The organism is Nocardia heshunensis (assembly GCF_054782115.1).
The window spans coordinates 1-112,430 of record NZ_BAAGTC010000020.1 but is presented as its reverse complement, the minus strand read 5'-3'; the positions used below and the strand labels follow the sequence as shown (position 1 = coordinate 112,430).

General features: G+C 66.8%; 107 protein-coding genes, 2 tRNA genes and 1 pseudogene (1 of these 110 running past the window's edge). 67 read left to right on the top strand and 43 right to left on the bottom strand.

Annotation, left to right across the window (positions count from 1 at the left end; translation table 11 throughout):
* Together hisB and hisH are read left to right on the top strand one after the other, a co-directional pair.
* On the top strand, positions 1–325 hold the 3' portion of the coding sequence (gene hisB / locus ACYVN4_RS36755) for an imidazoleglycerol-phosphate dehydratase HisB (RefSeq protein WP_460727375.1). Its footprint begins 308 nt before the window's first position; the window shows 325 of its 633 coding nt (coding positions 309–633); its start codon lies off the left edge, out of view; its stop codon occupies positions 323–325.
* On the top strand, positions 322–960 hold the full coding sequence (gene hisH, locus ACYVN4_RS36750) for an imidazole glycerol phosphate synthase subunit HisH (protein WP_460727373.1): 639 nt from the start codon (positions 322–324) through the stop codon (positions 958–960). Before hisB ends, hisH begins: the two co-directional genes overlap by 4 nt.
* Before the next feature lie 55 nt (positions 961–1,015).
* Here hisH and ACYVN4_RS36745 read toward each other — a convergent pair whose 3' ends face one another.
* Together ACYVN4_RS36745 and ACYVN4_RS36740 are read right to left on the bottom strand one after the other, a co-directional pair.
* Entirely contained in the window at positions 1,016–1,972 is a 957-nt protein-coding gene (locus ACYVN4_RS36745; protein WP_460727371.1) for a patatin-like phospholipase family protein, read from the bottom strand.
* Positions 1,973–2,132: 160 nt separating this feature from the next.
* Positions 2,133–2,591, bottom strand: a complete 459-nt coding sequence (locus ACYVN4_RS36740) for a nuclear transport factor 2 family protein (protein ID WP_460727369.1) — start codon at positions 2,589–2,591, stop codon at positions 2,133–2,135.
* A 100-nt stretch (positions 2,592–2,691) separates the two neighbouring features.
* Between ACYVN4_RS36740 and ACYVN4_RS36735 the strand changes: the two genes are divergently transcribed.
* Positions 2,692–3,147 carry a MarR family winged helix-turn-helix transcriptional regulator gene (locus ACYVN4_RS36735; RefSeq protein WP_460727367.1) on the top strand — a complete coding sequence of 152 codons (456 nt, stop codon included), beginning with the start codon at positions 2,692–2,694 and terminating at the stop codon, positions 3,145–3,147.
* A 32-nt stretch (positions 3,148–3,179) separates the two neighbouring features.
* Here ACYVN4_RS36735 and ACYVN4_RS36730 read toward each other — a convergent pair whose 3' ends face one another.
* On the bottom strand, positions 3,180–3,818 hold the full coding sequence (locus tag ACYVN4_RS36730) for an LppP/LprE family lipoprotein (RefSeq protein WP_460727365.1): 639 nt from the start codon (positions 3,816–3,818) through the stop codon (positions 3,180–3,182).
* Between the two features lie 156 nt (positions 3,819–3,974).
* Between ACYVN4_RS36730 and priA the strand changes: the two genes are divergently transcribed.
* The 4 genes from priA to hisI are packed head-to-tail and all read left to right on the top strand — an operon-like array spanning position 3,975 to position 6,641.
* Positions 3,975–4,706 carry a bifunctional 1-(5-phosphoribosyl)-5-((5-phosphoribosylamino)methylideneamino)imidazole-4-carboxamide isomerase/phosphoribosylanthranilate isomerase PriA gene (gene priA / locus ACYVN4_RS36725; protein WP_460727363.1) on the top strand — a complete coding sequence of 244 codons (732 nt, stop codon included), beginning with the start codon at positions 3,975–3,977 and terminating at the stop codon, positions 4,704–4,706.
* The gene (locus tag ACYVN4_RS36720) at positions 4,703–5,524 is read left to right on the top strand and encodes an inositol monophosphatase family protein (RefSeq protein WP_460727929.1); all 822 of its coding nucleotides are present in this window, start codon (positions 4,703–4,705) and stop codon (positions 5,522–5,524) included. Before priA ends, ACYVN4_RS36720 begins: the two co-directional genes overlap by 4 nt.
* Positions 5,521–6,294, top strand: a complete 774-nt coding sequence (gene hisF, locus ACYVN4_RS36715; protein ID WP_460727361.1) for an imidazole glycerol phosphate synthase subunit HisF — start codon at positions 5,521–5,523, stop codon at positions 6,292–6,294. Before ACYVN4_RS36720 ends, hisF begins: the two co-directional genes overlap by 4 nt.
* Positions 6,291–6,641, top strand: coding sequence for a phosphoribosyl-AMP cyclohydrolase (gene hisI / locus ACYVN4_RS36710; RefSeq protein ID WP_460727359.1), 351 nt, complete (start codon positions 6,291–6,293; stop codon positions 6,639–6,641). Before hisF ends, hisI begins: the two co-directional genes overlap by 4 nt.
* A 30-nt stretch (positions 6,642–6,671) precedes the next feature.
* On the opposite strand, the gene ACYVN4_RS36705 is transcribed toward hisI, so the two are convergent.
* The 4 genes from ACYVN4_RS36705 to ACYVN4_RS36690 all read right to left on the bottom strand — a co-directional run bounded on the left by ACYVN4_RS36705 (position 6,672) and on the right by ACYVN4_RS36690 (position 8,849).
* Positions 6,672–7,169 (bottom strand): MarR family winged helix-turn-helix transcriptional regulator, encoded by a 498-nt coding sequence (locus ACYVN4_RS36705; protein WP_460727927.1) that lies wholly within the window; start codon positions 7,167–7,169, stop codon positions 6,672–6,674.
* Between the two features lie 191 nt (positions 7,170–7,360).
* Positions 7,361–7,957 carry a permease gene (locus ACYVN4_RS36700; RefSeq protein ID WP_460727357.1) on the bottom strand — a complete coding sequence of 199 codons (597 nt, stop codon included), beginning with the start codon at positions 7,955–7,957 and terminating at the stop codon, positions 7,361–7,363.
* A gap of 99 nt (positions 7,958–8,056) precedes the next feature.
* A complete protein-coding gene (locus ACYVN4_RS36695) occupies positions 8,057–8,515 on the bottom strand; it encodes a peroxiredoxin (protein WP_460727355.1) in 459 nt (152 codons plus the stop codon).
* Between the two features lie 127 nt (positions 8,516–8,642).
* Positions 8,643–8,849: a hypothetical protein gene (locus ACYVN4_RS36690; RefSeq protein ID WP_460727352.1), complete on the bottom strand. Its 207-nt coding sequence runs from the start codon at positions 8,847–8,849 to the stop codon at positions 8,643–8,645.
* Positions 8,850–9,147: 298 nt separating this feature from the next.
* Here ACYVN4_RS36690 and ACYVN4_RS36685 point away from each other — a divergent pair, with 298 nt between their 5' ends.
* The 12 genes from ACYVN4_RS36685 (at position 9,148) to ACYVN4_RS36630 (ending at position 21,834) form a co-directional block, all read left to right on the top strand.
* Entirely contained in the window at positions 9,148–10,713 is a 1,566-nt protein-coding gene (locus tag ACYVN4_RS36685) for an anthranilate synthase component I (protein WP_460727350.1), read from the top strand.
* Positions 10,710–11,534, top strand: a complete 825-nt coding sequence (locus tag ACYVN4_RS36680) for a TIGR02234 family membrane protein (protein ID WP_460727348.1) — start codon at positions 10,710–10,712, stop codon at positions 11,532–11,534. Before ACYVN4_RS36685 ends, ACYVN4_RS36680 begins: the two co-directional genes overlap by 4 nt.
* 149 nt (positions 11,535–11,683) lie before the next feature.
* Positions 11,684–12,502 carry an indole-3-glycerol phosphate synthase TrpC gene (trpC, locus tag ACYVN4_RS36675; RefSeq protein ID WP_460727346.1) on the top strand — a complete coding sequence of 273 codons (819 nt, stop codon included), beginning with the start codon at positions 11,684–11,686 and terminating at the stop codon, positions 12,500–12,502.
* A gap of 8 nt (positions 12,503–12,510) precedes the next feature.
* Complete coding sequence (gene trpB, locus ACYVN4_RS36670) at positions 12,511–13,782, top strand: tryptophan synthase subunit beta (protein WP_460727344.1); 1,272 nt, start codon at positions 12,511–12,513, stop codon at positions 13,780–13,782.
* Positions 13,779–14,579 (top strand): tryptophan synthase subunit alpha, encoded by an 801-nt coding sequence (trpA, locus tag ACYVN4_RS36665; RefSeq protein ID WP_460727342.1) that lies wholly within the window; start codon positions 13,779–13,781, stop codon positions 14,577–14,579. Before trpB ends, trpA begins: the two co-directional genes overlap by 4 nt.
* A gap of 127 nt (positions 14,580–14,706) precedes the next feature.
* Positions 14,707–16,071 carry a glycerol-3-phosphate transporter gene (gene glpT / locus ACYVN4_RS36660; RefSeq protein ID WP_460727340.1) on the top strand — a complete coding sequence of 455 codons (1,365 nt, stop codon included), beginning with the start codon at positions 14,707–14,709 and terminating at the stop codon, positions 16,069–16,071.
* Between the two features lie 70 nt (positions 16,072–16,141).
* Positions 16,142–17,278, top strand: a complete 1,137-nt coding sequence (gene lgt / locus ACYVN4_RS36655; protein ID WP_460727338.1) for a prolipoprotein diacylglyceryl transferase — start codon at positions 16,142–16,144, stop codon at positions 17,276–17,278.
* 24 nt (positions 17,279–17,302) lie between these two features.
* On the top strand, positions 17,303–17,755 hold the full coding sequence (locus ACYVN4_RS36650; RefSeq protein ID WP_460727336.1) for a TM2 domain-containing protein: 453 nt from the start codon (positions 17,303–17,305) through the stop codon (positions 17,753–17,755).
* Positions 17,756–17,948: 193 nt separating this feature from the next.
* Positions 17,949–18,704 (top strand): transporter substrate-binding domain-containing protein, encoded by a 756-nt coding sequence (locus ACYVN4_RS36645; protein WP_460727334.1) that lies wholly within the window; start codon positions 17,949–17,951, stop codon positions 18,702–18,704.
* A gap of 21 nt (positions 18,705–18,725) precedes the next feature.
* Positions 18,726–19,394, top strand: a complete 669-nt coding sequence (locus ACYVN4_RS36640) for an amino acid ABC transporter permease (protein ID WP_460727332.1) — start codon at positions 18,726–18,728, stop codon at positions 19,392–19,394.
* A 90-nt stretch (positions 19,395–19,484) separates the two neighbouring features.
* Positions 19,485–20,909 (top strand): pyruvate kinase, encoded by a 1,425-nt coding sequence (gene pyk, locus ACYVN4_RS36635; RefSeq protein ID WP_379365794.1) that lies wholly within the window; start codon positions 19,485–19,487, stop codon positions 20,907–20,909.
* A 13-nt stretch (positions 20,910–20,922) separates the two neighbouring features.
* Positions 20,923–21,834 carry an acyl-CoA thioesterase gene (locus ACYVN4_RS36630; RefSeq protein ID WP_460727925.1) on the top strand — a complete coding sequence of 304 codons (912 nt, stop codon included), beginning with the start codon at positions 20,923–20,925 and terminating at the stop codon, positions 21,832–21,834.
* Between the two features lie 58 nt (positions 21,835–21,892).
* Here the strand turns inward: ACYVN4_RS36630 and ACYVN4_RS36625 are convergent, their stop codons facing one another.
* From ACYVN4_RS36625 to ACYVN4_RS36610, 4 genes are all read right to left on the bottom strand, one after another.
* Positions 21,893–22,255 (bottom strand): hypothetical protein, encoded by a 363-nt coding sequence (locus ACYVN4_RS36625; RefSeq protein ID WP_460727330.1) that lies wholly within the window; start codon positions 22,253–22,255, stop codon positions 21,893–21,895.
* A 197-nt stretch (positions 22,256–22,452) separates the two neighbouring features.
* Complete coding sequence (locus tag ACYVN4_RS36620; RefSeq protein WP_460727328.1) at positions 22,453–23,181, bottom strand: arsenate reductase/protein-tyrosine-phosphatase family protein; 729 nt, start codon at positions 23,179–23,181, stop codon at positions 22,453–22,455.
* A gap of 51 nt (positions 23,182–23,232) precedes the next feature.
* The gene (locus ACYVN4_RS36615; RefSeq protein ID WP_460727326.1) at positions 23,233–23,940 is read right to left on the bottom strand and encodes a monooxygenase family protein; all 708 of its coding nucleotides are present in this window, start codon (positions 23,938–23,940) and stop codon (positions 23,233–23,235) included.
* Positions 23,941–24,088: 148 nt separating this feature from the next.
* Complete coding sequence (locus tag ACYVN4_RS36610; protein ID WP_460727324.1) at positions 24,089–24,559, bottom strand: hypothetical protein; 471 nt, start codon at positions 24,557–24,559, stop codon at positions 24,089–24,091.
* 166 nt (positions 24,560–24,725) lie between these two features.
* Between ACYVN4_RS36610 and ACYVN4_RS36605 the strand changes: the two genes are divergently transcribed.
* The 3 genes from ACYVN4_RS36605 to ACYVN4_RS36595 all read left to right on the top strand — a co-directional run bounded on the left by ACYVN4_RS36605 (position 24,726) and on the right by ACYVN4_RS36595 (position 26,919).
* On the top strand, positions 24,726–24,995 hold the full coding sequence (locus ACYVN4_RS36605) for a hypothetical protein (RefSeq protein ID WP_460727322.1): 270 nt from the start codon (positions 24,726–24,728) through the stop codon (positions 24,993–24,995).
* A 109-nt stretch (positions 24,996–25,104) separates the two neighbouring features.
* Positions 25,105–25,860, top strand: coding sequence for a diiron oxygenase (locus ACYVN4_RS36600; RefSeq protein ID WP_460727320.1), 756 nt, complete (start codon positions 25,105–25,107; stop codon positions 25,858–25,860).
* 150 nt (positions 25,861–26,010) lie between these two features.
* The gene (locus tag ACYVN4_RS36595) at positions 26,011–26,919 is read left to right on the top strand and encodes a hypothetical protein (RefSeq protein WP_460727318.1); all 909 of its coding nucleotides are present in this window, start codon (positions 26,011–26,013) and stop codon (positions 26,917–26,919) included.
* 236 nt (positions 26,920–27,155) lie between these two features.
* Here ACYVN4_RS36595 and ACYVN4_RS36590 read toward each other — a convergent pair.
* Positions 27,156–27,242 (bottom strand) — tRNA-Leu (locus ACYVN4_RS36590).
* Between the two features lie 224 nt (positions 27,243–27,466).
* Here ACYVN4_RS36590 and ACYVN4_RS36585 point away from each other — a divergent pair.
* The 6 genes and pseudogenes from ACYVN4_RS36585 to ACYVN4_RS36560 all read left to right on the top strand — a co-directional run bounded on the left by ACYVN4_RS36585 (position 27,467) and on the right by ACYVN4_RS36560 (position 33,664).
* A complete protein-coding gene (locus tag ACYVN4_RS36585; protein WP_449883141.1) occupies positions 27,467–28,090 on the top strand; it encodes an ANTAR domain-containing response regulator in 624 nt (207 codons plus the stop codon).
* A 228-nt stretch (positions 28,091–28,318) separates the two neighbouring features.
* The gene (locus ACYVN4_RS36580; RefSeq protein ID WP_460727316.1) at positions 28,319–29,554 is read left to right on the top strand and encodes a branched-chain amino acid ABC transporter substrate-binding protein; all 1,236 of its coding nucleotides are present in this window, start codon (positions 28,319–28,321) and stop codon (positions 29,552–29,554) included.
* Positions 29,555–29,634: 80 nt separating this feature from the next.
* A complete protein-coding gene (locus tag ACYVN4_RS36575; protein ID WP_379365771.1) occupies positions 29,635–30,675 on the top strand; it encodes a branched-chain amino acid ABC transporter permease in 1,041 nt (346 codons plus the stop codon).
* Complete coding sequence (locus tag ACYVN4_RS36570) at positions 30,672–31,901, top strand: branched-chain amino acid ABC transporter permease (protein WP_460727315.1); 1,230 nt, start codon at positions 30,672–30,674, stop codon at positions 31,899–31,901. Before ACYVN4_RS36575 ends, ACYVN4_RS36570 begins: the two co-directional genes overlap by 4 nt.
* Positions 31,898–32,851: pseudogene (locus ACYVN4_RS36565) on the top strand (ABC transporter ATP-binding protein); the annotation flags it as partial. The gene ACYVN4_RS36570 and the pseudogene ACYVN4_RS36565, both read left to right, overlap by 4 nt.
* A 57-nt stretch (positions 32,852–32,908) precedes the next feature.
* Positions 32,909–33,664, top strand: coding sequence for an ABC transporter ATP-binding protein (locus ACYVN4_RS36560; protein ID WP_460727923.1), 756 nt, complete (start codon positions 32,909–32,911; stop codon positions 33,662–33,664).
* 87 nt (positions 33,665–33,751) lie between these two features.
* Here ACYVN4_RS36560 and ACYVN4_RS36555 read toward each other — a convergent pair.
* Positions 33,752–33,824 (bottom strand) — tRNA-Trp (locus ACYVN4_RS36555).
* Positions 33,825–33,948: 124 nt separating this feature from the next.
* Here ACYVN4_RS36555 and polA point away from each other — a divergent pair.
* The 3 genes from polA to ACYVN4_RS36540 all read left to right on the top strand — a co-directional run bounded on the left by polA (position 33,949) and on the right by ACYVN4_RS36540 (position 37,754).
* Positions 33,949–36,699: a DNA polymerase I gene (polA, locus tag ACYVN4_RS36550; RefSeq protein WP_460727314.1), complete on the top strand. Its 2,751-nt coding sequence runs from the start codon at positions 33,949–33,951 to the stop codon at positions 36,697–36,699.
* Positions 36,700–37,097: 398 nt separating this feature from the next.
* Entirely contained in the window at positions 37,098–37,229 is a 132-nt protein-coding gene (locus tag ACYVN4_RS36545; protein ID WP_460727313.1) for a hypothetical protein, read from the top strand.
* Positions 37,230–37,322: 93 nt separating this feature from the next.
* Entirely contained in the window at positions 37,323–37,754 is a 432-nt protein-coding gene (locus tag ACYVN4_RS36540) for an alpha-isopropylmalate synthase regulatory domain-containing protein (RefSeq protein ID WP_460727311.1), read from the top strand.
* Positions 37,755–37,821: 67 nt separating this feature from the next.
* Here the strand turns inward: ACYVN4_RS36540 and trxA are convergent, their stop codons facing one another.
* Positions 37,822–38,187: a thioredoxin gene (gene trxA / locus ACYVN4_RS36535; protein ID WP_460727309.1), complete on the bottom strand. Its 366-nt coding sequence runs from the start codon at positions 38,185–38,187 to the stop codon at positions 37,822–37,824.
* A gap of 172 nt (positions 38,188–38,359) precedes the next feature.
* Between trxA and ACYVN4_RS36530 the strand changes: the two genes are divergently transcribed.
* The 4 genes from ACYVN4_RS36530 (at position 38,360) to ACYVN4_RS36515 (ending at position 42,283) form a co-directional block, all read left to right on the top strand.
* The gene (locus ACYVN4_RS36530; protein ID WP_460727307.1) at positions 38,360–39,445 is read left to right on the top strand and encodes an isocitrate/isopropylmalate dehydrogenase family protein; all 1,086 of its coding nucleotides are present in this window, start codon (positions 38,360–38,362) and stop codon (positions 39,443–39,445) included.
* A 153-nt stretch (positions 39,446–39,598) separates the two neighbouring features.
* Positions 39,599–40,507, top strand: a complete 909-nt coding sequence (locus tag ACYVN4_RS36525; RefSeq protein WP_460727305.1) for an ABC transporter substrate-binding protein — start codon at positions 39,599–39,601, stop codon at positions 40,505–40,507.
* A 6-nt stretch (positions 40,508–40,513) separates the two neighbouring features.
* A complete protein-coding gene (locus ACYVN4_RS36520) occupies positions 40,514–41,446 on the top strand; it encodes an amino acid ABC transporter permease (protein ID WP_460727303.1) in 933 nt (310 codons plus the stop codon).
* Between the two features lie 84 nt (positions 41,447–41,530).
* Positions 41,531–42,283, top strand: coding sequence for an amino acid ABC transporter ATP-binding protein (locus ACYVN4_RS36515; RefSeq protein WP_460727922.1), 753 nt, complete (start codon positions 41,531–41,533; stop codon positions 42,281–42,283).
* A gap of 66 nt (positions 42,284–42,349) precedes the next feature.
* Here ACYVN4_RS36515 and ACYVN4_RS36510 read toward each other — a convergent pair whose 3' ends face one another.
* Both ACYVN4_RS36510 and ACYVN4_RS36505 read right to left on the bottom strand, forming a co-directional pair.
* On the bottom strand, positions 42,350–43,189 hold the full coding sequence (locus ACYVN4_RS36510; protein WP_460727301.1) for an alpha/beta fold hydrolase: 840 nt from the start codon (positions 43,187–43,189) through the stop codon (positions 42,350–42,352).
* Complete coding sequence (locus tag ACYVN4_RS36505) at positions 43,186–43,617, bottom strand: helix-turn-helix domain-containing protein (protein ID WP_460727300.1); 432 nt, start codon at positions 43,615–43,617, stop codon at positions 43,186–43,188. Before ACYVN4_RS36505 ends, ACYVN4_RS36510 begins: the two co-directional genes overlap by 4 nt.
* 176 nt (positions 43,618–43,793) lie before the next feature.
* Between ACYVN4_RS36505 and ACYVN4_RS36500 the strand changes: the two genes are divergently transcribed.
* A complete protein-coding gene (locus tag ACYVN4_RS36500; protein WP_460727298.1) occupies positions 43,794–44,180 on the top strand; it encodes a DUF4383 domain-containing protein in 387 nt (128 codons plus the stop codon).
* Here the strand turns inward: ACYVN4_RS36500 and ACYVN4_RS36495 are convergent.
* Positions 44,177–45,097, bottom strand: a complete 921-nt coding sequence (locus tag ACYVN4_RS36495) for a LysR family transcriptional regulator (protein ID WP_460727296.1) — start codon at positions 45,095–45,097, stop codon at positions 44,177–44,179. The genes ACYVN4_RS36500 and ACYVN4_RS36495 overlap by 4 nt on opposite strands.
* Before the next feature lie 71 nt (positions 45,098–45,168).
* On the opposite strand from ACYVN4_RS36495, the gene ACYVN4_RS36490 reads away from it, so the two are divergent.
* From ACYVN4_RS36490 to ACYVN4_RS36480, 3 genes are all read left to right on the top strand, one after another.
* Complete coding sequence (locus tag ACYVN4_RS36490; RefSeq protein WP_460727294.1) at positions 45,169–46,533, top strand: FAD-binding oxidoreductase; 1,365 nt, start codon at positions 45,169–45,171, stop codon at positions 46,531–46,533.
* Positions 46,534–46,600: 67 nt separating this feature from the next.
* Positions 46,601–47,482 carry an SPFH domain-containing protein gene (locus ACYVN4_RS36485; RefSeq protein WP_460727292.1) on the top strand — a complete coding sequence of 294 codons (882 nt, stop codon included), beginning with the start codon at positions 46,601–46,603 and terminating at the stop codon, positions 47,480–47,482.
* Complete coding sequence (locus tag ACYVN4_RS36480) at positions 47,482–47,640, top strand: type II toxin-antitoxin system antitoxin (protein WP_460727290.1); 159 nt, start codon at positions 47,482–47,484, stop codon at positions 47,638–47,640. Before ACYVN4_RS36485 ends, ACYVN4_RS36480 begins: the two co-directional genes overlap by 1 nt.
* 197 nt (positions 47,641–47,837) lie before the next feature.
* On the opposite strand, the gene ACYVN4_RS36475 is transcribed toward ACYVN4_RS36480, so the two are convergent.
* Entirely contained in the window at positions 47,838–49,421 is a 1,584-nt protein-coding gene (locus tag ACYVN4_RS36475; protein WP_460727289.1) for a serine/threonine-protein kinase, read from the bottom strand.
* 43 nt (positions 49,422–49,464) lie between these two features.
* Positions 49,465–50,337 carry a class I SAM-dependent methyltransferase gene (locus tag ACYVN4_RS36470; protein WP_460727286.1) on the bottom strand — a complete coding sequence of 291 codons (873 nt, stop codon included), beginning with the start codon at positions 50,335–50,337 and terminating at the stop codon, positions 49,465–49,467.
* A 301-nt stretch (positions 50,338–50,638) separates the two neighbouring features.
* On the opposite strand from ACYVN4_RS36470, the gene rpsA reads away from it, so the two are divergent.
* Both rpsA and ACYVN4_RS36460 read left to right on the top strand, forming a co-directional pair.
* Positions 50,639–52,117: a 30S ribosomal protein S1 gene (gene rpsA / locus ACYVN4_RS36465; protein WP_460727920.1), complete on the top strand. Its 1,479-nt coding sequence runs from the start codon at positions 50,639–50,641 to the stop codon at positions 52,115–52,117.
* 144 nt (positions 52,118–52,261) lie between these two features.
* Positions 52,262–52,834, top strand: coding sequence for a TetR/AcrR family transcriptional regulator (locus tag ACYVN4_RS36460; protein ID WP_460727284.1), 573 nt, complete (start codon positions 52,262–52,264; stop codon positions 52,832–52,834).
* Here ACYVN4_RS36460 and ACYVN4_RS36455 read toward each other — a convergent pair.
* The gene (locus tag ACYVN4_RS36455) at positions 52,780–55,035 is read right to left on the bottom strand and encodes an MMPL family transporter (protein WP_460727282.1); all 2,256 of its coding nucleotides are present in this window, start codon (positions 55,033–55,035) and stop codon (positions 52,780–52,782) included. The genes ACYVN4_RS36460 and ACYVN4_RS36455 overlap by 55 nt on opposite strands.
* A gap of 232 nt (positions 55,036–55,267) precedes the next feature.
* Between ACYVN4_RS36455 and ACYVN4_RS36450 the strand changes: the two genes are divergently transcribed.
* Positions 55,268–56,791, top strand: coding sequence for a phospholipase C (locus ACYVN4_RS36450; protein WP_460727280.1), 1,524 nt, complete (start codon positions 55,268–55,270; stop codon positions 56,789–56,791).
* A 64-nt stretch (positions 56,792–56,855) separates the two neighbouring features.
* On the opposite strand, the gene ACYVN4_RS36445 is transcribed toward ACYVN4_RS36450, so the two are convergent.
* Positions 56,856–57,074 (bottom strand): hypothetical protein, encoded by a 219-nt coding sequence (locus tag ACYVN4_RS36445; protein ID WP_460727278.1) that lies wholly within the window; start codon positions 57,072–57,074, stop codon positions 56,856–56,858.
* Positions 57,075–57,364: 290 nt separating this feature from the next.
* Here ACYVN4_RS36445 and coaE point away from each other — a divergent pair, with 290 nt between their 5' ends.
* Entirely contained in the window at positions 57,365–58,552 is a 1,188-nt protein-coding gene (gene coaE / locus ACYVN4_RS36440; protein ID WP_460727276.1) for a dephospho-CoA kinase, read from the top strand.
* A gap of 7 nt (positions 58,553–58,559) precedes the next feature.
* On the opposite strand, the gene ACYVN4_RS36435 is transcribed toward coaE, so the two are convergent.
* A complete protein-coding gene (locus ACYVN4_RS36435) occupies positions 58,560–59,084 on the bottom strand; it encodes a ribonuclease FAU-1 family protein (RefSeq protein WP_460727274.1) in 525 nt (174 codons plus the stop codon).
* Positions 59,085–59,295: 211 nt separating this feature from the next.
* Between ACYVN4_RS36435 and ACYVN4_RS36430 the strand changes: the two genes are divergently transcribed.
* Positions 59,296–59,721, top strand: coding sequence for a hypothetical protein (locus ACYVN4_RS36430; RefSeq protein ID WP_460727272.1), 426 nt, complete (start codon positions 59,296–59,298; stop codon positions 59,719–59,721).
* 63 nt (positions 59,722–59,784) lie between these two features.
* Here ACYVN4_RS36430 and ACYVN4_RS36425 read toward each other — a convergent pair whose 3' ends face one another.
* Positions 59,785–60,291: a DUF402 domain-containing protein gene (locus ACYVN4_RS36425; protein WP_460727270.1), complete on the bottom strand. Its 507-nt coding sequence runs from the start codon at positions 60,289–60,291 to the stop codon at positions 59,785–59,787.
* A gap of 425 nt (positions 60,292–60,716) precedes the next feature.
* On the opposite strand from ACYVN4_RS36425, the gene uvrB reads away from it, so the two are divergent.
* The gene (gene uvrB, locus ACYVN4_RS36420; RefSeq protein ID WP_460727268.1) at positions 60,717–62,882 is read left to right on the top strand and encodes an excinuclease ABC subunit UvrB; all 2,166 of its coding nucleotides are present in this window, start codon (positions 60,717–60,719) and stop codon (positions 62,880–62,882) included.
* 146 nt (positions 62,883–63,028) lie between these two features.
* Here uvrB and ACYVN4_RS36415 read toward each other — a convergent pair whose 3' ends face one another.
* The gene (locus ACYVN4_RS36415) at positions 63,029–63,499 is read right to left on the bottom strand and encodes a VOC family protein (RefSeq protein WP_460727266.1); all 471 of its coding nucleotides are present in this window, start codon (positions 63,497–63,499) and stop codon (positions 63,029–63,031) included.
* 56 nt (positions 63,500–63,555) lie between these two features.
* Between ACYVN4_RS36415 and ACYVN4_RS36410 the strand changes: the two genes are divergently transcribed.
* The 3 genes from ACYVN4_RS36410 (at position 63,556) to ACYVN4_RS36400 (ending at position 65,853) form a co-directional block, all read left to right on the top strand.
* Positions 63,556–64,419, top strand: a complete 864-nt coding sequence (locus ACYVN4_RS36410) for a helix-turn-helix domain-containing protein (protein ID WP_460727264.1) — start codon at positions 63,556–63,558, stop codon at positions 64,417–64,419.
* An 88-nt stretch (positions 64,420–64,507) separates the two neighbouring features.
* Complete coding sequence (locus ACYVN4_RS36405; RefSeq protein WP_460727262.1) at positions 64,508–64,924, top strand: DoxX family protein; 417 nt, start codon at positions 64,508–64,510, stop codon at positions 64,922–64,924.
* 476 nt (positions 64,925–65,400) lie between these two features.
* Complete coding sequence (locus ACYVN4_RS36400) at positions 65,401–65,853, top strand: universal stress protein (protein WP_379365711.1); 453 nt, start codon at positions 65,401–65,403, stop codon at positions 65,851–65,853.
* 109 nt (positions 65,854–65,962) lie between these two features.
* On the opposite strand, the gene ACYVN4_RS36395 is transcribed toward ACYVN4_RS36400, so the two are convergent.
* Positions 65,963–68,245, bottom strand: a complete 2,283-nt coding sequence (locus ACYVN4_RS36395) for a HelD family protein (protein WP_460727918.1) — start codon at positions 68,243–68,245, stop codon at positions 65,963–65,965.
* A 187-nt stretch (positions 68,246–68,432) separates the two neighbouring features.
* Positions 68,433–69,767: a diguanylate cyclase domain-containing protein gene (locus tag ACYVN4_RS36390; protein ID WP_460727260.1), complete on the bottom strand. Its 1,335-nt coding sequence runs from the start codon at positions 69,765–69,767 to the stop codon at positions 68,433–68,435.
* Positions 69,768–69,992: 225 nt separating this feature from the next.
* On the opposite strand from ACYVN4_RS36390, the gene ACYVN4_RS36385 reads away from it, so the two are divergent.
* Entirely contained in the window at positions 69,993–71,138 is a 1,146-nt protein-coding gene (locus tag ACYVN4_RS36385; protein WP_460727258.1) for a beta-ketoacyl synthase N-terminal-like domain-containing protein, read from the top strand.
* 136 nt (positions 71,139–71,274) lie between these two features.
* Here the strand turns inward: ACYVN4_RS36385 and ACYVN4_RS36380 are convergent, their stop codons facing one another.
* Positions 71,275–73,083 (bottom strand): GAF domain-containing sensor histidine kinase, encoded by a 1,809-nt coding sequence (locus tag ACYVN4_RS36380; RefSeq protein ID WP_460727256.1) that lies wholly within the window; start codon positions 73,081–73,083, stop codon positions 71,275–71,277.
* A 71-nt stretch (positions 73,084–73,154) separates the two neighbouring features.
* Positions 73,155–73,802 (bottom strand): response regulator transcription factor, encoded by a 648-nt coding sequence (locus tag ACYVN4_RS36375; RefSeq protein WP_354846173.1) that lies wholly within the window; start codon positions 73,800–73,802, stop codon positions 73,155–73,157.
* A gap of 259 nt (positions 73,803–74,061) precedes the next feature.
* On the opposite strand from ACYVN4_RS36375, the gene ACYVN4_RS36370 reads away from it, so the two are divergent.
* A complete protein-coding gene (locus tag ACYVN4_RS36370) occupies positions 74,062–74,892 on the top strand; it encodes a sigma 54 modulation/S30EA ribosomal C-terminal domain-containing protein (RefSeq protein WP_460727253.1) in 831 nt (276 codons plus the stop codon).
* A 121-nt stretch (positions 74,893–75,013) separates the two neighbouring features.
* Positions 75,014–78,010 (top strand): excinuclease ABC subunit UvrA, encoded by a 2,997-nt coding sequence (uvrA, locus tag ACYVN4_RS36365; RefSeq protein ID WP_460727251.1) that lies wholly within the window; start codon positions 75,014–75,016, stop codon positions 78,008–78,010.
* A gap of 75 nt (positions 78,011–78,085) precedes the next feature.
* Here uvrA and ACYVN4_RS36360 read toward each other — a convergent pair whose 3' ends face one another.
* The 7 genes from ACYVN4_RS36360 to ACYVN4_RS36330 form a co-directional block, all read right to left on the bottom strand.
* Positions 78,086–80,014, bottom strand: coding sequence for an ATP-binding cassette domain-containing protein (locus ACYVN4_RS36360; RefSeq protein ID WP_460727249.1), 1,929 nt, complete (start codon positions 80,012–80,014; stop codon positions 78,086–78,088).
* Positions 80,015–80,046: 32 nt separating this feature from the next.
* Entirely contained in the window at positions 80,047–81,222 is a 1,176-nt protein-coding gene (locus ACYVN4_RS36355; RefSeq protein WP_460727916.1) for a type III polyketide synthase, read from the bottom strand.
* A 62-nt stretch (positions 81,223–81,284) separates the two neighbouring features.
* Positions 81,285–82,793, bottom strand: coding sequence for a fatty acid desaturase (locus ACYVN4_RS36350; protein WP_460727247.1), 1,509 nt, complete (start codon positions 82,791–82,793; stop codon positions 81,285–81,287).
* A 234-nt stretch (positions 82,794–83,027) separates the two neighbouring features.
* Positions 83,028–83,861: an LppX_LprAFG lipoprotein gene (locus ACYVN4_RS36345; RefSeq protein WP_460727245.1), complete on the bottom strand. Its 834-nt coding sequence runs from the start codon at positions 83,859–83,861 to the stop codon at positions 83,028–83,030.
* 314 nt (positions 83,862–84,175) lie between these two features.
* Positions 84,176–84,889: an alpha/beta fold hydrolase gene (locus tag ACYVN4_RS36340; protein ID WP_460727243.1), complete on the bottom strand. Its 714-nt coding sequence runs from the start codon at positions 84,887–84,889 to the stop codon at positions 84,176–84,178.
* A 201-nt stretch (positions 84,890–85,090) separates the two neighbouring features.
* Positions 85,091–86,638 carry a hypothetical protein gene (locus tag ACYVN4_RS36335; RefSeq protein ID WP_460727241.1) on the bottom strand — a complete coding sequence of 516 codons (1,548 nt, stop codon included), beginning with the start codon at positions 86,636–86,638 and terminating at the stop codon, positions 85,091–85,093.
* Between the two features lie 53 nt (positions 86,639–86,691).
* The gene (locus tag ACYVN4_RS36330) at positions 86,692–87,060 is read right to left on the bottom strand and encodes a DUF1844 domain-containing protein (RefSeq protein WP_460727914.1); all 369 of its coding nucleotides are present in this window, start codon (positions 87,058–87,060) and stop codon (positions 86,692–86,694) included.
* Positions 87,061–87,416: 356 nt separating this feature from the next.
* On the opposite strand from ACYVN4_RS36330, the gene infC reads away from it, so the two are divergent.
* From infC to ACYVN4_RS36305, 5 genes are all read left to right on the top strand, one after another.
* Positions 87,417–88,136: a translation initiation factor IF-3 gene (gene infC / locus ACYVN4_RS36325; RefSeq protein WP_460727912.1), complete on the top strand. Its 720-nt coding sequence runs from the start codon at positions 87,417–87,419 to the stop codon at positions 88,134–88,136.
* 62 nt (positions 88,137–88,198) lie between these two features.
* Positions 88,199–88,393, top strand: a complete 195-nt coding sequence (gene rpmI / locus ACYVN4_RS36320; RefSeq protein ID WP_379365688.1) for a 50S ribosomal protein L35 — start codon at positions 88,199–88,201, stop codon at positions 88,391–88,393.
* A gap of 113 nt (positions 88,394–88,506) precedes the next feature.
* Entirely contained in the window at positions 88,507–88,887 is a 381-nt protein-coding gene (rplT, locus tag ACYVN4_RS36315; RefSeq protein WP_040807291.1) for a 50S ribosomal protein L20, read from the top strand.
* Positions 88,888–88,994: 107 nt separating this feature from the next.
* Positions 88,995–89,798 (top strand): TrmH family RNA methyltransferase, encoded by an 804-nt coding sequence (locus ACYVN4_RS36310; RefSeq protein WP_379365686.1) that lies wholly within the window; start codon positions 88,995–88,997, stop codon positions 89,796–89,798.
* Positions 89,799–89,850: 52 nt separating this feature from the next.
* A complete protein-coding gene (locus ACYVN4_RS36305; protein ID WP_460727238.1) occupies positions 89,851–91,365 on the top strand; it encodes an APC family permease in 1,515 nt (504 codons plus the stop codon).
* 2 nt (positions 91,366–91,367) lie between these two features.
* On the opposite strand, the gene ACYVN4_RS36300 is transcribed toward ACYVN4_RS36305, so the two are convergent.
* The gene (locus ACYVN4_RS36300) at positions 91,368–91,937 is read right to left on the bottom strand and encodes a TetR/AcrR family transcriptional regulator (protein ID WP_460727236.1); all 570 of its coding nucleotides are present in this window, start codon (positions 91,935–91,937) and stop codon (positions 91,368–91,370) included.
* Between the two features lie 103 nt (positions 91,938–92,040).
* Here ACYVN4_RS36300 and ACYVN4_RS36295 point away from each other — a divergent pair, with 103 nt between their 5' ends.
* Complete coding sequence (locus ACYVN4_RS36295) at positions 92,041–93,495, top strand: MFS transporter (RefSeq protein WP_460727234.1); 1,455 nt, start codon at positions 92,041–92,043, stop codon at positions 93,493–93,495.
* Positions 93,496–93,563: 68 nt separating this feature from the next.
* Here the strand turns inward: ACYVN4_RS36295 and lipB are convergent, their stop codons facing one another.
* Positions 93,564–94,226, bottom strand: coding sequence for a lipoyl(octanoyl) transferase LipB (gene lipB, locus ACYVN4_RS36290; protein WP_460727232.1), 663 nt, complete (start codon positions 94,224–94,226; stop codon positions 93,564–93,566).
* Between the two features lie 178 nt (positions 94,227–94,404).
* Here lipB and pheS point away from each other — a divergent pair, with 178 nt between their 5' ends.
* A complete protein-coding gene (pheS, locus tag ACYVN4_RS36285) occupies positions 94,405–95,463 on the top strand; it encodes a phenylalanine--tRNA ligase subunit alpha (RefSeq protein ID WP_460727230.1) in 1,059 nt (352 codons plus the stop codon).
* Between the two features lie 33 nt (positions 95,464–95,496).
* Entirely contained in the window at positions 95,497–97,998 is a 2,502-nt protein-coding gene (pheT, locus tag ACYVN4_RS36280) for a phenylalanine--tRNA ligase subunit beta (protein ID WP_460727228.1), read from the top strand.
* Between the two features lie 71 nt (positions 97,999–98,069).
* Here the strand turns inward: pheT and ACYVN4_RS36275 are convergent, their stop codons facing one another.
* Positions 98,070–98,630, bottom strand: coding sequence for a TetR/AcrR family transcriptional regulator (locus ACYVN4_RS36275; protein WP_460727226.1), 561 nt, complete (start codon positions 98,628–98,630; stop codon positions 98,070–98,072).
* A gap of 88 nt (positions 98,631–98,718) precedes the next feature.
* On the opposite strand from ACYVN4_RS36275, the gene ACYVN4_RS36270 reads away from it, so the two are divergent.
* Entirely contained in the window at positions 98,719–99,432 is a 714-nt protein-coding gene (locus ACYVN4_RS36270; protein ID WP_460727224.1) for an SDR family NAD(P)-dependent oxidoreductase, read from the top strand.
* A 398-nt stretch (positions 99,433–99,830) separates the two neighbouring features.
* On the opposite strand, the gene ACYVN4_RS36265 is transcribed toward ACYVN4_RS36270, so the two are convergent.
* Positions 99,831–101,285, bottom strand: a complete 1,455-nt coding sequence (locus ACYVN4_RS36265; protein ID WP_460727222.1) for an HNH endonuclease signature motif containing protein — start codon at positions 101,283–101,285, stop codon at positions 99,831–99,833.
* A 102-nt stretch (positions 101,286–101,387) separates the two neighbouring features.
* On the opposite strand from ACYVN4_RS36265, the gene ACYVN4_RS36260 reads away from it, so the two are divergent.
* Both ACYVN4_RS36260 and ACYVN4_RS36255 read left to right on the top strand, forming a co-directional pair.
* On the top strand, positions 101,388–102,713 hold the full coding sequence (locus ACYVN4_RS36260) for an MFS transporter (RefSeq protein ID WP_460727910.1): 1,326 nt from the start codon (positions 101,388–101,390) through the stop codon (positions 102,711–102,713).
* Positions 102,714–102,722: 9 nt separating this feature from the next.
* Positions 102,723–103,508 (top strand): alpha/beta hydrolase, encoded by a 786-nt coding sequence (locus ACYVN4_RS36255; protein ID WP_460727220.1) that lies wholly within the window; start codon positions 102,723–102,725, stop codon positions 103,506–103,508.
* Here ACYVN4_RS36255 and rho read toward each other — a convergent pair.
* Positions 103,495–104,664, bottom strand: a complete 1,170-nt coding sequence (gene rho, locus ACYVN4_RS36250) for a transcription termination factor Rho (RefSeq protein WP_460727218.1) — start codon at positions 104,662–104,664, stop codon at positions 103,495–103,497. The genes ACYVN4_RS36255 and rho overlap by 14 nt on opposite strands.
* Positions 104,665–104,952: 288 nt before the next feature.
* On the opposite strand from rho, the gene ACYVN4_RS36245 reads away from it, so the two are divergent.
* The 3 genes from ACYVN4_RS36245 (at position 104,953) to ACYVN4_RS36235 (ending at position 107,057) form a co-directional block, all read left to right on the top strand.
* Positions 104,953–105,462: a PspA/IM30 family protein gene (locus tag ACYVN4_RS36245; protein ID WP_460727216.1), complete on the top strand. Its 510-nt coding sequence runs from the start codon at positions 104,953–104,955 to the stop codon at positions 105,460–105,462.
* Between the two features lie 38 nt (positions 105,463–105,500).
* On the top strand, positions 105,501–106,532 hold the full coding sequence (locus tag ACYVN4_RS36240; RefSeq protein WP_460727214.1) for a hypothetical protein: 1,032 nt from the start codon (positions 105,501–105,503) through the stop codon (positions 106,530–106,532).
* Between the two features lie 102 nt (positions 106,533–106,634).
* On the top strand, positions 106,635–107,057 hold the full coding sequence (locus tag ACYVN4_RS36235; protein WP_460727212.1) for a hypothetical protein: 423 nt from the start codon (positions 106,635–106,637) through the stop codon (positions 107,055–107,057).
* Here ACYVN4_RS36235 and ACYVN4_RS36230 read toward each other — a convergent pair.
* The 3 genes from ACYVN4_RS36230 to ACYVN4_RS36220 are packed head-to-tail and all read right to left on the bottom strand — an operon-like array spanning position 107,054 to position 109,255.
* Positions 107,054–107,458 carry a RidA family protein gene (locus ACYVN4_RS36230; protein WP_379367232.1) on the bottom strand — a complete coding sequence of 135 codons (405 nt, stop codon included), beginning with the start codon at positions 107,456–107,458 and terminating at the stop codon, positions 107,054–107,056. The two genes, ACYVN4_RS36235 and ACYVN4_RS36230, sit on opposite strands and share 4 nt — an antisense overlap.
* Before the next feature lie 10 nt (positions 107,459–107,468).
* A complete protein-coding gene (locus ACYVN4_RS36225) occupies positions 107,469–108,224 on the bottom strand; it encodes an IclR family transcriptional regulator (RefSeq protein ID WP_460727210.1) in 756 nt (251 codons plus the stop codon).
* Positions 108,221–109,255, bottom strand: a complete 1,035-nt coding sequence (locus ACYVN4_RS36220) for a sugar kinase (protein ID WP_460727208.1) — start codon at positions 109,253–109,255, stop codon at positions 108,221–108,223. The genes ACYVN4_RS36225 and ACYVN4_RS36220 overlap by 4 nt, the downstream gene beginning before the upstream one ends.
* Positions 109,256–109,360: 105 nt before the next feature.
* On the opposite strand from ACYVN4_RS36220, the gene ACYVN4_RS36215 reads away from it, so the two are divergent.
* A complete protein-coding gene (locus ACYVN4_RS36215; RefSeq protein ID WP_460727206.1) occupies positions 109,361–110,713 on the top strand; it encodes a type III PLP-dependent enzyme domain-containing protein in 1,353 nt (450 codons plus the stop codon).
* 10 nt (positions 110,714–110,723) lie between these two features.
* Positions 110,724–112,340 carry an N-acyl-D-amino-acid deacylase family protein gene (locus ACYVN4_RS36210; protein ID WP_460727204.1) on the top strand — a complete coding sequence of 539 codons (1,617 nt, stop codon included), beginning with the start codon at positions 110,724–110,726 and terminating at the stop codon, positions 112,338–112,340.
* Positions 112,341–112,430: the final 90 nt, after the last annotated feature.

Here is a 112,430-nt window from a genome sequence, read left to right as displayed (position 1 = left end):
CCCCATGGACGAGACCCTCGCGCACGCCGTCGTCGACGTGTCCGGGCGGCCGTACTGCGTGCACACCGGCGAGCCGGATCACATGCTGCACACCATCATTCCCAGCGTCGCGCCTACCGCGTCGTACTCGACGGTCATCAACCGGCACGTCTTCGAGTCGATCGCGCTCAACGCCCGCATCGCCCTGCACGTGCGCGTCCTCTACGGCCGCGACCAGCACCACATCACCGAGGCCGAATTCAAGGCTGTCGCACGGGCTTTGCGCGCGGCCGTCGAATACGACCCGCGCGTGACCGGTGTTCCGTCGACGAAGGGCTCGCTGTGACCAAGAAGATCGCCCTGCTCGACTACGGTTCCGGCAACCTGCACTCCGCGAGCCGCGCGCTGGCCCGCACCGGTGCGGAGGTGACCATCACCGCCGATCCCGACATCGCCTTGAACGCGGACGGTCTCGTGGTGCCCGGCGTCGGCGCGTACGCCGCCTGCATGGCGGGCCTGCTGTCGGTGCGCGGTGAACGCATCATCGGCAAGCGCCTCTCCGGTGGTCGTCCCGTGCTGGGCATCTGCGTCGGCATGCAGATCCTCTTCGAGCGCGGCGTCGAATTCGGTGTCGAAACCGACGGCTGCGCCGAATGGCCCGGCACCGTCGAGCGTTTGGACGCGCCGATCCTGCCGCACATGGGCTGGAACACGGTGAAGGCGCCGGACGACACCGTCCTGTTCGCGGGCATGGATGCCGACACCCGCTTCTACTTCGTCCACTCCTACGCCGCCCAGCACTGGGCCTGGGATCCCGACGGCGGCTCCCAGATTGCCCCGGCCAAACTCACCTGGGCCGAGCACGGCGTGCCTTTCCTGGCCGCGGTCGAGAACGGGCCGTTGAGTGCCACCCAGTTCCACCCGGAGAAGTCCGGCGACGCGGGGGCTCAGCTGCTGCGCAACTGGATCGACTCGATCTGAGTTAGATGTCGAAGACCGAAACCCCCGCTGGTAGCGGGGGTTTCGGCCTTCTGGATCAACGCCAGAATTCGGCGATCTGCTCGGCGCGAGCCTTGCCCTCCGTGTATCCGGCACGCGCGGCGGGCGGACGGATGGACGGATCCATCAAGGTGCCGAACGAGTCGACGGTGGCATCGTCGGGCATGATCGCTTCCACTGCGCTGCCGCCCGCGCGCAGTTCCTCGACCTGCGCCGCGAGCTGTGTGCCCCATTCCTGTGGCGTACGGGTTCTGCCGCCTAGCGGCGACAGGACCAGCACGCGCTCGTATCCGGCTGCCAGATCGGCGTTTTCGGCCGATCGTCGATAGCCACCGTCGAGATAGCGGCTGTCACCGATGGTGTAGGGGCCCGAACCGAAGCCGCTGGTGGTACTGGCGGCGACGGCATCCACCAGTTCGACACCGCTGTAGCGATCGATGACGACCGGCTCACCGGTGTAGGCGTCGATCACGGTCAGGTACACCAGTTGTTTCGGCCACTCCGGGCTGGGCAGCCGGGGTGCGACGATGTCGCGCCACCGCTGCTGCGCGGAACCGTCCGAACCGGCATCCAGTTCGAGCGAGGCCGCACCCAGTCTCCGGCGCAGATCGACCGGATCCGAAGCGGCGGCGATGATCTCGCTCGTCGTCCGCATGTGGTCGGCGACCGAGCCGACCGGACCGCGACCACCGCCGGGCCCGCCAGGCCGCTGCGGCGGCACTGCGGAAAGGACATCGGCGTAAAGCTTGGCCGGGTCCGCGGCGGTGATCTGGGCCGCGGCCGTCGCCCCGGCGGAGGTGCCGATGATCAGATCGGCATCGGTCACATTCACTCCCGCTTCGAGGAGTCCGGCGACGGTGCCGAGCAACCAGGCGTTGCCCGCCGAGCCGCCGCCACCGAGTACCAATGCCCGCGCCCGCGGCTGATCATGGTCGGCGGGGCGGTCGGCGGACGGCAAGGTCAAGGGCCGAGTGGAATAGAGATGTGTGTTCATGGGAGTCGCCTTTCGCGAATTGCCTTGGTGGCGCTCCCGATAGCGACTACCTCAGTCGCGCGATCGTGGACAGCGGGGGGAGCGCCCACTACGGATACTGCGTTCATGGGTCTCACCTCCTGCTGATAGATCACGATCGCCACGACCTTAGCACGGCGGGTCAGGGCCGGGTGCCGACCGACCAGACCGGGCTGGAGGCGACGCTCGTGAACTGCCAGCCCTCAGGGGTGCGGACGGCGGTGAAGCGGTACACCTCGCCGAGGGTGAGACGGGGCCGGGCACCGAGGCCCGGGTCCTCGGCGTCGCCCCAGGCGAAGGTGACCAGCAGGTTGGCGCGGACCTTGGCGGTGTCACCGTCCAGGTCGACCAGGATGCCGCTGATGACGTGCTGAACTCGCTTGTCGGGGGAGTGGTTTCGGCTGGCCTGGGCGACCATCGCGGCACGGCCGACGGCGAGACCGCCGGGGGTCTGGGCGGTGGCGTCGGGGGTGTAGAGGTCGGCCAGTTCGTCCCAGTCGCCTTCGTCCAGTGCCCGGCCGAGCCGGTTCACCAGCTCGGTGATCTCGAATTTGTCGGCCAGATCCTGGATTCGGCGGGTGGTGGTGTCGATCGCGTTCATGGTGACGGTCTTTCGGCGAGATTGTTGGTGGCTCCAACGTTGGTGAAACCAATGTAACCGATTGTGGGTGTCCCCAACAAGTCTTGCTAGATTTCTTTCCATGGACACCCCGCCCGAAGGGGCCTCCGGCCGATTGCGCGCCCTCCCCACCCGCCTCATCGGCCAGGTCGCCATCATTGCCAACCGCTGCACCGAGAAAGCGTTGGAGCCCACCGGTTCCCGTCGCTACCACTACGCGCTGCTGGCCACCCTCGACGAACAGGGCCCGCTCTCGCAGGCGGAGGCGGGCCGCCGCACCGGCATCGACCGCAGCGACGTGGTCGCCGCCGTCAACGACCTCGCCGACCGCGGCCTGCTGCACCGCACCCCCGACCCCGCCGACCGCCGCCGCAACACCCTCACCCTCACCCCGGCGGGCCGCGCCCACCTCGCCGACCTCGACGAACGCCTGGAAGCGGCGCAGCGCGACCTACTGCCCGGCTTCAGCCCCGCCGAACGCGCGAACCTGGTCCTCACCCTCAACCGGGTCCTCGAATCCCACACCCGCGACAGCTGACCGATTGCTCAACACCGTGTCGCAGACGCGAGTCAGCACTTCATCGTCCCCGGCTCCACGGTGGTCCCCATCACCCGCGGCGGCCGCCCCGCCGACACGACTTTCGCCCCGTCCCAACGATATTGAACGCAATAGAACGTCCCGTCCGCGCACGCGTCACAGCTCCCGGGAATCTTGAACCGCAACCCCACACTGTCATCGGTCGTATGCGCCGGATCCGGCGAAATGAAGCTGTTCCAGGTAGGTTCCGCCGTCCCCACATACCCACCCCGATGAAACAGCAACACCTGCATCGGCGAACTGGCCGTCGCCCCTTCGATACTGATCAACGCCGCCGACAACCCCGAGCAAATCCCGTTCACCGTCGGATTCGCCCCCACCGCGGGCAACGCCCACTTCCACGGCTTCCCCGGAACCACCTCCACCGGAGCAAGACTCGCCGCCGCGTTCCGCACCACCGCCGGATCCGGCTTGCACGCCTGATCTCCGCTCCCCGCGGCAGTGCTCTGAGCGGGTCCTGACGTGGTGACACTCGTGGACGCCGCAGCGGTGGTCAGCGCCGTGGCAACCGCCGACGGTGTGGGTCGCGCCGCTGTCCCATCGCCGTTCCCACACCCCGCGAGGGCGAGAACAGCGATCGCAGACAGGACAATTCGCGCGTGCCGCACCATGACATCTCCTCCACTCGCCATTGATTCCCACCAGCCTGGCATCCACCTGGCGAACATGTCCGAGGATTGGCCGACGAAAGCCGGATGGAGCGGCCGTGCGCCGTATTTGCCCAGGCCGACGGCGGGCCATCACTCGGCAACCACTAAGCTGCTCCCGTGAGTCTTGTGCTGCTACCCGCCGTCGATGTCGCCAATGGTGAGGCCGTGCGCCTGGTTCAAGGGGAGGCGGGCAGCGAAACCAGTTATGGTTCGCCGCGTGACGCCGCCCTGGCCTGGCAGCATGCCGGGGCCGAGTGGGTGCATCTGGTGGATCTGGACGCAGCCTTCGGCAAGGGCTCGAATCGCGACTTGCTGGCCGGTGTCATCGGCGAGCTCGATGTGAAGGTCGAGCTGTCGGGTGGCATCCGCGACGACGAATCGTTGAAGGCCGCGCTGGCCACCGGCTGCGCACGCGTCAACCTGGGCACCGCGGCCATCGAGAACCCGGAGTGGTGCGCCCGCGCCATCGGCGAGTACGGCGACAAGATCGCGGTCGGCATGGACGTCAAGATGATCGACGGTGAGTGGCGGCTGCGCGGGCGCGGCTGGGTCACCGACGGCGGCGACCTGTGGGAGGTGCTCGAGCGGCTCGAACGCGACGGCTGCTCGCGCTACGTGGTCACCGACGTCTCCAAGGACGGCACCCTGACCGGGCCGAACCTGGACCTGCTGGCCCAGGTCGCCAACGCCTGCGAGGCCCCGGTCATCGCCTCGGGCGGCATCTCGCAGCTCGACGACCTGCGCGCCATCGCCACCCTGGTCGACGAGGGCGTGGAGGGCGCGATCATCGGCAAGGCGCTGTACGCGGGCCGGTTCACGCTGCCCGAAGCCCTGGCCGCGGTCCGCTGACCGTGCCCGAACTCGACGAGCTGCTCAGCATCGCCACGGCGGTGCTCGACTCCGCCACACCGCGATTCGTGGAAGGCATCGGGGCGCCGAGCGCGGTCGAGAAGGGGCGCAACGACTTCGCCACCGAACTCGACCTGGAACTCGAGCGGACGATTTCCCGGGAACTCGCGCAGCGCACCGGAATCCCGGTGCACGGCGAGGAATTCGGTGGCCCGCAGCTGACCACCGGCACCGCCTGGGTGCTCGACCCCATCGACGGCACCTTCAACTATTCGGCGGGCAGCCCCATGTGCGGCATGCTGCTCGCGCTGGTGCGCGACGGCGTCCCGGTCATCGGACTGACCTGGCTGCCCATCCTGGGCCAGCGGTACGCCGCCATCCAGGGCGGGCCGCTGCTGCTGGACGGAAAGCCGTTGCCGCCCTTGGCCCCGGCCAAGCTCGCCACCGCCATGATCGGCTTCGGCAGCTTCAATCTCGATGGGGCGGGCCGGATTCCGGGCATCTTCCGATTCAACCTGCTGGGCGCGCTGTCGCGGCTGTCCGGCCGGCAGCGCATGTACGGGTCCACCGGCATCGACCTGGCCTACACCGCCTCGGGAATTCTGGGCGGGGCGGTTGTGTTCGGACATCACCCGTGGGACAACGCCGCCGGGGTGGCGATGGTCCGGGCCGCGGGCGGGGTCGTCACCGACCTGCTGGGCAAGGACTGGACCATCGAATCCGGATCGGTGCTGGCCGCCGCGCCCGGCGTGCACGAGGAACTACTGGACCTGATCGCCGAGACGGCCGATCGAGTCCGAGGAGAGGCAGAACAATGAGTTTGGCAGTGCGAGTGATCCCCTGCCTGGACGTCGACGCGGGCCGCGTGGTCAAGGGCGTCAACTTCGAAAACCTCCGGGATGCGGGCGATCCCGTCGAACTGGCGGCCACCTACGACGCGCAGGGCGCGGACGAGCTGACCTTCCTCGACGTCACCGCTTCCACCGGCGACCGCGGCACCATGATCGACGTCGTCACCCGCACCGCCGAGCAGATCTTCATCCCGCTCACCGTCGGCGGCGGCGTGCGCACCGTCGAGGACGTGGACCGACTGCTGCGCGCGGGCGCGGACAAGGTGTCGGTGAACACCGCCGCCGTCGCCCGCCCCGAGGTGCTGCGCGAGATGTCGGAGCGCTTCGGCTCGCAGTGCATCGTGCTGTCCGTCGATGCCCGCACTGTGCCCGAAGGCCAGCCCGCCACCCCGTCCGGCTGGGAGGTCACCACCCACGGCGGCAAGCGCGGCACCGGCATCGACGCCGTCGAATGGGCCGTGCGCGGAGCCGAATTGGGCGTCGGCGAGATCCTGCTCAACTCCATGGACGCCGACGGCACCAAGGCCGGCTTCGATCTCACCATGATCCGGGCCGTGCGGGCCGCGGTCTCGGTGCCGGTCATCGCCTCCGGCGGCGCGGGCAAGGTCGAGGACTTCGCACCCGCCGTGCAGTCCGGTGCGGACGCGGTGCTGGCCGCCAGCGTCTTCCACTTCGGCGACCTCACCATCGGTCAGGTCAAGGACGCCATGCGCGCGGAAGGAATCACGGTCCGATGAGCTCCCTCGATCCGGCGATCGCCATCCGGCTCAAGCGCAACGCCGACGGCCTGTTCGCCGCCGTCGCGCAGGAGAAGTCCACCGGCGCCGTGCTCATGATGGCGTGGATGGACGACGAGGCGCTGGCGCGCACCCTGGAAACCCGCAAGGGCACCTACTATTCGCGCTCGCGGCAGCAGTACTGGGTCAAGGGCGAGACCTCCGGCCACACCCAGTACGTGCACGAGGTGCGCCTCGACTGCGACGGGGACACCGTGCTGCTCATCGTCGACCAGGAGGGCGCGGCCTGCCACACCGGCACGCACACCTGCTTCGATACCGACGTGCTTCTGGCGCAACAGGACTGACCGTCATTCCGGCGTGCTTGTGGCCGGAATCTAGCCCGTTTCCTGGGAATTCACGTCCAGATGCGAGATCGGCCGCCCCGAGCGGCCGAGCCCGCGGCCCATGCCCTTGTCCAGCTGCGCCACCAGCGTCTCGCCCAGCGCGAGCAGCTGCTCGGTCTGCTCGGCGTCCAGCCCGTCGAACACCAGGCCGCGTACGCACTCCAGATAGCCGGGCGCCGCCTCGGTCACCTTCCGGAACCCGGCATCGGTCAGCACCGCCTGCGCCCCGCGCCGACCGGTGATGCTGACGCGCTCGGCCCAGCCGAGACGTTCGAGTTTGGAGACCACGTGCGACAGCCGTGATAGCGATGCGTTTGCCTTTTGCGCAAGCTCGCTCAGTTGCAACCGGTGGCCCGGTTCTTCGGAGAGCAGAGTCATCACGAAGTATTCGAAATGGGTAATCCCGGACTCGCGTTGCAGCTGAGTATCCAGGGCCGCGGGAAGTCTGGTGGTCAGCGCGACAAGGGTACGCCAAGCTCGCTGTTCCATGGGATTCAACCACTTGGTCACCGTGCGCGCCCTCTCGTAGCAGCCAAGTTCCCCGTTGTGCCGGCCGATGGGAGAGTCTGCGATTCGGCATCTGACGAGTCACTCGCACGTCAAAGTTTGCCACGATTTCGCTCGTCAGTCACGGTGTTGCTGAATGACGTGACATCGATCACGCGTGTCGCGACGGTAAATCAGTTCGTGCCGACTTCTGGAGGATTAGCCGGAGTTTCCGGCGACACGCGCGGCTTTTCCGGTTGGTTGCGCTGGCGTTCGGCACGATGGCGGCGAAATCGCCTGCGCATCAAGAGAAATGCCACCGCCAGGAACAGCACCGCGGCCACGATCGCGCCCGCGAGTGCGGCGCCTCGGAATCCGGGACCGTCGACATCGAGAATGCGCTGACCGGCGTGTGCGGCATTGGAATCGCCGAGGACGATGGTGAGCGTCATCAAATTCGGGATGGCCACGATGAGTGCGAGAACCGCTGCGGCACCGGCGATAAACCTACCGCCCCGTTTCCGCCAGCTCAGGCCCGCCGCCAACAACAGAAAAAGTGGCACAGCCGTACATGCCGCGCCCATTATCAGGCCGTACCAGATCCCTTTTGCGAAACTCGAACCCACCATTTCCGCGAGCCGCTGCGCCCACCATCGCGGAATGAATGCCGCCAGAATCAAGTACGCAAGCCACAAGACCACCGCGGCGATGACACCGGCAATGATGCGATTGCGCCACGTGACGAAGGTTGAACGCTTACCCTCCGACTGCTCGGTGCTCGGCGTAGTCATGCGCCCAGCGTATGTCCGATTCGTCGGCACACGAAGCATCGACGCTCCGGCCGCGCCGACAAGCGGCACGACCGGGCCGAATGTGGACCGTGAAGTTCGTCAGGCGCGATTGCGCAGGAACTGCAGAGCCTCGTCCGCGTGCACATTCGCGCGCAGCTCACTGTTGATGACCTTGGCAACGGTCCGATCCGGATCGATCACGAACGTCGTCCGCTTCACCGGCACCAGTGCCCCCAACAGCCCCCGCTTCACCCCGAACTCGGCCGCCACCTTCGCGCCTGCGTCGGACAGCACCGGATACCCCAGCCCCTGCTTCTCCGCGAACCCCTGCTGCACATCCACCGAATCCGCGCTGATCCCCACGCAACTGGCCCCCGCGGCCTTGAACTCCGTTGCCAGATCCCGGAAGTGGCAAGCCTCCGCGGTGCACACCGGCGTATTCGCGGCCGGATAGAAGAACAACACCACCGGCCCCTCGGCCAGCAACGACTCGAGCGACCGCAAGGTCCCCGACTGATCCGGAAGCTCGAAATTAGGAGCGAGCTGACCTGCCTTCATACCCCGAACCCTACCCCAATTTCCATCGTGCACAACCTATCTGGACCTGGCTGTGAACCTGCTTTGCTTGGGGGTCCGGGGGTGAAACCCCCGGAGCCCCAACCACCCCCGACACGGGGTGTCGGAATCACACGCCGATGAGGGCGGCGACCTCCGGGTTCTTGATCTCCATGACATCGAGGATGCCGTGCGCGCGCAGGAACGGCTTCAGTTCCCTGATGCGGTCGGTGTGCTCGGCGTACTCGTCCGGGAAGCTCCGCGGGTCGAGGGCTTCCAGGGCCTTCACATACGTGACGAACGAGGCGATGGCGGAGTACTTTCCGCCCGGATTCATATTCATCATCCGCGGCGGCTGGCCGGGGTGGATACCCGGGGCGATCTGCGGAGCTGCGTGCCGTGGACCCTCCGGTGCTACCGGTTGCGAGGGGTACATCTGTGTTGAACTCCTCTCGAAAATGGGGATACCGCGTGCGACCTCTCCATCTTGCTGCCGGAGCAGTGACGATCTCCTGAGCATGGAGACCGGCGCGAGTGTAGTGATGACCGCTTCAGGTATTCGCCACAGGTGCCTCCTCGGCTGGGCCGGGGAGCGCGATTTCTGAACCGATCATCGGGCCTGGAATGATGGGTGAATGCACGGCGCGCAAGGTTTGCCTCGTAACGCGGCTACTGACTCGACCACCTCCCGGGAGCAGTTCCGGGCGCTCGCGGCCGATCACCGGGTGGTCCCGGTGGTCCGAAAGGTGTTGGCGGACTCCGAGACTCCCCTCTCGGCCTACCGCAAACTGGCCGCCGACCGGCCCGGCACCTTCCTGCTGGAATCGGCCGAAAACGGCCGCTCCTGGTCGCGATGGTCCTTCATCGGCGCGGGCAGCCCCAGCGCCCTGACCGTGGTCGACGGCCAGGCCGCCTGGCTCGGCCAGACCCCGGCCGACGCGCCGGTGGGCGGCGATCCGCTCATCGCCCTGCGCGAGTCCCTCGAAGTGCTGCGCACCGAACGCCTGCCCGGTTTGCCGCCGCTGACCGGCGGCTTGGTCGGCTACCTCGGCTACGACACCGTCCGCCGCCTCGAACGCCTGCCCGTCCTGGCCACCGACGACCTGCAGGTCCCCGAGATGGTCCTGATGCTGGCCACCGACCTGGCCGCCTTCGACCACCACGAGGGCGCGATCACCCTGATCGCCAACGCCGTCAACTGGAACGGCACCGACGAGCGCGTCGACGAGGCCTACGACGACGCCGTCGCCCGCCTGGACCGCATGACCGAAGCCCTCGCGGCCCCCGCCGACTCGACCGTCTCGGTCTTCGACCGCCCCGAACCGAACTACCGCCGCCAGCGCACCTCCGACGAATTCGGTGCGGGCGTGCGCCGACTGGTCAAGGAGATCGAGGCGGGCGAGGCCTTCCAGGTGGTGCTCTCGCAGCGCTTCGAGATGGAGTACAACGGAACTCCGCTGGATCTCTACCGCATGCTGCGCGCCTCCAACCCGAGCCCGTACATGTACCTCATGCACATCCCGGACGGCTCCGGCGGCACCGCGTTCTCCATCGTCGGTTCCAGCCCGGAATCGCTGGTGACGGTGAAGGACGGCGTGGCCACCACGCACCCGATCGCGGGCACCCGCTGGCGCGGCGTCACCGAGGAGGACGATCTCCTGCTCGAGAAGGGCCTGCTCGCCGACGAGAAGGAGAACGCCGAGCACCTCATGCTCGTCGATCTGGGCCGCAACGATCTGGGCCGCGTCTGCGAGCCCGGCACGGTGAAGGTCACCGAGTATCGCCACGTCGAGCGGTATTCGCATGTCATGCACCTGGTTTCGACGGTGTCGGGTCGCCTCAAGCCCGGCAAGGTCGCGCTCGACGCGGTGCAGGCATGCTTCCCGGCGGGCACCCTCTCCGGTGCGCCGAAGGTTCGCGCCATGGAGTTGATCGAGGAACTCGAGCCCACCCGACGCGGCGTCTACGCCGGTGTCGTCGGCTACCTCGACTTCGCCGGTGACGCCGACACCGCCATCGCCATCCGCACCGCCCTGCTCAAGGACGGCACCGCCTACGTCCAGGCCGGGGCCGGCATCGTCGCCGACTCCGACCCGGACTACGAGGACGTCGAATCCCGCAACAAGGCCATGGCCGTCCTCAAGGCCATCGCCGCCGCGGAAACCGTGCGCGCCTACCGCCCGACCGGCCAACCCGAATGAGTGATCCGCAACCCGGCGCGAATTCGGCGGACAGCGCTTTACCGGACAGCGAGGCCGCGAAAGCCGCTGCGCCCGAAGCCGACTCGGCAGCCGAATCCGAGGCCGCCGCGCCGCGCAAGCGTCAGCGGCCACTGGCGGCGGTGGCGCTGCTCGCCGTCGCGGCCGCCCTGCTGTGGGCGTCCTCGCGAATGAACTGGGCCAAGATCGAGATCACCAGCGACTACGGCCTACCCCGGCACAAGGACCTCAACGGCGGGGTCTGGTTCGGCGCGCTGACACCGCTGGCGCTGGTCTTCTTGGCCACCATCGCGGCCGTGTTCGCCACCCACGGTTGGTGGCGGCGCGGTGTCGGTGTCGTGGTCGCGGTGGTGGCCGCGATGTCGGCGGTCCCCGCGTACGCGCTGCTCACCCATCACGGCACCGAGGGTCGTGCGGAGCGGCTGGCCGAGCTGCACGGCGGCGATCACGCGGGCGCGGTGACCACCTCGGCGCTACCCGCCGTGGTGTCGCTGGCCGGTGCGGTGGCGGCCTTCGCGGCGGGTCTGCTGCTGGTGCGGCAGTCCTCCGAGTCGGCGCGCATGTCCGGAAAATACGACAATCCCGCCGCGCGGAAGCTCTCCGCGGCCGAGCAGGTTGCCGCACATCACGCCCGTGTCCGGGACCCGGGATCCGGGTCACCCGACGCCTCGACCGGGCAGTTGTCGGGCCGCGTGCTGTGGGACGCGCTCGACGAAGGTGTCGATCCGACCGACGACGAAACCAATCACCCTGCCCCGCACGATGATCCGGATGACAGCGGATCGCGAGACCAACGCCACTGAGCTGGGTGGGGGAGCGGCAGTGAAGCCGACTCCTGCCCCGCCGTCAAGCACGGGAACATAGCCATTTACTCTTTATCAGCATCGGTGAGACAGCGCCTGGGGGGATTCTCAGGCAGCAAGTCCGTCTCCCCAGAAAGGATTCGAGCCAGATGACGGTACTCGACTCGATTCTCGACGGGGTCCGCGCGGATGTGGCCGCTCGCGAAGCCGTTCTGGATTTCCAGGCAGTGAAGGCCGCCGCCGCGAAGGCCAAGTCCCCGCGTGACGCCAAGGCCGCCCTGCACGCGGACGGGATCGGCGTGATCGCCGAAGTGAAGCGCGCCAGCCCCTCCAAGGGTGCGATCGCGGATATCGCCAACCCCGCCGACCTGGCCCGGGCCTACGAGGACGGCGGCGCGCGCATCATCAGCGTGCTGACCGAGCAGCGTCGCTTCGGCGGTTCGCTCGCGGATCTCGACGCGGTCCGCCAGGCCGTGGACATCCCGATCCTGCGCAAGGACTTCATCGTCGGCCCGTATCAGATCCACGAGGCCCGTGCCCACGGCGCGGACGTGATCCTGCTGATCGTGGCCGCGCTGGAACAGGACGTGCTGGCCTCGCTGCTCGACCGCACCGAATCGCTCGGCATGACCGCGCTGGTCGAGGTGCACACCGAGGAGGAGGCCGACCGCGCGTTGCAGGCCGGCGCCTCCGTGATCGGCGTGAACGCCCGCAACCTCAAGACCCTCGAGGTGGACCGGGATGTGTTCGCGCGCATCGCCCCCGGCCTGCCGAGTGAGATCATCCGGGTCGCCGAATCCGGAATCCGCGGCACCGCAGACCTTTTGGCCTACGCCGGAGCGGGCGCGGACGCCGTGCTCGTCGGCGAGGGCCTGGTGACCAGCGGTGACCCGCGGGCCGCCGTGGCCGAGCTGGTGACCGCCGGAACCCATCCTTCCTGCCCGAAACCGGTTCGCCGGGGACGGTGAAAGAGCCGATGACACAGACTGAGAAGGCTCCCGGCCTCCCGCAGGCCAGCGCCGGCGTCACCAACAAGAGCCACGAGCCCGACCTGGGCGGCCACTTCGGCGTCTACGGCGGCCGCCACGTGCCCGAGGCGTTGATGGCCGTGATCGAAGAGGTCACCGCCGAATACGACAAGTGTCGGGTGGACCCGAACTTCCTCGACGAGCTCGACCGGTTGCAGCGCGACTACACCGGCCGTCCCTCGCCGGTGTTCGAGTGCAAGAACCTGGCCCAGCACGCCGGTGGCGCGCGCATCTTCCTCAAGCGGGAAGACCTGAACCACACCGGTTCTCACAAAATCAACAATGTGCTCGGCCAGGTGCTGCTGGCCAAGCGGATGAACAAGACCCGTGTCATCGCCGAGACCGGCGCGGGCCAGCACGGCGTCGCCACCGCCACCGCGTGCGCGCTGCTGGGCATCGAATGCGTCATCTACATGGGCGCGGTCGACACCGTGCGCCAGCAGTTGAACGTGGCCCGCATGCGCCTGCTCGGCGCCGAAGTCATCAGCGTGACAACGGGTTCGCAGACGCTCAAGGACGCCATCAACGAGGCGCTGCGCGACTGGGTCACCAATGCCGACCGCACCTACTACTGCTTCGGCACCGCCGCGGGCCCGCACCCGTTCCCGCTCATGGTGCGCGACTTCCAGCGCATCATCGGCCTGGAGGCGCGTCAGCAGATCCAGGCGCACACCGGTCGGCTGCCGGATGCGGTAACCGCCTGTGTCGGTGGTGGTTCCAACGCCATCGGCATCTTCCACGCCTTCATCGACGATCCGGGCGTGCGCCTGATCGGCTACGAGGCCGCCGGCGACGGCGTCGAAACCGGCCGTCACGCCGCCACTTTCACCGGTGGCACCCCGGGCGCCTTCCAGGGCGCGTACTCGTACCTGCTGCAGGACGAGGACGGGCAGACCATCGAATCGCATTCCATCTCCGCGGGTCTGGACTACCCGGGCGTCGGCCCGGAGCACGCCTACCTCAAGGACACCGGCCGGGCGCAGTACTACCCGATCACCGACACCGAGGCGATGGACGCGCTGCTGCTGCTCAGCCGCGCCGAGGGCATCATCCCGGCCGTCGAGTCGGCGCACGCGGTCGCGGGCGCGCTGAAGCTCGGTCAGGAACTCGGCCCCGGCAAGATCATCGTGGTGAACCTGTCCGGTCGCGGTGACAAGGACATGGATACGGCCGCCCAATGGTTCGGGCTGTTCGACGAGCCCGAGGGGGAAGCCCAGTGAGCCAGCAGTCCCGTCTCGCCAACACCTTCGCGGCCTGCCGCGAGGAGAACCGCGCGGCCCTGATCGGCTACCTGCCCGCCGGGTACCCGGATGTGCAGGGCTCCATCGACGTCTGCCGCGCCATGGTCGAATCCGGTTGCGACATCATCGAAGTGGGCGTCGCCTACTCCGATCCGGTGATGGACGGCCCGACCATCCAGCGGGCCGCCGAGCAGGCGCTCGCCGGTGGCGTCCGGGTGCGCGACGTGTTCAAGGTCGTGGAGGCCATCTCCCAGGCGGGCGGCAAGGCCGTCGTCATGACCTACTGGAACCCGGTGCTGCAGTACGGCGTCGACACCTTCTCCCGCGATCTGGCGGCGGCGGGCGGGCTCGGCCTGATCACACCGAACCTGATCCCGGAGGAGGCCGACGACTGGTTCGTGGCGTCCTCCACCCACAACCTGGATCGCATCTTCCTGGTCGCCCCCTCCTCCACCGAGGAGCGACTGGTCAAGACCCTGGAGTCGTCCAAGGGTTTCGTGTACGCGGCCTCGACCATGGGTGTCACCGGCGCTCGTGACGCGGTCTCGGACATGGCCCCGGCGCTGTGTGCCCGCGTGCGCGCACATTCCGATATCCCGATCGGTGTCGGCCTGGGTGTGCGCAATGGCGCGCAGGCGGCCGAAATCGCCTCCTACGCGGATGGCGTCATTGTGGGTTCGGCCCTGGTATCGGCGGCCGCGGAGGGTTTGGACGCGGTTCGCACGCTGACCGCGGAATTGGCGCAGGGCGTACGTTCGGCCTCGGTTTCCTCGTAACAAAACACACTTGGAAAGGGCGCGTACCGAAATCGGTATGCGCCCTTTCTTTTTATTGAAAACACGTTTGCAAAACTCGTTTGGAAGGATTTGAAAATACAGATAATTCTCAGTTAATGTCCGGGGCATGCTGAGTATCCTCGCGCCCGCGCCCCACAAGGAGCGGTTACCCGAGAAGGACATCGATCCGCTCTACAAGCGACTGCGGTGGCAGATTTTCATCGGCATCTTCTTCGGATATGCCGCGTACTACTTGGTGCGCAAGAACTTCGCGCTCGCCATCCCTTATCTGACCGACGGGGAACACGGCGATTACACCAAAGGTCAGATGGGCCTGGTGCTCTCGGCCATCTCGCTGTCCTACGGCGTCTCCAAGTTCGTCATGGGCCTGATCTCCGACCGCTCGAACCCGCGCATCTTTCTTCCGCTGGGCCTGATCCTGTCCGCCGCGGTGATGCTGTTCATGGGCTTCGTGGACTGGTCCACCTCGAGCGTGCTGATCATGTTCGTGCTGCTGTTCGTGTGCGGCTGGTTCCAGGGCATGGGCTGGCCGCCCTCGGGACGGACCATGGTGCACTGGTGGTCGCAGTCGGAGCGCGGGCGGATCGTGTCGGTGTGGAACACCGCGCACAATGTCGGCGGTGGCCTGCCGCCGCTGCTGTTCCTGCTCGGCATGGCGTGGTTCCACGACTGGCGTTCGGCGTTCTACATGCCCGCGTTCATGGCCATCGTCGTGGCGGTCATCGCCTACTTCCTGATGCGCGACACCCCGCAGTCGGTGGGGCTGCCGCCGATCGAGGAGTACAAGAACGACTATCCGGCCGACTATTCGGCGCAGGACGAGCGGGAGCTCTCCGCCAAGGAGATCTTCAACCGCTACATCCTGCCGAACAAGCTGTTGTGGTACATCGCCTTCGCCAACGTCTTCGTATATCTGTTGCGTTACGGGATTCTCGACTGGTCGCCGACCTACCTCAAGGAGGTGAAGCACTTCACGCTGGACAAGTCCTCGTGGGCGTACTTCCTCTACGAGTATGCGGGCATTCCGGGCACCCTGCTCGCCGGATGGATGTCGGACAAGGTGTTTCGCGGCAACCGCGGCGCCACCGGTGTCCTCTTCATGGGCCTGGTGACCGTCGCGACCGTCATCTTCTGGCTGGCCCCCGCCGACAGCCCGGCCGTCAGCATGGGTTGCATGATCGTCATCGGCTTCCTCATCTACGGACCCGTCATGCTGATCGGCCTGCACGCACTGGAATTGGTGTCCAAGAAGGCAGCGGGCTCGGCGGCGGGCTTCACCGGCCTGTTCGGCTACCTCGGCGGCTCGGTCGCGGCCAGTGCCGTAATCGGTTTCGTGGTCGATCATTTCGGCTGGAACGGCGGCTTCACCATCCTCATCGGCGGCGGCATCGGCGCGGTTCTGCTGTTGATCCTCACCATGTTCAGCGAGAAGCAGCACAAGGAAAAGCTGGAACTCGTCGACGCCCAGTAGCACCGGAGGGTTCCGGCGCGTCCGCCCTGGGTCGGCGCGCCGGAACCCATTTCGGCTACGGTGGGGACTCGTGACCTTACGAGCCCTTGCCGAGAGCACCGGCGCTGATGTCCTGGCGTATATCCCCAGCCCGCCGCGTGGCGTGTGGGACATCGGGCCGTTCCCGCTGCGGGCCTACGCGATCTGCATCATCATCGGCATCGTCGCGGCCATCTGGCTGGGGGAGAAGCGCTGGATCGCGCGCGGCGGACAGTCCGGGCAGGTGCTCGACGTCGCCATGTTCGCGGTGCCCTTCGGTCTGATCGGCGGTCGGCTCTACCACGTGGCCACCGACTGGCAGAAGTACTTCGGCCACGACGGTCACCCTATGAACGCTTTCAAGATCTGGGAGGGCGGCCTCGGCATCTGGGGTGCGGTGCTGCTCGGCGGCATCGGCGCCTGGATCGGCTGCCGCGTGTATCGGATTCCGCTGCCCGCCTTCGGCGATGCCATTGCGCCGGGAATCCTGCTGGCGCAGGCCATCGGCCGGTTGGGCAACTACTTCAACCAGGAGCTCTACGGCCGCCAGACCACCGTGCCGTGGGGTCTCGAGATCTACCAGCGCTTCGATCACAGTGGCGGACTGGACATGATGAACGGCACCGCCGCGGGCGCGCCGATTCGGATCGTGCAGCCGACCTTCCTCTACGAGTTGATCTGGAATCTGCTCGGCGTCGGCGTCCTGCTCTACCTGGATCGCAAGTTCCGCATCGGCCACGGCCGCCTGTTCGCGCTTTACGTCGCGGTCTACTGCTTCGGCCGGTTCTTCGTCGAGTTGCTGCGCGACGACGAGGCCACCCACATCCTGGGTCTGCGCGTGAACACCTTCACCTCGGCGATCGTATTCCTTTGCGCCGTGGCCTATTTCCTGTTCGCGACCAAGGGCCGCGAGTCGGCCGAGCAACTGCGCCCCGGGATCGAGCGTCCGTGGCCGTGGCAGTTCGGCGCGCTGCGGGCCTTCGGTGCGACAGCGGTGGTGGCCGAAACCGCCACGGAATCGGACGATTCCGACGCATCGGAGAAGAAGTCGGAGTCCGAATCCGCCACGCCCGGCAACGAATCGGAGACGGAGCGCGATAACTCCTCCGAATCCGGTGGTTCCGAGCCGGAGGCCGAGGAGTCCGTCGACCAGGCGAAAACTGTCGAGTCCGGCAAGAATGGCTCCTGAAATCCGCACATCAGGAGGACTCGCGTGACCGACCCCTTCAACCAACAGCCGCCGCAGGACGGGCCCCAGTACGGCGCGCCCGGCACCGGGCCGCAGTACGGGCAGCAGCCCTTCCCGGGCCAGCAGCCCTACGGCCAGCCCGCCCAGCCTTACGGTCAGCCGGCGCAGCCCTACGGCCAGCAGCCCGCGCCGTACGGGGCCCCCGGTCCTGCGGGCCCCTACGGCGGCGACCCTGAAGCCCCCTACGGTCGTGATCCGTTCGGAGTTCCGTTGTCGGACAAGAGCAAGCTGACCGCGGGTCTGCTGCAGCTGCTCGTCGGCGGTCTCGGTCTCGGTCGCTTCTACATGGGCTACACCACCATCGGCGTGCTGCAGCTGGTCACCTGTGGTGGCTGCGGCATCTGGGCGCTGATCGACGGCATCCTCATCCTCACCGGCAAGGTCCCGGACCCGCAGGGGCGTCCGCTGCGGGATTGACCGCGACACTCCAGCCTCCGACGGCCGTCACCCTCCGGGGTGGCGGCCGTTTTGCGCAATATCATCGGAACGGGATTCGGAACAAGGTTTTCGCGCACCATGATGGTTGCCGTGCCAACCCGTCGGTTCGCGGCGTACCCTTTGTCGGTTGTTCTGTCGCGTGGACCCCCACGCCCGAGGAGAGGTCCCACTCGTGCGCCGTAAGCTCGCCGCCGTTCTGATCGCCGTCGTCGCCGCCGCGGGATTGGTCGCATGCAGCTCCAGCAAGGACGACGCCAACGTGCTGAAGGTCGGCACCGAGGGCACCTATTCGCCGTTCAGCTACCAGGACAACGGCAACCTCACCGGCTACGACGTCGACGTGATCAAGGCTGTCGGCGACAAGATCGGCAAGAAGGTGGAGTTCACCCAGGCGCCGTGGGACTCGCTGTTCGCCTCGCTGGAATCCAAGCGCGTGGACCTCATCGCCAACCAGGTCACCGTGAACGACACACGGCAGCAGAAGTATTCGCTCTCCCAGCCCTACACCGTGTCCGAGGGCGTCATCGTCACCAAGACCGGTAATGACGGCATCCACACCCTCGCCGACCTGAACGGCAAGACCTGCGCCCAGTCCGAAACCAGCAACTGGGCCCAGGTCGCCAAGACCGCGGGGTGCAAGGTCGAGGCCATCCCCGGCTTCGTCGAGGCCACCCAGCTGCTCAAGACCGGCCGCGCCGACGCCACCGTCAACGACACCCTCGCCGTGAACGCCTTCACCAAGGCGCAGGGCACCGGCACCATCCAGATCGTCGGCAAGACCGGTGAGACCTCCAAGCAGGCGTTCGCCGCCCGCAAGGACTCGCAGGCCCTGACCGATCAGATCAACAAGGCGCTCGACGACCTGCGCACCGACGGCACGCTGGCCAAGATCTCCGAGAAGTACTTCGGCACCGACGTCAGCAAGTAAGCGACACAGGGCGATTCGACCATGGACGACGCCACCTGGTCCCTGATCCAACACAACCTGGTGCCGATGTTGAAGGCGACCGTCACCTCGACGCTGCCGCTCACGGGTGTCAGCTTCGTGCTGGGTCTGGCCATCGCGCTGTTCGTCGCGCTGGCCCGGATGTCGAGCAACCGGGCGCTTTCGGCCCTCGCGCGCTTCTACATCTCGATCATTCGCGGCACGCCGCTGCTGGTGCAGCTGTTCATCATCTTCTACGGCCTGCCCAACTTCCACATCGTGATCGACCCGTTCCCGGCGGCGGTCATCGCGTTCAGCCTGAACGTGGGTGGGTACGCCGCGGAGATCATCCGGGCCTCGATCCTGTCGGTCGCGCAGGGGCAATGGGAGGCGTCGTACGCGGTCGGCATGAACTATCCGCAGGCGTTGCGGCTGATCATCCTGCCGCAGGCTTCGCGCATCGCGGTGCCGCCGTTGTCCAACACGCTCATCTCCTTGGTGAAGGACACTTCGCTCGCCTCGACCATCCTCGTGACGGAGTTGCTGCGCACCGCGCAAATAGCCGCGGCACCGACCTTCGACTTCTTCGCGCTGTATGGCGTGGCGGCACTTTACTACTGGGTAATATGCCTGATCCTGGGCTTCGGCCAATCCCGCTTGGAGACCGTGCTGGCTAGGCATGTTGCGCGTTGACCAGGCATTAGCTGAACGGCTGCTTACGAGAACCGTATATGTGTGTGCCGGGCTCGGCATGAGGGTTGTCACAGGTCTAGGGTTTAAGTCGTGATGCGACGAACGAAGATTGTGTGCACCCTCGGACCTGCTGTGTCATCCGAGGACCGGATTCGTGAGCTCGTCGAAAGTGGCATGGATGTTGCTCGCCTGAACTTCAGCCACGGCGAGCATTCGGACCATGCCGAAAACTATAAAAAGGTGCGCGCCGCCAGCGATGCCGCTGGCCGCGCCGTCGGTATCCTCGCCGACCTGCAGGGCCCGAAGATCCGCCTGGGGCGGTTCGAGGGTGACGGCAAGACCGTCTGGAACACCGGTGAGGAAGTCCGAATCACCGTCGACGACATTGTGGGAACTCACGACCGGGTTTCGACCACCTACAAACACCTCGCCAAGGACGCCAAGCCCGGCGACCGGCTGCTCGTGGACGACGGCAAGGTCGGGCTGACCGTGCTGCGCGTCGAAGACAACGACGTCATCTGCCGAGTCACCGAGGGCGGGCCCGTCTCCAACAACAAGGGCGTCTCGCTGCCCGGCATGGACGTCTCCGTGCCGGCCCTGTCCGAAAAGGACATCGACGACCTGGAATTCGCCCTCGCCCTGGGCGTGGACTTCATCGCGCTGTCCTTCGTGCGCTCGCCCTCCGATGTGGAGCTGGTGCACGACATCATGGATCGCGTGGGCCGCCGGGTGCCGGTCATCGGCAAGCTCGAAAAGCCCGAAGCCATCGACAATTTGGAAGCCATCGTGCTGGCCTTCGACGCCGTCATGGTCGCCCGTGGCGACCTCGGCGTGGAGCTGCCGCTCGAGCAGGTGCCGCTGGTGCAGAAGCGTGCCGTGCAGATGGCGCGCGAGAACGCCAAGCCGGTCATCGTGGCCACCCAGATGCTGGAATCCATGATCACCAACTCGCGCCCGACCCGCGCCGAGGCCTCGGATGTGGCCAACGCGGTGCTCGACGGTGCGGACGCGGTCATGCTCTCCGGCGAGACCTCGGTCGGCGACTACCCGATCGAGGCCGTGCGCACCATGGCCCGCATCGTGCACGCCGTGGAATCCGAGTCCTCCACTCGTGTTCCGCCGCTGACCCACGTGCCGCGGACCAAGCGCGGTGTCATCTCCTACGCCGCCCGCGACATCGGCGAGCGGCTCAATGCCAAAGCGCTGGTTGCCTTCACGCAGTCCGGTGACACGGTGCGCCGCCTGGCCCGCCTGCACACCCCGCTGCCGCTGCTGGCCTTCACGCCGCAGGCGTCGATTCGCAGTCAGCTCGCCTTGACGTGGGGCGTGGAAACGTTCATCGTTCCTCCGGTGGGCACGACCGACGAGATGATCCACCAGGTGGATAACGCGTTGCTCTCGATCGGGCGATACAAGAAGGGTGACCTGGTGGTCATCGTGGCCGGTTCGCCCCCGGGTACTGTCGGGTCCACCAACCTGATCCACGTGCATCGCATCGGCGAGGAGGACCACTAGTTTGAGTGCGTCGCTGGACGAGACGTCTACGGACGTCGTCGCGGACCCCGAGGGGACCGATCGAGCCGAGGACCTGCGGGAGCTGTTGCGCCTGCTCGACCTCGAGGAGAACGGACCCGACATCTTCATCGGTCAACATCCGGAGAAGGTATGGAGCCGCACGTTCGGCGGCCAGCTGGTGGCCCAGGCGATCATCGCCGCGGGCCGCACGGTGGGCCCGGAGCGTCCGATCCACGCGATCAACGCGCACTTCGTGCGCGGCGGAGATCCCAAGGCGCCGATCGAATATCACGTCGATCGGCACCGGGACGGACGCTCCATCGCCAACCGCACGGTGACGGCGTACCAGGACGGGCAGGAACTGTTCGTCATGCTCGCCGCCTTCCAGGACTGGGGCAAGGGGCTCGAGCACGGCGCGCCCCTGCCCGACGTCCCCGGCCCGGAAGACCTTCCCCGCGTGGAAGAGTCGTTCGTGGGCATGGAGGACAAGCTCCAGATGTTCATCAACGCACCGCATCCCATCGAGATGCGCTACACCAACGACCCGGCCTGGATCCTCAAGGGCAAGGGTGAGAGTCTCGAATACAACCGGGTCTGGATGCGCACCGACGGCGCGCTACCCGACGATCCACTGATTCACGTTGCGGCGCTGGCGTATTCGTCCGACACCACGGTGCTGGACTCGATCGTCACCACGCACGGCCTGTCCTGGGGCTGGGACCGCATCATCGCGGCCACCGTGAACCACTCCATCTGGTTCCACCGCCCGTTCCGCTTCGACGACTGGGCGCTGTACGCGACCGAGTCGCCGGTGGCGGCGGGTTCCCGCGGCCTGGCCCGCGGCCACTTCTACGCCCGCACCGGCGAGCTGCTCGCGACCACGGTGCAGGAGGGCGTGATTCGCCACTTCCCGGCGCGGCGCTGACGTAGACGCACTATCGGGCCGTACCCCTTCGGGTACGGCCCGCTTCGCGTTTCGGCCCCTAGATCAGCTCGCGGTTTTCCTCGAGTTCGAAGTTCTCCCGCTGCAGGGCGTGCACGAGGTAGGGGACCGGCTCGTCGGCGGACAGCTCCAGCACCAAGCGCTGCTCGAGTTTGGCGATGCCCGCCTTGGTTAGTTGACGGGCCTCGCCCACCAGGCTGAGCGCGATCTCGTAGGTGCGGCGTTCGCCCGGTTCGGCGTCGGGATGATCCAGCCGCCACTGGGTTTCGAGCACGGTGTGGGTGGGTTCGTCGCACTCCACCGGGAGGGTGAAGCGCCACGCGAAGATATCTCGATCGGCGACGTATTCATCGACCACGCGGCACACGGTTTCGGTGACGCGGTTCAAGGTCTGAGCTGTCACGTAAACATGGAGCGAAACATCCGAAATTCGCTTCGGCATGTCCTTGGTCCTGTTCTTGTGTCGAACCACCGGCAGTGGCGTTCGGCGGAACTGGTAAATGTTCCGCGCGCGAGTGTAATCCCTTACCGGACCAACCTCGCAGCAAGGTGTATTGACACGCGGGGATTCCGACCGGCCGGGACCGCCGGGATCGCCTGCTATCCGGCCGATTCCGCCGCATGCCGGGTCGCCTGACCGGCCTGCCGTGCGTAATCGGCTGCCGGCTGCCGTGAGTAATCGCCTGTCTGCTGCGAAGATTCGACCGACTTGGGGCGTTCGGCGCGTCTGCCCGATTCGCCCCGTCCGCCGTCTATCACCAGCAGCCCCGGCTGGCCGTCGCCACCGCCCCGCGGGTGCGCGGCGGCCTGCTGATGCGCGTGCAGCGCCAGCAGCAGCGGCACCAGCGCCTCGGCGATGCGGTCGCCGACATCGCAATACTGTTGCGGCGACAGGCCCACCGGATCGGAGATGTTCTCCCGGCCGACATAGGCGAGATCGTCGCGCGCGGCATGCAATCCGACCACGCTGCGCGCCCCGCTGACCTTCGCGATGCGGTACGCCTCGAGCAGGGTGAAGGTGCGCGGCAGCGCCTCGGGGACGAGATCGCGCACCTGGTCGCGGATCTTCTCGGTCATGGTGAGCACCAGGTCCGCGCGGTGCACGAATTCGGCCTTCAGGCGGCGGGCCTTGAAGTTGCCCGCATCCCCGCCGAGGCCGACGATCGTTTGTGCGGCAAGGGGTTCCACCGGGAATCCGACGAGCGCGCGGACACCGGCACTCTCGGCGGATAGCTCCTGTAGTCCGTGTTCAGCGGCCACCGCCAGGGTGAGGCGTTCGGCAATGACGGATCGGCAAACATTTCCGCTGCACACGAACAGCACATGCATGCCGATAACCTATGCCGGGCGTTGTCATTTCGAAACAGTTCCGTGACCGGATCACAGGTTTGATCCGTGATGTTCATCGCGCGGCTGAATGTCGCTCACCTGATGTTGGTTCCCGTTCACCGGAATGTCGGATCGGTGCCGGGTCAATGCCCCTGGCAACAAAGTATGCCCAGCCCCTGGCAAAGAAGCATGCCCGGAGGTATGCGGTAAATCAATAGCCGAGCAGGTATTCGCCCCGTCCGAATCATAAAGCGTGGATTCCATTACGACAGGCGCGATTTCGGGTACTCGCTCGGTCTCCGCGCCGGTGCTGCGCACCCGCCCCCGGGTCGAGAACAACCGCCCCCGAGCTGGGACGGTGCTGGCGAACCGGGCCAGCCCGGTGGGCGCGGCCATATCGTCGTACACGGAATCGATTCCGCCCCTTGCGAAATAGGCTTCATGCCAGAATCCGGTCCCGCCGGAGTCCTTCAGGAACTCCTGCCACCAGATTCGGTGCGGCTCCGAGCGCGTCCACCGCTCCAGGCTCTCCAAATCCCGCCAATACTGTCGCGCACCCCAATGCGGCGGCCACAACGACCACACCACATCCTCGTGCGACAAAAGCCCGTCGGGTCGATCCCGATGCGACCGGTACAGCTTCGGACCCACCCCCAGCAGCCGCAGAATTCCCCGTGGACTACGTACCCGCATCCCAAGCAGAATCACGACCAGATCCGGATATTCCGTCAGGTCCGCAGTAACTCTCTGCACCCGCATCCGTGTGACCTCCGCACGTCGAACCGCCCTGTGCAGACCTACGTCCGACCCGATCGTCCGGTTCGAAGCCCACACCTCGGCCCCTGCCCGCAGTGTAGGCCCGTTTCGGACGCCCGTCCGGCTCGTGGGTCCGCCAATGACGACGCGACTACGTGCTCAACCGCAATACGGCCGAGCTGCCCTGCACCGCAACCACCTTGATGGTCAGCCCATTGAGAAACATGGTCCCGCCCGAGGGCGCCGTGCTGGACGCCGGAAACCCGAACACCGAGGCCGCGGCGGTCACCGCCATGCTCGAGATCTGCTGAATCTGCACCTTCCCCCCGATCAGCGGCATCCCCGGCACCGGAATCGTGGTCGGCCCATCCACCTGCACCTCGCAGTTGCCGTTGGCGCAAGCCTCGAAATTGCTCCCGTCGGCCGCATTCGGCAGCCCCGACTTGGCCTTCGGCGCACTGGCCGCGGCTGTCGTAGTCCCCGGAACCGTCATCGTCGTCTGTCCTGGTGTCGTCGCCGGTGCCGCCGTCCCGCCCGTCTGCGACGCGCACCCCCCACACGCCGCCACGATCACCACCCCGGCCGTCACTGCCTTCGCCAACGAGGTCATCGTGATTCGCATGCGGCCTCCACGGTGCTGTTCGGAACTACGGCACCCGATGATGCGCGACGAGGCCGGTCACCGCAGCAGAATGTGAAACTTCGATAAGCCAAATTTCACCGACGAGGTGACACCCGCATGGACCGAATCAGGCATCTGAAGTGAATATGTTTCATATACTGCCGCGATGAAACGATTCGTTCTGCTGAGTGTGGCCGCTTGCGCTTTGTTCGCCGTCAACGCCGGAACCGCTGCGGCGGAAGGGATTCCGCTCACCGCATCCGACGTGGACACCCCCTCCTCGGGGTCCGCGGAGAGCCTCGGCAACGCCCTGGGCGTCGGAACCGTCTACGGCGCAGGCGCGGGCGCACTACTCGGAAGCGCGGCCGCGGGCCTCGGAGCCCAATTCGCCGGCGGCTACCTCAACGGCGTCCTCAGCACCCTCTCCGCACACTGACGAGGTCGCGTCGGGTCCGCACACGATCTCCACATCGTGTCCCCCTGATCCACGCATCGCTTTCCTAGAGTCGGTCTGCGAAGTGGCTCGGCCGGCAGAGGGGAAGACCATGCGCGACGTTCGATCATTCGCTCGGTGGACAACCGAATTCGAGGCCAAGGCTCGTGCGCGGTCACGGGCCGGAGACCCGGACTGGTCGATGGGCTCGACGTTGCCGCCCGAGCTGGTGCGCAGCATCCAGCGTTTCCAGGTCGGCGAGTCCGGGGACGGCGTGAATCTGATCGCCAAGGCCGATGCCGCGGGCGACCCCGTCTACGCCGCCGCCGTACGACTGTTCGTCGCCGAGGAACAGAACCATGCCCGGTTGCTGGAGCGGCTCCTGAACGCCGCAGGGCACGAAACGATTTCCCGCCACTGGACCGATGCGATCTTCGTCCGTCTGCGCCGTGCCCTCGGCCTCCGGCTGGAACTGATGGTTCTCTCGATCGCCGAGGTCATCGCCGTCCCTTATCACCGTGCGCTTCGAGACGGCGCCCCGGACCCGTTGACCACCCGCACCGCGGCCCTCATCGTCGCCGACGAGCAACGCCACATTCCGTTCCACACTCAACGCCTGCGTCTCGCCTTCGCCGCGACCCCGGCAGCCTTGCGTCGGCTCGTACGAGCCGTCTGGTGGCTCCTCCTGTTCGGCGCCCTCCTGGTGGTCCTCACCGACCACGCCCCCGCCCTGCGCCGATTGGGTGTTACTCGAACGCAATTCGCCCGCACCGCGGTCGCCCTGTTCGCCCCCGTCTGCGCCACGGCTCTCCCTCGTCCGAAGCGCCGATCTCATCCGGCCCCGGAGCTCGCCGTCACGCAGCGGTGAAACGACGAAAAGAACTGTGTTACAAGGTGAACGCCGCGCTGATAGGCTCGCGAGGTACCGGGTGGGGCTGGGGGGTCTTCGTGTTATCGACCAGGCCGCGCCCACACCATGATTCGCCGTAGATCGGCGAGGAACCGAGGGGGAGCAATAATGTCGACTGCTGTCGAGGCGCCGGTGTGGCCGCAATACGGTCGTGCGGTGCATGTCGGAACGAGCGCCAACGGCAAGGTATCGGTGTACTTCGATCCGCATCTGGGTCAGCCCGGTTTGCAGAACGCGCGCGATCTCATCACCGACGCGGACCGTGTGGTCGCGGCCAACGACCGAATCTTCGGCACCGCGAGCGGCGCGGTGAACGTGATCGTGTTCGCCCTCGGCGGCCGCACCGACGGCACCGGCGGCGCGGACCACATGGCGTGCGATTTCGTGAACGGCGGATCCATCGAGGTCTGCGCCGCCTTCGGCGCACCCGCCCGGGTATCGGCCCTCTTCGAGGCGGAACTCAGCGAATGCTCGATGGGCGGCAGACTGTGCGCGGTCAGCACCGGCGAGGCGCTCTCCCGCTGGTGCGCCGCCGTGGTCAGTGACAACGCCCTGGCCGACTTCGCCTCCGCCCCCACTTGGCAGGCCGCCGGCGCCCCGGATTTCGTCAACATCACCGACCCCACCGACCGCAACCCCATCAGCACCGGCTGCGGCATGGCCTTCCTCTCCTGGCTCCTGAGTCAGGGCCACACCCTGCACGAGGCCGCCCGAGCCATGGTGTCCCTCGGTGCATCCGGCACCCTGGCCCAGCTCTACGCCGAACTCACCGGCGACTCACCCACCAACGCCTGGGACAACTTCTCCAGTGCAGTCCACGCCCTCCCGAGCAAGATCACCACGGACGACCCCTTCGCCGCCCTCCCGCTGCCGGCCCAACGCGCCCTCCACAATCCGGGAACCACAGAACCGCTCGTCCCCGCTCCCGCCATCGAAGACCCAGCCTGCTCGGTGCGCTCGCACCGCCTACTCATCGGCGACCTCGACTACCCCGACGAGCTCGTAACTCAACTCTGACTCTCCGCCCCCGACACGGCCGAGATGCTCAGCGCCCGAAGGTTGCAGCGCGGCGTCAGGTCGAATATCCAAGTCGTGCAACGAATTCAGGGCGATGCGGCAACGGCGCTCGTCGGTGACTCGATCCCCGGACCATGTGGACGCTGCCGCGGAGGGCGGCGGAGGCGCGGTCGGGCCTGCCGCATGCCCAATGAGAAGAGGGCCGCCCCGGTGAACTCCGGGGCGGCCCTCTTGCTTGGTGCCGAGTGTGGGACTTGAACCCACACGTCCTTTCGGACAACGGTTTTTGAGACCGTCGCGTCTGCCACTTCCGCCAACTCGGCGCACCGACGGGAAATGATAGCGGGTGGTAGGGGGATACAACTAATCGAGGGGGGTCGGGGGACTACAGGGTTGTGATACTGGTCGGTTTGCGCTGGGTACGTGGGTTGTCGGAGCGGGGCGACGGTACTCTTTGGGGTACTCGGGTGCGTGCCGGTCCTGTGAGGGTGGCGCAAGACGAGGTGGCATCGGGTAATCGGTATTCGGAAGCGACAGGGGTTCATCTATGGGAACGACAGCAGGGGGCGGTTCGAAGAAGGATGCCGCGGCGTCCGCCCCCAAGCGGGTGGTGGTTGCCGAGGACGAGGCGCTCATCCGGATGGACCTGGTGGAGATGCTCTCGGAAGAGGGCTATCACGTGGTGGGTGAGGCGGGCGACGGCCAGCAGGCCGTGGATCTCGCCGAGGAGCTGCGTCCGGATCTGGTGATCATGGACGTGAAGATGCCGCGCCGGGACGGCATCGACGCGGCGGCCGAGATCGCGTCGAAACGTCTTGCGCCGGTGGTCATTCTGACCGCCTTCAGCCAGCGCGACCTGGTGGAGCGGGCCCGCGATGCGGGTGCGATGGCCTACCTGGTGAAGCCGTTCACCAAGTCGGATCTGGTGCCGGCCATCGAATTGGCCGCATCGCGATTCCATGAGATCGCGGCGCTCGAGAGCGAGGTCGCGAATCTGACCGACCGCCTCGAGACCCGCAAGCTGGTCGAACGCGCCAAGGGTGTGCTCATGCAGACGCAGGGTCTGTCGGAGCCGCAGGCGTTCAAGTGGATTCAGCGCACGGCGATGGATCGTCGCACCACTATGAAGGCGGTCGCGGAAGTAGTGCTGGAGAATCTCGCGCCGAAGTAGGTCGCGGTTGCCATCGCGTAGCCCTGTTGTTGCCGTGAATCAACTGTAGAAATTTACAGTCCGGTAACAACGGGGCTTTTTCTTTTGTTGCGATGTCACATGGATGATTCGAATGTGATGCGGACCTAACGTGGCAGGGCTATGTTCTGGGTCGGGCCGATCGATGGGGCGGCCCTCTCCGGTTACCCCCGGGGAGCACAGAACATGAGGTGAATCGTGCTTGGTTCAATGGCGCGCACGTCTTCGCTGCGACACAGTCGCACGGCGCGAGCGGTAGTCATCGGCGCGGCGGCGGTCCTGGCGCTGACGTCGGCGGGTTGTAGCAGCAAATCCACGGACAACTCCGGCGGTGGTGGTGCCTCGGCGCTGACCATCCAGCCGCTGGTGCAGGTCGACGGTCAGGGCAAGGAAGTTCCGGTCAAGGACGCGACCGCGGCCGCGGATCCCGCGGGTGACGGCAAGGGCAAGTGTGCGCCGACCACCATCGGCATGGCGGGCCCGCTGACCGGCGACAACGCCAACCTCGGCCTCAATATCGTGCGTGGTGTGCAGCTGGCGCTGGACCAGCACAACAAGGCCAACCCGGGTTGCCAGGTGACGGTCAAGCAGTTCGACACCGAGGGCGACCCGCAGAAGGCCACCCAGGTCATCCCGACCGTGGTCAGCGACCCGTCGATCCTGGCGCTGATCGGCCCCACCTTCTCCGGTGAGACCAAGGCGACCGGCCAGATCCTCAGCGATGCCAACCTGCTGTCGCTGACCCCGTCGGCCACCAACGTCACCCTCACCACCAACGGCTGGAAGAACTTCTTCCGCGGCCTGGGCAATGACGGCGTGCAGGGTCCGGCCGTCGCCGGATACCTCAAGGGCACCGGCAAGTTCAAGAAGATCTGCGTCATCGCCGATGACTCCGATTACGGCACCGGCCTGGCCAAGACCGTGACCGAGGGCCTGGGTTCGATCGCCGACTCCAGCTGCGCGGCCAACGTGAAGGCCAAGGACAAGGACTTCTCCGCGACCGTCTCCAAGATGGCGTCGGCCAAGCCGGACGGCATCTTCTACGCCGGCTACTACGCCGAGGCGTCCCCGCTGGTCAGCCAGCTACGCAGCGGCGGCGTGACCGCGACCTTCATCTCCGATGACGGCACCAAGGACGTCGAGTTCGTCAAGCAGGCGGGTAGCGCTTCCAAGGACGCGCTGCTGTCGTGCCCCTGCGGTCCGGCCTCCGACAAGTTCGCCACCGCGTACAAGGCGCTGAGCGGTTTCGACCCGGGCACCTACTCCACCGAGGGCTACGACCTCACCACCATCGTGCTCAAGGGCATCGAGGCCGGTAAGACCAGCCGTCCCGACCTGGTCGACTTCGTGCGCAACTACGACGGCCAGGGCCTGGCCCGCGAGTACAAGTGGGGCTCCACCGGTGAGTTGGCGAACGCTCTGATCTGGATGTACCAGGTCAAGTAGCGCTCAGGAGTTGTTCGGAACAGCGTGTGCCGAATTAGGTTTCGGCACACGCTGTTTTCCTCCCTCGGCGAAAGTTACGAATGTCTGCACCCGCTCTGGCCGATGTGACACTGCTGGCGAGCAGTTCCATCGAATTCAATGTCTCCGGTGTCGTCGATCAGTTCTGGCGGCTCACCGTGGAAGGCTTGACCTACGGTTCGATCTACGCATTGGTCGCGGTCGGATACACACTCGTCTACGGTGTGCTCCGCCTGATCAATTTCGCCCATTCGGAAGTTTTCATGCTGGGCATGTTCGGTCAGCTGGTCGGCCTGATGGTCTTCGGATTCGCGGCCAGCGGTGACGTGTATTCCCAGGGCGCGGCCTTGACCATCGTCTATCTCGTGGCGGCCATGATCTTCGGCATGGTGGTCTCCGGCGTGGCCGCGGTCGCGCTGGAACGGGTGGCGTATCGCCCACTGCGTAAACGCGGCGCGAAGCCGCTCATCTTCTTGATCACCGCCATCGGAATGTCGTTCGTGCTGCAGGAATTCGTGCACTACCTGCTGCCGAAGCTGACCGGCAACAAGCTCGGCGGCCTCAACGCCCAGCAGCCGATCACCCTGGTGCGGCCCTCGGAGCAGTTCCAGCTCTTCGACGCTCCCGTCACCAATATCGCACTGGTGATCATCGGTGCGGCGATCGTGCTGGCACTGGTCACCGAATTGCTCATCAACAAGACGAAGTTCGGCCGCAGCATTCGCGCGGTGGCGCAGGATCCCGATACCGCGACGCTGATGGGTGTCTCGCGGGAACGCGTCATCATGCTGACCTTCCTCATCGGCGGCGTGCTCGCCGGTGCGGCCGCATTGCTGTACACGCTGAAGATTCCCAACGGCATCATCTACAACGGCGGATTCATCCTGGGCATCAAGGCTTTCAGTGCCGCGGTGCTGGGCGGTATCGGCAATCTGCGCGGGGCGCTGTTGGGCGGACTGCTGCTCGGCCTGGCCGAGGACTACGGGCAGATCCTGTTCGGCACCCAGTGGCGTGACGTGGTCGCCTTCGTCGTGCTGGTCGGTGTGCTGATGATCCGCCCGACCGGCATTCTGGGCGAGAGCCTGGGGAGGGCCCGCGCATGACTCAGGCGAAACCCATTCCCACGCAGCAGAATTCACCCACCGGACGCGGTGTCGGCGACGCCATCCGCAATTGGTGGGGCGGACTGTCGCGCCCGGCCCAGTGGGCCGTCGGCATTCCGATCGTCCTCGTGATCGCCATCATTCCGCTCTACCCGCCGCCGCTGCTGGACACCCCCGGGACCAGTTTCGGTGGCGTGATGGCCCAGTTCGCGATGTACGCGCTCATCGCCATCGGCCTGAATGTCGTTGTGGGACAGGCAGGTCTGCTCGACCTCGGGTATGTCGGCTTCTATGCCGTCGGCGCGTACACGGTCGGTCTGCTCACCAGTCCCAACAGCCCGTGGAATCAAACCGCCGGTGGCTGGCTCAGCCCCAAATGGGCATGGCTGCTCTGTGTCCCGATCGCGATCCTGGCGACCGCGATCTCCGGACTCATCCTGGGCACGCCCACCCTGCGCCTGCGCGGCGACTACCTGGCCATCGTGACCCTCGGTTTCGGTGAGATCGTGCGTCTGCTGGCCGACAACCTGCCGGATATCACCAACGGCAGCCTCGGCCTCTCCCGCATCCAGTACCCCAAACTCGGCGAGTCCGACAGCCACCCCGGCGGCTACTTCTCCTCGGGCAATCTCGGGGACAAGCACAGCTGGAATCCCTTGGACCACGCCAACTCCGGCACCTGGTGGTTCTGGCTCGGCATGGCGCTGGTGGTCATCGTATTGATCTTCGTCGGCAATCTGGAGCGCAGCCGCGTCGGCCGCGCGTGGGTGGCCATTCGCGAGGACGAGGACGCCGCCGAGATCATGGGCGTGCCGACCTTCAAGTTCAAGCTGTGGGCCTTCACCATCGGTGCGGCCATCGGCGGCCTGTCCGGCGCGCTGTACGCCGGTCAGGTGCAGTTCATCAACCCGCAGGGCTTCAACGTCATCAACTCGATGCTGTTCCTGTGCGCGGTGGTGCTGGGCGGCCAGGGCAACAAGCTCGGCGTGATCGTGGGCGCGTTCCTGATCGTGTACCTGCCCAACCGATTCATGTCGGTGAACGTCGGCGGGCAGTCCCTCGGCGACTACAAGTATCTGTTCTTCGGTCTGACCCTGGTGGTGTTGATGATCTTCCGGCCGCAGGGTCTGTTCCCGGCCCGGCAGAAACTGCTCGCCTACGGGCGGCAGGTGTATCGGGCGGTGCGACGGCCGGTGGCCGGGCCGGCGACGGGAGCGGGACAGTGACGGGGCCGGGGCCGGGTGGCGGGCTGTTCGACAACGAGGACATCGCGGCGGGCTACCAGCAGCCCGAAGCCGAGCCCAGTGCGGGCGTGTTCGACGTGACGCAGGTGCTGCCGGTCTTCCAGGATCCGGACGCGGTCGCGGAAGTCGTTGCGCCGCACCGGGAAATCGAGGTCCCGGTGGGTGCGCCGCTGCTGCGCACCGACGGGCTGACGGTCAAGTTCGGCGGCCTCACCGCGCTGGACAATGTGAGTTTCGAGATCCGCCGCGGCGAGATCCTCGGGCTCATCGGGCCCAATGGCGCGGGCAAGACCACCTGCTTCAACGCCATCTCCGGGGTGTACCGCCCGTCGGGCGGCACGGTCTACTTCGACGGCAAGCCGTTGACCAAGACCAAGCGCAACCAGATCACCCGCCTGGGTATCGCGCGCACCTTCCAGAACATCCGGCTCTTCTCGGAGATGACGGCCCTCGAGAATGTGGTGGTGGGCGCGGACGCCCGCCACCAGACGTCGGTGCCGGGCGCGGTCTTCCGCACGCCCCGGCATCGCCGCGAGGAGCACGAATCGCTCGAAAGAGCCATGGCCCTGCTGGAATTCGTCGGCATCGCCCCGCATGCGGTGGAGAAGGCGCGCAATCTCTCCTACGGCGATCAGCGTCGCCTGGAGATCGCCCGCGCGCTGGCGACCGAGCCGAAACTGCTGTGCCTGGACGAACCGGCGGCCGGTTTCAACCCGAGCGAGAAGTCCGCGCTCATGGATCTGATCCGCAAGATCCGCGACGACGGCTACACGGTGCTGCTCATCGAGCACGACATGCGACTGGTCATGGGCGTGACCGACCGCATCGTAGTGCTGGAGTTCGGCCGCAAGATCGCCGACGGGCTACCCGAGCAGATCCGCCAGGATCCCGCGGTGATCAACGCCTACCTGGGTGTGCCCGACGAGGCCGAGGTCGAGGCCGCGGCGGAAGCGCCCGGCGCGCAACCGGTTCCGGATCTCGTCAAGCCGATGCCCGGCTCGGAGGCTCCTACCGTCGCCGCCGGCGAACCGTTGCTGACCGTCGAGGACATGGTCGTCAACTACGGCAGAATTCAAGCCCTGCACGGCATCTCGCTGTCGGTGGGCCAGGGTGAGCTGGTCACCCTGCTGGGCGCCAACGGTGCGGGCAAGACCACCACCATGCGTGCCCTGTCCGGCCTGCTGCCCCTCACCCGCGGCAAAATCATGTTCGAGGGCCACGACATCACCAAGATGAAGGCCCACGAACGCGTCGTGGCGGGCCTGATCCAGGCTCCCGAGGGTCGCGGTGTCTTCCCGGGCATGACGGTGCAGGAAAACCTCGATATGGGTTGCCACGCACGCCCGTTCAAGGTCAAGGCCGAGTACAGCAAGACCCTGGACTGGGTCTACGAGCTGTTCCCGCGCCTGCTGGAGCGCCGCAAGCAGGTCGGCGGCACCCTCTCCGGCGGTGAGCAGCAGATGCTCGCCATCGGCCGCGCTCTGATGGCCCGCCCGCAGCTGCTGTTGCTGGACGAGCCGTCGATGGGCTTGGCCCCCATGGTGATTCAGCAGATCTTCCGGATCATCGCCGACATCAACGCCCAGGGCACCACGGTCCTGCTGGTCGAGCAGAACGCCCAACAGGCCCTGACTCGCAGCGATCGCGCCTACATCCTGGAAACCGGCGAGGTCACCAAAACCGGCGGCGGTCGCGCCCTGCTCAGCGACCCGGCCGTCAAGTCCGCCTACCTCGGCGTCGGCTGAATCTCGGGGGGTGCCGGTCGAATCCGGCACCCCCGGAAAGCATTCGGGCCCGGTCACCTTCTGGTGACCGGGCCCGAACCCTTCAAGCAGGGGCGACAGGAATCGAACCTGCAACCTGCCGCTTTGGAGACGGCTGCTCTGCCAATTGAGCTACACCCCTTTGACGGGAGATCACGCTACCAGGTGCCCCCGCCCGGCATGAAATCGATTCGCGCGACCTGCGGCGACGGGCCGGTTACGCCCGCTGCGCACGGATGTCGGTGGGGATACCTAGACTCTCTCGGGTGACCCCTGCCTCTACCGATCAGCGTCCTGTCGTGTCCGCGTCCGCCACCGGGGAACAGCAGCCGACCCTGCTGTTGCTGGATGGGCATTCGCTGGCCTATCGCGCGTTCTTCGCGCTGCCCGCGGAGAACTTCAAGACGCAGAGTGGGCAGACGACGAACGCGGTGTACGGGTTCACCGCGATGCTGATCAACCTGCTGCGGGACGAGAAGCCGACGCACGTGGCCGCGGCGTTCGACGTCAGCCGCAAGACGTTCCGGACCGAGGCGTATCCGGAGTACAAGGCGAATCGGTCGGCGACGCCGGACGAGTTCAAGGGGCAGGTCGAGACCACCCAGGAAGTGCTGGGGGCGCTGGGGATTCCGGTCATGGCCATCGAGGGTTACGAGGCGGACGATCTGATCGCCACCCTCACCACGCAGGCCGTGCCGGAGGGTTTCAAGGTCCTGATCGTCACCGGCGACCGGGATGCGCTGCAGCTGGTCAACGACAACGTGACCGTGCTCTACCCGAAGAAGGGCGTCTCCGAGCTGACCCGGTTCACCCCGGCGGCGGTGGAGGAGAAGTACGGGCTCACCCCGGCGCAGTACCCGGATTTCGCGGCCCTGCGCGGCGACCCGAGTGACAACCTGCCGGGCATCCCGGGCGTGGGGGAGAAGACCGCCACCAAGTGGATTCGCGAATACGGCGACCTGGCCGCGCTCGTCGATCAGGTGGACAAGGTCAAGGGCAAGGTGGGAGACGCGTTGCGCGCCAACCTGTCCAGCGTCGTGCTCAACCGGCAGCTCACCGAGATGGTCAAGACCGTCCCGCTGCCGTACACGCCCGATCAGCTGGCCATGCAGCCGTGGGACCGGGACAAGATCCACCGCCTGTTCGACGAGTTGGAGTTCCGCGTGCTGCGCGACCGGCTCTTCGACACGCTCGCCCCGGTCGAGCCCGAGGCGGAGTCCGGGTTCGAGATCAGCGGTAGCGCTTTGGCCGCCGGTACCGTGGCCGACTGGCTGGCCGAGCATGCGAAAGCCGTTCTGCGCCACGGTGTTTCCGTGGTCGGCAACGGCGCGCCCATCCACGGCGACACCCAGGCCATCGCGCTGGCCGCCGCCGACGGCGAGGGCGCCTACATCGACGTGCACATCATGACCCCCGAGGACGAGAAGGCGCTGGGCGCCTGGCTCGCCGACCCGGAGATCCCGAAGGCGCTGCACGAGGCCAAGACCGCCATGCACGCGCTGCGCGGGCGCGGCTGGCAGCTGGGCGGGCTCACCAGTGACACCGCCCTGGCCGCCTACCTGATCCTGCCCGGGCAGCGCACCTTCAACCTCGAGGATCTGTCGCTGCGTTACCTGAGCCGGGAGCTGCGCGTCGACAACGGCGGCGAGACCCAGCTGTCGCTGCTCGACGACGAGGAGACCGTCGACGCCGAGGTCGCCAATGCCCAGATGCTGCGCGCCCGTGCGGTTTCCGACCTGGCCGAGGCCTTCGACACCGAACTCGAGCGCATCGAGTCCACGGCGCTGCTCGGCGATATGGAACTCCCGCTGCTGAGCGTGCTCGCCGATCTGGAGGCCGCCGGTATCGCGGTGGATTCCACGCAGCTCGAGGAGTTGCAGCGCGAGTTCGCCGACCGCGTCAGCGAGGCGGCCGAGAACTCCTACGGCGTCATCGGCAAGCAGATCAACCTGGGCTCGCCCAAGCAGCTGCAGGTGGTGCTGTTCGACGAGCTCGACATGCCGAAGACCAAGCGCACCAAGACCGGCTACACCACCGACGCCGACGCGCTCGAGGGTCTGTACGAGAAGACGCAGCACCCGTTCCTGCAGCATCTGCTCGAGCACCGCGACGCAACGCGCCTGAAGGTGACCGTCGACGGCCTGCTCAAGGCGGTCGCCGACGACGGCCGCATCCACACCACCTTCAATCAGACGGTGGCCGCCACCGGTCGCCTGTCCTCGACCGAGCCGAACCTGCAGAACATTCCGATTCGCACCGATATGGGCCGCCGCATCCGCGACACCTTCGTCGTCGGCCCGGGCAACGGCACGGTCGCCTACGAGTCGTTGATGACCGCCGACTACAGCCAGATCGAAATGCGCATCATGGCCCACCTGTCCAAGGACGAGGGCCTGATCGAGGCCTTCAACTCCGGCGAGGACCTGCACAACTTCGTCGCCTCCAAGGCCTTCGACATCCCGATCACCGAGGTGGACCCGGAACTGCGCCGCCGCATCAAGGCCATGTCCTACGGTCTCGCCTACGGCCTGTCCGCCTACGGCCTGTCGCAGCAGTTGAAGATCAGCGCCGACGAGGCCAAGGTCCAGATGGACATCTACTTCAACCGTTTCGGCGCCATCCGCGATTACCTGCAGACCGCCGTCGAACAGGCTCGCAAGACCGGCTACACCGAAACCCTCTTCGGCCGCCGCCGCTACCTGCCCGACCTCGACTCCAGCAACCGTCAGCGTCGCGAGGCCGCCGAACGCATGGCCCTCAACGCCCCCATCCAGGGCACCGCCGCCGACATCATCAAGGTCGCCATGATCGACACCCAGCAGGCCATCCGCGCCGCGGGCCTGAAATCCCGCATGCTGCTGCAGATCCACGACGAACTCGTCTTCGAGGTGGCCCCCGGCGAACGCGACCAACTCGAATCCCTTGCCCGCGAACACATGTCCAACGCCATCGAACTCTCGGTCCCGCTCGAGGTCTCGGTCGGCGTCGGCCGCAGCTGGGACTCGGCCGCCCACTAGACGCGGCACGGACACCGCACGGGCGGGACGGTCACCGACCGTCCCGCCCGTCGCAATTCTCGGGGGATGTGCGAAGCCATCCCGGAAAGTGTGCGACGCGCCCGGGACTCGCCCGGTGAGTTATGGCTGTGCGGTTCGGGATTGGTGATCTGCGTCAAAAACCGGCTGGTCTCGATGTCTTGCGGGGCCGTGCCTCGAGGCAATTCGGGTGGATGTCGGAATTGCGTTGAGCTGGGTGTTTGTCGGGTGGTCGCTCGGTGGTCCATCGGTGTTTGCCAGGGTGCGGCCCCGTGTTGCTGTGCCGGGCATCGCATGCCGGGTGACCTGCGGCGAAGTTACTCGTGGGTCGATTGCGAATATGGTTGCCATTAGGTGGGTCTGCCCCTATGCTCGACCCCGTGCCGAATCCCGCCATCCGCCGCAGCGCAGCGCTCGAAGTCGCCGACCGCGACCGCGCCGCGCTCATTTCGCTCACCGCGAATGTGGCTGGCGCGCACGTACTCGTAGTTCTCCGCCGCAGCGGGGTCTGATTCGGACCGGCCCCTCGCTGCGGCCGAACGAACTTTTCTTTTGCTGGTCCCCTCTGTCACTTTCTTCGGAAGAAGTCGGGAAGACCTAGTTCAATGACCATCACTCTGGATACCACCACGTTCATCGCCGCTGCCCCCGCAAGCCTGCGGACCGAATGCACCGGCCTGACCCCCGCCGAGTTCTACGACCGGTATTGCGAGCCCACCGGCCCGGTCAAGCTCAGCGACTGGACCCCGATCGGCGACCGCGCCGGTACGGCCACCCTCGAAATTGCCGATCAGCTGCGCACCGTCGTGGCAACGGGCAGCCCGGTGGCGGCGCTCACCTCGGCCCTCTACGACGAGGGCTATCCGGTCGAGATCCTGCAGTTCCACCAGCGCAGCACCGCCGACGGCATGGCGACCTTCGTCCAGTGCGAGTTCAACGGACGACGCGGCTGGGGTGCGGCGCTCGCCGACGACACCGCCGAGTCGACCATCCGCGCCATGATCGCGGGCATCAACCACCTCGGTTCGCACTTCTGAGACCGAAACGCGAAGCGCCGCATCTCCTTTCGGGGATGCGGCGCTTCGTGGGCGGTAGGCCCGGGGCCTACTCGGCCTTCTGCTCGGCGAGCTGCTTGCGGACGTCCTCCATGTCGAGCGCCTTCACCTGGGTGACCAGGTCCTCGAGCGCGGCCGGGGGCAGGGCGCCGGGCTGCGCGAAGACGAGGATGCCGTCGCGGAACGCCATCAGGGTCGGGATCGAGCGGATGTTCGCGGCCGCGGCCAAGCCCTGCTGATCCTCGGTGTCGACCTTGCCGTACACGACATCCGTGTGCTTGTCGGACGACGCCTCGAAAGTGGGGGCGAAGCTGCGGCACGGACCGCACCACGACGCCCAGAAGTCGACGAGAACGATGCCGTTCCCGGTGACTACCTCGTCGAAGTTCTGCTCGGTCAGGGTCTGGGTGGCCATGACTTCCTCTCGTGTCGATTTCCCGGTCCAACACCGGGCCCTATCCATATCTTCCCCGCGTGACCGGCACCTCGGGGCGCGGAGGGCTCGAAACATGCTCACAGGTCTCGAAACATGTGCGGGGCGTGTGCCGAATCATCGCCGCCGCGCGAGTTGCGCAAGGATATCTGCCATGAGCGACACCGAAACTCATGTACGCCTGGGCCTGATGGAAGGTGACGGCATCGGCCCGGAGATCGTGCGCGCCACCCGCGCGGTGGTCGACGACGCCTTCGCGACCACCGGCCTGGCGCCGGTCGAGTGGGTGCCGCTGCCGCTGGGCCACGACGCGATCGAGCAGTTCGGCACGCCGGTGCCGGAGCACACTCTCGAAGGGCTCGCCGAACTCGACGCCTGGATCATGGGCCCGCACGACAGCGCCTCCTACGCGCCCGAATTCCGCACCGGCTTGCCACCGGCGGGCGCGGTCCGCAAACGCTTCGGGCTCTATGCGAACATCCGCCCGGCCCGCACCCTCGAGGGTGTGCGTTCGGTCGCACCGGCCATGGACCTGCTGATCCTGCGCGAGAACACCGAAGGTCTCTACGCCGACCGCAATATGGCCGCCGGGTCGGGTGAGTTCCAACCCTCGCGGGAGGTGGCGCTGTCGGTCGGCGTGTTCACGCGCGCTGCCATTGCGCGTGTCGCGCATCTGGCGTTCGAGGTCGCCGGTGAGCGCGGCAAGAAGGTCACCATCGTGCACAAGGCGAACGTGCTGCCGATGACGATGGGAATGTTCCGGGACGTCTGCTACGAGGTGGCTGCGGAGTATCCGGATGTCGAAGTGAACGATGAGCACGTGGACGCCGCGGCCGCGCATCTGGTGCGCGCGCCCGGCGACTACGACGTGATCGTCACCGAAAACCTTTTCGGCGACATCCTTTCCGATCTGGCCGGGGAGCTGAGCGGTTCGCTCGGCATGGCGGCGTCGGTGAACTGCTCCGACACCCAGATCATGGCGCAGGCCGTGCACGGTGCCGCGCCGACGCTGGCCGGGCACAATCGCGCGAATCCGGTGGCGCTGTTCAACTCCGCGGCGGGCATGCTGCGCTGGATGAGCCGCACCCAGCGCTACAGCGCGTTGCGACGCGTCGGTGAGCGCATTGAACATTCGGTTGCGGATACGTTGCGGGCCGGTGTGGCGACGTCCGATTTGGGTGGGCTAGCATCTACCTCCGAATTCACCGAGCAGGTGCGCGCCCGGCTGCACCGCTGGTGAGCGCGCACTTCCGGGACCGGGCGTGTTCGGCCACGCAACGGCGTGTCGCCGATTAATGTTCGGTTACCGACCGACGCGGATGGTGTCACTCGCCTACATTTCAAACGGCGGGCGAAGCCCGGACGTCGCGCACCCGAACTGTGGAGGACTGCTGTGTCTGTTCGTAACTCTCTCCGTGGGCGTGCCCTGCGCGCTGCCGTCGTGGTGGCCGCCGGCGCTCTCGCATTGACCGCGTGTAGCAACAACTCCGAGTCGAGCAACCCCGATGTGGCCAAGGTCGACATCGCCAAGGTGGACACCATCGCGGCCAAGGTGCCCGCCGACATCAAGTCCTCCGGCAAGCTGACCGTCGGCGTGAACGTGCCGTATCAGCCGAACGAGTACCGGGATCCGAGCAGCGGCAAGATCGTCGGTTTCGATGTCGACCTGATGGACGCGGTCGCCAAGGTGATGGGCCTGACCACGGACTACAAGGAAGCCGACTTCGAGAAGATCATCCCCTCGATCGAGGCGGGCACCTTCAACGTCGGCATGTCCTCCTTCACCGACAACAAGGAGCGTGAGGGCACCGCCGACTTCGTCGATTACTTCTCCGCGGGCAGCCAGTGGGCCCAGCAGAAGGGGAAGGCCATCGACCCGGACAACGCCTGCGGCAAGAAGGTCGCGGTGCAGCGCACCACCGTTCAGGACACCGACGAGATCCCGGCCAAGTCCAAGGCGTGCGTCGCCGCGGGCAAGCCGGAGATCCAGAAGGTCGCCTACGACGAGCAGTCCGCCGCCGCCAACGCGCTGGTGCAGGGCCAGGTCGACGCCATGTCCGCCGACTCCCCGGTGACCGCGTACGCCATCAAGCAGGCCAGCGACAAGATCGAGCCCGCGGGCAAGATCTTCGACTCCGCGCCCTACGGCTGGCCGCTCAAGAAGGGCTCGACCCTCGGGCCGGTGCTGCAGGAGGCCGTCCAGTACCTGATGGACAACGGCCAGTACAAGAAGATCGCCGAGAACTGGGGTGTCCAGGAGGGCGCGATCACCAAGTCGGTCATCAACGGGGCGACGAGCTAAGTCGTTATGTCGCAGGACAATTCCGCAGCAGCGACGGCGAGCACCGAGCCCGAGCCGATCAAGGCGATTCCGCTACGACGGCCGGGCCGGTGGATCGCCGCCGCGATCATCATCATCGCCCTGGGGCTGTTCCTCTGGGGCGCCAAGACCAACGACGCGTATCACTGGGACACCTACTTCAAGTACCTGGGCGACAAGCGAATCGCCAAGGGCGCGTTGGTGACCCTGGAACTGACCGTGCTGGCCATGCTGATCGGCGTGGTGCTGGGCGTGGTGCTGGCCGTCATGCGGCTGTCGCCGAATCCGGTACTGCGGTCGGTGGCGTGGGCCTACCTGTGGATCTTCCGCGGGACCCCGGTCTATGTGCAGCTGGTGTTCTGGGGCCTGTTCCCGTCGCTGTACAAGACGATCACGGTGGGCGTGCCGTTCGGGCCGTCGTTCACGAGTTTCGATGTGCAGCACTGGTCCGCGCCGTTCTTCTTCGCCATGGTCGGCCTGGGCCTCAACGAGGCCGCCTACATGGCCGAGATCGTGCGTGCCGGAATCAATTCCGTCGGTGAGGGTCAGCGCGAGGCGTCGGTGGCGCTGGGCATGTCGTGGTCGCAGACCATGGTTCGCACGGTGCTGCCGCAGGCCATGCGGGTGATCATCCCGCCGACCGGCAACGAGCTCATCTCCATGCTGAAGACCACCTCGCTGGTGACGGCCATCCCGCTCACCACCGACCTCTACGGCCGGGCCCGCGACATCTACAGCATCAACTTCCAGCCGATCCCGCTGCTGCTGGTGGCCGCCACCTGGTACCTGATCATCACGAGCGTGCTCATGATCGGTCAGTACTACCTGGAGCGGTACTACTCGCGGGGGTCGTCGCGGCAGTTGACGGCAAAGCAGTTGCGCGCCTTGGCTCAGGCGCAGGTCGCCGGCGGAACGGGATAGGTGAACGCTGATATGTCCTCCGACTCGATGTCGTTCGCCAAGGACCCGATCATCGAGGACGCGCTGCCGTCCTCGGCGGTGCCGATGGTCAAGGCGGACCGGGTGGTCAAGAACTTCGGTGCGCTGCAGGTGCTCAAGGGCATCACCCTCGAGGTGAAGCGCGGTGAGGTGCTGTGCCTGATCGGCCCGTCCGGTTCCGGTAAGTCCACCTTCCTGCGCTGCATCAACCACCTCGAACAGGTCAATGCCGGGCGACTGCACGTCGACGGCGACCTGGTCGGCTATCGCGAGAAGAACGGCAAGCTCTACGAGCTGCACCCTCGCGAGGCCGCCAAACAGCGCCGCGATATCGGCATGGTGTTCCAGCACTTCAATCTGTTCCCGCACCGCACGGCGCTGGAGAACATCATCGAAGCGCCGACCCAGGTCAAGAAGATCAAGCGTGCCGACGCGGTGGCTCGCGCCCGCGAGCTGCTGGCCCGAGTCGGCATGGCGGAGAAGGCCGATGCCTACCCCGCCCAGCTCTCGGGTGGCCAGCAACAGCGCGTCGCCATCGCTCGCGCCCTGGCCATGGATCCCAAGCTGATGCTGTTCGACGAGCCCACCTCGGCCCTGGACCCGGAGCTGGTGGGCGAAGTCCTCGGCGTCATGCGCGAACTTGCGGACTCGGGCATGACCATGGTCGTGGTGACCCACGAAATGGGTTTCGCCCGTGAGGTTGCCGACCAGCTGGTGTTCATGGACGGCGGCGTGGTGGTCGAGGCGGGCAACCCGCGCGAGGTGCTCGCCAACCCGCAGCACGATCGCACCAAGGCCTTCCTCTCGCGCATTCTCTGAGACGGATACGGCCACAACGCATTCCGCCCCGCACCGGAGTTCCGGTGCGGGGCGGAGTCGTATTTCCTACTTGCGCAGGAACTCCTGGACGGCCTCGGTCTGGCCGAGAATGGCGTGACCGGTGTCGGGGAGGATGCGGATGGTGGCGTCGGCGATGGACTGCTCGGCGCGGCGGGCGGTTTCGGCGGACTTGAACATGGCGTCGTCCGCGCCGACGATGACCAGGACCGGCATCTTCAGGGTGCTCAGCTGGGCGTCGGTGAAGATCGGGAGCTTGCCGCTGCGGGGGTTGAAGTGGGTGAAGGTCAGGGCGATGTCGTCGAGGATCTCCTTGTGATCCTTGATGTTGAGGCCGGTGACGATGGCGGCGGAGCGGCGCAGGTCGTGGTTGCTGAACAGGTGATCGACCAGGTTCTTGAAGATCCAGCCGAAGCGCTGCTTGCCGATGCCGCCGGGGCAGTACAGAGCGAGTTTCGTGACGCGGCCGGGGCGGCGGATGGCGTAGTCGAGGGCGGTCCAACCGCCCAGGGACATGCCGATGAAGCTCGCGGCCGGAAGGTTCAGGCCCGCAAGGACATCGTCGAGCCAGTCGGCGAGATCGTCGGATCCGAGCTCGGGGCGGGATTCGGTGCTGCCGCCGGGCTCGCCGGGCATGTCCACCGCATAGACGCGGAAATCCTGTGCCCAGGAAGCGATATCGCCGCGCCAGGCCGAGGAGTTGGAGCCCGAGCCGTGCAGGGCGATCACCGGCGGGGCGTCGGCCGGGCCCGAGGCCAGCACGAAGGTGTCACCCTGGCGGGTATCGAGGTGCAGCTGTTCGGCGGGAACCGGCCACTGCCGCAGCACTTCCTGGTAGCGGGTCTGGATGGCCGAGCGGCCCGCCTCGGACTTGTAGATCGCGCTCATGACGCGAGGACTCCTTCCATGTAGTCCAGCAGCCGGGCGGTATCGCCCAGGCCGCCGACGAGAATGACCTTCAACCGGGCGCGTTCGCGGTCGTAGAAGGTCTGCACGCGTAGGGATTGGTCGTTGGCGAAGCGGTTGCCGGACATGCCGGTCAGCAAGGTACTGACGCGATCGGCGGTGGCCTGGTCGACGGCATCCACCTCGACGATGCTCGAGACCTCCGAATGCCGTTGCCGGGCAAGCGGTTCACGCTGGGCGTCGGGTGCGGGCAGGCCGGTGAACGCCTCCAGGTCGGCCTGGTTGATGCGGTACTGCTTGCCGATGCGGGTGGCGGGCAGCTTCCCGTCGCGGACGTAGCCGCGGACGGTACGGACATGCAGGCCGAGGCGTTCCGCGACTTCATCGACAGAGTAGAGACGATCGGTCACGAAAACTACCTTAACCTTCCCTATTATTCGGTGCAATAGGGAAGGTTGAGTAATTATGTGACGGCACTTACGTGGACGCGCCGAATCAACTACAGTTTGTAGTAGAAGTTCTGATCGCACCGTTCGGGAGGTCGATTCCCTTGGCCCGGTGGAGTTTTCTGCAAGGGGCGGTCCTCGTGGTCGGGGCCGTTCACATCGTCTGGGCGATCGTGGGCTGGATTGCGCAGCCCAGCTTCGCCATGGGCGACCACGCCCCGGCCACGTCGGTACTGGGCATGGACTACAACGGCTGGCACGGGCTCGCGGGACTGCTGTTGTTCGCGCCCGCACTCGTGGTCGCGCTGCGCCAGCGGTGGGCGGCCTGGTACTGCGTGATCGCCGGTGTCGGAGGCGGATTCATCGTCGGGACGTGGGCGCTGTTCGCGCACAGCGTGCTGTTCTTCAGCTTCCCGCATCACCTCAGCGACGCCGTCGAACACCTGGTGACCGGCGCGGTGCTGTTGGCCCTGGTGGGAATTCAGGCGGTCCGCGACGGCGGGGTGCGGGCGGTGTTCGCGGCCTAGGGCCGGGTGACCATCGGCGCGGGATCCTTCCAGCGCAACAAGGCGATGCGCAGTTGTCCCAGTAGGACTTTCGCGGCGGGGCTCAGGGGCCGCTCGGTATTCCAGGCCAGGACCAGCCGCCCCCGCATCGCCGGATCGATCTCCAGGGTGCGCACGCCCAGTGCGGCCGCCTCGTCGGCGGGAATGCGGGGAATCACGGCCACGCCCAACCGGTGTGCGGCCAGCCGGATGAGCAGCGGGGGAGCGGCGGCCTCGAAGGCGACGTCCGGCGCGAGACCGGCGGCGTTGCAAGCATTTTCGAGCAGACCGCGCAGACCGGTGCCGCTCGGCAGGCAGATCAGGGGATGGGTGCACAACTCGGCCAGCGTGATTCGGTCCCCGAAGCCCGCGGTATCGGCGGCCACCGCCGCGACAATGGCGCTGTCGTAGACGGTTTCGGTGCCGATCCCCGGGTCCAGCTCGCCGGACACACTGAGCACACCGATATCCAGGTCGCCGCGGCGGACCGCCGCGTGCATGGCATCGGAGGTGTCCTCGGTCAGCGAGATGCCGATCTGCGGGTGATCGTGGTGGAAATCGGCCAGCACCCGGGCGATATCGACCTCCTCGAGCGCGGCCCCGGCGATCAGGCCGACCCGCACGTGCCCGCGCAGCAGGCCGGTGAACTCGTCGACGGTGTGGGTGATGCGCTCGACCTGCTCCAGCGCAGCGCGGGCCAGCGGCAGCACCGCTTCGCCGACCGGGGTGAGGGTGACCGAGCGGCTCGTGCGATCCAGCAGTGGTTGTCCCAGTTCGTGTTCCAGCTGTTTGATCTGCGCGCTGAGCCCCGGTTGCGCGAGGTGCAGGCGGGCGGCGGCCCGGGTGAAGTTGGCTTCCTCGGCGACCGTGACGAAGTAGCGCAGCTGACGCAGTTCCATAACTGATAATTCTAGCTACAAGAAAAACTATCTGTTGGAGTTCTTGATCGAACCCGAGCAGAGTCATGGACATGACGAAGACAGCGATCACCGAACTGCCCACCACCACCGGCCCCGTCTTCCAGCCCGGCGACACCGGTTACGACGACGAGATCGCCGGATTCCAGACCGCCTACAGCCACCGTCCCGCCGTGGTCGTCGGCGCGGCGCACGCCGAGGATGTGCGCGCCGCCGTGGAATACGCGGCGCGCCACGGCCTTTCGATCGCCGTGCAGGCCACCGGCCACGGCCTGTCGGTCGCCACCGACGGCGGCGTGCTCATCACCACCCGGCGCATGACCGACATCCGCATCGACGCCGAGACCCAGACCGCGCGGGTGGCGGCCGGGGTCCAGGCCGGAGCCCTGATCGAGGCCGCGGCCGAGCACGGTCTGGCCCCGCTCAACGGCTCGTCGCTCTCGGTCGGCGTCGTCGGCTACACCCTGGGCGGCGGCATCGGCATCCTGGCCCGCGAATTCGGTTACGCCGCAGAGCATGTGCGGGCGATCGAGCTCGTCACCGCCGACGGGCGGCTGCGGCGGCTGGAACCCGGCGACGAACTGTTCGGCGCGGTGCTGGGCACCGGCGGCAACTTCGGCGTCGTCACCGCGCTGGAATTGGCGCTGCTGCCGATCACCACCGTGTACGGCGGTCAGCTGCAATTCGACACCCCGCTGGTCGCGCCCGCGCTGGAAGCGTGGCGGTTGTGGACCCAGGACCTGCCCGAGCAGGTCACCTCGGCCATCACCATGATGTCGTTCCCCGACATCCCGGCCTTCCCGCCGCACCTGCGCGGCCGGTACGTGGCGACGATCAACGTCGCCTTCACCGGATCCGAGGAAGAGGGGGAGCGGTTGGTCGCCCCGCTGCGGGCGGTCGGTGCGCGGCTGGCCGACGATCTGCGGGTCATGCCGTACACGGAAAGCCATGCCATCTACCGGGATCCGGCGTTCCCGCACGCCTACGTCGCCACCGACGCGCTGCTGTCGGAGCTGCCCGCGGACGCCTCGGACGCCTTCCTGGAGATCAGCGGCCCGGGTGATCCGATCCCGGTGATCGCCGGGCTGCGCCACCTCGGCGGTGCGCTGGGCCGCCCCGGCCCGAACGGCATCAGCATGGATCACCGCGACGCGCAGTACGTGGTGCGCGTCCTGGCCATGCCGAACCCGGACAACACCGAGGAGGTGTACGAGCGGCTGGCGCAAGTGGCGAAGTCGGTGCAGCCCTGGACCCTGGGCTACAACCTCAACTTCCTCTACGGCGGTGGCGACCGGGCCGACGAGGCCCAGACCCGCGCCGGATACAGCCCCGACACCTACGCCCGGCTGGCCGCGCTGAAGTCGAAGTACGACCCGGCCAACCTGTTCCGCAACAACCGCAATATTCGCCCCGCCTAGAAAGTCCTGTTCAACCGCGCCGGCTCGCGCTATCGTTGTGATATCACTTCGATACTAGGAGAGTGTCATGGAGTTGCGTCGAGCCTTCCGGTTGAACGGGTTCGTCATGTTGGGGGTATTCGCTCTACTGATCGTCGCGATCGCCTTCGAAGCGCGGGGAATCCATACCCGAGCCGATAGTCACGAAGGCTCGTCGACGGCCCTGGGGGTCCTGCTGGCGCTGACGATCCTCGCGATCGTGTTGTTGGCCAGCGGCTTCGTCACCGTCAACCCCAACCAGGCCAAGGTGATCCAGTTCTTCGGCCGCTACATCGGCTCGGTCACCGAATCCGGATTCCACTGGGTGACACCGCTTTCCAGCCGCCGCGGCATCTCACTGCGGGTCCGCAACTTCGAGACCCAGAAGCTGAAGGTCAACGACCTCGACGGCAACCCCGTCGAAATCGCCTCCGTCGTCGTCTATCAGGTGGTCGACAGCTACAAGGCCGCCTTCGCCGTCGACGACTACGAGGACTTCGTGACCACCCAGTCCGAGACCGCGGTCCGGCACCTGGCCACCACGCACCCGTACCAGACCGACGACTCCGGCACCGCGAGCCTGCGCGACGGCACCGAGGTCGCCAGCGAGCTCACCACCGAGCTGGGCGAGCGCACCCAGCTGGCCGGCATCTCGATCATCGAGGCCCGCATCACCCACCTCGCCTACGCCCCGGAGATCGCCCAGGCCATGCTGGTCCGCCAGCAGGCCGCCCAGGTGGTCGCCGCCCGCAGCCGCATCGTGGAGGGCGCGGTCGGCATGGTCGGCATGGCCCTGGACAAGCTCGCCGAGCAGGGCGTCGTCGAACTCGACGAGGAGCGCAAGGCCGCCATGGTCTCCAACCTCCTGGTCGTACTCTGCGGCGACCGCTCCGCCGCCCCCGTCGTCAACGCCGGATCCCTCTACGCCTGATGGTCAAGCGCGAGCCGAAAAAAGTGCTGCTCCGGCTCGACCCGGCGATCCACGACGCGATCGCCAAATGGGCCGCCGACGACCTCCGCAGCATCAACGCCCAACTCGAATACGCCCTCCGCCTAGCCCTCAAACAGGTAGGCCGAGACCCGAAATAACCGCCCCCACCCGCCGCCCCAACCGATTCCGGTTGGGGCGGCGGCCTTTTGGTGCTGACTCGTAGCCTCGGCCGCATCGGGACCGGAGCCATCGACGATGCGACCGCCGCGATCTCCCACGACCAGCGAGCAATGCGGAGGTCGGCGGTCGGCCGCCGACCAGCCGCGCGGCGTCCAGGCCAGGCTGGAATACGCAGTCAGGAAACCACTTCGGAGCTGTCGATCAGGTAGCCGCCTCCGTACTGGACCAGTTTCGCCCTGCGTGTCTCGACCCGTGTCCGTCCGTCGGTGAAGTGCAGGGTCAGGCGGTAGCCGACGGCCATCGCGGGCACCGCTGCGGCGGTCTCCCCGACTGTGACCGAATCAACTGTGCCCCAATAGTTTCGGTACTCCTCGTAGCCGCCCAGGGCGTCCTGGTAGCGGGTGGTCAGCCACGTCCAGGTGCCGAGCGTGTTCCCCGGCAGCAGCTTGTAGTACACCCGGATGTAATCCGATAAATTGTCCGCGGTCACCGGGAAGAAGGAGGTGGGGGCGCTCGTGGTCGGCGACCCGGTGGGCGCGGTCGAGGTGGGGGAGCCCGCACCTGTCGGCGCGGGACCGGCGGTGGTCGCCGAGATCGGCGGTGCGGAGGCGGAATGACTGTCGCCCTGACGCATGTCGACCTTCACCAGCGTCACCGCGGCGAACACGGCCACCGCCAGGGCGGCTGCCCACATCAGCGCGCTCAATGACCGTTTCGCGGGATCCGGTGGTGGCGGCCGGAATTCCACCGGCGGGCCCGTCTGCTCGGTCGCACCGTCTTCGCGCAGCATTCGGGTCACCGGCGGGTCGGCCTGTGCCCCGGCGCGTCTCGACGCCAAGTTCCCGGCCATGATCGCGGTCTCGGCTGACGGCGCGGGATCGGGAAGCTCGAGCGTGGACTGTGCTTGCGACGGCGCGGCGGCACGGGCTGGAAGCGGTGGCAGGTCGGTGCCGGCCAGGGCGGCCCGTGCGGCAGCGGCCAGGGTTCCGGCCGCGCGATAGCGCTCCCGGGGATCCTTGGCCATGCCGCCCGCGATGACCTCGTCGAAGGCCGCCGCGCCCGCGCCGAGTGCCGCCGAAGGGTGGGGCGGCGGGACCGAAAGGTGTGCGGCCACCTGCCTTTCCACGCTCGGCCCCGGAAACGGCTTCGAGCCCGTCAGGCATTCGTAGAGCACGCAGGCCAGTGAGTAGACGTCGGCTCGCGCGTCGTAGTCGGTCTGCTCGAGCCGTTCGGGCGCCATGTAGGCGAAGGTGCCGACGGCCGCGCCGCCACTGGTCAAGCCGGTATCGTCACCGCCACGCGCGATGCCGAAATCGATGAGGTACGCGAAATCGCCCGATGTGATCAGAATGTTCGACGGCTTGACGTCCCGATGCACCAACCCGGCGGCATGCGCGGCGTCCAGCGCGGCCGCGATCTGCGTCAGATAGCCGACCGCCGTCTCCGGTGGCAGCGGGCCCTCGGCCAGCTTCGTCCCCAGATCCGTGCCCTCGACCAGCCGCATGTCCAGGTACAGCCGCCCGTCGATCTCCCCGTAATCGTGGATCGGAATCACATGCGGCTCGTTCAGCCGCGCCGCCGCCTGCGCCTCCCGGCGGAACCGCTCCCGATACACCCGATCGTGCGCCAGCCCCGGCGGCAGCACCTTGAGCGCGACCACCCGATTCGTCCCGGTGTCGTAGGCCCGGAACACTTGCCCCATCCCGCCCGCTCCGAGCAGGTCCAGCAGCCGGTAACGGCCGAACGGGCTCTCCTCCACGCCACACCCCCCTGTGATCCACCACGAGGGTACGGCGACTACTTCAGGTGCGCTTCTCGGTGACGAAGATGGCTGTGCCGGGGAAGATTTCGCCGCGCAGCGGGCTCCACTGGCCCCATTCGCGGTCGAGCCACTCCGGCCAGTCGGGTTCGATGATGTCGACGAGGGTGAGGTTCGCGGCGACGATCTCGCGGACCCGGTCACCGACGGTGCGGTGGTGTTCGACGTAGGTGGGTTCGCCGTCGGAGTCGAGTTCGACGTACGGGGTGCGGTCGAAGTAGGGGATGGTGGCGCGCAGGCCGTCGGGGCCGGGGTCGTCGGGGAAGATCCAGCGCATCGGGTGGTTGACGGAGAAGACCCAGCGGCCACCGGGTTTCAGGACGCGGTGCACCTCGCTCATCACCCGCCCGGAGTCGGCGACGAAGGGGACCGCGCCGAAGGCGGAGCAGGCCAGATCGAAGGATTCGTCGGCGAAGGGCAACTCTTCAGCGCCCGCCTGGATGAGTGGGACGTGCGGTCCGCCCGCGGCCATGGCGGCCAGGCCGCGATCGAGCATCGCGCGGGAGATGTCCAAGCCCACGGGGTGCGCACCGTGCGCGGCCAGCCAGCGCGAGCAGGGCGCCGAGCCGCAGCCGATCTCCAGGATCCGCTTTCCTTCTATATCCCCGAGTAGTCGCCAGTCACCTTCGTGCAACCCCTCGGGGCACCACACGAACTCGCCGGCGGGGGAGTCCACGCCGAGGAAGTCGGCGTGCGTCTCGTGGTAGGCGTCGGCGTCGGCGTCCCACCACTTGCGGCTGGCCCGGGCACTGGATTGCGAATCGACCTTGGCGCGAGTCACTCCCACCGTTCCGAGCAGTGCATTGGCCTGGGCGTGCCGGACGTCGTCGGGGGTGGCAGAGTGATCTTCGGACATGGGCTCACCCTATCGAGCCGCACACGGGGACCCATGTTTGCTTGGTACAACACGTGTCGCGTACGCTGTTTTCCGCGAGTGTCTTCTGTACACGGTTTCTCGAGACCGCGTAGAGCAGACAATCGTGCTGTGAGTCCGCATGCCTGTATTTGAAGAGATACAGCAGGGCAGCGTTGCGCAGCGTCGCAGCGATGTGCTGTGCATGTCTGCCAACGTTAGTTCCAACTGCTGTGTGTTCGCAGCAATACCGAAAGTCCACATGTCCACTACCGACCACAATCCGTCCGGAGCCTCCCAACACATGCCCTCCACCGTCACCTCGCCGCAGGTAGCCGTCAACGACATCGGCACTGCCGAGGACTTCCTCGCCGCTATCGACAAGACCATCAAGTACTTCAACGACGGCGATATCGTCGAAGGCACGATCGTCAAGGTTGATCGTGATGAGGTCCTTCTCGACATCGGTTACAAGACCGAAGGCGTCATCCCGTCTCGCGAACTGTCCATCAAGCACGATGTCGACCCGAATGAGGTCGTTTCCGTGGGTGATGAGGTCGAGGCCCTCGTTCTCACCAAGGAGGACAAGGAAGGCCGCCTGATCCTGTCGAAGAAGCGCGCTCAGTACGAGCGGGCTTGGGGCACGATCGAGGAGCTCAAGGAGAAGGACGAGGCCGTCAAGGGCACCGTCATCGAGGTCGTCAAGGGCGGCCTGATCCTGGACATCGGTCTGCGCGGCTTCCTCCCGGCTTCGCTGGTCGAGATGCGTCGCGTCCGCGACCTCCAGCCGTACGTCGGCAAGGAGATCGAGGCCAAGATCATCGAGCTCGACAAGAACCGCAACAACGTGGTCCTGTCGCGTCGTGCCTGGCTCGAGCAGACCCAGTCCGAGGTCCGCTCCGAGTTCCTGCACCAGCTGCAGAAGGGCCAGGTCCGCAAGGGCGTCGTGTCCTCCATCGTCAACTTCGGTGCCTTCGTGGACCTGGGTGGCGTCGACGGCCTGGTGCACGTCTCCGAGCTGTCCTGGAAGCACATCGACCACCCGTCCGAGGTTGTCGAGGTCGGCAACGAGGTCACCGTCGAGGTCCTCGACGTCGACCTGGACCGCGAGCGTGTCTCCCTGTCGCTCAAGGCGACCCAGGAAGACCCGTGGCGTCAGTTCGCCCGGACCCACGCGATCGGTCAGATCGTCCCGGGCAAGGTCACCAAGCTGGTTCCCTTCGGTGCCTTCGTGCGCGTCGAAGAGGGCATCGAGGGCCTGGTGCACATCTCCGAGCTGGCCGAGCGCCACGTCGAGGTCCCGGACCAGGTTGTTGCCGTCGGCGACGACGCCATGGTCAAGGTCATCGACATCGACCTCGAGCGTCGTCGTATCTCGCTGTCGCTGAAGCAGGCCAACGAGGACTACACCGCCGAGTTCGACCCGTCGAAGTACGGCATGGCCGACAGCTACGACGACCAGGGCAACTACATCTTCCCCGAGGGCTTCGACTCCGAGACCAACGAATGGCTCGAAGGTTTCGAGAAGCAGCGTGAAGAGTGGGAGACCCGGTACGCCGAGGCCGAGCGTCGCCACAAGATGCACACCGCTCAGATGGAGAAGATGGCGGCTGACGCCGCCGCTGAGGCCGCCAACGGCGGACCGCAGAACTACTCCTCGGAGACCGGCGCGCAGGCTGCGACCTCGTCGTCGTCCTCCTCGTCGGATCAGCCCGCCGGCGGCTCGCTCGCGAGCGACGCGCAGCTGGCTGCCCTCCGCGAGAAGCTGTCGGGCAACGCCTGATTCGCTTTCCCTGACGGGATAGGCTGAATCGAAACCCCCGGGTCCTCATTGGACCCGGGGGTTTTCGCTATTCTCGGCAATGAGATGTCCGAGTCAACCTTTGCTTCCACGCCCTCGCTCTGGGAACGCCGAAAGATCGAGGCGATGAGCCGAATCCAGCGGATCGCGCTGGAGTTGTTCGACCAGCACGGGTATCGCGAGGTCACCGTCGAGCGCGTGGCCACCGCCGCGGGTGTGTCACCGAGTTCGATCTACCGGTATTTCGGGACGAAAGAAATGCTGGTCCTCTACGACGAGACGGATCCGCAGGCGCTCGCGGTGATGCGGTCCATCGGTGGCGGGCAGACCCGTGATTTCCCGGAACTGCTGGCGATGGCACGCCCGCTGGTCCCGGCGGTGCTCGACGAGATCGTCACCGACGACGTCGACTACCGGACCCGGGTGCGGCTGGGCTATGTGCGGTCGATCCCCGAGGTGCGGCTGCGGCAGACCGAGCAGTGGCGGGCGCTGGAGGACGAGTTCCGGATCGCGTTCGCCGAACTGAGCGGGCGTGACCCCAACGATCTGAAGCTGCGCATGGCTGCGGCCATCGCCATCTGGAGTTGTATGGCGGCGTTGGATCATTGGGAGGGAACGGGTTTCGCCGCTCGGCTGCGGGATGTCTACGCCGAGGTGGTGGAGTCGATCCTGGTCGCGCTGGAGGCCGTCTTCCGCTGACGGCGCAGGTTCGGCAGCCACCAGTTCCAGCGGCCGAACAGCCGCATGAAGGCCGGGACCAGGATCAGGCGCACGATCACCGCGTCGATGGCGACCGCGACGGCCAGCGCGAAGCCGATCTCCCTCAGCTCCATGACATCCGCGCTCAGGAAGCTCGCGAACACCGCGACCATGATGGCGGCCGCCGCGGTGATCGGGCGGGCGGTGCGTTGCAGACCCTCGGCGACGGCGGTGGCATTGTCGCCGGTGCGGTCCCAGGTCTCCTTCATCCGCCGGATGAGGAAAACTTCGTAGTCCATGGACAATCCGAACAGCACTGCGAACACCAGCATGGGCAGGAACACTTGCAGGAAGCCAGCGCTGCGGAAGCCAAGCAGGTCCTGGCCGAGCCCGTGCTGGAACACCGCGACCGTAATGCCCAGGGCCGCACCGGTGGCCAGCAGATTCAACGCGATCGCCTTGAGCGCCAGCACGATCGAGCGGAAGGTCACCACCAGGAAGATCAGCGACGCGGTCAGCACCAGGGCGATGACCCAGCCGAAGCCGCGCGAGATCTGCCCAGACACATCGGCGAACATGGCCGGGGTGCCGCCGACCAGGACTTCGGCGGCGTCGACAGTCTTTGCGCGGGAACGGATATCGGCCGTGAGATCGCTCACGGTGGTCGAGTCGAACGAATCCTTGGGCACGACCGTCACCAGATAGCGGCCGTCGGCCTGCAGTGGCAGCACATTCGCCACCCGCGGATCGCGGGCCAACTCGTCGCTCAGTAACCGCACCTCGCTGCGGCCCTCGAGCGACAGCGGGGTATCGCCGGGGCCGGAGGCCACCACCTGGATCGGTGAGAGCAGTCCCGGCCCGAAGTTGTCCTGTACCAGGCGAGTTGCGTGCCCGGTGGGTCGATCGCCCAGCGAGTTCAGGCCCATGTCGATGCCGTAGCGAATCCCGGTGATGGGCAGTGCCGCCACCGCCAGCAGTGCCACCCCGAGCACGCCGAAAATGATCGGGCGGCCCATCACCAGATGTGCCCAGCGCGCCCACGCCGTCGAGGCTGCCGTCGAGCGGGTCTCGGCCGGGCGTAGCCGCGCGGGCAACGCGCCCCGGTTGACCGCCGGGCCGAGCACGGCCAACAGCGCGGGCAGCAGGGTGAAGGCGGCCGTCAGGGTGCCGAGCACCGCGACCACCACGCCCAGCGCCACCCCGTCGAGCATGGGCAGGCCGACCACCAGCAGCGAGCACAACGAGATCATGACGATGATGCCCGAGGCCAGCACGGTGCGGCCGGTGGTGTCGAAGGTCGCGCCGACGGCGGCATGGATATCGGTGTGGGCCTTGCGATCCCGTATGCCGCGCTTGGTCAGCTCCTCATTGAACCGGCTCACCAGGAACATGGCGTAGTCGATGGCGGTGCCGGTGCCGATCATGGTGGCCACCGACAGCACGAACGAGTCGAAGGTCAGGAAGCTCGCCAGCCCGAACAGCACGCCCACCGCCAGTGCGATCCCGGCCGCGGTGACGGAGATCGGAATCGTGGCCGCGACGGCCGCGCCGAGCGCGAGCACCAGCACGACCGCCGCGATGGGCAGGCCGATGGCTTCGCCGCGGCTGATGTCGGCGGTCTCCATCCGGATCAACTCGCCCTCGACCGGCGAGTATCCGGTCAGGTCGGCGCGCACCTCGCTGTCGGAGGCGGCGGTCAGCGCGGTTTGCAGCCGGGCGGTGACATCGACGCGTTCGGACATGCCGCCGTCGATGCCGACGATGGCGAGCGCTGTGTGCCGGTCGGCGGAGATCTGCTGTCGCGCATCGCCTTCGAACGGGCCGACGGCACCGGGAACGCCCGGGACCGCGCGTGCCGCGCCAAGTACGCGATCGATCGCCGTCCGGAAGCGCGGATCGTCGACGGTGTAGCCGTCGGCATGCAGCACGATCAGGTCCTGCTCCGTGCCGAGCACCGAGAAGTGTTGTGCGACGCGGGTTTCGGCCTGAGCGGAACTGGACCCCGGCACCGCGTAGTTGGGTGCGCCCAGTCGCGCGTGCAGGGCCGGATACGCCGCCCCGCACACCACGATCAGCACCAGCCACACGCCGATGACCGTCCACCGGTGCCGGGCCAGGAAGCCACTCCAACGCCCGAGCGGGCCGAGCCGCGGTGCGGATTGCGGCGGGCGGGGCGGATCTGCGAGGGCCTGACTGGTCATGCTGACTCCCACGGTCGATATCTGATAGTCACTATCAGGTATGCGCGAAAGCTTAGGCCGACCCGGCAATGAGGTGCAAGTCACTGTCAGGAATCCACGGCTGGACCCCGTACGGTTACGAGTGGTTCGCTAGGCCGTCATCATTCGAGGGTTGGATGCGAACTGGACGCGCGACCGGGTAGCTTCGCGGCGTTCCCTTCATTCACTCCTAGCGGGAAGGCACCACCGGAGCATGGGCGTGTTCGCCGGAATCAACAGGCGCGATTTTCTGGCGAAAGCCATGGCCGCGGGCGGTGCGGCCTCGCTGGCCTCACTGGCCAACCCGATCATCGAGCGGGCCTACGCCGCCGACCCGGCCGGCATGGGCGGACTCGGCGACATCGAGCACATCGTGCTGCTCATGCAGGAGAACCGCTCCTTCGACCACTACTTCGGAACCATGTCCGGCGTACGGGGATTCAGCGATCCCTCCCCGGCCTGGAACCAGTACGGGTACACGCCCGGAGTCGGCCCCACCCCGGACGGCTTCCTCAACCCGTTCCGTCTCGACACCACCCGCGGCGCGAGCCTCGACGGTGAGTGCATCAACGACCCGGACCACAGCTGGCCCGCCATGCACAAGGCATGGAACGGCGGTAAGAACGACGGCTGGATGCCCATGTCCATCGCCTCGGTCGGCGCCGGAAACGGCCCTGCCGCAATGGGTTACTACACCAAGGACGACGTCCCGGTGCACTGGGACCTGGCCAACGCGTTCACCCTGTGCGACAGCTACCACTGCTCGGTGCTCGGCCCGACCGACCCCAACCGGTTGTACTGGATGTCGGCGACCATCGACCCGGACGGCCTCAATGGTGGCCCGCTGCTCGAGACGCCGACCCTCATCCCGCAGAACGCCTACAGCTGGCGGACCATGCCGGAGAACCTCTCCGACGCCGGGGTCAGCTGGAAGATCTACAACAACCGTGACATCGGCCCGCTGTCCTCGGTGCTCCTCGACGGCATGCTCGGCTGCTTCAAGCAGGCCGCCGACCCGGCCTCGGAACTGGCGCGGCGCGGCAAGGCCCCGGCCTACCCGCAGGACTTCGCCGCCGACGTGGCCGCCAATCAGCTACCCGCGGTCTCCTGGGTGATCCCGCCGCTGCTCAACTGCGAGCACCCCGCGCTGCCACCGGCTTTCGGTGCGGTCGGCATCATGCAGGTGCTCGACATCCTCACCTCGAATCCGGCGGTGTGGGAGAAGACGGCGCTCATCGTCAGCTACGACGAGAACGGCGGCTTCTTCGACCACGTCACCCCGCCGACCGCGCCCGCGGGCACGCCGGGGGAGTACATCACCGTGCCGACGGACAAGAAGTTCGAGGGCATCACCGGTCCGATCGGGCTCGGCTACCGCGTGCCGTGCTTCGTGATCTCGCCGTACAGCCGTGGCGGTCTGGTCGCCTCGGAGACCTTCGACCACACCTCGCAGCTGCGCCTGATCGAGCGCCGCTTCGGCGTGGACGTGCCCAACCTGACGTCCTGGCGGCGCAGCGTCACCGGCGATATGACCTCGGCCTTCGATTTCGGATCGAGCCCGGACGCGACGAAACCCGCGTTCGCCCCGGCGAATCGGAAGGTGGACGAGGCAATCGCGCAGTGCGGCCCGAACATTGCGCTGGGGACCGCGACCGTCGGCACGCCGTACCCGGTGCCGCCGAACGCCATGCCCACGCAGGATCCGGGCACGCGGCGTAAGCCGAGCGGCATCGTGTAACACGCGCACAAAACTAGTGGCTCGGTCCGAAAGGGCCGGGCCACTGCTGGTTTCGGGGGGAGGATCAGCCGACGGTGGCCGGTACCCAGTGCCGCACGAGAGCAGGTTCGGACGACCGTTTTCGCATGGCCGCGAAGCTGTGCCGAGCCGGGCTGAGGAGCGCGGTCAGCCAGGGTCGCCGATATTCGGCGAGAGCGGCTGCTACGGCGGGGATCTCGAGACAATGCACGGTGCCCGCCAGGCCCAGACGGTGGCGACCCGTCTGGAGTTTGTTGGTGCCCACTGATAATCCTTCTCTTGCGTGTTACCGGCCCACTATCGCCTGCGGCGAACCATAGCCGAACAAAAGTGTGGATCGCCGAATATTGCGCGACGTACGCCCCGGCGTGTCGGAATGTTGCCGACAAACGGTCGGGATTGACCGAAAAAGTTGCGAAATGATCTCGTCGGCGTCACGGAACGGCCAAGGACTGTGCTTGCAGGTGAAACCGCAGGCTGGAGTGGGTAATCCGGACAGTCCGGCGGGTAACCCCTGAACGCCGCCCCGACCGGCCGCAATGCGAGACTGGACCAATGTTGCGAATCGGTCTCACCGGAGGCATGGGCGCGGGCAAATCCACCGTGGCCCGCATTCTGACCGAACTCGGTGCCGTCCTGGTCGACAGTGACGTCATCGCCCGCGAGGTGGTCGCGCCCGGCACCGAGGGGCTGGCCGCCCTGGTCGCTGCCTTCGGCGACGACATCCTCGCCGCCGACGGCAGCCTCGACCGGCCCGCCCTGGCCGCCAAGGCGTTCGCCACCGACGAGGCTCGCGCCACCCTCAACGGCATCACCCACCCGCTGGTCGGCAAGCGGACCGCCGAACTCATCGCCGCCGCGCCCGTGGACGGCATTGTGGTGCAAGACATTCCGCTGCTGGTGGAGAACGGGCTCGGGCCGTTCATGAACCTGGTGTTGGTCGTCATGGCCGATGTCGAGACCCGGGTGCATCGGCTCAAGGCGTTCCGCGGCATCTCGCCCGAGGACGCGCTGGCCCGCATCCAGGCGCAGGCCACCGATGAGCAGCGCCGCGCCGCGGGGGATGTGCTGCTCGACAACAGCGGTGCGCCGGGTGAATTGGAGCCGGTGGTGCGCGAGCTGTGGGAGCAGCGGCTGGTGCCGTTCGAACGCAATCTGCGTGCGGCAACTCGCTCGCCGCGTGGCGCCGTGCGTCTGGTCGAGGCGGATCCGACCTGGGCGGCGCAGGCGCAGCGTGTCATCGCGCGACTCGCCGTGGCGTGTGGTGACCGGGCCCAGCGCATCGATCACATCGGCTCGACGGCGGTCGACGGGCTGCCCGCCAAGGATGTCCTCGACATCCAGATCACCGTCGCCGACCTCGGCGTCGCGGACTCGCTGCGAGAGCCGTTGCAGGCCATCGGATTTCCCCGCATCGACAGCATCACGATGGACGATCCCAAGCCCGGCACCGACCCGGCGCGGTGGGAGAAGCGCATCCATACCAACGCCGATCCGGGCCGTCCGGTCAATGTGCATGTGCGCGTGGACGGTTGGCCGGGGCAACGCTTCGCGCTCGCGTTCGTGCAGTGGCTGCGCGGCGACGCGGCCGCGCGCGCCGAGTACCTCGAGATCAAGCGCAAGGCCGAGGCCGCTGCCGCGGGGCTGGACGGTCCCACCGCCATCGAGGCGTATCTCGCGGTGAAGACGCCGTGGTTCGAGCAGGTCTACCCGCGGGTGCTCGCCGAGACCGGGCAGGGCTAGCGCGAAGCTACATCCAGGTCAGTTCGATCCCGTGCTTGGCCAGCCAGGCCTCGAAACTGTGGCCGTGCGCGGCGATTCCGTCGATGGTCGAGGTCGCGGACTCGATGGCCTGCTGCGCCTCGGTGAGGGTGAGGTAGCCGGCGGCGTGGGCGGCGAGTAGTTCGTCCACGTCGAGTAGCTCGACCTCGCGGCCCTGGCGCACCACCAGATCCAGGTAGTGGTCGACGGACTTCCACTGCTTCGGGCCGACCTGCGCGAACTCGCCGATATCGATGTAGTAGTCCTGATCGCGCAGGTGCGCGGGGGTGAAGTGGAAAACCGTGGCGCGCAGCGACACCGTGGGCAGCAGCCAGGATTCGATGTAGTGGAACTCGGGATGGTCGGAGGTGCGGGCCATGTAGAGCCCCCACGGCTCGACCTGGTAGCGCTCCACCTGCCGCACGAAACCCTTGGGATCGATATTGGTGAGCTCGTCGATATTGAAGTACTCCACCTTGGGTCGGTGCAGGTTCACCGCGGGTGCCCGAGTCATGCCATTCAGCATCGCTGCTTCGGCGGCGGTCGTCCAGGGGAGCGGATGTTGCGTCGCCGACAGATTGCTGGAATCCGGTGCCGGGTGCGCCGATTTTTCCCAAAAGCCAATCTGAAGCGGTGATGTTTCGTTAATGTGCGGCTGCGCTGTTCCTTCGCGCACCAGCGTTCGTCGCACCTGGACGGGCGCCTCAACCTAGGGAAGAAACTGCATGAACCACATCAATCCCGGCGCCCGGCGGGTCGGGCTGGGCGCCATGACCTTCGGTGCGGTGGCCGGTGTCGCCGTGCTGGTCGCGCCGCAGGCCGGTGCCTGGCCGAGTGATCTGACGATCTCCGGTGGCTCGAGCCACAATGTCGGCTGCTCGTACACGCTCACCGCGACCGTCACGCTCGACCGATTGACCTCGGTGAGCTTCAAGGACAACGGCACCGAATTGACCGGCAGCCCGGTAACCCCGTCGCTGCTGAGCAATAACGTCACCATCAGCTGGACCCCGAGCACCACCGGCTCGCACACGCTGACCGCGACCCAGGATCTGATCACCAAGTCGCTGGCCGTCGACGTCTCGCCGGCCAGCAGCTTCGGCAGCTTCGGCTGCGGCCTCAACGGACTGCTCCCGAGCCTGTCCGGCTAGTCGCAGGGCGGGCAGACCCGTGGCACCCGGTCCGAACCCATTGCGGACCGGGTGTTCTCGTTTCTAGAGCCAGGTGAGCGTGATGCCCTGGCGACCGAGCCAGGCGTCCACATCGTGGTTGCATCCGGCGATGCCGTCCACCACGGCCGCGGCGCGCTCGATGGCGCGGTGCGTCTGGGCGGTGTCGAAATGGCCTGCGGCGTGGGCGGTCAGCAGATCGTCGATGCCGACCAACTCCGGTACCTGACCGGGCCGGGCCACCACGTGCAGGTAGTGGCTCTCGGCGCGCCACTTCTTGGTCGCGCACGGACCGTACTCGCCGATGTCGAGGTAGTAGGTCTGGCCGCGGGAGTGGCCGGGGCGCAGGTGGTAGACCGTGGCGCGCAGCGTGAGCTCGGGCAGCATCCAGGTCTCGATGTAGTGGTAGCGCGGATTGTCCACCGTCCGTTCGACATACAGACCGAACGGTTCTGCGTGGATTCGCTCCACGGGGTGTAGAAACCCGCGATAATCGGTCCACGAGAGATCCGCGAGATTGAAGTATTCGAGCCTTGGGCGATGCGGGGACACCGAAGGAGTGTTACCGATCGCTGCATGCGGGCGTGTGCCATTGGTGGAATTCCGCTGCGGCGTAAACAGACCGGTCATCGCCCTGCCTCTTCTCGAATCGTGCGACCAGCGAGCCCAGAGTACACCCGGAGACCGGGATTCAAACCCCCGTGAACGGACTGAGATCTACGCGACATCACGTAGTCGCGCGGGCGTGAAATCCACTGGGGCACGGGCCAATTCGGACATTAGAACTCCTTTACCGAATTGAGTGCGCGACTAGAGAATTGGTACGGTCGCCACGCTGTGGAGCCGGGGTGCACGAGACCGAGCCACTCTCGGGCGAAGATTGTGTCGGCCCCGGAGTCTGGATGCCTCACCCCCGAGACCGGCACCCGCGCGTCCGCGACCGACACTTGTCGGTGGGGCGTCCTAGGCTGGTGGGCATGGCATTCGCAACCGAGATCCCGGACGACGTGCCGATGGCCCACTCCGAGCACCGGCCCATCGGCGAGATCGAGCGCATCGACGGTCAGTTTCGGGTGGTCAGCGAACATAAACCGGCCGGTGACCAGCCTGCCGCCATCGAGGAGTTGGAGCGACGCATCCGGGCGGGGGAGAAGGATGTCGTCCTGCTCGGCGCCACCGGTACCGGCAAGTCGGCCACCACGGCGTGGCTGATCGAGCGGTTGCAGCGGCCCACCCTGGTGATGGCTCCCAACAAGCTGTTGGCCGCGCAGTTGGCCAACGAACTGCGCGAGATGCTGCCCAACAATGCGGTCGAGTACTTCGTCTCGTACTACGACTACTACCAGCCCGAGGCGTATATCGCGCAGACCGATACCTATATCGAGAAGGACAGCTCGGTCAACGACGATGTGGAGCGGCTGCGGCACTCGGCCACCTCGAGCCTGCTTTCGCGCCGCGATGTCGTGGTGGTCGCGTCGGTGTCGTGCATCTACGGCCTGGGCACGCCGCAGTCATATTTGGACCGGTCGGTCGAGCTGGAGGTCGGTCAGGAGATCGACCGCGATCGGCTGCTGCGGTTGCTGGTCGATGTGCAATACACGCGCAACGATATGTCTTTCACCCGTGGCTCGTTCCGGGTGCGTGGCGACACCGTCGAAATCATTCCCTCCTATGAGGAATTGGCGGTGCGCATCGAATTCTTCGGGGACGAGGTCGAGGCGCTCTACTATCTGCATCCGCTGACCGGTGATGTGGTGCGGCAGGTGGATATGGTCCGCATTTTCCCGGCCACCCACTATGTGGCGGGTCCGGAACGCATGGAGCGCGCGGTGCGCGATATCGAGGTGGAACTCGAGGCGCGGCTGGCGGATTTGGAGAAGCAGGGCAAATTGCTGGAAGCGCAACGACTTCGGATGCGCACCCAGTACGACCTGGAGATGATCAAACAGGTCGGCTTCTGCTCGGGCATCGAGAATTATTCGCGGCATATCGACGGTCGCGCGGCGGGTACCGCGCCGGCCACACTCCTGGATTATTTCCCCGAGGATTTCCTGCTCATCATCGACGAATCGCACAACACCGTGCCGCAGATCGGCGGCATGTACGAGGGCGATATGTCGCGCAAGCGGAATCTGGTGGAGTTCGGGTTCCGGCTGCCGTCGGCGGTCGACAACCGGCCGCTCACCTGGGAGGAGTTCGCCGACCGCATCGGTCAGGCGGTGTACCTCTCGGCCACCCCCGGACCCTACGAATTGGGCCAGAGCGGCGGCGAATTCGTCGAGCAGGTCATCCGGCCCACCGGCCTGGTCGATCCGCACGTGGTGGTGAAGCCGACCAAGGGGCAGATCGACGATCTGGTGCACGAGATCCGGCTGCGCGCCGAGCGCGACGAGCGTGTCCTGGTCACCACGTTGACCAAGAAGATGGCCGAGGATCTCACCGACTATCTGCTGGGTCTGGGTGTCCGAGTCCGCTACCTGCACTCGGAGATCGACACGTTGCGCCGCGTGGAACTGCTGCGGCAGTTGCGCCTCGGCGAATACGACGTGCTCGTCGGCATCAACCTGCTGCGTGAGGGCCTCGACTTGCCCGAGGTATCGCTGGTCGCCATTCTGGACGCCGACAAGGAAGGCTTCCTGCGGTCCTCGACCAGCCTCATTCAGACCATCGGCCGCGCGGCGCGCAATGTCTCCGGTGAGGTCCACATGTATGCGGACAAGATCACCGACTCCATGCGCCACGCCATCGACGAGACCGAGCGCCGCCGGGCCAAGCAGGTCGCCTACAACGAAGAGCGCGGCATCGACCCGAAACCGTTGCGCAAGAAGATCGCCGACATCCTCGACCAGGTCTACCGCGAAGCGGAGGAGACCGAAGTCGAGGTCGGCGGCTCCGGCCGCAACGTCAGCCGCGGCCGCCGCGCCCAGGGCGAACCCGGCCGCGCCGTCAGCGCCGGCGTCTACGAAGGCCGCGACGTCAAGAACATGCCCCGCGCCGAACTGGCCGACCTCATCAAGGACATGACCGCCCAAATGATGAACGCCGCCCGCGAACTCCAATTCGAGTTGGCAGGCCGTCTCCGCGACGAAATCGCCGACCTGAAGAAGGAACTACGCGGCATGGACGCCGCCGGATTGTCGTGAGAGAAAGCCAGCGACACAACGCCTTTCGAGGTCCAACCGCCGGAATGGCGAGGCGAGGTCTCCGCTCGATGGGGCTCGAGCGCCGCTCGATTGCGCGGCTGCTTCCCTGCCCGGCTGGGGATTTGCCGGTCTGGGGAGTGGATTCCTCAGCCCTGCTGGGCCATCCATTCGTCGACGCGGCGTTCGGCCTCCTCGCGGGAGACGTCTTCTACCCGGGTCATGACGATCCAGCGGTGGCCGAAGGGGTCCATGACTCGGCCGTAGCGGTCGCCGGTGATGAAGGTGGCGGGGTCGGAGACGAAGCGGGCGCCGTGGGCGGTGGCGAGTTGGGAGACGGCGTCTACGTCGGGGCAGTAGTGGACGACGCTGGTGTGGACCCAGTCGTCGGCGGGGGCACGCAGGCCCTCGTCGGGGATGGGCATGCCGACCTGGATGGTGGAGTCGCCGATCAGGAGTTCGGCGTGGGCGGCCTGGCCGTCGGGACCGTCGTTGCGGCTGAGCAGTTTCGCGCCGAAGACGGCGGTGTAGAAGTCGATGGCCGCATTGGCGTCGGGGACGGCGAGGAAGCAGGTGATGGAGTGGTAGCCCTCGGGGATGGGATTCACGGTGTCGCTCATGGCTTTTACTCTCGTCGCCGCGGTAGCGATGGTCTTGTAAGAAAGCGACAGGGGCGATGACCGGCGCAGACCAGAACGAGAACCGCTTCGCGCCCCGCCAGGTGCCGCCGCCGGAAACCGCGAAGGGCATCCTGCGGCCGCGCCAGCAGAACGCGGCCGGCAATCACAGCCGCCTGCCCGCGGGCGAGCGGGTCTCGCGCTATGTCGAGTGGTACTGGCTGGTGCGCTGGGATCGGCGCGGCCAGCCGCCGTTCCAGGCGGAGGTGCTGTCCTATCCGTGCGTGAACCTGACCTTCGAGCGCACCCATGAGCGCACCGGGGCCTTCGTGACGGGTGTGTGGACAACCAAGTACGTGCGCGAATTGGCCGGGCTGGGTGAGACATTCGGGGTGAAGTTCCGCGCGGGTGGCTTCGGTGCGTTCACGGGACTTGACGTCGGGGCGTTCAGCGACACCTCGGTCCCGGCGGCCGATATCTTCCCCGGCGCGGACGCGCTGTCCGAGGCCGTACTTGCCAGCGACGACGCTCTGCACCGCCGCGATCTGATCGAGGATTTCCTGGTCGCAGCACAGCGGGAAGCCGGTGACGATGCCGCCTACCGGCAGGTCCTGGAGATCATCGCGGCCATGGAGCATGATCCCGACCTGACCCGGGTCGACCAGGTCACCGACCGTTTCGGCATTCCGATTCGCACCTTGCAGCGCCTGTTTCGCCGCTATGTCGGCGGCAGCCCGAAGTGGGTGTTGCGCCGCTACCGCCTGCAGGACGGTGCGCAACTGCTCGCGGACGGCCGCACCTCGGATCTGGCGGCGCTGGCCGTCGAGCTCGGCTACTTCGATCAGGCGCATTTCTCCAACGAGTTCGCCAAGGAGATCGGCATGCCTCCGCTGGAGTACGCCCGTATCTCGCTGACTTCCTGAAAACCCGCTGGTCCGGGAATTTCCACGCCTTCGATCAAGTTGGTTGCCGTATCACCCAATGGCTTATCGATCATCGAAGGAGCGGGCCATGGACGTGCTGGTTTTGATCGGACGGATCCTGTTCTCGCTGTTGTTCCTCGGCTCTGGCTTCGGGCACCTCGCCCAGCGCAAGAGCATGGCGGAGTACGCCAAGTTCAAGGGCGTACCCCTGCCCGAATTGGCGGTCCCGGCCTCGGGCGTACTGCTGCTGGCCGGTGGTCTCAGCATCCTGCTGGGCGTCTGGGCCGACCTCGGCGCCCTGCTGCTGATCGTGTTCCTGGTGCCGACCGCCTTCCTGATGCACGCCTTCTGGAAGGAGACCGACCCGCAGGCCAAGCAGGGCGAGATGGCGCACTTCAACAAGGACATCGGCCTGGCCGGTGCCGCGCTCATGCTGTTCGCGTTCTTCGCCTACGTCGGCGCGGATCTCGGATTGACGCTCACCGGACCGCTTTTCAGCCTCTGATCCGATCGCGGCGCTATAGTATTGCGCGTCATTGATCGGCCGGTAGGGAAGAGGATCGCATGCGTTTGGTGGATACAGCCTTCCTCAGCGCGATTCTCGGCTGGTTGTGGGCCGAATATCGCGAGCTGTGAAGCAGGGCGAAGTCACTGATTCGCGGGCCGCCCGTTGTGAGTTCTCACAGCGGGCGGCCCGCGGTCGGTTCGGGTGATATCGGGCTTGTGACGAATGTCCCAGTGCCGCAACGGTGTTGGCATTATGTGGGCCGCGTCGCGACCGCTCGAGGAATTCGCTGGTAGTCGATGCCCTGTTCGGACCGGATACGCAATGTGTGCGACGTCGGTCGCGCCACGTGAGTGTGATGTGTTGCGATATCGAATATTTCCGCCTGTTATGCCGCTATTGTCAGGCGAAGTTGCCGCGGCGGTAACCCCACCGTTGTGGACGTCGCGGCCCCGACCCTTGTACTTGGAGGAGAAATGACCGCCTACCGGACGATCGTCGTCGGTACCGATGGCTCGGACTCGTCGTACGTCGCCGTCGAGCGGGCCGCGGCTCTGGCCGGCGACGAGGGCGCCACGCTGTACATCGCCTGTGCGTATTTCCCGACCGACGACCGTGACGTGGCCGCGGCCGCCGACGTGTTGAAGGAAGAGGCGTACCAGGTCCGCGGCTCCGCACCGACCAGCGAGATCCTGCGCGTGGCCCGCGACAAGGCGATTGCCGTCGGCGCGGTGAACGTGGTGGAGAAGGCCGTGGTCGGCGAGCCCGTCGAGTCGCTGCTGGACCTGCTCAAGGAGGTGGACGCCGACCTGCTCGTGGTCGGTAACCGCGGGCTCAACACGCTCGCGGGTCGCCTGCTCGGTTCCGTGCCGTCGGACGTGGCCCGCAAGTCGCGCAGCGATGTCCTGATCGTGCACACCGTGCGCTGAGTGGGGCTTCGCCCCACACCCGGGAGGATACGGGGGCAAAGCCCCCGAACCCCCTTTACTACGAAGCGGCCGAGCCCGAATGGGCTCGGCCGCTTCGCTGTTGGCAGAGTCAGCTCAGCCGGTGCAGGACCTCCGGGAGGTCTGCCGAATGCACGACGGCCAGGCGCTGGGTGGCGCGGGTCAGCGCCACGTACAGGTCGTTCAACCCGCGCGGCGACTCCACCAGGATCTGCTGCGGTTCGGCGAGGATGACCGCGTCGAACTCGAGACCCTTCACATCGTGGACGGTGAGCACGCGCACCGAATCATCGGTCAGATGAGCCAGTTCCGGGGCCAGATCGTGCGGCACGATGACCGCCGTGGTGCCCGGCTGTTCGGCCTCGGCGGCGATCAACCGCTTGATCTCGTCGGCCAGTTCGGTCGACGCCACCCGCACGGCGGTAGGCGCGAATCCCGAGTCGCGGACCGAGCGCGGTGCGGGCGCGGCCGGGTCGATGGCGGCCAGCACGTCGCCCGCCACCGCCATGATCTCCGAGGGCGTGCGGTAGTTGACGGTCAGCTCGGTGAGCTTCCACCGTTTGGCCACATACGGTTCCAGCACCTGCTGCCACGAGGACGCGCCCGCCGGGTCACCGGTCTGCGCGACATCGCCGACCGCGGTGATCCAGCGATTCGGGATGCGCCGCATGACCATTCGCCACGCCATCTCCGAAAGCTCCTGTGCCTCATCCACGATGACGTGCCCGTAGGTCCAGGTGCGGTCGCCCGCGGCACGCTCGGCGGTGGTCTGGCGGGTGCGCACCTGCTGGCGTTCGGCCAGCTGGGAGGCGTCGATGAGGTCGTAGGCCATGAGCAGTTCCGGGTCGAGGTCGTCCTCGAGATCCTGTGGCGCGGAACCGGTCAGGATGTCCAGGGCGTCCTGCGCCTCGGCCAGTTGGGCCCGCCAGCGCCGCCGCGAGCGTTCGCGTTCTTCGCTGTCGTCGATGCCGAGCAGTTCGGCCAGCTCGTCGAGCAGCGGGGCGTCCGCGGCGCTGAACTCGCCGCTGTCGGAGCGGTACAGCTCGGCGCGGTCGGCGGCGCTCATCGGCCCGGCCGCATTGCCCAGCCGCCGCGGATCGGCCCACAACCCGCCCAATACTTCCTGCGGGGTGAGGATCGGCCACAGCCCGGCGATGGCGCGCTGGATCTCCGGGTCGGCGCGCATCTCATCACGGATCTCGGTGAGATCGGTCTGGCTCAACAGGTTTCGCCCACCCAGCGGGTTCGCGCCGATGGCCGCCGCCAGCTGATCGGTGAGTGCGTCCACCACCCCGGCGGCGAAGATCGGCCGCGCGAGATTGTGGGCGCGGCGCGAGGAGCGGGCGCGGCCGCGGGCCTTGGTGGCGATCGCGCGGTTCAACTCCAGCTGATGCCCGTCGAAGTAGAGCCGGATCGGCTCCCGCGGCACCTCCTGCCAGTCGCGCACCGCCTTCTTGAGCACCTCGAGCATGGCCAGCGAGCCCTTGAGCTCCCCGGCCCGCAGCGAATCCTCCAGTGTTGCGCGCACTCCCGGGTACAGGTCGCCGATGGTGGACAGCAGCACGCCGGTCTCACCCAGCGACGGCAGCACCTGCCCGATGTAGTCGAGGAAGGTGGAGTTCGGGCCGATGATCAGGACACCGGCCTTGTCCAACTGCTGACGGTAGGTGTACAGCAGGTACGCCGCGCGGTGCAGCGCCACCGCGGTCTTGCCGGTACCGGGACCGCCCTGCACCACGAGCACGCTCTTGTGCTCGGAGCGGATGATGGCGTCCTGTTCGTGCTGAATGGTTTCGACGATGTCGTTCATGTGCCCGGTGCGGGCGGCATTGAGTGCGGCCAGCAGGGCGCTCTCGCTGCCGACGCCACCGTCGCCGCCGATCACGCCGTCGCGGCGGGCGGCATCCAGATCGAGGTACTCGTCGTTGATCGAGGTGACGCTGCGGTTGCGGGTGCGAATGTGTCGACGCCGCGTCACGCCGTCGGGCGCGGCGGTGGTGGCCAGGTAGAACGGGCGGGCCATCGGGGCACGCCAATCCAGCAGCAGGGTCTCGTAATCGGCGCTCTCGTCGAGGATGCCGATGCGGCCGATGTAGCGCAGTTCGCCCTCACCCGCGGCGCCGTTGCCGTTGCTGCCCGGCTCGCCCGTGCCGTCGTCGGCGATATCGATGCGGCCGAAACATAGGCCGTGTTCGGCGGCATCGTATTTGGCGAGATCCTCGGAGTAGAGCTGGCTGAACGACTCGCGTTCGGTGCGTGCCTGCGGGGTGCCGCCGGTCTCCAGCAGTACGGTGCGCAGCCGCCGCTGGGCGTAGGCGCGCATGCCGTCGAGCTGTTCGTAAAGCTTCGTGAGGTACTGCTGCTCGCGCTCCATGTCCGGGGATACCGCGTTGGCGGCTTCTGACACGGAACGCTCCTCGGTGAGGTCGGGCAAAACGGAACTCCTTGTTCACCACGTCTGCCGGCACGGGCGCGGCACGCGAAGCATCGAGAACAGAGTTATCGAGTCTAGTTCGCGATTGCGGCGCGTGCCGTACCGGCTGGTTAACGTGACGAGGAGCTCAGGAAGCGTGGGTGCTGTCGCTGCGGCGACTCAGCGTCGTGCTCTGGTGATCGGTCGCCTTGGCCCGGTACATCGCCAGATCGGCGTCGTGCAGGACGGCCTCGGGGGTGCGGCCGTCACCGGCGTGCAGATGGGTGACGCCGATGGAGGCGTCGACCTGGATGCGGTGCCCGCGCGCGATGATCGGCTCGGCCATGGTCTGGCGCAGCCGTGTCATCAATGCCTCGAGATCGTCGCCCAGGGTGCGTCCGGACAGCAGCACCAGGAATTCGTCGCCGCCGATGCGGCCCACGATGTCGTCGGCGCGCAGCCCGCGTTGCAACCGTTGCGCCACGATCTGCAGCACGGTGTCGCCGATGGCGTGGCCGAGGCTGTCGTTGATGGCCTTGAACCCGTCCAGGTCGATGAACAGCACGCTCGACACCGGCAGATTCTCGCTGGTGCCCAGCGCCGCCGACAGCCGCGAGAGCACCAGCGCCCGATTGGCCAGCCCGGTCAGCGGATCGTGGGTGGCCTGATACTCCAATTGCCTTCGGCTGGCCCGGAATTCGGTGATGTCGTTGAACGAGGACACCGCCGCCGATTCCGGATCGTCGGGATTGAGCAGGCGGCTGTTGGCCGAGAGCCAGCGCCGCTGCCCGTCGGGCCGGTCGAGCCCGAACACGAAGCGGGTCACGATCTCCCCGGTCGCCAGCGTGCGGATCACCGGATACCAGGAGGTCGGCATCGGCTGGGCGTTGGCGTCGAGCAGGCACAGCGGAATGTCGTAGATGTGGGTGCCGACCAGGTCGTCGGCGTCGTAGCCGAAGATGCGGCGCGCGGCCGGATTCGCCGACTCGATGCGGCCGTCCTTGTCGATCACCACGACGCCCTCCTCCAGCTGCGACACCACGGTGGTGAAGAACTGTTCGGCGCGTGCCGCGGCGGCCTCGGCGGCACGCTGCGCGGTGAGGTCGTGCACGACCACCTGGTAGGCGAGGTGCTCGTGCCAGGCGGTGAGCACCGAGACGGTCTCGACGTCCACGCTGCCGCCGTCGCAGCGGCGCAGGGTCATCTCGGTGGGAACCGACGCGGTGCCGGCGATGGTGAGGCGACGGATGCGCTCGAGCATGGGGGCGACGGAGTCGGGTTGGACGAAATCCATGACCGGCTGGCCGACGACGTCGTCGGGGGTATCGGCCACGAGTAGGCGCAGCATCGCCGGGTTGGCGTAGACGACGGTGCCGCGCTCGTGGACCACGACCCCGTCGGGGCTGTAGTCGACGAGGGATCGGTACCGCTGGGCCAGCTGTTCGGCATCGGCCGGGTCGTTCGCCCGATCGTTACCCGCCACTTCATGCACCCCCTGCTCGTCGTTGCAACACGTCGCTGGAGCACGGCACCATACTCGTTATCTGAAAAGTTGCTAGTGCACGTTCTCAGCGGTATTGAATGAATCACAGTCCTGCACAGCATCGGCCCGAGATTGGTGATCATTACGGGCAGTGTCCCGAAAGGAGCGATGCAAATGCCTGGCACCATCCGCGAACCCGAGACCACAGGTCGGCATCAAGATCATATGACGATTGCCGGAATCGGAGCCGTCACCGGGTACGGCTGGGGCCGTGAAACCCTCTGGGAGGGTTTGCTGAGCGGCAAACCCGCCGCTCGGCTCTTCCCAGGGTACGGGCCGCAGCGCGATCGCAACGGATGGGTTGCCCGCGTGCCGGAAGGTGGCGATCCGGACTTGCCGGACAGCCGGTATCTGCGCGCGATCATGGGCGCGGCGCGCGAGGCGGTCGCGGATGCGCACGAGCGCGGCTGGCGGCCCGGGCGCACGGTCGGGCTGCTGCACGCCATCGTGCTCGGCAATGTCTACGAGTGGCGCGACTTCTACACCGTCGACGGCGGGCAGCGGCGTTCCCGCGACTATCTGCGATTACTTCCCTCGACCCCGGTGTCGATGCTGATGACCGAGTTCGGGTTTCACGGACCGGCGATGAATGTGACCGCGGCCTGCTCCTCGTCCAACGTGGCGATGATCACCGCGCAGATGTGGATGGCCCAGGGCATCGTCGACGACGTCCTGGTGGTCGCGACCGATATGTCCGCTATTCCGGAAATGGTGCAGCCCTTCGTCGGACTGGGCGCCGCGGTCGACGACACCGACCCGCTCGACGCCTGTCGCCCGTTCCAGGAGGGCAGCCGCGGCTTCGGCTTCGGTGAGGCGTCGATGGGATTCGTGATGACCCGTGAGGCCGACCGCCCCTACGCGGCGGTGCTGGGCGGGGGCATGTCGAACGACGGCCACCACGTGATCTCGGTAGAACCCTCCTACGAGCAGATCTTCGAGTGCGTGCGCCGCGCCTTGGCCAGCGCCGACGTGCACCCCGAGGAGGTCGCCTACCTCAACACCCACGGCTCCGGCACCGCCCAGTGCGACGCCGCCGAAACCGCCCTGCTGGCACAGCTTTTCGACGATCGCCCCCAGGTGGTGGCCCTCAAGCCACTCGCCGGGCACTGCCAAGCCGCCTCGGCCGGTGTCGAATTGGCCGCCGCCGCTCTCGGATACGACCGTGACGTGCTGGTCTCCGCCCCCATCGTCGCCCCCGCCCACGCCCGCCTGGTCGACGGCGTCCAGCAGGGCATGAACGGCATCACCGTCAAAACCGCCCTCGGCATGGGCGGCCACAACTCCGCGGTGGTCCTCGGCCCGATCGGCTGACCCACCGCCCCGTCATTCCGGCGGGTCAGCCAACCCCGTCATTCCGGCGTGCTTTTGGCCGGAATCCGACGCGGTGGGTGTGGATCCCAGCCAGAAGCACGCTGGGATGACGAAACGGGTCCTCGCCGAACGGATCTCAGTGCAGCGGCACGGACCAGTGCAGTTTGGTGCCGGTGCTGTTGGTCGAACCGGCGTCGTCTTCTCCGGTGCCGTTGTCGCCCTTGCCGTTCTTTGCGCGGCGGGGGTAGACCGCGAGGCTGCCGCCGGATTGTTCGGCGCGGCGGGCGAGGTTGGTGAGGCCGCTGGGGATGATGCCGTCGGGGATGCCGCATCCGTTGTCGGCCACCACGATGGTGAGGTCGTCGGCGACGCCGATGTCGATGGTGATGGTGTCCGCGCCGGAGTGCCGGACGGCGTTCGAGACGGCTTCGCGGACAACGGCTTCCGCGTGGTCGGCGAGAGCGGGTTCGACGACCGACAGCGGGCCGGTGACGTGCATGAGGGCGCGGATGTCGGTGGCGGTGGTCTGCTGTTTGATCGCGCGTTCCAGGCGCTGGCGCAGCCGGGTGCTGTGCCCGTCGCCGCCGTGCAGGTCGAAGATAGAGGTGCGGATCTCCTCCACCACGTCCTGCAGGTCGTTGATGGCGTCGGAAAGCCGTTGCTGCACTTCGGGCAGCCGGGCGCGCGGCACGGTGCCCTGCAGTGACAGCCCGATGGCGAACAGCCGCTGGATGACATGGTCGTGCAGGTCGCGGGCAATGCGGTCGCGGTCGGTGAGGATGTCGAGTTCGCGCATGCGCCGCTGCGCCACCGCCAATTGCATGGCCAGCGCGGCCTGATCGGTGAAGGCGGCGATCAATTCCACGAGTTCGTCGGTGTAGGGCGCGGATTCGGCGGAGCGCAGCGTGATCAGCACGCCCAGGGTGGAGTCGGGCGTGTGCAGCGGCAACACCAGCGCGGGCCCGATCCAGGGGGTGGGCAGGCCCAGGTCGATGTGGCGGGCGTCGTCGAAACGCAGCGGGGTGCGGGTGGTGAGCGCCTGACCGACGGCGGTGCCGGTGGCCCGCACCACCTGCCGGGGTGGCATGGACTTCTTCGATTTCGAGGACTTGGTGGGCGTCGGCGTCTCGCCGGGTCCGGCCCATTGCGCCACAACGAGTTCCGCGACCTGTTCGGGTAGATCGTCCGGATCGACCACGGCCAGCAGTGCCCGCTGCGAGGCCGTCAGCTCGCGCGCGTGCTCGACCACGTGCGCGAGCACCTTGCTGGGCTCGGTGTCGGCGAGGAATTCGGTGGCGATATCGCGGGTGGCCTCGATCCACGCCTGCCGGGTGCGGGCCTGCTCGTAGAGCCGCGCATTGTCGACGGCGATACCGGCCGCGGCGGCGAGCGCCTGCAACAGCACCTCGTCGTCCTCGGTGAAGGGATGCCCGCCGGATTTCTCGGCGAGATACAGGTTTCCGAAGACCTCGCCGCGGATCCGCACCGGCATGCCCAGCAGGGTCCGCATGATCGGATGGTGGGGCGGGAAGCCGACCGCGGCCGGATGCCGCGCGAGATCGTCGAGACGCAGCGGTTCGGGCTTGTCGACCAGCAGGCCGAGCACGCCGTGCCCCTCGGGCAGGTCGCCGATCAGCACCCGGGTCTGTTCGTCGACGCCGTGAAAGATGAACTGGCTGAGCTGCTTCTCGTGCCCGCGCACCGCGAGTGCCCCGTAACGGGCGTCGACCAGGATGGTGGCCGCGCGCACGATGGTGCGCAGCGTCTGGTCCAGATCGAGGCCGGAGGTCACCGTGAGCATGGCCTCGACCAGCCCGTCGATGCGGTCGCGGGCGTCGATGATCTGTTCGACTCGGTCCTTGACCTCGGTGAGCAATTCGCGTAATCGCAGTTGCGACAGCGTTTCACGCACCGAGTAGGGGCCGGTGCGGGGAATGTCGTGCATGTTTGTCCTGCGGTCCGGCGGATGCGACACGGCAGGGGAAGTCTATGCGCTTCGCGGTTGCCGGAAGGTTGTCATGCCGAACGTGACTGTCCCGTACGGAGTTTCGAGGCCAGCACGGCGGCCTGGGTGCGCCGTTCCATGCCGAGTTTGGCCAGCAGCCGCGAGACGTAGTTCTTGACGGTCTTCTCGGCCAGGAACATGCGTTCGGCGATCTGCCGGTTGGTGAGGCCGTCGCCGAGCAGGTCGAGCAGTTTGCGTTCCTGATCGGTCAAACCGGCCAGCGGGCCGTCGAATTCGGTGCTGCGCCGCAGCCGCGCCATCAGGGCGGCGGCCGCGCGATTGTCCAGCAGCGAGCGGCCGGCGCCGACCTCCTTGATGGCCTTGGCCAGCTCCATGCCCTTGATGTCCTTGACCACGTACCCGCTGGCCCCGGCCAGGATGGCGTCCATCATGGCCTGTTCGTCGGTGTAAGAGGTGAGGATCAGGCAGCGCAGATCGTCGATGTCGGCCAGCAGATCCCGGCACAGTTCGATGCCGTTGCCGTCGGGCAGGCGCACGTCGAGTACCGCCACATCCGGGCGCAACGCCGGGATCCGCGCGAGTGCCTGGGCGACATCGCCGGCCTCGCCGACCACCGTGAGTTCGGGATCCTCCTCGAGCAGATCGGTCAGGCCACGGCGGACGATCTCATGATCGTCGACCAGGAAGACTTTGATCACGACGGCCTCCAAGCTCATCGGTGTCGTGGACGCGTGAGTACTGCGCGCGAGTGGTATGGGCCAACGTAACTCGTGGCGCGCCAGGGAGATACCGCCGAAGGTCCCTAATTCCCGTACCAGTGAACGCGCGATGATTTTTTGTCGGAGAATTTTCCCTGAAAGTGGTCGGTTTTGGGACTTTCGGCACTGTCGGGGGCTGGGAGGGTGTGTTGCCATGGAGTCGGGTTGCCGGGTCGGAACACGGAAAGCGGGGTCGGCTATGGGCGCGTTCGATGTGTGGTCGAGTGGAATCGATCCGGATTTCGTAGTGGCCACACAGGGGCCCGTCCCGTCGGGGGAGGTGACCCGGGTGGTGCGTGGTTTGGGCAGAATTCTGCGCCGCCACGGAGTGGAAGGGCCGGTGCGGGTTCGCCTGCACTGGCCCGACTCCGAATCCGGCACCACGCTGGTGCAGGCGAGCATCCGAACGCTGGGGAAGGCGTTCCGGGTGCAGGTCGCCGGGCCGGGCCGGTTCGCGGCCACCTTCGCGCTGGAGCGGCTGGATCTGCGGCTGGGCTGCCCGCCGGACGAATTGTCCCGGCCCTGGCCGGATCCCGCGCGACCCTCGCTGTCCGCGATCACCGATCTGCGACCGATCGTGCGGCGCAAGGACTGTCGACTACAGGTGGCCACACCCGCGGCGGCCGCGCGGGTGCTGGACGCCATGGACTATGACGCGCACCTGTTCCTGGATTCGGAGACGGGTGCCGAGGCGGTGGTCTGCTGGACCGGACCGCTCGGGGTGCGGACCGTGGCACGGGCGCGGGACAGTGTGCCGTCGCTGCTCGAGGACGAGGCGGTCGCGCGGTTGTGCACCAGCGGGCTGCCCTATCTGTTCTTCACCGACGCCGATGCCCGGCGCGGTCGGCTGCTGTATCGGCGCTTCGACGGGGATCTCGCGCTGGTGACCGCGACCGGGTCGGAGGATCGGGTGCGCGAGCGGGACCGGGATCGGGGCTTCCAACCGCGCGCGATCGCGGGCTGTGTGCGACGGACCCTGCCCAGCATGGGCAGCATCGTCGCGAGTACGGCCATCGAGAAGTTGGCCTGACCTCCTGCAATAAACACGCTGTGACCAGCGTTTCAGCTGCCGTAACCAAACTTGTCGGTGGGTACCCCTAGCATGGCCGTCGGGGGTATGTCTGGATGCTGAAACGTTGGAAGGATGGCCAGTGGCGGATCGCCTGACGGTGCGCGGAGCGCGAGAGCACAACCTCAAAGGGGTCGACCTCGACCTACCTCGCGACAGTCTCATCGTTTTCACCGGATTGTCCGGTTCTGGCAAGTCCTCGCTGGCCTTCGACACGATCTTCGCCGAGGGACAGCGCCGCTACGTGGAATCGCTGTCGGCGTACGCGCGCCAATTCCTCGGGCAGATGGACAAACCGGATGTGGACTTCATCGAGGGCCTGTCCCCGGCGGTGTCCATCGACCAGAAGTCGACCAACCGCAACCCGCGGTCCACGGTCGGCACCATCACCGAGGTCTACGACTATCTGCGTCTGCTGTTCGCGCGTGCGGGCACCCCGCACTGCCCGGTCTGTGGCGAGCTGATCGCCCGGCAGACCCCGCAGCAGATCGTCGATCAGGTGCTGGCCATGGAGGAGGGCACCAAGTTCCAGGTGCTCGCGCCCGTGGTGCGCACCCGCAAGGGCGAATTCGTGGACCTGTTCGAGTCGCTGAACTCGCAGGGCTATTCGCGTGTCCGGGTCGACGGCGTGGTGCATCCGCTGACCGACCCGCCCAAGCTCAAGAAGCAGGAGAAGCACGATGTCGAGGTGGTCGTGGACCGCCTCGCCGTGAAGCCGAGTTCCAAACAGCGTCTGACCGATTCGATCGAGACGGCGCTGCGGCTGGCCGACGGCATCGTGGTGCTGGACTTCGTGGATCGCGACGAGCACGCCCACGATCGGGAGCGGCGCTTCTCCGAGCGGCTGGCCTGCCCGAACGGGCACCCCCTCGACATCGAGGATCTGGAACCGCGGTCGTTCTCCTTCAACTCGCCCTACGGCGCCTGCCCGGATTGCACGGGTCTGGGTATCCGCAAGGAGGTCGATCCCGATCTTGTTGTGCCGGACCCGGATCTGAGCCTGGCCGACGGCGCCATCGCGCCGTGGTCGCGCGGGCAGACCGCCGAATACTTCACCCGGCTGCTGTCCGGACTGGCCGAGGCGATCGGCTTCTCCATGGACACGCCGTGGAACCAGTTGCCGCTCAAGGCCCGCAAGGCGGTGCTGGAGGGCAGCTCCGAGCAGGTGCACGTCTCCTACACCAACCGCTACGGCCGCAAGCGCTCGTACTACGCCGATTTCGAGGGTGTGATGCCGTTCCTGCAGCGGCGCATGGACGCCACCGAATCGGAGGCGATGAAGGAGCACTACGACGGGTACATGCGGGACATCCCGTGCCCGGTGTGCAACGGCGCGCGACTGCGGCCGGAGATCCTGGCGGTCACGCTGTCGGCGGGGGAGGACCGCAAATCCATTGCGGACCTGTCGGATCTGTCGATCGGTGATGCGGCGGTGTTCCTCAATGGGCTGACGCTGGACGAGCGGCAGGCGGCGATTGCCGTGCAGGTGATCAAGGAGGTGCAGGCACGGCTGGGCTTCCTGCTCGATGTCGGCCTGCAGTACCTGACCCTGTCGCGCGCGGCGGCCACCCTGTCCGGTGGTGAGGCGCAGCGTATCCGCCTGGCCACCCAGATCGGTTCCGGCCTGGTCGGCGTGCTCTACGTGCTGGACGAGCCGTCCATCGGCCTGCACCAGCGCGACAACCGCCGCCTCATCGAAACCCTCACGCGCCTCAAGAGTCTCGGCAACACCCTCATCGTGGTCGAGCACGACGAGGACACCATTCACGCCTCGGACTGGGTGGTCGACATCGGCCCGCTGGCCGGTGAGCACGGCGGCCAGGTCGTCTACTCGGGCCCGTACGAGGGACTGCTGAAGGACAAGCGATCCCTCACCGGCGCTTACCTTTCCGGCCGCGAGCAGATCGAGGTGCCGCTGGTGCGGCGGCCGATCGACCGCAAGAAGCAGCTCACCGTGGTCGGTGCCATCGAGCACAACCTCAAGAACATCGATGTGAGCTTCCCGCTAGGTGTGCTCACCGCGATCACCGGCGTCTCGGGTTCGGGTAAGTCGACGCTGGTCAACGACATTCTCGCGACCGTGCTGCAGAACAAGCTGAATGGCGCGCGGCAGGTGCCGGGCCGCCACACCCGGGTCAACGGCCTCGATCATCTCGACAAGCTGGTGCAGGTCGACCAGTCGCCGATCGGCCGCACCCCGCGCTCGAATCCGGCCACCTACACGGGTGTCTTCGACAAGATCCGCACCCTGTTCGCGGCCACCACCGAGGCCAAGGTGCGCGGCTATCAGCCGGGCCGCTTCTCCTTCAATGTGAAGGGCGGCCGTTGCGAGGCGTGCTCGGGCGACGGCACCCTCAAGATCGAAATGAACTTCCTGCCGGACGTTTACGTCCCCTGCGAGGTCTGCCACGGCGACCGCTACAACCGCGAAACCCTCGAGGTGCACTACAAGGGCAAGACCATCGCCGAGGTCCTCGACATGCCGATCGAGGAGGCCGCGGAGTTCTTCGAACCGGTCACCTCCATCCACCGCTACCTCAAGACGCTGGTGGACGTCGGTCTCGGCTATGTGCGCCTGGGCCAGTCGGCTCCGACGCTGTCCGGTGGTGAGGCGCAGCGCGTGAAGCTGGCCGCCGAACTGCAGAAGCGTTCCACCGGCCGCACCATCTATATCCTCGACGAGCCCACCACGGGTCTACACTTCGAGGACATCCGCAAACTGCTCGGCGTGATCAACGGCCTGGTGGACAAGGGCAATTCGGTCATCGTCATCGAGCACAACCTGGATGTCATCAAGACCTCCGACTGGGTCATCGACATGGGCCCCGAGGGCGGCTCCGGCGGTGGCACGGTCATCGCCGAGGGCACCCCGGAAGACATTGCGGCCGTGGCCGACAGCTACACCGGGCAGTTCCTGAAGAACGTCCTCGACGCCCAGTCCGCCGCCCTCACCGCCGCCCCGGCGAAGAAGGCGGCCAAGAAGGCCCCGGCCAAGAAGACCGCCCCGAAGACCGAGGCACAGGCCGCCGCCGCGAAGAAGGCGACCGCGGCCCGCCGCAAGGCTGCCGCGCTGCGCTGAGACAGGCAGACAGACGAAGGCCCCGCACCGGATTCAGTGCGGGGCCTTCGTGTTTCGTGCCTACCGGCTGCGTGCCTATTCGGCTGCGGCCAGCGGTGTCAGCTCCTTGACCTCGGCGATCCGCCCGAAGTCGAGCTTCACGATCTGGTCGGCGCAGTCGAAATACCGGTCGTCGTGGGTGATCACGATGACGGTCTTGCCACGCTCCTTGAGCTTCACCAGGATCTCCCGGTAGAAGACGTCACGGAACTTCGGCTCCTGATCGGCGGCCCACTCGTCGAACATGTAGATCGGGCGATCCTCGAGCAGAGCGGTCAACAGCGCCAGACGCTTTCGCTGACCCTGCGACAGGGCGACGGTCGACAGGCGGCCGTTCTCCACGGTGACCTTGTGGTCGATCTGGAGATCCTTCAAATGCTTGCGGACCTCCTCGTCGATGCCCTCGTCGAAGCCCAGGTAGTCCTCGAACAAATGGAAGTCGGTGAAGACCGCCGAGGTGTTCTGCCGGAACCATTCGATGTTCTCGTGATCGATCCGCTCGCCATTGAGCGACAGGTGGCCCTGCTGCGGGACGTAGAGACCCGTGATCAGTTTGGCCAGTGTCGATTTGCCGCTGCCATTGCCGCCCACGATGAACGTGATCCGGCCGGGCTCGAAGGTCAGATCCAGCGGGCCGAGGCTGAAGCCGGTGCCGTCGGCCTCGGGCGGGGCCACGGGCGCGCCCATCGGGACCGGCCGTCCCTCGTGGCCGCCGTGATCGAGGAACCTGTGCCCGTTGACATCCGGGCGATCACTGCCGGGACGCGGACCCTGCGGCGGCGGGCCGCCAGGGCGTCCACCCGGATGCGGTCCGGGTCGTCCACCCACGGGCGCACCGGGAGCGCCGGGACGATTGCCCCCACCCGGGTGCGGCCGCGCACCCCCACCCGGGTGAGGTCCGGTTCCGGGCGGCGGACCACCCGGCACGGGCGGGAACGCCGGCGGCGCTTCCGTCAGGTAGTGGTAGCTGACGTCATTGAGTTCCAGCCGCGCTGCGGTGGCGGCAGGCCGCTCGGTGTACGGCAGCGTGGATTCGTCGTGCGCGGTCTGGATGGACAGATTCAGCGAGCGAATCTTGGACAGCGCCACGTCACCCCGCAGCAGATCGGGAATGCGGTTCATGAAGTTCTGCATGGGCATCGAAAGGAACGTGGTGACAAGGACATAGCCGACCATGGCGTTCTGCGGCAGATGCAGAGCGCGCGCCAGGCCGAACAGGATCAGCGCCATGGTGCCGAGCTGCAACAGCTGCCCGAAGCCCTGCGCGAAGGTCATCTTCGATCCGGCATCGGTGTTCTGCACCCGCAGCTTCTCGGCCGAGCCGAGCAGATGCTTGTCCATGAAATCGCCACGCCGCCCGCGGTGCAGCTTGAGCTCCTTGATGCCCAGTGACACCTCTTGGAAGGAACGGATCAGGCCGTCCTCGTTCTCGCGGGCATCCCGGTACAGGCGCCGCACCGTCTTGAGAACCGTTTCCACACAGGCGATTCCGAGCAGGGTGCCCGCGACCGTGGTCGCGAAGATCGGGCCGGACACGATCGCGAGGAAGATGAAGCAGCCGACGATGGTCGCCAGATCGATGCAGATGCTCGGAATGGCGGTCACCGCCTGCGACAGCGACCGCACGTCCTCGGTCAGTGTCGCGATCAGGCGGTGCTGCCCGAGCCGCTCGAGATGCTCGAGCGGCGCGGACACGATGCGCGCACTCAGGTCCGCGCGCAAGCGGTAGATGGCTTCCTGAGCGAGCCGGATCAGCAGCACCTGCGAGATCACACCGCTGATCAGGATGATCAGCGCGGTCGCCACGAAGGCCTGCACGGTGACGGCCGGGTGCGGTTCCGGTGACACCACTCCCCGAATCAATGTCACCAGGTAGGTATTGGCCGCACCGCAGACCAGACCGGAGGCGATGACGCCCGCGATCCGCATCCACGAGATGGAGATGAGGAATCTGATGAGTTGCATGACTGCTGGCCTTACTTACAAGGGCGGTTGGATCAGGGGCGGATCACGTCGAACAGCACACCCTCGAGGGTGACACCCGGCGCGAAGGAGAACGCCACACCCGTCGAGATCGGCTGATCGGCCTGCTGCGCGATCATCTGCTCGAGCACGAAAATCAGTGAGACGCTGAGCATGTTGCCGTATTCGGCGAGCACGTCCCAGCTGGTCGACGCCTGCTCGGGGCTGAGCCCGAGCGAGCTCACCGACTGCTCGATGATCTTCGGACCGCCCGGGTGGATGGCCCACAGATCGACATCGGACTTGCTCATGCCGTGGCGCGCCAGCACCCCGGTCACCACCGGATCCACCCCGTTGAGGATGTACTGCGGCAGGTTCTCCGACAGCTCGCAGGTGATGCCGTTGTCGTTGACGCCCAGGACGATTCCGTCCTCCGCGTCGTCGAACAGGTAGCTGAAGCTGTCGCGGATGACGATCGAACCCGCTGCCAGCGGCTGCTGCGGGTTGCTCGCGCCGATGACCACCGCGCCGCACCCGTCACCGAAGAGGCTGTGGATGATGACGTCGTTGATGTTGTCGTCGAACACGGCGTTCACCGAGCTCAGCTCCAGGCAGATGACCAGCGCCTTCTTGTCCGGGTGCGCCCGGACGAAATCGACGGCGGCCCGCACCGAGTTCATGGCGGCGGCACAGCCCATGAAGTTCACCATCACCCGATTGATCGTGGGCGAGAGGCCGAGCTGCTTGACCACGGCCACATCCACGCCGGGCGCGATGAAGCCGGTGCTGGTCGCGAAGACCATCATCCCGATCTCCGACGCCGGATCCTCCAGGTGCGCGACCGCGCGGCCGGCCACATCCACGGCCAGCGGCACCGCGTGCTCGTAGAAGGTGTTCATCCGATCCCGGATGGTGCCGACTTCCTTGCTGTAGGACAGGAATTCGGGGTCGACCGGGTTGACCGCCAGATGCCGGGTGGTGATCCGGGTCTTCTGGTAGATCCGCGGAATCCGCGCCTGCTGCACCGGATCGCTGAACAGCTCGGCCACCTGGGCGGCGGCCTCGGCCTGCGAGAAGATCTGCTGCGGTGCACCGGTGGCGATGGACTCGATCACGCCGACGGTGGTCGGCGGGGTGGGCGGCAACGGTGTCGGTGCGAAATCGTAGCCGGGCTCGCTCCCCACGAACCGGGTGGACGTCGCGGGCACCATGCCCCCTTCATCAATGGTGATAGACACGAAATACTCCCCTCGATTTTCTAGATGGAATCGGTTCAGACAGTTCCGATTCCGGTGAAGCCCTGAACCGTGTAGACGGCGCAGGTCTTCAGAGCAAGCGGTGAGAAGTGCTCCTTCATGAACCCCCACTTGCGTTCCACCGCGTCGTCGGACGGCGCGAGAATGTAGGTGCGGATCTGCTTCGGGAAGCGATCGGTGAAGAAACTCTTGGCCGGCAGCCATTCCACACCGAACTTCGCGGACTCCTCGCGCAGCACATCCTCGGTCGCGATATTCGCGAAACCGCTGCGCTGGTAGGGGAGTACGTGGTGCACCCGGTGCGAGCTGAGGCCCGCCGACAGGAAGCAGTCCACGTAGCGATTACCGACCACCTTCAGGTCGTAGGCCTGCTCGATCTGGTCGACGCCCCAGTCCTCGGAGTTGTGCTCGAGTTCCTCGGTTTCGACCTCGAAGTCGTGGCTGGCCACCACCAGGAAGGTGGAGATCCACAGGCTGAACACGAATTGCAGTGCCCAGGCCCAGAAGTCGCCCATCACGATGAACGCGACCATCTCGCCGATGAGCAGGAACCGGACGCCGAAGGAACCGATGAAGTGCGGCAGCGCCCCACCCCAGGTGCCGTACATGTCCTTGATGCCCACCTTGCGGGTGAGTCTGCAGACATCGAGCAGGCGCATCAGCATGCCGGTCACGGTGTGGCCGAACTTGTGCATGGTGTGCACCGGAATCCGGTACAGCCGCGGGATCCGCATCATCATGGTGAAGACGTTCTTCTTGATGTCGACTTCACTCTGGGTGTGCGGGTGGTGCAGCAGCGCGTGGCCGTCCGCGGTCACGAAAGCCAGTGCGACGTAATTGAAGTCGAAGGCGTTCGTGTAGATCTTGTTCATGCCCTTCTGGGCCCGGTGGATGGCGTAGTGCCCGAAACCGGCCAGGCTGCTGCGCAGCAGCACCATGGCGATCACGAACACCGGCAACGGCATCCAGCTGCGCTCGAACAGGCGCAGGCCCTGCACCGCGAAGTACGCGACCGCGAGAATGGCCACCACGATGTTGAAGTAGGTGTCCATGCGGCGGATGCGCGCGGCCAGCTCGGGTTCCTTCAGGCGCGCCTTGACCTTGTGTAGCAGGTCGTCCTTGTTGTCGAAGCTGAACTTCGGGGTGTCGCGCCAGCTGTCGAAGCCCTCGTTGAACAGGAAGGCGGGGGCGTTGGCCTTGGGATGAATATCCTCGGGCAGCGCGTCGCGATCCAGCGAGTACTTCTTGATGATCTTGCCGATGGCTTCCGGATTCTTGTGGTACGAACCGATAATCGAGGTGATATCCCGGTTCTTGGTCCGGCCGATGAAGAACTCGCCGCCCGGATGCTTGGAAATCCAGTCGCTGAGGTCGTAGGCTTTGCCGTTGTAGACCCAAACGTTCGATACCGGGGGCGGACCGTCGAGCGGAGGGCGGCGAAACTCACCCTCGGGTTCGCGGCCTTCGATCGTCGCTTCGGCTTCCGGGCTTTCGATTGCCTCGGCCGCGGGCTGTTCGATCGTCATTGCTTCCCTCCACACGCAGGCACGACGTTTGAACTGTCAGACGAAATCGTCGATGCCGCGCCTTGTATTTCACTGAACAATCTCTTGTAGCGATCTCGCATTGTTCGCCGGTCGATAGCCGACCGCCGTGCGAAACGTCAAAGCCGGTCCGGGGTTTGGCGGACGACAGCCGTTGCCGCCGTTGCGTTGTCCCCGAACCGGCTCCGAACTCACTTCACGGGCGGAAGCCCGGTTTTAGCCACCCGGCTTGGTGACGTGGACTTCCTTGCCCCAGTTGGACAGGGTGACGGTGACATTGCCGGCGTCCTTGGTGACGATGGCGCGCACCAGGTTCGGGCCGGTGCCCGGCGAGGCGGCCGCGGACGGCAGCGTGGTGCCGGTGCCGCTCGGCGGAGCGACGTCCTTGATGTAGACGACGATCGGGAAGGTGCCGCCGTCCTTGCCGATCTGCGGGACGATCGGGTCGATGACGGTGGCGTCGATGGTGCCGGACACCTTCACGACATCGATGCCGTCGATCTTCTCGCGGCCCTCGGCCTTGGCGTTCTTGATCTGGCCGATGGCGTTGGCCAGGCCCTTGTCCTTGTCCAGGATGATGCCCGGATCGTAGATCTTCTCCGCGGGACCGATCTTGGCGTACTTGCTGCCGTCACCGGTGTAGAGGGTCTTGTCGACCACCAGGAACTTGGTGTCGGTGAAGTCGGCGTCGTCCGACTTGATCTTGACCTTGGCCTCACCGATGGCCTGGCCGGCGCCCTGCGGCTGGTTGGTGATGTCGGCCTTGATGCTCTGGAACGGCAGGCCCGGGATGTTGGAGACATCCAAGTCCGCGTGCACGTTCTGCAGGGTCTGGGTGGTCTTGGCGGACTCGGCGACGATCTGCGCGCCGTCCGGCAGCTGCGACGGCGGGGCCGCCTGCGAGGTGGTGGCCTTGCTGTCCGAGTTGGACGACGAGGAGCAACCGGCGACGAGCGCGGCGACGGCGGCCGCGGCGATCACGACCGGCAGCACGCCGCGCCGGAGACGGCGTCCGGACGTACGTTTGTCTTGGGAAATCAGCTGATTCATGTACAACCCCCGAAGCTTCCATTCGATCTCGTAGTTTGGACAGCCTTGCCGCTGCCCGTCGTAGTATGCAGCACATCGCCCCCGTCCGCGCCGGACGAGGCGATACTCCGGCATCCAACCAGCACTGCATTCGTGTCGCCAAGAATTTTGATCACCCAGCGACGCAAGCGATTACCCCGCAAACTAGAATTGTCCCACGTGGGGTCGAGTGTTAACAGGTTTGCAGAGCTCGCAGCAAGCCGAGCGACCGCTTATCCGGATGCTGTTCCATCGCTGGATATTTGCCGAATTGTCGCTGAATAATCGCTGAATACTCAGCGCCCGGCAGCCTCGTGAATCAACTCCGCCAGCTCGACCGGCTTCGACCACATCGGCCAATGCCCCGTCGGCAGATCCACGTACTCGGCATCGATGAGCCGCAACTCCTGCATCAACGTCGGCACTTCCTCCGCATCCTTGAACTGCAGGAGCAGCTCCGACGGGAAGCTGCAGCAGATCACCGTGGTCGGAATCTTCAGCCGCGCAGGCGAATCGCTCAGCCGCACCGGCTGTCCCGCGACCCCGGCCGGAACCGGAACCGCGCGCTCGCGGAACCGTGCCAGCATCGCTTCGTCCAACCCGGCCAAACTGTTCCCCGCCGCCTCCACCTCTGCCCAGGTGTCCGCCAACGGAAACTCCGCCGCCTCTCCGAGTGCCGGATTCAGCACAAACCCGTCCGGCATCGGCGCGGTGTCGGCATAGATCACCCGCGAAAACCGCTCGGGCGCTAGGTCGGTCGCCATATATCCCGACGCGGCGGCCCCCGAATGCACCACCAGCACCACGGCATCGTCACCCGCCGAAGCGTGCTCGACAATCGCCCGCGCCTGAGTCTCGAGCGTCGCCGCCAACCGCTGCGGATCCTCCGGATCCTGCCCCGGCAACGTCAACGCCTCAACCTCGTCCCCTCGCGACCGCAATTCAGCGGCCACCTGATCCCACGCCCAAGCCCCCAGCCAAAACCCGGGAACCAGCAGTATCCGTGCCATACCCCGAGCATGGCACACCCCACCGACACCGAAAACCCCTCTGTCCTGGGGTCTCTCACCCACCTCCACGCCCGGCCCGCGCATCCTGGCCCTTTGCGCGCCCACATCGAGGTCAGCCCCCCGCGCCAATTTTCCGGTCCGGAAAACCCACCCCGCCAATTGATCTCGCAAACCTCCGGCTCTCGCCACGGCAGGCTGGAACTACCCGCGGCTCAACCCCAGCCGAAAACTCAACAGCCGCTGCGGCTTCGTGGGGATGTCAGCGGCGCACCACAACCGCGACGGTGAATCGATCCCTCGCTCGCGCAGGGCGGTCAACACCGCGATCGAGATGTCGCGCCCGGAAGCCCGCTCCGGTGGGTAGTCGGCTGCCCGAGCTTGCCCGTCGGCCCCCAGGATCTCCAGCCGAGAGCCCTTGTCCCCGAAGCATCCCCGTGCGAGCCAACCGTTGGGTTCGTCGCATCGACCGAGAGTCCACTCGACCCGGCCCACGTAGGGGTGCAGCAGAGCAACATCCGTCGCGAGCGATTCGAACGTCTGGCGAAGGTAGGTCTTGAATCGCGCCCACGTCGTCGCCTCGGCTTCGACGTAGTGCCACTCCTCGTACCCGGCATGCTCCTCGTACGGGAGGCCGTCGTCAGGCGTGGCCCGCCAACTGTCGTAGGGATTCCGTCCGCGGTTGATCTCCCACCCTTCGCGAGTGGCATTCTCTCGCACGGTGGTTGGGCTAACGGTCAGGGATACCGAGGTGAGACTTTCGCTGTCGTGCGAGAGCATGATGGTCGACGTTTCCCGCCGCCACTCGGCGCAGGTGGCGCGTCCGCCCCCGATGCGTGGCGGCGGACCGAGCAGCCGCACGCAGTGCTCCAGTGCCACCCGAAAGGCGTTGGCGCTGACTTCCGCTGACAGCCGCTGTCGCAGGTTCAGGCTCTCGAACTCGCTGGATCCGAGTTCCTCGGCGGTGTCCGGGCGATCCGGTGCCCTCACCGCGAGGAGACGGATCCACTCCCGGTCTGTGTCGAGTTCGACGAGGGGATGATCGCGAAGGATGGGATTCTCATGGATCGCGTTCGGCCAACCGGTTGATTCCGTGATCCGCAGGACATCGGTAGCCGACCAGGTGCCTGGATCTGCGTGCACCAGTGGCGGAATCACGGCCAGGAAGGTGCTCGGGTCGGTGAGCTGCCGCACCTTCTCAGCGATTTCGACTTCTCTCCTGGCGATGCGGTCGCGTTCCGCCCGACTCTGCAGGCGCAGATAGGTTTTGCCGCCGCTCGCGCAGAGATCGACCACGATTTGCGGGTGGTTCCAGCCTTGGGGTGGCTCCGCCCATGCGGCCGTCGGAGCGCCCCACAGCGCACGGAATCGGGTATCGAGCTCTTCGAATGCCAGGTCGATGTAGTCCGGATCATCGTCGGAGCGTGCCGGGGCGATGTCGACGATGATGTCGGTGAAGGCCTCGCCCATGCTCGGGAAACGGATGCCGGGTGAGTCGCCGTGGACGATGCTTACCCGCTCGGGATAGACCGCCGCGAGCATCTCGACATGACGCGGCACCTGCTCATTCCGCAGCGCCGCCTCTGCTCGCCGCGTCGCGAGCCAATCCTCGCGTTGGACGCTGGACGCGCCCCAGCCTAAGTACTCCGCGAAGCGCTCCGCGTCACCCGCGGTCCACGTCCAGTCGAATTGTGTTGCGGCGATCGCGATTTCCACGGCCGCAGTGAGGTCCGCCCCCGGTTCTCCACCCATCGTCCGAGCCTACAAGCTGGACGGGGGAGGGGCCGGGGGCGGAATCAGACGGGTCAGTAGACCGGGCCGGTGTACTTCTCGCCCGGGCCCGAGCCGGGGGCGTCGGGGTATTCGGAGGATTCGCGGAAGGCTCGCTGGAGGGATTGCAGGCCGTCGCGGATGGGGCCGGCGTGGGGGCCGAGGTATTCGACGGAGGCGGTGACGAGGCCGGCGAGGGCGGTGATGACGCGGCGGGCCTCGTCGAGGTCGAGGTGGGGGCTCGACGACGGGTCGGGTTCGCCGAGGCCGAGCTTTTCGGCGGCCGAGCTCATGAGCATGACGGCGGCGCGGCTGATGACCTCTACCGCGGGGATGTCGGCCAGTTCGCGGACGACCTCGCCATCGATGAGGGCGGCGTCCGATAGGGTCGCGTCGTCGTTCATGGTTGCCTCGCTCATGGCGTAGAGCATCCCATCGCGCGGGTCGCCGCTGGTCGCGGGGGCCGCCGATTCGGAGCCTGCGGCTATGAGTGTTAGACTCTTCCGCGACGACCGTCCTGGACTGGTTACTGCAACCGACACGGGACATCAAGTGGAGCCCGACTCCCACCGTCAACCAGCGGTTCCAGATGGAGCACAGCAAGGTTCGACGGTCCGGTCGCCCATCATTTACGTGATGGGTTCTGCATGTGGGTTTTTCCTGCGTGTAGGTCGATGCAGCTTGTTTGCGTCGAAGATCGGTCGACTCGGGCCCCGTGGTGGTGAAATACCAACACGGGGCTTTCGTGTTGAAATTGGGGTTGCAGTTATTGCTTGCGGTCGTTGACGAACCGCTTGACCTAGGAGGCCCCATCAGCACTGAGACCCGCATCAACGATCGCATCCGCGTTCCCGAGGTCCGACTCATCGGACCCGGCGGCGAGCAGGTTGGGATCGTGCGTGTTGAAGATGCACTACGCGTCGCTCAGGAAGCTGACCTCGACCTGGTCGAGGTCGCACCGGACGCACGCCCGCCGGTGTGCAAGATCATGGACTACGGCAAGTTCAAGTACGAGACCGCGCAGAAGGCGCGTGAGTCCCGGAAGAACCAGGTCCAGACCGTGATCAAGGAGCAGAAGCTCCGACCGAAGATCGATGACCACGACTACGCGACCAAGCGCGGCCACGTGATGCGCTTCCTCGAGGCCGGGTCGAAGGTCAAGGTCACCATCATGTTCCGTGGTCGCGAGCAGTCGCGTCCGGAACTCGGTTTCCGGCTCTTGCAGCGACTGGCCGCCGATGTCGCCGATCTCGGTTTCGTCGAAACTTCGGCCAAGCAGGACGGCCGGAACATGACCATGGTCCTCGCTCCCCACAAGGGTGCGAAGACGCGGGTGAAGGCCCAGAACGACGCGAGCTCGTCGCAGCAGCGCACCAGTGCGCCCGCGCCGGCTCCGGCCGAAGCTCCGGTCGCCGAGGTTGCCGTGGCTCCGGCCGCAGCACCGGTTGCCGAAGCTCCGGCGGCCGCCCCGCAGCAGTAATAACGACAAGCACCGGCGGCAGGGTCACCCCTGCCTCCGGTATGAGACAGATTGAGGAATCCATGCCGAAGATGAAGAAGCACAGTGGTGCCTCGAAGCGATTCAAGGTGTCCGGCTCGGGCAAGCTGCTGCGTCAGCAGGCGAACCGTCGCCACCTGCTCGAGCACAAGCCTTCCACCCGGACTCGTCGTCTGGACGGCGTGGAGGTCGTCGCCAAGGCGGACGTCGCTCGCGTCAAGAAGCTGCTCGGTCTCTGAGCTAGCAGCATTCGCGATCCGTTCGCGGAACGCCTGAACCGACACCAACCTCCGGGCGCAGAAACCGGATCCACGCGAGGATCCAGCGCCCCCAAACGATCAAGGACTGAAAAGTGGCACGCGTCAAAAGGGCTGTGAACGCTCAGAAGAAGCGCCGTTCCGTTCTCGAGGCCTCGAAGGGCTACCGCGGTCAGCGGTCGCGCCTGTACCGCAAGGCCAAGGAACAGCAGCTGCACTCGCTCACCTACGCCTACCGGGACCGCCGGGCGCGGAAGGGTGACTTCCGTCAGCTGTGGATCACTCGTATCAACGCCGCCGCGCGTCTGAACGACATGACCTACAACCGCTTCATGCAGGGCCTCAAGGCCGCCGGCATCGAGGTTGACCGCAAGATCCTGGCCGAGCTCGCCGTCTCCGACGCCGAGGCCTTCGCCCAGCTGGTCGCCGCCGCCAAGGCCGCCCTCCCGGCCGACGTCAACGCCCCGGCCGCCTGATTCGGTCTGCGTGACAAAGCAATACTCGAACGACCCGTGGACGTGCTCTCCGAGCACCACCCGCGGGTCGTTCGGCATTTTCCGACCGGCACGAGGAACAGGTGGTCATGAGCGCTGACGTCATCGACTGGCGCAATTCCCGGATCGTTGCGGCCGTCAAGCTGCATCGCAGTCCGGTGCGGCGCAAAACCGGGCTGTTCCTCGCCGAGGGCGCGAATTCGGTGGGAGCCGCGCTCGATACGGACCGTGTCGAGGAGCTGTTCTACTCCTCCAGGGCGGCCGAGCGCGAGCACGCGCTGGTCGCGGGCGCGGCCGCGCAGGGGGTGCGGACCACGCTGGTCAGCGATCGGGCGGCGGAAATGCTCGGGGAGACGGTGACGCCGCCGGGGCTGATCGCGGTGTGCCGCCACGTGGATGTTCCGCTGCGCGAGGTCCTCGACTCCGGGCCGCGCATGCTGGCCGTGCCCGTCGAGATCGCGGATCCGGGCAATGCGGGCACGCTCATCCGAGTGGCCGACGCCGTCGGCGCGGACGGCGTCGTGCTGGCCGGTGATTCGGTCGACCCGCACAACGGCAAATGCGTACGCGCCTGCGCGGGAAGCCTTTTCCATGTGCCGGTGGCGCGCTCCCGAGACATCGACGCGACCCTGGACGCGCTGGAAGCGGCGGGCATCGCGATCCTCGCCACCACCGCCAAGGGCGAGGTCGATCTGGATGATGCCGACGAGATCCTGAGCGGCCCGGTCGCTTGGCTGTTCGGCAACGAGGCGCACGGCCTGGACAAAGCCATCGCCGCCCGCGCCACCCACCGCATCCGGATCCCCATCCACGGCCGCGCCGAAAGCCTGAATCTGGCTGCTGCGGCGGCCATTTGCCTCTACGCGAGTTCGCGGGTCCAGCACTCGAAGTGACCGAGCCGGGCCGATTCGGTGTGCTGTTGATTTGCCCGTATTCTTTCGTGACGTGACATCGCCCAGCACTCTGCGGTCCGGTGCGCTGTCCCTGGTCTCCAGTGTGGTGATCGGGGTGGCGTCGGCGGGGCCGGCGTACAGCATTACCGCCACGCTCGGATTGGTCGTGGTGGCCGTCGGGGCGCAGTCGCCGATCATCGTGCTGCTGGCGTTCGTGCCGATGCTGCTGGTGGCCATCGGATACCGGGATCTCAATGCGGTGGAACCGGATCCGGGTACCACGTTCGTGTGGGCGACGCGCGCGTTCGGTCCGTTCACCGGGTGGATGGCGGGGTGGGCCATCGTGGTGTCGGATCTGTTGGTGATGGCGAGCCTGGCGCAGATCAGCTCGCAGTACACCTTCCACCTGTTCGGTGCGCACGGCATCGGAGCGGACGGGACCAGCATCTGGGTGCTGTTGCTGGGTATTGCCTATCTGATTCTCATGACCATCGTCGCGGTGCGCGGCATCGATGTGTCGGCGCGGCTGCAGTCGGTGCTGCTGAGCGTGGAATTCGGCATGCTGGTGGTGTTCTCGGCGGTCGCATTGGGGCGGGTGCTGCTCGGGAACGGGCCGGCCGGGTCGAGCCTGCCGAGTTGGGAGTGGTTCAACCCCTTCGCCATCGGCTCGTTCTCCGACTTCGTGACCGCGCTGCTACTGATGGTGTTCATCTACTGGGGCTGGGACTCGGCCGTGTCGGTGAACCAGGAGACGGTGGATCCGCGGCACACGCCGGGACGCTCCGCGGTGCTGTCCACGATTACCTTGGTGGCGCTGTATCTGCTGGTGACCGTGGCCGCGCAGGCGTTCGCGGGGACCGGCAAAGACGGTATGGGCCTGGCCAATCCGGATCACGTCGACGATGTGCTCGGCGCGCTCGGGCGGGCCGTGTTCGGTGACAGCTGGATCGGTACGGCGGCGGTGTATCTGCTGTTCGGCATGGTGCTCACCTCGGCCGCGGCCTCCACCCAGACCACGATTCTGCCGACCGCGCGCACCACGTATTCGATGGCGCTGCATCACGCGCTGCCCGCGGCGTTCGGCCGCATCGATCCGCGCTTCCGTACCCCGGTGTTCTCGACCTGGGTATTCGGCGGAGTCTCGGTGGCGCTGTACGTGGGCTTGAACTTCGCTTCCGGCGGCCGTCTGATCGCCGAGGCGGTGACGGCCATCGGCATCTCCATCGGCGTGTACTACGGGCTCACCGGCCTCAGCTGCGCGTGGCTGTACCGGCACGAATTCGCGGGCAACCCAAGGGCTCTCGTGATCAAGGGCATCCTGCCGACGCTGGGCGGGCTGGCGCTGCTTTTCGCGGCGGGCTGGACCGCGGTGACCTCGTGGTTCAGCGCGGTCTTCGTGCTCGGTGTGGGCACCCTCCTGATCGGTATCCCGATCTATCTGACGCTGGCCCGCCGCATGCCGCCGTTCTTCCGCGGCGAGGTACTGGCGCGGCGGCTACCCGAGCCGACCGAGGACATCATCGAGGCCGATGCCGAGTCGGAGCCGGAAGTGCCCGCGCGCAGCTGAATTCAGTATTCCTCGCCGCGAATGTCGGCGAGGAGTTCGTCGGCCCAGGGTGGTCGGATGGCATCGGGCCCGACCAGCCGCATGACCGTGAGGTCGATGAGCAGCATGCCCTTACCCATGAAGCCGCGCAGCGCCTCGGGGTTCGCTTCGGTGAGCTCGCGCAGTAGTAGATAGATCTTGCCGAAGCGCTCGCGAATGCAGTCGCCGATGGCGGGTTCGGAGGCGGCCGCCATGCCTTGCAGGAAGACGCGCGGCAGATCGGGTTCCACCAGGAAGTCGACGAAGCTCGGACCCAGCAGGTCCAGGCGCTGTTCGGGGGTCGTGTCGGGGGTGAACTGCTCGGCGGCATTGCGGAAGATGTCCTCGATGCGATCGCAGACGCGGCTCAGCACGGCCAGAAACAGCTGCTGCTTGGTGCCGAACAACCGGATCACGTACGGCTGCGAGACGCCCGCGCGGCGTGCGATGTCATCGGTCTTGGTTGCGGCGTAACCGGATTCGGCGAAGGCGGCGACGGCCGCGAGCAGCACCTCTTCGCTGCGTTCACCTGCGGTCATCCGGGTCCTGGTCATCCTCCGACCTCCTCGTCAGCGGGGGATTCGTGCTTGCCATTGACATGTTATCAGTCGATGCATACTCTTCTAGTTATCAGTCGATTACAACAAGGACTTGGACATGACTGAAACACTCGAAACCTCGACTCTCACCGACAAAGTCGTCGACGGTGCCCGTCAGCGTCCGCTGGCCGCGATCCTCGCTGCGATCGGCATTCCGACGTTCATGGTCACGCTCGACAACCTGGTCGTGACCAACGCTCTCCCGGTGATCCGCACCGAGCTGCACGCCTCGCTGTCGGATCTGCAGTGGTTCGTCAACGCCTACACCCTCGCCTTCGCCTCGCTGCTGCTCACCGCGGCCGCACTCGGTGACCGGCTGGGTCGGCGGCGGCTGTACCTGGCCGGGATCGCCCTGTTCACCCTCGGCTCGGCGGCCTGCGCGCTGGCCACCGAACCGTGGATGCTCATCGCCGCCCGTGCGGCACAAGGCTTCGGTGGGGCGGCAGTGATGCCGCTGTCGCTGACACTGTTGTCGGCGGCCGTGCCGGAGAAGATGCGCAGCGCCGCCATCGGTATCTGGGGCGGTATTTCCGGGCTCGGCGTCGCGCTCGGACCGGTGGTCGGCGGTGCCGTCGTGGAGGGCATCAACTGGCAGTGGATCTTCTGGATCAACGTGCCGATCGGCATCTTCGCGGTCCCGTTCGCGGCCCGCGTCCTCAACGAATCTTTCGGTGGCGCACGGAAATTGGATCTCGTCGGCCTGGTGCTGTCGGCCGGTGGCGTGCTCGCGGTGGTGTGGGGCGTCATCCACGGCGCCGGTGACGGCTGGACCTCGGCCAAGGTGCTGACCGGCCTGATCGGTGGCGCGATCCTGCTGCTGGTGTTCGTGCTCTGGGAGCGCCGGGTCGCCGACCCGATGCTGCCGCTGCGCCTGTTCGCCCGCCGCGGCTACGTCATCAACGTGGTGACGCTGACCTTCTCACTGGGCGTGTTCGGCTCGATCTTCCTGCTCGCCCAGTACTTCCAGGTGGTGCAAGGCTATTCGCCGCTGGCCGCCGGCGTCCGCACCCTGCCGTGGACCATGGCCCCCATGGTCGTCGCCCCGCTCTCCGGTCTGATCGTCGACCGCGTCGGCGCCCGCACCCTCATCGGTGTCGGCCAGGTGCTGCTGTCGATCGCCCTGTTCTGGATGGCGCTGGCAACCGGCGTCCACTCCGACTACAGCTCCTTCGTGCTCCCGTTCATCCTCGGCGGCATCGGCATGGGCCTGACCTTCGCCCCCACCGCCACCGCGGTCATGGCCCGCACGGCCCCGGCCGATCAGGGCATGGCCTCGGGCGCCAACAACACCATCCGCGAGGTCGGCGTCGCCCTGGGTGTCGCAGTCCTGGCCTCGGTCTTCGCCTCCCGCGGCTCTTACATGACGCCGCAGGACTACGTCGACGGCCTCATCCCCGCGGTCAAGGTCGGCGCAGCCGTGGTCGCGGTCGGCGCCCTGTTCTCGCTCCTGCTTCCCGGCCGCAAGGCCACGGCGGACAGCCTCGCCGACGGCATCCTGGTCGCCCCTCACTGAGCGAGAGGTACGAAAAGCCCCGTGCCCCTTCCGGATTGATCCGGCAGGGGCACGGGGCTTTCCGGTGTTCAGGCGATCGTCGGTGTGGCTTCGAAGGCTTTCGCGACCGTGGTGACCACCTCGGCCATGGCGGGAGCGGGTTTGCCGTCGAGTTCGCGTTCGAGCGAGGTCATATCGACATCGGGCAGGCCGCAGGCGACGGCGAGCTTCCACGGCGACAGATCACCGGTGACGTTGAGGGCGAAGCCGTGGGTCGACACATTGCGCCCCACGCGCATGCCGATCGAGGTGATCTTGCGGCCGGTGTCGCGGGTCCAGACGCCGGTCAGGAGTTCGGAGCCGGGCGGGGTGACGCGGCGTTCGGCCGGGATGCCGAAATCGGCCAGCGCGTTGACGATTCGGTTCTCCACGTCGCGGATGAGGTCGACGACGCCTTCGCCGGGTTGCAGGCGGACGATCAGGTAGCCGACCAGCTGTCCGGGGCCGTGGAAAGTGAGTTGGCCGCCGCGGTTGGTGGTGAACACCGGGATGTCGGTGTCGGGGGCGGGGAGGTGGGCCTCGGGGGTGCGGCGGCCGATGGTGAAGGTTTGTTCGTGGGTGAGCAGCCACAGGGTGTCGGGGCGCTCGTCGGCGACGCGTTGCTCCCACATCTCCTGCATGCGGGCCATCGCCGACCCGTATTCGGTGAGGTGGTCGGTGTCGTCGATGAGGGTCAGCGGCCGGGACTTCACGGTTCATTCGTACCACCGCCGTGGCCTCCGCCACACCGGCAGGGCGGGCCGGAGCTGGGGAAATCCAGGTGAGGTGGGCTGATTACAAGGATTACGATGCCACCAGCAAGAATGGGTGGGCCGATCCTGGCAAACAGACCCGCCGACTCGTAACCAGTATGGGGAGTGACGAACCATCGTGGCCGATGACAACAGTGCCGAGCAGAACGCTGCGCTGAGCGAGGAATCGCTCTCCGCCGCCGCGGAAGCTGCTGAGAAGGCGTTCGCCTCGGCCGCCACCCTGGACGAGCTGGCGGCCGCCAAGACCGAGTACATGGGCGGCAAGTCGCCGATCTCGCTGGCGCAGCGTTCGCTGGGCACCCTCGCCAAGGAAGAGAAGGCCGAGGCCGGTAAGCGCGTGAACGTAGCGCGCGGCCGGGTGTCGAGCGCCTTCGAAACCCGCCAGGCCGAACTGCTCGCCGAGCGCGATGCGGCGGTCCTGGTCGCGGAGACCATCGACGTCACCCTGCCCGCCCGCCGCCACGCCGCCGGTGCGCGACACCCGATCTCGGTGCTGTCGGAGCGCGTCGCGGACGTGTTCGTGGCCATGGGCTGGGAGGTCGCCGAGGGCCCCGAGGTCGAGACCGAGCACTTCAACTTCGACGCCCTGAACTTCCTGCCGGACCATCCCGCCCGCACCATGCAGGACACCTTCCACATCGCGCCGGAGGGTTCGCGGCAGGTGCTGCGCACGCACACCTCCCCGGTTCAGGTGCGCTCCATGCTGTCTCGCGAACTGCCGATCTACGTGGTGTGCCCGGGCCGCACGTTCCGCACCGACGAGCTGGACGCCACCCACACCCCGGTGTTCTCGCAGATCGAGGGCCTGGCCATCGACAAGGGCCTGACCATGGCGCACCTCAAGGGCACCCTGGACGGTTTCGCGCGGGCGCTGTTCGGCCCGAACACGACTACCCGTATGCGCCCCAGCTTCTTCCCCTTCACCGAACCGTCCGCCGAGGTGGACGTGTGGTTCGAGGACAAGAAGGGCGGCCCCGGCTGGGTCGAGTGGGGCGGCTGCGGCATGGTGAACCCGAAGGTGCTCATCGCCAGCGGTATCGACCCGGCGGTGTACAGCGGCTTCGCGTTCGGCATGGGTCTGGAGCGGACCCTGCAGTTCCGCAACGGCCTGCCGGATATGCGCGACATCGTCGAGGGCGATGTGCGCTTCACGGTGCCGTTCGGCATCCAGTCCTGACCTGACCCCCGATACAAGGAAGCGAAACGTCAAGTGCGAGTAGCGCAGTCCTGGCTGACAGACATCCTGCAGCGGACCACCCCCGGGTGGTCGGTGACGGCCGAGGAACTCGACGCGGGGTTCGTCCGGGTCGGTCTGGAAGTCGAAGAGGTCGATCCGCTCGAGGCCATCGGCGGTGACATCGAGCACCCGCTGGTCGTCGGCCGGGTCGCCGAGATCACCGAGCTGACCGAGTTCAAGAAGCCGATCCGCTTCTGCAAGGTCGACGTCGGCAATCCGGAACTGCAGGAGATCGTCTGCGGCGCACGGAACTTCGCCGTCGGTGACCTGGTCGTCGTGGTGCTGCCGGGCGGTGTGCTGCCCGGCGGTTTCCAGATCGCGTCGCGGAAGACCTACGGGCACACCAGCAACGGCATGATCTGCTCGGTCGCCGAGCTGGGCATCGGCAAGGACCACAGCGGCATCCTGGTGCTGGAGCCGGGTACGGCCGAGCCGGGTGCGGACGCCAATGAGCTGCTGGGCCTGGGCGATACGGTCATCGAACTGGCCATCACACCCGACCGCGGGTACGCCTTCTCTGCGCGTGGCCTGGCCCGCGAACTGGCCTGCGGCTTCGACCTGGAGTTCGGCGATCCGGCCGTGCGGCTGCTGCCGGACGACGAGGCCGAAGCCTGGTCGGTGAAGCTCGAACCCGAGTCGCTGTGCACGCGTTTCGCGGTGCGCCGGGTGACCGGGATCGACCCGAAGGCCATGAGCCCGTGGTGGTTGCAGCGTCGCCTGCTGCTGTCGGGTGTCCGCCCGATCTCCCCGGCTGTCGACGTCACCAACTACGTGATGCTCGAGCTCGGCCAGCCGCTGCACGCCTTCGACGCCGCCAAGGTGCAGGGCGGTTTCGTGGTGCGCCGCGCGAACAAGGGCGAAACCCTGCGTACCCTCGACGAAACCGAGCGCACCCTCGACGCCGAGGACGTGGTGATCGCCGACAACAGCGGCGTCATCTCGCTGGCCGGCATCATGGGCGGCGCGAGCACGGAGGTGTCCGACGCCTCCACCGACATCCTGCTCGAGGCCGCCACCTGGAACCCGGTGGCCGTGGCGCGCACCGCCCGCCGCCACAAGCTCGGTTCCGAGGCCAGCCGCCGTTTCGAGCGGGTCGTGGATCCCGAGCTGAACATCGCCGCCCTGGATCGCGCCGCCACCCTGCTGGCCGAGATCGCCGGTGGCACGGTCGAATCCGTGCTGACCGACGTCCGCGTGCCGACCCCCGCCGTGCAGCCGATCGCCATGAACATCGACCTGGCCGACCGCACCGCGGGCGTCCACTACGCGCCGGGCGCGGCCACCCGCCGCCTGCAGCAGGTGGGCTGCTCGATCGAGGTGGGCGTCAGCGAGGCCGGGCACGGTCAGCTGGTGGTCACCCCGCCGAGTTGGCGGCCCGACCTGACTCAGCCCGCCGACCTGGTCGAGGAGGTGCTGCGCCTGGAGGGTCTGGACAAGATCCCGTCGGTGCTGCCCACCGCGCCCGCCGGTCGCGGCCTGACCGCCGAGCAGCGTCGCCGCCGCGCGGTGAGCAAGGCGCTCGCGTTCGAGGGTTGCGTCGAGGTGCCCGCCCCGGTCTTCATGCCCGGCGGCGTCTTCGACACCTGGGGCCTGGCCGCCGACGACGCGCGTCGCAAGACACTGCGCGTGCTCAACCCGCTCGATGTCGAGCGCGCCGAGCTGTCGTCGACGTTGCTGCCCGGCCTGTTCGAGATCGCCGCCCGCAATATCTCCCGCGGCGAGCGCGATCTCGCGATCTACGGCATCGGCCAGGTCACCCTGCCGACCGACTCGACCGTGGCCGTCCAGCCGCTGCCCGTCGACCGCCGTCCCACCGAGGCCGAGATCGATGTGCTGCTGAAGTCGCTGCCGCTGCAGCCGATTCACATCGGCGCGGTCCTCACCGGCAAGCGCGAGCCGCGCGGTCCGTGGGGCGCGGGTCGTGCGGTCGAGGCGAGCGACGCGTTCGCCCTGGTGGACGCGATCGCCGAGGCCGCCGGTCTGGTGATCGAACGCCGTGCCGCACAGCACCTTCCGTGGCATCCCGGCCGTTGCGCCGAGCTGCTCGTGGACGGTGTGGTCGTCGGCCACGCCGGCGAACTGCATCCCGCGGTGCTGGAGCGCTCGGGCCTGCCCCCGCGCACCTGTGCCGTCGAGCTCGATCTGGATGCGCTCCCGGTCCGTGAAGTCCGGCCCACCCCGGTGATTTCCGCGTTCCCGGCGGTGCTGCAGGACGTTTCGTTGAGCGTCGAGAAGTCGGTCCCCGCGACCGCCGTGGAGGCCGCTCTCAGCACCGGTGCGGGCGAACTGCTCGAAACCATCTCGCTGTTCGATGTCTACGAGGGCGCGCAGGCCGGTGAGGGCCGCAAGTCCCTCACCTACGCACTGCGTTTCCGTGCGGTCGACCGCACCTTGACCGAGGACGAGGCGAGCGCGGCTCGCGATGCGGCCGTGGCCAAGGCGGCCGAGGCCGTGGGAGCCGTGTTGCGCGGCTGAGTTTTTCGGCTCTGTCGAAGGCGGGCTCCGATCTTGGATCGGGGCCCGCCTTTGTCGTATCCGGGCGAATGTCAGTCGACCGGACGGGGTTTCAGCCCGTCGAGGACGAGCATCATGGCGCGCTGCCATGCCTCGGTGCCGGCGTTCTCGCCGAGCAGGGCCAGTGCCCACATGAGGTTGGCAATGTCGGCGTCGGCGGCGTCCGCGCGCAACTGACCGGAGCGGCGGGCGCGGTCGGTGATGGCGGCGATGTGAGTCATGCCTCGGGCACATGTCTGTTCCAGGGCTGCTGCAGCGGCATTGTCACCGGTGAAGGCTTCCAGCAGGGCGCGGTCGGCCGTGAAGCGTCCGACCATATCCTCGAGGAATCCGGTGAGGCCGGACCAGGGGTCGGGATTGGCCAACGCCTTGGCGGCGACGTCGTCGAGAGCGGTGATGTGCGGGGTCAGCAAGGCTTCGACGAGATCCGCGCGCGTGGGGAAGTGCTTGTACAGCGTTCCGATGCTGACCCCCGCGCGGCGAGCGATCTCCTCGAGCGAGCCGTTGAGCCCACGGGTGGCCAGCACATCGGCGGCTTCCGCGAGCAGGCGCTCCCGGTTGCGGACGCCGTCGCGGCGCATCGGCTTGGTCATGGCTCCCATCATAACTAAGTCGAGGGCTCCCTCATTTTAGTGCTACCGTGGCGAAGGTGAGGACCCCCTCGATTTAAGGAGAAGGCTTGTGACCAGCACACGTACCGCCGTGATCATCGGAGTCGGGCCAGGCTTGGGCATGTCGATGGCCCACCGATTCGGTAGGGAAGGGTTCCGGGTCGCGCTCATCTCGCGCAGCGCGACGCGGCATGGCGACTACCTCGCGGAGTTGGCAGCGAACGGCATCGACGCGCATGCCTATACGGCGGACGTCACCGACGCGGAGCGCCTACGCAGCGTTCTGGACGAAATCGCCGCTGCGGGCGATATCGAACTCGTCTACTACGGACCCATGCCCACCATGACCCGTGCTGCACCGATCACCGAAATGGATGTGGCCGCAGCACAATCCGTGTTCGAGTGGGTGTGGCCCGCGGTCAATGCCGTCGATTCGGTGTTGCCCGGCATGCGTGATCGGGGGAGTGGCGGCATCCTGATCGCCGGTGGATTGTCGAGCGTGCGGCCGATGCCCATGCTGGGGGCGATGGCGCTATCGTCCGCGGCTCTGCGGAACTATGCGGTCACGTTGAATGCCGGTCTGGCTGAAACCGGAGTTTACGCAGGGACACTCACGATCGGCGGGCTGATCGAGCGGGGGGATCTGCATGTGATGGCAAGTGCGAACACTGCCGTATTCGGTGAAATCGAGGGCCGCACTTTGGATCCCGATGTGCTCGCGGAGGCCGCGTGGGAGATGTATCGGGTTCGAGATCGGGCCGAGATGGTGTTCGAAAAGATCTAAAGAAGAAAAGACAAAAGCGGCCAGGAGGAGGAGATAGGAGGTGGCTGGGTTGGGTTGGCCGGGTGGCGGTACCAGCTGCCTCACCGTCCGGGAGGCTCGTCGTCTCGGGGTTCTTCGTCGAGTGGCACATCCTGGAGGACAAATCGCCCACAGCCCTCCAGGATGTGCCACTCGACGGTGAGGAGGGTGGGGTGGAGGGGGAGGGAGGCCGGTTGGGGGTCTTTTGTCGTTGTTGTGTTGTTTTGGTTTGTCTTTGAAGGTGATGCGTGCGGTCCGTGGGCTGGGATCGGCGGGTGCGGCTCCCGGCTCGGCGTCAGCCCAGGCGCGGTAGGGCAGGCGGCGTGCCCCCACTTCGTCGTTTGCCCTGCGCACGCCCGGGACGCACGAGCGGCCCGGGTTCAGGCCGCGCGGGAACCCCACTCCCGGCAGCGTGCGGCGATGCTAGTGGCGACCAGCGGCCCGACGTGATGTTTGTCGTTGACGCGCACCGTGCCCGAGGGATCGATCATTGTGGGCGCGATCCAGCCCACGCGGCCGCGATGGGGTGAATCCTTGCCGAGCATCACGGTTTTCCAACCCTGGGGGCTGTCGTTGACGAGTGCGTGGTGGTGATCGCACACCAAGGTCAAGTTGGTGAGATCGGTAGGCCCGTTCTTGGCCCAATCATTCACGTGGTGCACCGCGCACATCGATGGTGGCGCATCGCAATCCGGATGCGTGCAGCCTTTGTCGCGGGCAACCAGTGCGATGCGCTGTCCGGGGGTGGCGAGGCGGGGGCCGCGCCCGAGGTAGAGCGGGATGCCGTCGGTGTCGAGGACGGCGATGTAGGGCTTGGTTCCGGCGGCCATCTTGAGTGCTTCGTTGATGGAGACGTGCCCGCCGGTGGCGGTGGTGGCGATGCCGGTGCCGCGCTCCATGTCGGCGACGTCGATGGTGAACAGCACACCGACGGGCAGGCCACGGTGGGTGCCGAGCTTGGCGAAGTCGACTCCGGGCTGCAGCAGGGCGAGCAGGGCGTCGTGGTTGCGCTGCCCCACATCGCGGCGATCGCGACGCGCAGCCGCTTCGAGCACGGTCGATTCGATGACCGCGCCAGTGGCGGCAGGGCTTTCGGGATCTTCGATATTGCACATGCCAGGGCGCGCGAACTTGGCCAGCGCCGCATCCATGCACGCACGCAGTTCCGGGGTGAGCCAGCCTTCGATCCAGCTCATGCCGTCCACGCCGGGACGGCCCAGCACGATGCCGCGACGGCGGCGACGGTCGGCGTCGTTGAAGACGGTGCCGTCGGGGTCGACGCGGGCCATGATCTCGCGGCCGATCTTGGGCAGGTCGTCGGGAAACAGACCCGCACAAGACTTCTCGACCAACAAGGCCTCGGCCTCCGCGCGTGCTCCGGTGGCAATGTCGGAGGGCAGATGGGTCATGATGTCGACGATGTTGCGGGCATGATCACGCGAGATATCGCCCGCTTCAAGGGCTTCGGCGGTCGCCTCCAGCGCGGCCGGGCGGAGGTGTCCGGTCGGTTCGGTGAACTCCCCGCACTGGCGGGTGATCTTCACCCGCACCGACGCATCATGCGCCGACAAGCCCAGCGTGTGGCGCAGGAACGGAATCAGCTTGCCCGCACCGGAAGTCTCGGGCAGCGAACGATCCGACGCCTCGACGATCAGCTTCGAATCCAACGCCGACAGCTTGCGCTTGCAGGTCTCCAGCTGCTGCATCAACGCCACCACATCGGCGTCGGCGAACTGGTTCATCGAAGCGTGAGCGAGGGTTTCCGTCAGGGAGTCCACCGCGGCCGCCAGTCCGGCGATGCCGCAGTTGTCGAGTGTCACTCCCTTCGAATCCATGTTCTAATTCTACCGCTCACATGATCACTGTGGAAGCCGAATTACGTTGTGATATAAGCACTTTCAGAATTTCTGGTGTTTCTAAAAGCTCTGCGGGTGGGTATGAAGCAGAATGCCCGGGTGGAGTCTGTTGATGTGTCTCGTACAACCCTGCGCAAGGTGACCGTTCGGTTGGTCCCTTTCCTCGGCCTGTTGTACTTCGTCAATTACCTGGACCGGGTCAACATCGGATTCGCCGGGCCCAATGGAATGAAGTCCGCTCTCGGCCTGAGTGAAACAGCATTCGGATTCGCCTCGGGCATCTTCTTTCTGGGCTATCTGGTCCTAGAAGTCCCGAGTAACCTCGCGCTGCACCGGTTCGGCGCGCGCCGGTGGATCGCGCGAATCCTGGTGACCTGGGGCGTGATCGCGTCGGCCATGGCATTCGTACCGAACGGCACCACGCTGATCGTGCTGCGATTCCTGCTCGGCGTCGCGGAGGCGGGATTCTTCCCGGGCATTCTGCTTTATCTGACGTACTGGTTCCCACAGCGCCACCGCGCGCGGATAGTCGCGCTGTTCATGACGGCCGTGCCGATCTCCACCGCGCTGGGTGCAACTCTGTCGAGTCTCCTATTGCAGTGGGGCGACGGCGTTTTCGGGCTCAGCGGCTGGCGCTTCATGTTCCTGGTGGAGGGTGTGCCGTCGCTCGTGCTGGCGGTTGTCACCTGGTTCTATCTCACCGATAGCCCCGAGCAGGCGACCTGGCTGGAACCGGCCGAACGGCAGTGGCTGGCAGCGGAACTCGCCGCCGAGGATGAGCAGCGATCAGCCGAGGAGCGCTGGACCGTGCGGAAGGCGTTGACGCATCCGCGGATTCTCGGTCTCGCCCTGGTCTACGGCGGCATCGTGTACGGCCTGTACGCACTCGGCTTCTTCCTGCCGACCATCATCAACGGTTTCCAACAGCAGTACGGTACGCACTATTCGGTGATCCAACGCGGCCTGATCAACGCGGTGCCGTACGTGATCGGCGCGGTGGTGATGGTCTGGTGGAGCCGCCACGGCGACCGCACCGGTGAGCGGGTGTGGCATGTGGCGTTGCCCGCGCTGGTCGGCGGCCTGGCGATTCCGGTGACCCTCTACCTGGGTAATCCGTTCAGCGCCATGGTCGCGGTCACCGTCTGCGCGGTCGGAGTCCTCGCGGCCCTGCCGACATTCTGGGCCCTGCCGAGCACCTTCCTGTCCGGTGCCGCCGCAGCGGGCGGAATCGCCCTGATCAATTCGATCGGCAATATCAGTGGATTCGCCGCGCCCTATGTGACGGGCTGGCTGAAGGACTGGACGGGCACACAGAAGGCCGGTTTGTGGGTGGTCGGGGCCTGCATGGTCGGGTCGGCGGTCGGTGCTTTAGCCATGCGGCGGGGGATTCGGGAGCGGGTGGGGTAAGAAAGGACTATGTGGCATCCGGCTGACCCGATTCTGAATGCGCTGACCTATCAGCCGGGCGATCGGTCGATCGTGGCCACGCCCGAGATGTTCGGGGTCGCCTACCAGGATCTGTCGCTGACCACCTCGGACGGCGAGAGCGTGAACGCGTGGTTCGTGCGGGCCAATGGGGAACCGCTGGGGCACATCCTGTTCGCGCACGGGAACGGCGGGAATATCGGTGACCGCTCGCCGATGCTGGCCATGCTGGCGGCGGTCGGATTCGACGTGCTGGTTTTCGACTACCGCGGATACGGTCGCAGCTCCGGCCGGACCAGTGAGCAGGGCACCTACCGGGATGTTCGGGCGGCGCGTGACGCGCTGCTCGCGCAGCCGGGGGTGGATCCGAACCGGGTGCTGTACCTGGGCAAGTCGCTCGGCGGCGGCGTGATGCTGGAGCTGGCGACCGCGTTCCCACCTGCCGCTTTGCTGCTCATGTCGACCTTCACCGGGCTGCGCGACGCGGCGGTCGCGGTGTATCCGATGCTGCCGAAGGTGTTCGTGCCCAACGCGTATCCGAGCCTGCGGCGGATTCGGCGGCTGCGGTGTCCGCTGCTGATCATGCACGGCGACAATGACGAGCTACTGCCGGTGGCGATGGGGCGGGAATTGTTCGCGGCCGCACCGGAACCCAAGGAGTTGGTGATCTATCCGGGTGGGATGCACAACGATCTCATCGGGTTCCCGGGTTGGGCGGAGACCGTGGCCAAATGGGCTGCGGGCGTATTGCCGCCCAAGCGGCTCACTTCCGGGTGATGTTGAGCAGGAACTCGGCATTGCTGCCGGTCTTGCGCAGGCCGTCGAGCAGCAGGTCGAGGGCGCGCTGATCATCCATGTCGGCCAGGGTGCGGCGGAGCAGGTTCACGGCCTGGCGCTCGGCCGGGTCGAAGAGCAGATCGTCGCGGCGGGTACTGGACTTCGAGATGTCCACGGCGGGATAGATGTGCCGCCCGGCCAGGCCACGGTCGAGCTTGAGCTCGGCATTGCCGGTGCCCTTGTACTCCTCGAAGATGACGGTGTCGGCGAGCGAACCGGTTTCGACGAGCGCACTGGCGATCACGGTCAGTGAACCGCCGTCCTCGAAGTTGCGGGCTGCGCCCAGGAAACGCTTCGGCGGCAGTAGAGCCTGGGAATCCATTCCGCCGGAAAGGATTCGGCCCGAGGCGTGGCCGGTCATGTTGTAGGCGCGGGCGAGCCGGGTCAGCGAGTCGAGCAGCACGACGACGTCGCGGCCCTCCTCGGCCAGGCGCTGCGCGCGTTCGATGGCCAGTTCGGCCAGCGCGGTCTGCTCGGCGGGGGAGTGGTCGAAGGTGGCGGCGATGACCTCGGCCGGCACCCCACGCGAGAGGTCGGTGACCTCTTCAGGACGTTCGCCGACCAGCACCAGCATGAGGTGCACCTCGGGATGGTTGGCCGCGATACCGCGTGCGATCGCTTGCAGCACAGAGGTTTTACCCGCCTTCGGCGGTGCCACGACCAACGCGCGCTGGCCCTTGCCGATCGGCATGATCAGATCGGTGACGCGGGCGGTGAGCTTGTTGGGCTCGGTTTCCAGGCGCAGGCGCTCATTGGGGTGAATGGGGGTCAGGTCCTGGAACTTCGGGCGCTTCGGCAGGTCGGCGACCGGATGGCCGTTTACGGTATCGACGCGGACCAGGGGAGCGTGCTTGCCACTCTTGGGATTCGGGTCCGCCAGACCGGTGACGAGGTCGCCGCGGCGTAGGTCGTGCAGGCGGATCAGGCGGGGCGGGACATGGATGTCACGGGGACCGGGCAGGTAGCCGCTGGTACGCAGCACCGCTGTTTGGCCGTGCATATCCAGGAGTCCCGTTGCGGGCGACAGAGTTTGGATGTGTTCGAGTTCTCGGGCCGCTGCGGGTTGAACGCGCGGCGTGGGATCGATGGTTGTCATGATGGGTTCTCCTAAAGAGAGATTCTGGTGACTTGTGCACCGGGAGTGAATGTTTGGGGTGGCCGGAAGCGGCCGAGGGCGGTGGTGAAACCGCCGGTGAATCCGAGCGGGTATGCGGGCCGATACGGCGTTACCGCGGAACCGTGCTCGGGAGGGAGGCTGTGCCAGAGGTAGTAAACCGCGTGGGAGGGACTTGCTCGACCTACGTCCACGGGATTGCGACGCCCCTACCGTACGCCGCTTCCGACTGTCCGCGCAATGCCGGCCCGAATGCGTAGCCTGGAACGCATGAGCGATGCCAAGGAACTTGTGGCCTTGTTGGCGCAGCTGCCGGACGCCGAATTGGCCGCCGTGGTGGAGGCTGCCACCGACGGACGGGCAGGTCTGGCCGCCTTGCACGCGGTGGCGCAGTCGCTGGCGGCGACCCTCGGTCATGCCCCGGATGTGATCGATGTGACTCCTGACACGCTGCCGGTCGACAGCTATTCGCAGTCTGAGACGGTCGACGCATTGGAGCAGGTGGGAGCCGGTCCGGTGATCACGCCGATACCGGTACCGCCTGCGGGTATCCCTACCGGGCCGGAGATCGGCGGGTATACGAACACCGGTGTCCCTACTTTCGAGTCAGTTCGCGATAAGGTCGAGCAGCGCTACGGCACATCGCAGGGGATGGGCGAACTCGATCGTCAGACACCGATGGGTCGCAGCGTCGACGAACAGTGGGAAGCGCGGGCCAAGGCCGCGCGGGAACGTCTGGATCAGATTCGAAAATCGATGCACGGCAACGATTCCGAGTGATTCCGGACGGTCCGCCTCGAACTTGATTGGGTGGAACCTTGACCGAACCGCGCGAAATCGCCGAGAAGCTGCTGGATCTGCAGGTCGACTTCATTGTCGCCGAGGTCAGTGGTGACCGCTTCGCCGAAGTGATCGCCCGCGACGTGAAAGACGTGGTCGGTGTCGCAGACACCATCATCTTCCGCGACGTGGTCGAGATCGACCAGGCCAAGCAGACCGTCGCCAATGTGATCAACTTGATCGGCGGCAGCCCCGTGCTGGGCGAAATGGTCCCCGCGGTGGCCGGTCACCTGTACCAGGACATCGCCGGGAACAACGACTACACCCTCGGTGACGTCGTCGATCGCGAGCCGGTGGAACAGCTGCTGGAGAAGATCTTCGGCATGCACCAGGCCCAGGAACGCATCCTGGAACGGCTCACCGAGAGCCCCCTGATCGCGACCGTGGCCGCCAAGTTCGTGGACAAGCTGGTCGACGATTTCATGGAGACCAACAAGCAGATCGCGGGAAAGATTCCCGGCGTCGGCTCGCTGGTCTCGATGGGCACCAATGCCGCCAAGTCCGCGCGCAAGGCCGCCGAGAAGGCGGGCGGCAGCTTCATCGGCGAAATGGCCGGTAAGGGTGCGCAATTCGCGCTCAAGCGGACCAACAACGCCATCCGTGAGATGCTGCGGGACGCGCCCGTGCACGACGCCGCCATGGAATTCTGGGACCTGCACGCCGGTGAGCCGGTCAGCGGCCTCAAGGAATACCTGTCCCAGCAGGATCTGATCGATCTCGCGGTGATCATCCACCGGATCGCGGTGACGACCCGCAACAAGGAATATGTCGGCGTGCTGGTGGACCAGGGCGTCGAGGTCTTCTTCGAGAAGTATGGCGACCACACCCTCGCCGGCCTGCTGCCCGAGCTCGGGCTGTCCGAGGACGTCCTCGCCGAGGAGATCCTGCGCTACGGCCCGGCCGTGGTGGAGGCCGCCAAGCGTAATGGCGTGCTGGCCAAGCTGATTCGCCAGCGGCTGGAGCCGTTCTTCCTGTCCGAGCCGGTGCTCGCGGTGCTGGCCGGGAAGTAGCCCGAAACCTGAAACAGGGCCACCCGCTCGAACTGCGGGTGGCCCTGTTTCATTCCCTGCGGGGAATCGCTGCGCGCCTCGAATCCGCGCAGACTCATCGGCATGACGAACATCGACGAACTTGCCGATCGCTACCTCGCTCAATGGAACGAATCCGATCCGGCGTTGCGCCGCAAGCTGATTCAGGAATTGTGGGCCGAGGACGGCGCGCAGATCCTGGTGGATCCGCCGGAGGATATGCGAGATGCCGCGACCCGCATCAGCTTTCCGATTCCGCCGTTGGAAGTGCGCGGACATCACGCTCTGGAACGCCGCGTGGCGCGGGCCTACGAGATGTTCGTGGAATCGGGCGAGACCCGGTTCGTTCAGCGCGGGGAGGTGACGGTGCTGCTGAAGCAGGTCATCGCCTTCAGTTGGTCCATGGTGACCACCGACGGGACCGTGGTCGGCGGTGGGATGGACGTCCTCGCGCTGGACGAGGACGGTCGCATCCGCACCGACCATCAGCACATCGGGATCGACTAGTCGACGATGGCGATGCCGTCGATCTCGACGAGCATCTCTTCACGCGGCAGGCCGGTGAAAACCGTTGTGCGGCTGGGGAGGACCTCGCCGGTGGTGTGCTCGTTCACGAACTTGCCGTACGCCTCGTTCATGATGGCGAAGTCCTCGCGCTTGGTGAGGTAGACGCGCAGCATCACCACGTCGTCGAAGCTCGCCCCGCCCGCCTCGACGATGGCCTTCACGTTCTCCAGGGTCCGGATGGTCTGGGCCGCAACGTCTCCCGGGTAGAGGTACTCGCTGGTCGCCGGGTCGACGGGGCCCTGACCGGAGACCTGGAGGAACGGTCCCTTGCGCACGCCCTGGGAGAAGGTGTGCGCGGGGGCGGGGGCATTGTCGGTGCGGATGGCGATCTTCTGGCTCATGGTCGGCCTTTCACTTCTCGGGGCTCGGACTCCAGCCGAGCTCGGTGGATACGGCCTCGGCGGTGTCGCGCACGCGCGGCAGCAGTCCGAGGACCTGGTCGTGGTCGAGCAGCATGTCCGGCACCGACACCGACAGCGCGGCGACGGTCGCGCCGGTGCCGTCGTGGATCGGGACGGCCACGCAGTTGATGAAGCTCTCGTGCTCCTCGTGGTCCTCGGCAAAGCCTTGGGCCGCAACGAGTTCGAGTTCCCGCAGGTACTGCTCCGGGGTGCGGATGGTCTTGTCGGTGTAGGCGCGATAGTCGAGGCCCGCGGCGATGGCGGCCCACTGCGTCCGAGGCAGCGCCGACACCAGCACCTTGCCGACGGCCGTGCAGTGCAGCGCAGCCGGGCGGCCGATGCGCGAGTACATGCGCACGCTGTGGGTGGCGTCGAGCTTGTCGATGTAGACGGCCTCGCCGGATTCGTAGGTGGCCAGGTGCACGGTCTGCCCGGTGTCGGCGTTCAGCGCGGCCAGGTGCGGGCGCGCGATCGTGCGCACGTCGCGGCCCTCCAAGGACCGGTTGGCCAGTTCGAACAGCCTGGTCCCGAGCCGATACCGGTGTTCGCTGTCGTGGGTGACGAAGCGGTCGGCCTCCATGGTCTGCAGCAGCCGCAGCACGGTGGACTTGTGCACGCCGAGCCGAGTCGCCAACTGGTCCAGGGATTTCGGCTCCTCACCCAGTTCGACGAGGAGGGTAAGTGCGCGCTGGAGACTCTGACTCATGAGGCCACATTCTCGGGGAGAAGCAGGCCCGGGCGGTAATGCAGGGCCGCCCACTCGGACGGGGTTGCCGCGGCCAGGGATTCGAGCGCGGACAACGGGGGCAGTTCGGCGATGTCACCGGTGCCGGTGAGCGCGGCGGCCGCGCACAGGTGGCCGAAGCGCAGCAACTGCTCGTGGGGGCGGCCGTGCAGCAACGCGGCGAGATAACCGCCCGCGAAAGCGTCACCGGCGCCGATACGTTCGGTCACCTCCAGCGTGAGTGCCGGGACCTCCAGGCGGTCCGCGCCGAGGAACCCGGTCACGGAATGCTTGTCGTTCTTGACGATCAGATGCCGAGGCTGCGGGAAGGCGGCGCGTAGACGGTCGGCGTCGCCGATGCCGAAGACCTCCTCGGCCTCGTCCGCGCCCAGGAAGACCACGTCGCTGCCGGCGATGTGGCGGGCCAGGATGTCGGCGGCGGACTCGTCGCGCCGGGCCCACAGGGCGGGACGGTAATTGAGATCGAAGCTGATCAACCGACCGCGGCGGGGGAGTGCGACCAAGGCATCGGTGAGCTCGGTCGCCGAAGGCGACAGCGCGGTGGTGATGCCGGTGAAGTGGACCAGTTCGGCGTGCTCGAGCAGGGTGCCCGCGGCGCTCAGATCCGCCGGTGACAGCGCGCTCGCTGCGGAACCGGTGCGGTAGTACAGCATTCGGCTGGCCCCGGCCGCCAGGTCGTGTTGGCGATCCGAGCCGCTGCCGCGTTCCTTCACGTACACCGCGGTCGGCCGGGTCTCGTCGACGGTGACGGCGGAGGTGTTCACGCCGCGCTCGGTGAGATGCCGGACCAGATACCGGCCGAAGCCGTCATCCCCGACCCGCGACAGCCATCCGGTCGGCACACCCAGCTGACTCAGCACGCACGCGACATTCGCTTCCGCGCCGCCCGCGCCCCGCTCGAAGGCGGGGGAGTCCTCGAGCGGCCCGGGTGCCGCGATGAGCACCGCGAGACCCTCGCCGACGGTGACGGCCCGGGCAGTCGGCTGGATCACACCAATCTCCTTCGAATGGTTGCGGCTTTCGGACATTACGTGCAGACTAACCACCAGAAACACGATGTGCAACAAGCGTTGCAAATTATGCAATGGCTTGGAGCTATGACCGGAAGGAGCGTCGTGGCCGCCGACAACGTCGTCGCAGCCCCCAGCGAGGGAGTTCAGGATCTGGTGCTGGGTCCGCAGCACAAATCGCTGCCGCCCGCGGCATGGGGACTGACCGTGCGTGATTATCTGGCCACCGCCCCGCACCTGGACGAGCTCCAGACGCCCGTGCTGACCATGGACCGCTCCGCGCTCGACGCCAACCGTGCGGTCATGGCGGACTGGGCTCGCGCCGCCGGCGTGCAGCTGGCTCCCCACGGCAAGACCTCCATGTCCCCGCAGCTGTGGAAAGAGCAGCTGGACGCCGGATCCTGGGGCATCACCCTCGCCACCGGCTGGCAGGTGCAGATCGGCCGCTCGCTCGGCCTGAATCGCATCATGCTCGCCAACGCGCTGCTGGATCCCGCCGGATTACGTTGGGCCGCAGCCGAAATAGCCGCCGACCCGAACTTCGAGCTCTACAGCTGGGTCGACGGCGTCGACTCGGTGCGTGAGATGGAACGCCACCTGGAGTCCGCGCCCGACAGCGTGCGACTGAACGTCATCGTGGAACTCGGTGGCCCGCACGGCCGCACCGGCGCACGCGGTCTGGCCGCCGCCCACGAGGTCGCCGACGCGGTCGACAAGTCCCCGCGCCTACGCCTGGCCGGAGTCGGCGGCTACGAGGGCGCTCTCGCCCACGACCGCACCCCCGAAGGTCTTGCCGCCGTTCGGCATTACCTCGACGAGATCGCGATCCTGCACCAAGAACTCGCGTCCGCCGGACGCTACGACGAGTTCACCGGCCCTGCCGGACGTCCGGCGATCGTGACCGCGGGCGGTAGCGCCTACCCCGACCTGGTGGTGGAGCGGCTGGCCGGACTTGCGGATGAGAGTGGCGGACACGGGGTTCCGACGGCCGTGGTGTTGCGGTCCGGGGCGTATCTGGTTCATGACGACGGCTTCTATTCCGGTATCTCCCCGCTGGCTGCCGGGCGCTCCGAGCGTCCGTTGCGGTCGGCCATGCACGGATGGGCACGGTGTGTGTCCCGCCCGGAAACGGAACTCGCGCTGCTCGATGCAGGTAAGCGTGATCTTCCGTTCGATGAGGGGTTGCCGGTCCCGCAGCGAATGGCGGGACCGGCAAGCACAGCGCTGCCGGTGCATGCGAACGTGTCGGCGCTGAACGATCAGCACACCTTCCTGCGGTTGCCCGGCGGTTCGGCGGCCGATGTGCCGGTGGGAAGCGTGGTGCGGCTGGGGCTTTCGCATCCGTGCACCGCGTTCGACAAGTGGCGGCTGATTCCGGTGATCGACGATGCCGGGGCCGAGCGGCCGCGGGTCGTGGACTTCCTGCTCACCTATTTCTGAGCGGGATATCATGGCCGACTTACTGATTCGCGATATCGATGTGATCGACGGCAGCGGAGCCGAACGGTTCCGTGCCGATGTGGTGGTCGACGGCGGGCGCATCGTGGAGATCGCCGCACCGGGGACGGTGGCCGGGGCGGACCGGATTCTCGACGAGGGCGAGAACCTGGTGCTGGCACCGGGATTCATCGACATGCACGCCCATTCCGATCTGCATCTGCTGACGCATCCGGAGCATTTTCCGAAGCTGAGCCAGGGCATCACCACCGAGGTGATCGGGCAGGATGGGCTGTCCTATGCGCCCATCGACGATGCCGCGCTGGCTATCGTGCGCCGCCAGATCGCCGGGTGGAACGGCAATCCCGCCGACCTCGACTTCGATTGGCGCACCGTCGCGCAGTACCTGGACCGCCTCGACGCCTCCGGGATCACCCCGAACGCCGCCTACCTGGTGCCGCAGGGCACGCTGCGGCTGATGGTTGTCGGCACCGAGAAGCGGGCCGCGACCTCGGCGGAGATCCAGCACATGCGGCTGATCCTGCGCCAGGCCCTGACCGAGGGCGCGGTGGGTATGTCCAGCGGGCTCACCTACACGCCCGGAATGTACGCCGACACTTCGGAACTCGCGTCGCTGTGCGAGGTGGTCGCCGAGTTCGGCGGCTTCTACGCCCCGCACACCCGCTCCTACGGGGCGGGGGCGCTGGACGCCTACGCCGAGATGATCGAGCTGGCCCGCCGCACCGGCGTAGCCCTGCACCTCACCCACGCCACCATGAACTTCGGCGAGAATCGCGGGCGTGCACCGGAATTCCTCGCCCTGATCGACGCGGCCCTGGCCGACGGCTGCGACATCACCCTCGACACCTATCCGTACCTGCCCGGTTCCACCACGCTCTCGGCGCTGCTGCCCAGTTGGGCGATGAGCGGCGGTCCGGATGCCGCGCTCGCGCGGCTCACCGACCCCGATGCGCGGGCGCGAATCATCGAGGACGTCAACGTCAATGGCTCCGACGGCTGCCACGGCGTCACCGTGGAATGGGAGACCATCCAGATCAGCGGCGTCGCCAACCCCGACCTCGAGCAGTACGTCGGCCGCACCGTCGCCGAGATCTCGGCCACCGAGAACCGGCCCTCGGTCGAGGTGTTCTTCGACCTGCTGACCCGAGATCAGTTGGCCACCAGCATCCTTCAGCACGTCGGCCACGAGGAGAACGTGCGCGCCATCATGCGCCACTCCCGCCATATGGGCGGCACCGACGGCCTCCTCGCCCCCGCCCGCCCCCACCCCCGCGCCTGGGGCACCTTCCCCCGCTACCTCGGCCACTACACCCGCGAACTCGGCATCCTCGACCTCGAGGACTGCGTCCACCACTGCACCGGCCGCCCCGCCGAGCGTCTGCGCCTACCCGACCGCGGCCTGATCCGCCCCGGCTACGCCGCCGACCTGATCCTGTTCGACCCGGCCACGGTGATCGACACCGCGACCTTCGAGGAGCCGAAGCAACAGGCGCACGGCATCCCGTATGTCCTCGTCAACGGCGAATTCGCCCTGGACGCAGGCAAACCCACCGGCCATCGCGCCGGACGCGCCCTCCGAATGGACCCGGCGACGGGGCAGACCCGATGACTGCGAACGACCCGCCTGCGGGCCGGGCAAAAGGAGTCTCAATGATGCTGTCAAGCCGCTCGGGCGGTTGTGGTCGGCTTAGTGGGCTCC

Coding starts and splice junctions, on each gene's coding strand:
- ACYVN4_RS36510 (WP_460727301.1), bottom strand. CDS start 43,189: ATGAGCGCGATCTACAAGTCCGAGGCGGGCCGCTCGGCCATCCAGACC.
- ACYVN4_RS36230 (WP_379367232.1), bottom strand. CDS start 107,458: ATGAGCCAGAAGATCGCCATCCGCACCGACAATGCCCCCGCCCCCGCG.
- ACYVN4_RS36340 (WP_460727243.1), bottom strand. CDS start 84,889: ATGGCACGGATACTGCTGGTTCCCGGGTTTTGGCTGGGGGCTTGGGCG.
- ACYVN4_RS36330 (WP_460727914.1), bottom strand. CDS start 87,060: ATGAACGACGACGCGACCCTATCGGACGCCGCCCTCATCGATGGCGAG.
- ACYVN4_RS36680 (WP_460727348.1), top strand. CDS start 10,710: ATGAGTGATCCGCAACCCGGCGCGAATTCGGCGGACAGCGCTTTACCG.
- ACYVN4_RS36345 (WP_460727245.1), bottom strand. CDS start 83,861: ATGAATCAGCTGATTTCCCAAGACAAACGTACGTCCGGACGCCGTCTC.
- rho (WP_460727218.1), bottom strand. CDS start 104,664: ATGACAACCATCGATCCCACGCCGCGCGTTCAACCCGCAGCGGCCCGA.
- ACYVN4_RS36560 (WP_460727923.1), top strand. CDS start 32,909: ATGCCCGGCTCGGAGGCTCCTACCGTCGCCGCCGGCGAACCGTTGCTG.
- ACYVN4_RS36370 (WP_460727253.1), top strand. CDS start 74,062: ATGGGCGCGTTCGATGTGTGGTCGAGTGGAATCGATCCGGATTTCGTA.
- rpmI (WP_379365688.1), top strand. CDS start 88,199: ATGCCGAAGATGAAGAAGCACAGTGGTGCCTCGAAGCGATTCAAGGTG.
- hisI (WP_460727359.1), top strand. CDS start 6,291: ATGAGCTCCCTCGATCCGGCGATCGCCATCCGGCTCAAGCGCAACGCC.
- ACYVN4_RS36495 (WP_460727296.1), bottom strand. CDS start 45,097: ATGGAACTGCGTCAGCTGCGCTACTTCGTCACGGTCGCCGAGGAAGCC.
- ACYVN4_RS36400 (WP_379365711.1), top strand. CDS start 65,401: ATGACCGCCTACCGGACGATCGTCGTCGGTACCGATGGCTCGGACTCG.
- ACYVN4_RS36600 (WP_460727320.1), top strand. CDS start 25,105: ATGCGCGACGTTCGATCATTCGCTCGGTGGACAACCGAATTCGAGGCC.
- ACYVN4_RS36255 (WP_460727220.1), top strand. CDS start 102,723: ATGTGGCATCCGGCTGACCCGATTCTGAATGCGCTGACCTATCAGCCG.
- ACYVN4_RS36480 (WP_460727290.1), top strand. CDS start 47,482: ATGGTCAAGCGCGAGCCGAAAAAAGTGCTGCTCCGGCTCGACCCGGCG.
- ACYVN4_RS36460 (WP_460727284.1), top strand. CDS start 52,262: ATGAGCCGAATCCAGCGGATCGCGCTGGAGTTGTTCGACCAGCACGGG.
- rpsA (WP_460727920.1), top strand. CDS start 50,639: ATGCCCTCCACCGTCACCTCGCCGCAGGTAGCCGTCAACGACATCGGC.
- ACYVN4_RS36740 (WP_460727369.1), bottom strand. CDS start 2,591: ATGAACGCGATCGACACCACCACCCGCCGAATCCAGGATCTGGCCGAC.
- ACYVN4_RS36265 (WP_460727222.1), bottom strand. CDS start 101,285: ATGGATTCGAAGGGAGTGACACTCGACAACTGCGGCATCGCCGGACTG.
- ACYVN4_RS36690 (WP_460727352.1), bottom strand. CDS start 8,849: ATGAATCCGGGCGGAAAGTACTCCGCCATCGCCTCGTTCGTCACGTAT.
- ACYVN4_RS36235 (WP_460727212.1), top strand. CDS start 106,635: ATGACGAACATCGACGAACTTGCCGATCGCTACCTCGCTCAATGGAAC.
- ACYVN4_RS36385 (WP_460727258.1), top strand. CDS start 69,993: ATGACGATTGCCGGAATCGGAGCCGTCACCGGGTACGGCTGGGGCCGT.
- ACYVN4_RS36580 (WP_460727316.1), top strand. CDS start 28,319: ATGGCGCGCACGTCTTCGCTGCGACACAGTCGCACGGCGCGAGCGGTA.
- ACYVN4_RS36700 (WP_460727357.1), bottom strand. CDS start 7,957: ATGACTACGCCGAGCACCGAGCAGTCGGAGGGTAAGCGTTCAACCTTC.
- ACYVN4_RS36695 (WP_460727355.1), bottom strand. CDS start 8,515: ATGAAGGCAGGTCAGCTCGCTCCTAATTTCGAGCTTCCGGATCAGTCG.
- ACYVN4_RS36215 (WP_460727206.1), top strand. CDS start 109,361: ATGACCGGAAGGAGCGTCGTGGCCGCCGACAACGTCGTCGCAGCCCCC.
- trxA (WP_460727309.1), bottom strand. CDS start 38,187: ATGGCCACCCAGACCCTGACCGAGCAGAACTTCGACGAGGTAGTCACC.
- ACYVN4_RS36520 (WP_460727303.1), top strand. CDS start 40,514: ATGTCGCAGGACAATTCCGCAGCAGCGACGGCGAGCACCGAGCCCGAG.
- ACYVN4_RS36570 (WP_460727315.1), top strand. CDS start 30,672: ATGACTCAGGCGAAACCCATTCCCACGCAGCAGAATTCACCCACCGGA.
- ACYVN4_RS36245 (WP_460727216.1), top strand. CDS start 104,953: ATGAGCGATGCCAAGGAACTTGTGGCCTTGTTGGCGCAGCTGCCGGAC.
- ACYVN4_RS36540 (WP_460727311.1), top strand. CDS start 37,323: ATGACCATCACTCTGGATACCACCACGTTCATCGCCGCTGCCCCCGCA.
- ACYVN4_RS36455 (WP_460727282.1), bottom strand. CDS start 55,035: ATGACCAGTCAGGCCCTCGCAGATCCGCCCCGCCCGCCGCAATCCGCA.
- ACYVN4_RS36380 (WP_460727256.1), bottom strand. CDS start 73,083: ATGCACGACATTCCCCGCACCGGCCCCTACTCGGTGCGTGAAACGCTG.
- ACYVN4_RS36575 (WP_379365771.1), top strand. CDS start 29,635: ATGTCTGCACCCGCTCTGGCCGATGTGACACTGCTGGCGAGCAGTTCC.
- trpC (WP_460727346.1), top strand. CDS start 11,684: ATGACGGTACTCGACTCGATTCTCGACGGGGTCCGCGCGGATGTGGCC.
- ACYVN4_RS36355 (WP_460727916.1), bottom strand. CDS start 81,222: ATGGTGCCCGCGACGTCCACCCGGTTCGTGGGGAGCGAGCCCGGCTAC.
- ACYVN4_RS36730 (WP_460727365.1), bottom strand. CDS start 3,818: ATGGTGCGGCACGCGCGAATTGTCCTGTCTGCGATCGCTGTTCTCGCC.
- ACYVN4_RS36275 (WP_460727226.1), bottom strand. CDS start 98,630: ATGACCAAGCCGATGCGCCGCGACGGCGTCCGCAACCGGGAGCGCCTG.
- ACYVN4_RS36310 (WP_379365686.1), top strand. CDS start 88,995: ATGAGCGCTGACGTCATCGACTGGCGCAATTCCCGGATCGTTGCGGCC.
- ACYVN4_RS36435 (WP_460727274.1), bottom strand. CDS start 59,084: ATGACTCGGGCACCCGCGGTGAACCTGCACCGACCCAAGGTGGAGTAC.
- ACYVN4_RS36450 (WP_460727280.1), top strand. CDS start 55,268: ATGGGCGTGTTCGCCGGAATCAACAGGCGCGATTTTCTGGCGAAAGCC.
- ACYVN4_RS36470 (WP_460727286.1), bottom strand. CDS start 50,337: ATGTCCGAAGATCACTCTGCCACCCCCGACGACGTCCGGCACGCCCAG.
- ACYVN4_RS36605 (WP_460727322.1), top strand. CDS start 24,726: ATGAAACGATTCGTTCTGCTGAGTGTGGCCGCTTGCGCTTTGTTCGCC.
- ACYVN4_RS36735 (WP_460727367.1), top strand. CDS start 2,692: ATGGACACCCCGCCCGAAGGGGCCTCCGGCCGATTGCGCGCCCTCCCC.
- ACYVN4_RS36410 (WP_460727264.1), top strand. CDS start 63,556: ATGACCGGCGCAGACCAGAACGAGAACCGCTTCGCGCCCCGCCAGGTG.
- ACYVN4_RS36585 (WP_449883141.1), top strand. CDS start 27,467: ATGGGAACGACAGCAGGGGGCGGTTCGAAGAAGGATGCCGCGGCGTCC.
- hisF (WP_460727361.1), top strand. CDS start 5,521: ATGAGTTTGGCAGTGCGAGTGATCCCCTGCCTGGACGTCGACGCGGGC.
- ACYVN4_RS36225 (WP_460727210.1), bottom strand. CDS start 108,224: ATGAGTCAGAGTCTCCAGCGCGCACTTACCCTCCTCGTCGAACTGGGT.
- ACYVN4_RS36620 (WP_460727328.1), bottom strand. CDS start 23,181: ATGCATGTGCTGTTCGTGTGCAGCGGAAATGTTTGCCGATCCGTCATT.
- ACYVN4_RS36610 (WP_460727324.1), bottom strand. CDS start 24,559: ATGCGAATCACGATGACCTCGTTGGCGAAGGCAGTGACGGCCGGGGTG.
- coaE (WP_460727276.1), top strand. CDS start 57,365: ATGTTGCGAATCGGTCTCACCGGAGGCATGGGCGCGGGCAAATCCACC.
- ACYVN4_RS36260 (WP_460727910.1), top strand. CDS start 101,388: ATGAAGCAGAATGCCCGGGTGGAGTCTGTTGATGTGTCTCGTACAACC.
- ACYVN4_RS36360 (WP_460727249.1), bottom strand. CDS start 80,014: ATGCAACTCATCAGATTCCTCATCTCCATCTCGTGGATGCGGATCGCG.
- ACYVN4_RS36430 (WP_460727272.1), top strand. CDS start 59,296: ATGAACCACATCAATCCCGGCGCCCGGCGGGTCGGGCTGGGCGCCATG.
- ACYVN4_RS36350 (WP_460727247.1), bottom strand. CDS start 82,793: ATGACGATCGAACAGCCCGCGGCCGAGGCAATCGAAAGCCCGGAAGCC.
- ACYVN4_RS36685 (WP_460727350.1), top strand. CDS start 9,148: ATGCACGGCGCGCAAGGTTTGCCTCGTAACGCGGCTACTGACTCGACC.
- uvrB (WP_460727268.1), top strand. CDS start 60,717: ATGGCATTCGCAACCGAGATCCCGGACGACGTGCCGATGGCCCACTCC.
- glpT (WP_460727340.1), top strand. CDS start 14,707: ATGCTGAGTATCCTCGCGCCCGCGCCCCACAAGGAGCGGTTACCCGAG.
- ACYVN4_RS36210 (WP_460727204.1), top strand. CDS start 110,724: ATGGCCGACTTACTGATTCGCGATATCGATGTGATCGACGGCAGCGGA.
- ACYVN4_RS36405 (WP_460727262.1), top strand. CDS start 64,508: ATGGACGTGCTGGTTTTGATCGGACGGATCCTGTTCTCGCTGTTGTTC.
- ACYVN4_RS36295 (WP_460727234.1), top strand. CDS start 92,041: ATGACTGAAACACTCGAAACCTCGACTCTCACCGACAAAGTCGTCGAC.
- ACYVN4_RS36485 (WP_460727292.1), top strand. CDS start 46,601: ATGGAGTTGCGTCGAGCCTTCCGGTTGAACGGGTTCGTCATGTTGGGG.
- ACYVN4_RS36415 (WP_460727266.1), bottom strand. CDS start 63,499: ATGAGCGACACCGTGAATCCCATCCCCGAGGGCTACCACTCCATCACC.
- ACYVN4_RS36615 (WP_460727326.1), bottom strand. CDS start 23,940: ATGCGGGTGCAGAGAGTTACTGCGGACCTGACGGAATATCCGGATCTG.
- ACYVN4_RS36490 (WP_460727294.1), top strand. CDS start 45,169: ATGACGAAGACAGCGATCACCGAACTGCCCACCACCACCGGCCCCGTC.
- ACYVN4_RS36745 (WP_460727371.1), bottom strand. CDS start 1,972: ATGAACACACATCTCTATTCCACTCGGCCCTTGACCTTGCCGTCCGCC.
- ACYVN4_RS36515 (WP_460727922.1), top strand. CDS start 41,531: ATGGTCAAGGCGGACCGGGTGGTCAAGAACTTCGGTGCGCTGCAGGTG.
- ACYVN4_RS36595 (WP_460727318.1), top strand. CDS start 26,011: ATGTCGACTGCTGTCGAGGCGCCGGTGTGGCCGCAATACGGTCGTGCG.
- trpB (WP_460727344.1), top strand. CDS start 12,511: ATGACACAGACTGAGAAGGCTCCCGGCCTCCCGCAGGCCAGCGCCGGC.
- ACYVN4_RS36335 (WP_460727241.1), bottom strand. CDS start 86,638: ATGGGTGGAGAACCGGGGGCGGACCTCACTGCGGCCGTGGAAATCGCG.
- ACYVN4_RS36705 (WP_460727927.1), bottom strand. CDS start 7,169: ATGGAACAGCGAGCTTGGCGTACCCTTGTCGCGCTGACCACCAGACTT.
- ACYVN4_RS36395 (WP_460727918.1), bottom strand. CDS start 68,245: ATGGAGCGCGAGCAGCAGTACCTCACGAAGCTTTACGAACAGCTCGAC.
- ACYVN4_RS36300 (WP_460727236.1), bottom strand. CDS start 91,937: ATGACCAGGACCCGGATGACCGCAGGTGAACGCAGCGAAGAGGTGCTG.
- ACYVN4_RS36640 (WP_460727332.1), top strand. CDS start 18,726: ATGGACGACGCCACCTGGTCCCTGATCCAACACAACCTGGTGCCGATG.
- ACYVN4_RS36530 (WP_460727307.1), top strand. CDS start 38,360: ATGAGCGACACCGAAACTCATGTACGCCTGGGCCTGATGGAAGGTGAC.